General features: G+C 73.6%; 90 protein-coding genes. 45 read left to right on the top strand and 45 right to left on the bottom strand.

All coding sequences use genetic code 11. The annotated features are described in order from the left end of the window. The 6 genes from AL2_RS06345 to AL2_RS06320 form a co-directional block, all read left to right on the top strand. Window positions 1-440: PEP-utilizing enzyme (locus AL2_RS06345; protein ID WP_245666393.1), on the top strand; the 440-nt coding region annotated here is incomplete at its 5' end. Window positions 441-504: 64 nt separating this feature from the next. Continuing rightward, window positions 505-1542: a polyprenyl synthetase family protein gene (locus AL2_RS06340; RefSeq protein WP_067630679.1), complete on the top strand. Its 1038-nt coding sequence runs from the start codon at window positions 505-507 to the stop codon at window positions 1540-1542. A gap of 11 nt (window positions 1543-1553) precedes the next feature. Beyond that, the gene (locus AL2_RS06335) at window positions 1554-2759 is read left to right on the top strand and encodes a PucR family transcriptional regulator (RefSeq protein WP_067630676.1); all 1206 of its coding nucleotides are present in this window, start codon (window positions 1554-1556) and stop codon (window positions 2757-2759) included. 9 nt (window positions 2760-2768) lie between these two features. Beyond that, complete coding sequence (locus AL2_RS06330) at window positions 2769-3941, top strand: cytochrome P450 (protein ID WP_067630673.1); 1173 nt, start codon at window positions 2769-2771, stop codon at window positions 3939-3941. A gap of 62 nt (window positions 3942-4003) precedes the next feature. Beyond that, window positions 4004-4810 carry a UbiA prenyltransferase family protein gene (locus tag AL2_RS37270; RefSeq protein WP_067630670.1) on the top strand — a complete coding sequence of 269 codons (807 nt, stop codon included), beginning with the start codon at window positions 4004-4006 and terminating at the stop codon, window positions 4808-4810. Between the two features lie 10 nt (window positions 4811-4820). Then, window positions 4821-5237: a nuclear transport factor 2 family protein gene (locus tag AL2_RS06320; protein ID WP_067630667.1), complete on the top strand. Its 417-nt coding sequence runs from the start codon at window positions 4821-4823 to the stop codon at window positions 5235-5237. An 11-nt stretch (window positions 5238-5248) separates the two neighbouring features. Here AL2_RS06320 and AL2_RS06315 read toward each other — a convergent pair whose 3' ends face one another. Both AL2_RS06315 and AL2_RS06310 read right to left on the bottom strand, forming a co-directional pair. Next, window positions 5249-5635, bottom strand: a complete 387-nt coding sequence (locus tag AL2_RS06315; RefSeq protein ID WP_067630664.1) for a nuclear transport factor 2 family protein — start codon at window positions 5633-5635, stop codon at window positions 5249-5251. Between the two features lie 97 nt (window positions 5636-5732). Beyond that, complete coding sequence (locus tag AL2_RS06310; protein ID WP_067630661.1) at window positions 5733-6920, bottom strand: zinc-dependent alcohol dehydrogenase; 1188 nt, start codon at window positions 6918-6920, stop codon at window positions 5733-5735. Window positions 6921-7046: 126 nt separating this feature from the next. Here AL2_RS06310 and AL2_RS06305 point away from each other — a divergent pair, with 126 nt between their 5' ends. After that, window positions 7047-8252: an RNA-guided endonuclease InsQ/TnpB family protein gene (locus tag AL2_RS06305; protein ID WP_067630658.1), complete on the top strand. Its 1206-nt coding sequence runs from the start codon at window positions 7047-7049 to the stop codon at window positions 8250-8252. A gap of 14 nt (window positions 8253-8266) precedes the next feature. Here AL2_RS06305 and AL2_RS06300 read toward each other — a convergent pair whose 3' ends face one another. Then, the gene (locus tag AL2_RS06300) at window positions 8267-10369 is read right to left on the bottom strand and encodes a vWA domain-containing protein (RefSeq protein WP_067630655.1); all 2103 of its coding nucleotides are present in this window, start codon (window positions 10367-10369) and stop codon (window positions 8267-8269) included. Window positions 10370-10587: 218 nt separating this feature from the next. Here AL2_RS06300 and AL2_RS06295 point away from each other — a divergent pair, with 218 nt between their 5' ends. Continuing rightward, window positions 10588-12138, top strand: coding sequence for an AMP-binding protein (locus tag AL2_RS06295; RefSeq protein ID WP_067630652.1), 1551 nt, complete (start codon window positions 10588-10590; stop codon window positions 12136-12138). 77 nt (window positions 12139-12215) lie between these two features. Continuing rightward, complete coding sequence (locus AL2_RS06290; protein ID WP_067630649.1) at window positions 12216-13520, top strand: hypothetical protein; 1305 nt, start codon at window positions 12216-12218, stop codon at window positions 13518-13520. Window positions 13521-13630: 110 nt separating this feature from the next. Here AL2_RS06290 and AL2_RS06285 read toward each other — a convergent pair whose 3' ends face one another. The 7 genes from AL2_RS06285 to AL2_RS06255 all read right to left on the bottom strand — a co-directional run bounded on the left by AL2_RS06285 (window position 13631) and on the right by AL2_RS06255 (window position 19397). Then, window positions 13631-14317 carry an adenosylcobinamide amidohydrolase gene (locus AL2_RS06285; RefSeq protein ID WP_312032900.1) on the bottom strand — a complete coding sequence of 229 codons (687 nt, stop codon included), beginning with the start codon at window positions 14315-14317 and terminating at the stop codon, window positions 13631-13633. Then, window positions 14314-15084: an ABC transporter ATP-binding protein gene (locus tag AL2_RS06280; protein ID WP_067630642.1), complete on the bottom strand. Its 771-nt coding sequence runs from the start codon at window positions 15082-15084 to the stop codon at window positions 14314-14316. Before AL2_RS06280 ends, AL2_RS06285 begins: the two co-directional genes overlap by 4 nt. Next, window positions 15081-16151: a FecCD family ABC transporter permease gene (locus tag AL2_RS06275; RefSeq protein WP_174550818.1), complete on the bottom strand. Its 1071-nt coding sequence runs from the start codon at window positions 16149-16151 to the stop codon at window positions 15081-15083. The genes AL2_RS06280 and AL2_RS06275 overlap by 4 nt, the downstream gene beginning before the upstream one ends. Before the next feature lie 28 nt (window positions 16152-16179). Further along, window positions 16180-17112 (bottom strand): ABC transporter substrate-binding protein, encoded by a 933-nt coding sequence (locus AL2_RS06270; protein ID WP_067630638.1) that lies wholly within the window; start codon window positions 17110-17112, stop codon window positions 16180-16182. Between the two features lie 303 nt (window positions 17113-17415). Further along, on the bottom strand, window positions 17416-18327 hold the full coding sequence (locus tag AL2_RS06265) for an LLM class F420-dependent oxidoreductase (RefSeq protein ID WP_067630635.1): 912 nt from the start codon (window positions 18325-18327) through the stop codon (window positions 17416-17418). 73 nt (window positions 18328-18400) lie between these two features. Beyond that, a complete protein-coding gene (locus AL2_RS06260; protein ID WP_067630632.1) occupies window positions 18401-19042 on the bottom strand; it encodes a hypothetical protein in 642 nt (213 codons plus the stop codon). A gap of 34 nt (window positions 19043-19076) precedes the next feature. Further along, a complete protein-coding gene (locus tag AL2_RS06255; protein WP_067630629.1) occupies window positions 19077-19397 on the bottom strand; it encodes a hypothetical protein in 321 nt (106 codons plus the stop codon). Between the two features lie 105 nt (window positions 19398-19502). Here AL2_RS06255 and AL2_RS06250 point away from each other — a divergent pair, with 105 nt between their 5' ends. After that, window positions 19503-20258, top strand: coding sequence for an alpha/beta hydrolase (locus tag AL2_RS06250; protein ID WP_067630626.1), 756 nt, complete (start codon window positions 19503-19505; stop codon window positions 20256-20258). A gap of 537 nt (window positions 20259-20795) precedes the next feature. After that, window positions 20796-21272 (top strand): putative endonuclease domain-containing protein, encoded by a 477-nt coding sequence (locus AL2_RS06245; RefSeq protein ID WP_067630623.1) that lies wholly within the window; start codon window positions 20796-20798, stop codon window positions 21270-21272. Here AL2_RS06245 and AL2_RS06240 read toward each other — a convergent pair. After that, window positions 21229-21585: an MmcQ/YjbR family DNA-binding protein gene (locus AL2_RS06240; protein ID WP_245666391.1), complete on the bottom strand. Its 357-nt coding sequence runs from the start codon at window positions 21583-21585 to the stop codon at window positions 21229-21231. The genes AL2_RS06245 and AL2_RS06240 overlap by 44 nt on opposite strands. 505 nt (window positions 21586-22090) lie before the next feature. Between AL2_RS06240 and AL2_RS06235 the strand changes: the two genes are divergently transcribed. Then, window positions 22091-23020, top strand: a complete 930-nt coding sequence (locus tag AL2_RS06235; RefSeq protein ID WP_067630620.1) for a PDR/VanB family oxidoreductase — start codon at window positions 22091-22093, stop codon at window positions 23018-23020. Here AL2_RS06235 and AL2_RS06230 read toward each other — a convergent pair. Then, on the bottom strand, window positions 23017-23967 hold the full coding sequence (locus AL2_RS06230) for an alpha/beta hydrolase (protein ID WP_067630779.1): 951 nt from the start codon (window positions 23965-23967) through the stop codon (window positions 23017-23019). The genes AL2_RS06235 and AL2_RS06230 overlap by 4 nt on opposite strands. Window positions 23968-24092: 125 nt before the next feature. Here AL2_RS06230 and AL2_RS06225 point away from each other — a divergent pair, with 125 nt between their 5' ends. The 6 genes from AL2_RS06225 to AL2_RS06200 all read left to right on the top strand — a co-directional run bounded on the left by AL2_RS06225 (window position 24093) and on the right by AL2_RS06200 (window position 29354). Next, complete coding sequence (locus AL2_RS06225; protein WP_067630617.1) at window positions 24093-25166, top strand: helix-turn-helix domain-containing protein; 1074 nt, start codon at window positions 24093-24095, stop codon at window positions 25164-25166. 86 nt (window positions 25167-25252) lie between these two features. Further along, the gene (locus tag AL2_RS06220) at window positions 25253-25897 is read left to right on the top strand and encodes an ABC transporter permease (RefSeq protein ID WP_067630614.1); all 645 of its coding nucleotides are present in this window, start codon (window positions 25253-25255) and stop codon (window positions 25895-25897) included. Then, window positions 25894-26898 (top strand): ABC transporter ATP-binding protein, encoded by a 1005-nt coding sequence (locus tag AL2_RS06215; protein WP_157438037.1) that lies wholly within the window; start codon window positions 25894-25896, stop codon window positions 26896-26898. Before AL2_RS06220 ends, AL2_RS06215 begins: the two co-directional genes overlap by 4 nt. After that, on the top strand, window positions 26895-27662 hold the full coding sequence (locus AL2_RS06210; protein ID WP_067630611.1) for an ABC transporter permease: 768 nt from the start codon (window positions 26895-26897) through the stop codon (window positions 27660-27662). Before AL2_RS06215 ends, AL2_RS06210 begins: the two co-directional genes overlap by 4 nt. 19 nt (window positions 27663-27681) lie before the next feature. After that, window positions 27682-28665, top strand: a complete 984-nt coding sequence (locus tag AL2_RS06205) for a glycine betaine ABC transporter substrate-binding protein (protein ID WP_067630609.1) — start codon at window positions 27682-27684, stop codon at window positions 28663-28665. A gap of 95 nt (window positions 28666-28760) precedes the next feature. Continuing rightward, window positions 28761-29354 carry an HU family DNA-binding protein gene (locus tag AL2_RS06200; RefSeq protein WP_067630606.1) on the top strand — a complete coding sequence of 198 codons (594 nt, stop codon included), beginning with the start codon at window positions 28761-28763 and terminating at the stop codon, window positions 29352-29354. Between the two features lie 6 nt (window positions 29355-29360). On the opposite strand, the gene AL2_RS06195 is transcribed toward AL2_RS06200, so the two are convergent. From AL2_RS06195 to AL2_RS06185, 3 genes are all read right to left on the bottom strand, one after another. Further along, window positions 29361-30593 carry an acetyl-CoA hydrolase/transferase family protein gene (locus AL2_RS06195; protein ID WP_067630603.1) on the bottom strand — a complete coding sequence of 411 codons (1233 nt, stop codon included), beginning with the start codon at window positions 30591-30593 and terminating at the stop codon, window positions 29361-29363. Then, window positions 30593-31210: a CBS domain-containing protein gene (locus tag AL2_RS06190; RefSeq protein ID WP_083946089.1), complete on the bottom strand. Its 618-nt coding sequence runs from the start codon at window positions 31208-31210 to the stop codon at window positions 30593-30595. Before AL2_RS06190 ends, AL2_RS06195 begins: the two co-directional genes overlap by 1 nt. A gap of 159 nt (window positions 31211-31369) precedes the next feature. Continuing rightward, window positions 31370-32752 (bottom strand): GntP family permease, encoded by a 1383-nt coding sequence (locus AL2_RS06185; protein WP_067630599.1) that lies wholly within the window; start codon window positions 32750-32752, stop codon window positions 31370-31372. 135 nt (window positions 32753-32887) lie between these two features. On the opposite strand from AL2_RS06185, the gene AL2_RS06180 reads away from it, so the two are divergent. Further along, window positions 32888-33631 (top strand): FadR/GntR family transcriptional regulator, encoded by a 744-nt coding sequence (locus AL2_RS06180; protein ID WP_067630596.1) that lies wholly within the window; start codon window positions 32888-32890, stop codon window positions 33629-33631. Here AL2_RS06180 and AL2_RS06175 read toward each other — a convergent pair. Beyond that, window positions 33628-34479, bottom strand: a complete 852-nt coding sequence (locus tag AL2_RS06175; RefSeq protein WP_067630593.1) for a DUF72 domain-containing protein — start codon at window positions 34477-34479, stop codon at window positions 33628-33630. The two genes, AL2_RS06180 and AL2_RS06175, sit on opposite strands and share 4 nt — an antisense overlap. Before the next feature lie 64 nt (window positions 34480-34543). Here AL2_RS06175 and AL2_RS06170 point away from each other — a divergent pair, with 64 nt between their 5' ends. After that, complete coding sequence (locus AL2_RS06170) at window positions 34544-35683, top strand: AI-2E family transporter (RefSeq protein WP_067630590.1); 1140 nt, start codon at window positions 34544-34546, stop codon at window positions 35681-35683. A 15-nt stretch (window positions 35684-35698) separates the two neighbouring features. Here AL2_RS06170 and AL2_RS06165 read toward each other — a convergent pair whose 3' ends face one another. The 16 genes from AL2_RS06165 to AL2_RS06090 form a co-directional block, all read right to left on the bottom strand. After that, window positions 35699-36496: an alpha/beta fold hydrolase gene (locus AL2_RS06165; protein WP_067630587.1), complete on the bottom strand. Its 798-nt coding sequence runs from the start codon at window positions 36494-36496 to the stop codon at window positions 35699-35701. 13 nt (window positions 36497-36509) lie between these two features. Continuing rightward, window positions 36510-37253: a maleate cis-trans isomerase family protein gene (locus tag AL2_RS06160; protein ID WP_067630584.1), complete on the bottom strand. Its 744-nt coding sequence runs from the start codon at window positions 37251-37253 to the stop codon at window positions 36510-36512. Then, a complete protein-coding gene (locus tag AL2_RS06155; RefSeq protein WP_067630581.1) occupies window positions 37250-37870 on the bottom strand; it encodes a hypothetical protein in 621 nt (206 codons plus the stop codon). The genes AL2_RS06160 and AL2_RS06155 overlap by 4 nt, the downstream gene beginning before the upstream one ends. After that, window positions 37867-38643, bottom strand: a complete 777-nt coding sequence (locus AL2_RS06150; protein WP_067630578.1) for an SDR family oxidoreductase — start codon at window positions 38641-38643, stop codon at window positions 37867-37869. Before AL2_RS06150 ends, AL2_RS06155 begins: the two co-directional genes overlap by 4 nt. Then, window positions 38640-39590, bottom strand: coding sequence for a hypothetical protein (locus AL2_RS06145; protein ID WP_067630575.1), 951 nt, complete (start codon window positions 39588-39590; stop codon window positions 38640-38642). The genes AL2_RS06150 and AL2_RS06145 overlap by 4 nt, the downstream gene beginning before the upstream one ends. Continuing rightward, the gene (locus tag AL2_RS06140) at window positions 39583-40329 is read right to left on the bottom strand and encodes a hypothetical protein (RefSeq protein WP_067630572.1); all 747 of its coding nucleotides are present in this window, start codon (window positions 40327-40329) and stop codon (window positions 39583-39585) included. Before AL2_RS06140 ends, AL2_RS06145 begins: the two co-directional genes overlap by 8 nt. Beyond that, window positions 40326-41489, bottom strand: coding sequence for an aromatic ring-hydroxylating dioxygenase subunit alpha (locus tag AL2_RS06135; RefSeq protein WP_067630569.1), 1164 nt, complete (start codon window positions 41487-41489; stop codon window positions 40326-40328). The genes AL2_RS06140 and AL2_RS06135 overlap by 4 nt, the downstream gene beginning before the upstream one ends. A 9-nt stretch (window positions 41490-41498) precedes the next feature. After that, on the bottom strand, window positions 41499-42428 hold the full coding sequence (locus AL2_RS06130; protein WP_067630566.1) for a dienelactone hydrolase family protein: 930 nt from the start codon (window positions 42426-42428) through the stop codon (window positions 41499-41501). Window positions 42429-42436: 8 nt separating this feature from the next. Then, window positions 42437-43240, bottom strand: coding sequence for an oxidoreductase (locus tag AL2_RS06125; RefSeq protein ID WP_083946087.1), 804 nt, complete (start codon window positions 43238-43240; stop codon window positions 42437-42439). Further along, on the bottom strand, window positions 43237-44868 hold the full coding sequence (locus AL2_RS06120) for a nitrilase-related carbon-nitrogen hydrolase (RefSeq protein ID WP_067630563.1): 1632 nt from the start codon (window positions 44866-44868) through the stop codon (window positions 43237-43239). Before AL2_RS06120 ends, AL2_RS06125 begins: the two co-directional genes overlap by 4 nt. 114 nt (window positions 44869-44982) lie before the next feature. Further along, window positions 44983-45963 (bottom strand): hypothetical protein, encoded by a 981-nt coding sequence (locus AL2_RS06115; RefSeq protein ID WP_067630560.1) that lies wholly within the window; start codon window positions 45961-45963, stop codon window positions 44983-44985. Window positions 45964-46089: 126 nt separating this feature from the next. After that, the gene (locus AL2_RS06110) at window positions 46090-47514 is read right to left on the bottom strand and encodes an aldehyde dehydrogenase family protein (protein ID WP_067630557.1); all 1425 of its coding nucleotides are present in this window, start codon (window positions 47512-47514) and stop codon (window positions 46090-46092) included. Beyond that, window positions 47514-48656 (bottom strand): FAD-dependent oxidoreductase, encoded by a 1143-nt coding sequence (locus AL2_RS06105; RefSeq protein ID WP_067630554.1) that lies wholly within the window; start codon window positions 48654-48656, stop codon window positions 47514-47516. The genes AL2_RS06110 and AL2_RS06105 overlap by 1 nt, the downstream gene beginning before the upstream one ends. Continuing rightward, window positions 48656-50107 (bottom strand): aldehyde dehydrogenase family protein, encoded by a 1452-nt coding sequence (locus AL2_RS06100; RefSeq protein ID WP_067630551.1) that lies wholly within the window; start codon window positions 50105-50107, stop codon window positions 48656-48658. The genes AL2_RS06105 and AL2_RS06100 overlap by 1 nt, the downstream gene beginning before the upstream one ends. Beyond that, complete coding sequence (locus tag AL2_RS06095; protein ID WP_210748528.1) at window positions 50104-51399, bottom strand: acyl-CoA dehydrogenase family protein; 1296 nt, start codon at window positions 51397-51399, stop codon at window positions 50104-50106. The genes AL2_RS06100 and AL2_RS06095 overlap by 4 nt, the downstream gene beginning before the upstream one ends. A gap of 21 nt (window positions 51400-51420) precedes the next feature. Continuing rightward, on the bottom strand, window positions 51421-52668 hold the full coding sequence (locus AL2_RS06090; RefSeq protein ID WP_067630547.1) for a flavin reductase: 1248 nt from the start codon (window positions 52666-52668) through the stop codon (window positions 51421-51423). Between the two features lie 159 nt (window positions 52669-52827). Here AL2_RS06090 and AL2_RS06085 point away from each other — a divergent pair, with 159 nt between their 5' ends. Next, window positions 52828-53667 (top strand): IclR family transcriptional regulator, encoded by an 840-nt coding sequence (locus AL2_RS06085; RefSeq protein WP_067630544.1) that lies wholly within the window; start codon window positions 52828-52830, stop codon window positions 53665-53667. A 78-nt stretch (window positions 53668-53745) separates the two neighbouring features. On the opposite strand, the gene AL2_RS06080 is transcribed toward AL2_RS06085, so the two are convergent. Together AL2_RS06080 and AL2_RS06075 are read right to left on the bottom strand one after the other, a co-directional pair. Beyond that, a complete protein-coding gene (locus tag AL2_RS06080) occupies window positions 53746-54453 on the bottom strand; it encodes a hypothetical protein (RefSeq protein ID WP_067630541.1) in 708 nt (235 codons plus the stop codon). Between the two features lie 57 nt (window positions 54454-54510). Next, the gene (locus AL2_RS06075) at window positions 54511-55176 is read right to left on the bottom strand and encodes a class E sortase (RefSeq protein WP_067630539.1); all 666 of its coding nucleotides are present in this window, start codon (window positions 55174-55176) and stop codon (window positions 54511-54513) included. A 170-nt stretch (window positions 55177-55346) separates the two neighbouring features. On the opposite strand from AL2_RS06075, the gene AL2_RS06070 reads away from it, so the two are divergent. The 6 genes from AL2_RS06070 to AL2_RS06045 are packed head-to-tail and all read left to right on the top strand — an operon-like array spanning window position 55347 to window position 61896. After that, a complete protein-coding gene (locus AL2_RS06070) occupies window positions 55347-56666 on the top strand; it encodes a WxL domain-containing protein (RefSeq protein WP_067630536.1) in 1320 nt (439 codons plus the stop codon). Between the two features lie 55 nt (window positions 56667-56721). After that, on the top strand, window positions 56722-57750 hold the full coding sequence (locus tag AL2_RS06065; protein ID WP_083946085.1) for a WxL protein peptidoglycan domain-containing protein: 1029 nt from the start codon (window positions 56722-56724) through the stop codon (window positions 57748-57750). Then, complete coding sequence (locus tag AL2_RS06060) at window positions 57747-58838, top strand: hypothetical protein (RefSeq protein WP_067630533.1); 1092 nt, start codon at window positions 57747-57749, stop codon at window positions 58836-58838. The genes AL2_RS06065 and AL2_RS06060 overlap by 4 nt, the downstream gene beginning before the upstream one ends. Next, entirely contained in the window at window positions 58835-60616 is a 1782-nt protein-coding gene (locus tag AL2_RS38005; protein WP_067630530.1) for a P-loop NTPase family protein, read from the top strand. Before AL2_RS06060 ends, AL2_RS38005 begins: the two co-directional genes overlap by 4 nt. Continuing rightward, window positions 60613-61194 (top strand): neocarzinostatin apoprotein domain-containing protein, encoded by a 582-nt coding sequence (locus AL2_RS38000; protein WP_067630527.1) that lies wholly within the window; start codon window positions 60613-60615, stop codon window positions 61192-61194. The genes AL2_RS38005 and AL2_RS38000 overlap by 4 nt, the downstream gene beginning before the upstream one ends. An 18-nt stretch (window positions 61195-61212) precedes the next feature. After that, window positions 61213-61896, top strand: a complete 684-nt coding sequence (locus AL2_RS06045; protein WP_083946083.1) for a neocarzinostatin apoprotein domain-containing protein — start codon at window positions 61213-61215, stop codon at window positions 61894-61896. A 65-nt stretch (window positions 61897-61961) separates the two neighbouring features. Here the strand turns inward: AL2_RS06045 and AL2_RS06040 are convergent, their stop codons facing one another. Beyond that, complete coding sequence (locus AL2_RS06040) at window positions 61962-63185, bottom strand: DUF4437 domain-containing protein (protein ID WP_067630521.1); 1224 nt, start codon at window positions 63183-63185, stop codon at window positions 61962-61964. 133 nt (window positions 63186-63318) lie between these two features. Here AL2_RS06040 and AL2_RS06035 point away from each other — a divergent pair, with 133 nt between their 5' ends. Then, window positions 63319-64740, top strand: a complete 1422-nt coding sequence (locus AL2_RS06035; protein WP_067630519.1) for an FAD-dependent oxidoreductase — start codon at window positions 63319-63321, stop codon at window positions 64738-64740. Here AL2_RS06035 and AL2_RS06030 read toward each other — a convergent pair. After that, entirely contained in the window at window positions 64708-65526 is an 819-nt protein-coding gene (locus tag AL2_RS06030) for an NAD(P)-binding domain-containing protein (RefSeq protein ID WP_067630516.1), read from the bottom strand. The two genes, AL2_RS06035 and AL2_RS06030, sit on opposite strands and share 33 nt — an antisense overlap. A 196-nt stretch (window positions 65527-65722) precedes the next feature. Here AL2_RS06030 and AL2_RS06025 point away from each other — a divergent pair, with 196 nt between their 5' ends. Then, window positions 65723-66127: an OsmC family protein gene (locus AL2_RS06025; protein ID WP_245666395.1), complete on the top strand. Its 405-nt coding sequence runs from the start codon at window positions 65723-65725 to the stop codon at window positions 66125-66127. Here the strand turns inward: AL2_RS06025 and AL2_RS06020 are convergent. Next, the gene (locus AL2_RS06020) at window positions 66072-67337 is read right to left on the bottom strand and encodes an MFS transporter (RefSeq protein ID WP_067630511.1); all 1266 of its coding nucleotides are present in this window, start codon (window positions 67335-67337) and stop codon (window positions 66072-66074) included. The two genes, AL2_RS06025 and AL2_RS06020, sit on opposite strands and share 56 nt — an antisense overlap. Window positions 67338-67374: 37 nt before the next feature. Here AL2_RS06020 and AL2_RS06015 point away from each other — a divergent pair, with 37 nt between their 5' ends. The 4 genes from AL2_RS06015 (at window position 67375) to AL2_RS06000 (ending at window position 71419) form a co-directional block, all read left to right on the top strand. Next, complete coding sequence (locus AL2_RS06015) at window positions 67375-68424, top strand: LacI family DNA-binding transcriptional regulator (RefSeq protein ID WP_067630764.1); 1050 nt, start codon at window positions 67375-67377, stop codon at window positions 68422-68424. Between the two features lie 160 nt (window positions 68425-68584). Then, window positions 68585-69268 (top strand): DUF4389 domain-containing protein, encoded by a 684-nt coding sequence (locus tag AL2_RS06010; protein WP_067630508.1) that lies wholly within the window; start codon window positions 68585-68587, stop codon window positions 69266-69268. 88 nt (window positions 69269-69356) lie between these two features. Then, the gene (locus tag AL2_RS06005; RefSeq protein WP_067630505.1) at window positions 69357-70397 is read left to right on the top strand and encodes a zinc-dependent alcohol dehydrogenase family protein; all 1041 of its coding nucleotides are present in this window, start codon (window positions 69357-69359) and stop codon (window positions 70395-70397) included. 140 nt (window positions 70398-70537) lie between these two features. Beyond that, window positions 70538-71419, top strand: coding sequence for a universal stress protein (locus AL2_RS06000; RefSeq protein ID WP_067630697.1), 882 nt, complete (start codon window positions 70538-70540; stop codon window positions 71417-71419). 18 nt (window positions 71420-71437) lie between these two features. Here the strand turns inward: AL2_RS06000 and AL2_RS05995 are convergent, their stop codons facing one another. Further along, window positions 71438-72118 carry a CBS domain-containing protein gene (locus AL2_RS05995; protein WP_067630502.1) on the bottom strand — a complete coding sequence of 227 codons (681 nt, stop codon included), beginning with the start codon at window positions 72116-72118 and terminating at the stop codon, window positions 71438-71440. Between the two features lie 338 nt (window positions 72119-72456). On the opposite strand from AL2_RS05995, the gene AL2_RS05990 reads away from it, so the two are divergent. Further along, window positions 72457-73302 (top strand): universal stress protein, encoded by an 846-nt coding sequence (locus tag AL2_RS05990; protein WP_067630498.1) that lies wholly within the window; start codon window positions 72457-72459, stop codon window positions 73300-73302. 313 nt (window positions 73303-73615) lie between these two features. Here the strand turns inward: AL2_RS05990 and AL2_RS05985 are convergent, their stop codons facing one another. Beyond that, on the bottom strand, window positions 73616-73933 hold the full coding sequence (locus tag AL2_RS05985) for an STAS domain-containing protein (RefSeq protein ID WP_067630495.1): 318 nt from the start codon (window positions 73931-73933) through the stop codon (window positions 73616-73618). Beyond that, window positions 73930-78105: a SpoIIE family protein phosphatase gene (locus tag AL2_RS05980; protein WP_067630492.1), complete on the bottom strand. Its 4176-nt coding sequence runs from the start codon at window positions 78103-78105 to the stop codon at window positions 73930-73932. Before AL2_RS05980 ends, AL2_RS05985 begins: the two co-directional genes overlap by 4 nt. Window positions 78106-78252: 147 nt before the next feature. Between AL2_RS05980 and AL2_RS05975 the strand changes: the two genes are divergently transcribed. The 11 genes from AL2_RS05975 to AL2_RS05925 all read left to right on the top strand — a co-directional run bounded on the left by AL2_RS05975 (window position 78253) and on the right by AL2_RS05925 (window position 87255). Further along, complete coding sequence (locus tag AL2_RS05975) at window positions 78253-78612, top strand: STAS domain-containing protein (RefSeq protein ID WP_067630489.1); 360 nt, start codon at window positions 78253-78255, stop codon at window positions 78610-78612. Window positions 78613-78763: 151 nt separating this feature from the next. Further along, window positions 78764-79600 carry an STAS domain-containing protein gene (locus tag AL2_RS05970; protein WP_067630487.1) on the top strand — a complete coding sequence of 279 codons (837 nt, stop codon included), beginning with the start codon at window positions 78764-78766 and terminating at the stop codon, window positions 79598-79600. Beyond that, on the top strand, window positions 79600-79986 hold the full coding sequence (locus AL2_RS05965; RefSeq protein WP_168444811.1) for an STAS domain-containing protein: 387 nt from the start codon (window positions 79600-79602) through the stop codon (window positions 79984-79986). Before AL2_RS05970 ends, AL2_RS05965 begins: the two co-directional genes overlap by 1 nt. Next, the gene (locus AL2_RS05960) at window positions 79983-80393 is read left to right on the top strand and encodes an ATP-binding protein (protein ID WP_067630484.1); all 411 of its coding nucleotides are present in this window, start codon (window positions 79983-79985) and stop codon (window positions 80391-80393) included. The genes AL2_RS05965 and AL2_RS05960 overlap by 4 nt, the downstream gene beginning before the upstream one ends. Next, complete coding sequence (locus AL2_RS05955) at window positions 80381-81436, top strand: anti-sigma regulatory factor (protein WP_067630481.1); 1056 nt, start codon at window positions 80381-80383, stop codon at window positions 81434-81436. Before AL2_RS05960 ends, AL2_RS05955 begins: the two co-directional genes overlap by 13 nt. Window positions 81437-81439: 3 nt before the next feature. After that, the gene (locus AL2_RS05950) at window positions 81440-83164 is read left to right on the top strand and encodes an ATP-binding protein (RefSeq protein WP_067630478.1); all 1725 of its coding nucleotides are present in this window, start codon (window positions 81440-81442) and stop codon (window positions 83162-83164) included. Beyond that, on the top strand, window positions 83161-84744 hold the full coding sequence (locus AL2_RS05945) for a fused response regulator/phosphatase (RefSeq protein ID WP_067630475.1): 1584 nt from the start codon (window positions 83161-83163) through the stop codon (window positions 84742-84744). Before AL2_RS05950 ends, AL2_RS05945 begins: the two co-directional genes overlap by 4 nt. Window positions 84745-84862: 118 nt before the next feature. Then, the gene (locus AL2_RS05940) at window positions 84863-85033 is read left to right on the top strand and encodes a hydrophobic protein (protein WP_067630472.1); all 171 of its coding nucleotides are present in this window, start codon (window positions 84863-84865) and stop codon (window positions 85031-85033) included. Between the two features lie 186 nt (window positions 85034-85219). Next, the gene (locus AL2_RS05935; RefSeq protein WP_067630469.1) at window positions 85220-85756 is read left to right on the top strand and encodes a cysteine hydrolase family protein; all 537 of its coding nucleotides are present in this window, start codon (window positions 85220-85222) and stop codon (window positions 85754-85756) included. A 183-nt stretch (window positions 85757-85939) separates the two neighbouring features. Further along, the gene (locus AL2_RS05930) at window positions 85940-86266 is read left to right on the top strand and encodes a histone-like nucleoid-structuring protein Lsr2 (protein ID WP_067630466.1); all 327 of its coding nucleotides are present in this window, start codon (window positions 85940-85942) and stop codon (window positions 86264-86266) included. Between the two features lie 257 nt (window positions 86267-86523). Further along, the gene (locus AL2_RS05925) at window positions 86524-87255 is read left to right on the top strand and encodes a helix-turn-helix transcriptional regulator (RefSeq protein WP_083946079.1); all 732 of its coding nucleotides are present in this window, start codon (window positions 86524-86526) and stop codon (window positions 87253-87255) included. Here AL2_RS05925 and pabB read toward each other — a convergent pair. Genes pabB through AL2_RS05900 form a run of 5 tightly spaced genes read right to left on the bottom strand, consistent with a single transcriptional unit; the run spans window position 87203 to window position 92987 of the window. Next, window positions 87203-89335: an aminodeoxychorismate synthase component I gene (pabB, locus tag AL2_RS05920; protein ID WP_067630460.1), complete on the bottom strand. Its 2133-nt coding sequence runs from the start codon at window positions 89333-89335 to the stop codon at window positions 87203-87205. The two genes, AL2_RS05925 and pabB, sit on opposite strands and share 53 nt — an antisense overlap. Next, window positions 89323-90159: an aminotransferase class IV gene (locus tag AL2_RS38450; protein WP_083946077.1), complete on the bottom strand. Its 837-nt coding sequence runs from the start codon at window positions 90157-90159 to the stop codon at window positions 89323-89325. The genes pabB and AL2_RS38450 overlap by 13 nt, the downstream gene beginning before the upstream one ends. A 2-nt stretch (window positions 90160-90161) precedes the next feature. Next, the gene (locus AL2_RS05910) at window positions 90162-91715 is read right to left on the bottom strand and encodes an AMP-binding protein (protein ID WP_083946075.1); all 1554 of its coding nucleotides are present in this window, start codon (window positions 91713-91715) and stop codon (window positions 90162-90164) included. Further along, window positions 91708-92292, bottom strand: a complete 585-nt coding sequence (locus tag AL2_RS05905; protein ID WP_067630459.1) for a hypothetical protein — start codon at window positions 92290-92292, stop codon at window positions 91708-91710. Before AL2_RS05905 ends, AL2_RS05910 begins: the two co-directional genes overlap by 8 nt. After that, window positions 92271-92987, bottom strand: a complete 717-nt coding sequence (locus tag AL2_RS05900) for a Phenylacetic acid catabolic protein (RefSeq protein ID WP_083946073.1) — start codon at window positions 92985-92987, stop codon at window positions 92271-92273. Before AL2_RS05900 ends, AL2_RS05905 begins: the two co-directional genes overlap by 22 nt. Window positions 92988-93310 lie beyond the last annotated feature (323 nt).

Here is a 93310-nt window from a genome sequence, read left to right as displayed (position 1 = left end):
ACGGCGATCCCATGCGCTCGGACGGCGATCCCATGCGCTCGGACAGCGATCCCATGCGCTCGGACAGCGATCCCATGCGCTCGGACAGCGACGTCCTGCGCGGCCTCGGATCGAGCGGCGGGACGGTCCGGGGGCGCGCCAAGATCGTCCTCGATCCCGGCATCCCGCCCGCCGACTGCGCCGGCCGGATCCTCGTCGCCCGGGAGACCGACCCCGGCTGGCTCTCCCTCATGATCGCCGCGTCCGGCCTGGTGGTCGAGCGCGGCACCCTGCTCTCGCACACCGCCGTCACGGGACGGCTGCTCGGCGTGCCGGCCGCGGTCGCGGTCGGCGGCGCCGTCGACCGCATCCCGGACGGAGCGTGGATCGAGCTGGACGGGCGCGCCGGCACGGTCCGGGTCCTGACCGGACGGTGGAGCGAGGACCGCGCCCGCCGATGACGGGGCCCGCCGGCGGCCACCGGCGCGGCCCGCACACACCCCGCAGCACCAGAGGAGTTGGCACGTGGACGAAGGAGCGTTCGGCAGGGCCGCCCAGGAACGGGCGATCGCCGAGATCGAGGTGGAGATCGCGCGGCTGTGCGAGCTGCTCGCCGAGGGCCGCGCGATGGGCCTGGACGAGGGCCGGGAGATGGTCGGCGGCGCCATGTCGGAGTTCCTGCTGGAGTTCTTCGACCTCGTCCGCGCCAAGGGCTCGCGTCCCGGCATGCGGGGGATGATCACGCTGCCGCTGATGGTGCACGGCGCGGAGACCGGCGAGCCGGGGCCGGCCGCGCCGATCGCGGTGGTCCACCTGCTCTGGTGGGCGGCCGCGCGGTACCTCGACGACCTGACCGACTCGTCCTGCGCGCCCGGGGCCGCCGCCGGCCCGAAGGTGCTCACCGCGCTCGCCGTCGGCAGCCACCTGCCCGCCCGGCTCCTCGCCGGCCTGCCGGTGACCGCCACGACCCGCGCCGCGCTCGGCGAGGAGCTGTCGCGCTGCTGGCTGGACGCCGTGGACGGCCAGCTCCGCGACCTCACCGGCCGCGCGGCGGCGGCCACGCCGGCGTCCGTGCTGCGCAGCTACGAGGGCAAGACCGGCGCTCCGTACGCGATGGCCGCCGCGGCGGCCGGGTGCCTGGCCGGCGCGGACGGCGCCCGCGTCGCCCGCTGGCGCGCGTTCGGGCGGTCGCTGGGCGTGCTGCGCCAGCTCGTCAACGACCGGCGCGACCTCGCGTCCGGCCGGCACGAGGACCTCGCCAACGGCACCGCGACCTACCTGCTCGTCCAGCTGCTGTCCGCGCTGCCCGCCGGGCGGCGCCGGGAGGCGCTCGCGCTGCACGCCGACGCCCGGCACTCGGCGGCCGCGCGCGCCGAGCTGACCGCCTGGATGCTCGACGGCGAGATCGTCGACGCCTGCGCCGCCTCCGTCGCGCCGCTGGTCGAGCGCGCGCACGGCACCCTCGGCCTCCTCGGCGGTGAGCCGGGCTTCGTCCGGGAACTGCACGGGCTGGTCGACGAGACCGTCGGCCACATGCCCGGGTTCCGTCTGGCCGTGGCCTAGGAGAGGACGCGATGACCGCTCCCGGCGGACTCTCCGACATCCTCATCTCCAACGGCCCGCGGGTCGCCGCCGCGATCGGCGAGGCCCTGCACGGGCACCCCGCCTACCTGCCGATCCGGCGCGCCGCCGGCCCGATGTTCGGCGGGCGCGGGGAGACCTGCACCCGCCTCATCGCCCTCGTCCTCACCGGCGAGCCGCTGCCCGGCGAGGACCTCGGGCGCTTCCGCGACCTCGGCGTCCTCGCCGCGCGGCAGGCCATCCCGCTGCCGGTGCTGTCGGAGGTGTGGGACCTCGCGCTCGCCGCCGCCGCCCGCACCTGCTGGACGATCGCGCCCGCCGCCTGCTTCGCCGAGCTCGCCGAGCTGACCGCGCACGCGGCGCGGCTCGCCATCGGCGCGCGGGAGGCGTGCATCCAGGGGTACGCGGAGGCGCCCCGCGAGGGGAGCCGGTCGCGGCCGCTGCGCCGGCTGCTCGCCGAGACCCTGATCGACGGCGCGCCCGCGGGCATCATCGCCGAGGCGGCCGGCGTCCGGCTCGCGCCCGCCTACCTCGTGCTGCTGTGCGAGGCGCCCGCGGCGGCCGCCGGCTGGGAGCGGGCGAGCGAGCGCCTGGACGCCTGGGACGGCGTCCTGTACTCCGGCGACCTTTCCGGCCTCATCGTGCTCTTCCCGGCCGCCGACCCGCTGCGCGCCGAGGACAGGGCCGCCGAGTTCACCGCCTCCCTCGCAGGCCCGGTGCACGCCGCGGAGGCGTTCCGGCGCGGGCTCGCCGACATCCCCGACGCGCTGGAGGAGGCGTCCCGGGTGCTGACCGTCGCCAAGGCCATCCCCGACGCCGAGGACCGCCCCTACCGCGCGGACGAGCTGCTGGTCGAGCTGGCGATCCTGGAGCAGCCCGCGATCCGCGCCCGGCTCGCCGCCGTGCTGAAGCCGCTCGACGCCGGCACCGACCTGCGGCGGACGCTGGAGGTGCTGCTCGCCTGCAACCTCGACCGCGAGCGCGCCGCCCGGGAGCTGTGGATCCACCGCCGCACCCTGCACTACCGGCTGGACCGCATCCGGGACCTGTCCGGCGTCGACCCCAGCTCGGCGCGCGGCATCCAGCTGTTCCGCGCCGCCCTCACCTCGGCGCGCCTCACGACCGGCCGCGTCCCGGGCGCGGAGCGCGGCGGCCGCCGCGCCGAGGAGACCTCCCTGCCGCCGCCGCTGAGCGCCTGAAGGAGACCGATGGACTTCCCCCTGCCGCACCGTCCGGGCGTCCCGCTGGACGCGGGCCACCTGCGTCGCCTCCGCGAGCGCCCGCTGGTCCCGGCCGCGGTGGCGGGCCGCGACGCGCTGCTCGTCACCCGGCACGCCGACGTCCGGGCGGTCCTGTCCGGCGCCCGGTTCAGCCGGGAGGCGTGGCACGGCGGCACCCTTTTCGCCCGGACCCCGGCGTCCCTCGCCCTGGTCACCAGCGACCCGCCGACGCACACCCGCCGCCGCGGGGCCGTCCAGGGGCGGTTCACGGCCCGCCGCGCGGAGGCGGACCGCCCCCGCATGGCGGCGCTCGCCGGCAGCCTCCTGGACGGGATGGCGGCGGACGGCCCGCCCGCCGACCTGGTCGCCGGGTTCGCGACGCCGTTCCCGTACGCGGTCATCTGCGGCATGCTCGGCGTCCCCGCCGGCGACCTGGGCCTGCTGCTGCCCTGGGTGAGCGCGATGATGTCGGCCGGGCACCACCCGGACACCGAGGTCAGGGCGGCGCACGAGGGCATGCACGGCTACTTCGCCGAGCAGGTCGCGGCCCGCCGGGCGCTTCCCGGCGACGACCTGCTCACCGAGCTCGTGCACGGCTCCGGCCTGTCCGACGAAGAGATCATCGTGTTCGGGTTCGGGCTCCTGATGGCGGGCGGCGAGACCACGTCCACCTTCCTGGGGGCGTGCGTCCTCGACCTGGTCTCGCGTCCGGGGCTCGCCGCCCGGCTGCGCTCCGACCCGTCCCTGATCCCGTCCGCCGTCGAGGAGTATCTGCGCTGGGTCTGGTTCGCCGGCACCGGTGGCCGGCCGCACGTCCTGCTCGCAGGCGCCGAACTCGCCGGGACGGCCCTCAGCCGCGGCGACGTCGTCGTCCCGCTCACCGACGCCGCCAACCGCGACCCGGCGGCCTTCCCCGCCGCCGACGTGTTCGACCCGGCCCGCTCCCCGAACCCGCACCTGGGGTTCGGCCACGGCCGCCACAGGTGCCTGGGCGCCCACCATGCCCGCGCCCAGCTGCAGATCGCCCTGGCCGCCCTCCTCCACCGCTTCGGCGACCTCGCCTTGGCCGTCGACCCCGCCCACCTGGCCTGGCGCGACCGCATGTTCATGCGCGGCATCTGGCAGCTCCCGCTCACCTGGCCGGACGAGGCGACGCGATGAGGGGAGGGGTAGCCCGACTCGGGCGGTTCGTCCGGGGAAGTCATCCGCCCTTGCCATCCGCCGTGTTCGCATCGCTGTGGGCGTACGGGGTGACCGGGCTGTTCGCCGCCGTCGATCCCTCGGGCTCCGGGTGGCGGCCGGGGGGCGGGACGGCGGTCGCGGCGGGGACGCTCTTCGTCGACCTGCTGCTCATGCGGGCTCTGGACGACATCCGCGACCTCGATTACGACCGGCGGTTCAATCCGGGGCGTCCGCTGGCGTCCGGTGCGGTGCGGGTACGCGACCTCGCCGTGCTGTACGGCGCGGGCGCCGTGGTGATCCTGGCGATGAACGCGGCGTGGCCGTGGCGGGCCGGTGTCCTGCTCGTCCAGCTCGGGTACGCGGCCGCGGCCATCGGAGTCCACCGGCGGTGGGGACGGCCCTCGGCCGACCGGCTGTTCGCCGGCCTGCTGGTGAGCCTGCCCGCGCCCGTACTGCTGCACCTCTACCTCTACGCCGGCTACCTGGACTCGGCCGGGCACGGCCCGGACCGGTACGGGCTCGTCGCGGTGATCGTGGCCGTGCTGGCGGCCGGCCACGCCGAGCCCGCCGGGAAGATCACGCGGGCGCCGCGCGCGGGCGAGCGGACCTACGTGACGGTGCTCGGCCTCACCGGGACGCTGGCGCTCGCCCTCACCGCGCCGGCGCTCTCGGCGGTGCTGCTGGCCGCGTTCGCGAGACCCGCCTGGTGGGCGGCCGTCCCGCTCGCCGTCCCGCTGCTCGCCGCGTGGCGGTTCGCGCGGGGGCTGCCGCGGTGGCCGCGCCCCGCGACCGCCGCCTACCTGCTGCTGGCCTTCGCGAGCTGGCTGGCACTCGGACTCGCCCGATGACAGGAGGACCATGGACGTCACCGGATGGATCGACCGGCTGGAGGCGGGCTGGCGGAACCGCGACGCCGACGCCATCGCCGCGCTGTTCGCCGAGGACGCCCGGTACCGGCAGGGGCCGTTCGGCGACCCCCGCGTCGGGCGCGCCGCGATCCGCGCGCACTGGGCGGCGACGCTCGGCCGGCAGCGCGACCCGCTGATCTGGTTCGGCGAGCCGCTCGTGGCCGGGCGGCGGGCCGCGCTGGAATGGTGGTGCGTCCTGCACGACCCGTCCGAGGGGACGCCCCGCACCGCCGCCGGATGCGTCACCCTCTGGTTCGGCGGCGACGGCCTGTGCCGCGCGCTGCACGAGTACTGGCACGGCGAGCCCGGCCGGGCGGTACCGCCGTACGGAGGCTGGCCGCACGGGGGACGGCCGCACCGGGGCTGAGGCGGCGCGCGTCAGGCCAGGCCCATCTCCCGCCGGACGTTCTCGAACTCCACCGCCATCGCGTCCGCCAGCGCGCGGGCGCCCGACAGCGGCCGCACCATCACGCAGAACTCGTCGATGAGCCCGGCGTCGTCGTGGTGCAGGAAGTCGCAGCCGTGCACCTCGCGGTCACCGACCCGCGCCTTGAAGACGAGCGCGTGGTCGCGGCCGTCGCCGATCTCCCGGACGTAGCGGAAGCCGGTGAACACCCGGGTCACCGCGCGCAGGATCGCGGTGACCGCGGCCCGTCCCTCGTACGGCGCGAACGCCACCGGGCTGAGGAACGTGACGTCCTCGGCCAGCAGCGCCGGGAGGGCGTCGATGTCGCCCTTCTCAATGGCCGCGCGGAACGGGTGCATCGGGCCCACCTCCAGGCTCGGGTCATCGGCTCGCCCGTGAGGACGTGGCGAAAGCCTAGAGGGAGCGGGGCCCGGCCGCGGTCACGACGCGGCGGTGTCAGGCGCCGGGCCGCAGCAGCACCTTGATCGCGCCGTCCTGCTTCTTCTGGAACATCTCGTACGCCCGCGGCGCCTTCTCCAGCGGCCAGCGGTGCGTGGCGAGGTCCATCACGCCGAGCGGGTCGGAGTCGTCGGCGACGAGCGGCATCAGCTCGTCGATCCACTTCTTGACGTGCGCCTGGCCCATCCGGAGCCCGATGCCCTTGTCGAACATCTTGAGCATCGGCAGCGGGTCCGTCATGCCGCCGTACACGCCGATGACGGAGATCGTCCCGCCGCGGCGGACGATCTCGATCGCGGTGGTGAGCGCGGCGAGCCGGTCCACGCCGACGCGCTGCATCACGGGCGCGGCGGAGTTGCCCGGCATCAGCCCGGTGAGCGTCTGCGCGAGCTTGGCGCCCGGCGAGCCGTGCGCCTCCATGCCGACCGCGTCGATCACCGAGTCGGTGCCGCGGCCCCCGGTGAGCTGGCGGACCGCGTCCGGCACGTCGTCGGTGTCATCGGCGTCGATCACCTCGATGCCGTGCCGGCGCGCCATCTCCAGCCGCTCCGGCACGAGGTCCACCGCGATCACGCGGTGCCCGAGGTGGCGGGCGATCCGGGCCGACATCTGGCCGATCGCGCCGAGGCCGAGCACGGTGACCGTGCCGCCCTCCGGGACGGCGGCCCAGTCGACGGCCTGCCGCGAGGTCGGCAGCACGTCCGACAGGTAGACGAACCGCTCGTCCGGCGGCCCCTCCGGCACCTTGATCGGCCCGAAGTGCGCCTGCGGGACGCGCAGGTACTCGGCCTGCGCGCCGGGCACCTGCCCGTACAGCCGGGTGTAGCCGAACAGGGCCGCCCCCGAGTCGTGCTCGCGGACCTGCGTCGTCTCGCACTGCGCGTAGAGCTGCATGGTGCACATGTGGCAGTGGCCGCAGGAGATGTTGAACGGGATGACCACGCGGTCGCCCGGCTTGACGTGCGTGACGTCCGGGCCGGTCTCCTCGACGATGCCCATCGGCTCGTGGCCGAGGATGTCGCCTTCGCCGAGGAACGGCCCGAGCACCTCGTACAGGTGCAGGTCCGACCCGCAGATGCCGGACGATGTCACCCTGATGATCGCGTCGTTCGGTTCCTTGATCTCCGGGTCGGGCACGGTGTCGACACGGACGTCGCGCTTGCCGTGCCAGGTGACAGCCTTCATCTAAAGCTCCTGAGTGTGGAGACCCCGGGCTTTAGCCCTGGGGAGGAAACGCGCCCCCGCGCGATGCCCGGGTGTCACCTCGAACATGTGGGCGAACCTCACCGGCGGGAGGATAGGATGTGAGGTATGGCGCGGCAGGTGAAGCGGGCTTTCCGGTACCGCTTCTATCCCACGGGCGAGCAGGCGGCGGAGCTGTCCCGCACGTTCGGCTGCGCACGGCTGGTGTACAACAGGGCGCTGGAGGAACGCACCCGCGCCTGGTATTCGGAGCAGCGCCGCGTCTCCTACGTGGAGACCTCCGCGCTCCTCACCGAATGGAAGAAGACCGGGGAACTGGCGTTCCTGGGCGAGGTGTCGAGCGTGCCGCTGCAGCAGGCGCTGCGGCACCTGCAGACCGCGTTCACCAATTTCTTCGCCGGACGCGCCGCCTACCCGCGCTTGAAGTCGCGGAAGAAGTCCCGGCAGAGCGCGGAGTACACGCGGTCGGCGTTCACGTGGCGGGACGGCCGGTTGAGGCTGGCGAAGATGTCCGAGCCGCTGGACATCCGGTGGTCCCGGCCGCTGCCCGAGGGCGCCGAACCGTCCACGGTCACAGTGTCGCGTGACGCGGCGGGGCGGTGGTTTGTGTCCCTGCTGTGCCAGGACGCCATCGCCCGCCTGGACCCGGTGGAGACGGCCGTGGGCATCGACGCCGGGGTGAGGTCGCTGGTGACGCTGTCGACCGGGGAGAAGGTCACCAACCCCCGGCACGAGCGCCGCGACCGGGAACGCCTGGCCCGCGCGCAGAAAGACCTGGCCCGCAAGACCAAGGGGTCGAAGAACCGGGAGAAGGCCAGAGTGCGGGTCGCGCGGATCCATGCGCGGATCACCGACCGCAGGCGGGACTTCCTGCACAAGCTGTCGACTCGGCTCGTCCACGAGAACCAAGTGGTCGTGATCGAGGACCTGAACGTCGCGGGCATGGTCGGCAACCATTCCCTGGCCCGCGCTATCTCGGATGCGGCGTGGCGGGACCTGCGGGCCATGCTGGAGTACAAGGCCGACTGGTACGGCCGCGAACTGGTGGTGATCGACCGCTGGTTCCCCTCCAGCAGGCTGTGCGGGGCGTGCGGGACGGTCGCCGGGGCGATGCCCCTCGAGGTGAGGGAATGGGAGTGCGGGTGCGGCGCCCGCCATGACCGCGACGTCAACGCCGCGAAGAACATTCTGGCCGCCGGGCTGGCGGTCACGGCCTGTGGAGCCGACGTAAGACCCAAACGGCGCAAGCCGAGCGGGCAGACGGCGACGAAGCAGGAAACCCAACCGGCGACGGTTGGAATCCCCCGCCTTTAGGCGTGGGGAGGAAGTCAACGCAGCTCCGACAGCAGTTCGGCGGCCTGCTCGGCTTCGGGCGCCTCGGTCAGCGCCACGCAGCCCCCGCCGTCCTCCGGGCCGAGCGCGCCCACGATCTCCTTCACCGGCGAGGAGCCGCACGTCGCCGGGCCGGTCAGCACCACGGTCAGCCGCAGCTCCGGATGGCGTTCGCGGAACGCGCCCGACAGCCACCTCACCCGCGACCCGAGCCCCGGATTGGTGGCCGGGATCTGGCCGTCGGTGACGAGGACGAGGTTCTGCCTGCCGGGCCCGGGATCGGCCGCCGCGATCGCGTCGCTGAGCGGCTGGTCCGCCCCGCCGGACGCGACCGCCTGCAGCCGGCTCATGACCGCGTTCTTCTGCTCCGGGGACGCCGCGTCCTGGGGAACGTGCCCGAACGTCTCGGAGCTGCTCGGCGACGCCGTCGCCGACGACACCTGCAGCCCCACGCGGTCGTTGCTCTGCAGTTGCGACACCAGGCTGCGCAGGAAGGACGTCCCGCGCGCGAGCCGGGAACCGCCGCGGGCCTGCGCCGCGCCGCCCATCGACCCGGACACGTCCAGCAGCAGCGACACCGACGTCCGCGGACGGGCCGCGCCGATCCGGTCGAGCGTGTCCTGCACCGCCTCCGGCGGCGGCAGCCCGATGACGGTCGGCATCACGCGGTTGCCGACGATGCCCTGCAGCCGCGACAGGAAGTAGTGCCGGGTGTCGCCCTCGCGGGCGGGCGGGATGACGCCGCGGTCGTCGCGGAAGCCCTGCAGGGTCAGCGGGCTGCGGTCCAGCCAGCGGCGGAACGCGGTGACCGCCGCGTCCCGCTCCCGGGTGTCCTGGCCGCGCCACCGCACCTGGACGAACGGGTAGTCCAGCGTCGGCAGGTCGGTCGCGTAGTACGGGTTCAGCCGCCACTTCGCGTACTGGGCGGCGTCCGGGTCGACGGCGCCGCAGCGGTCGCCGAGCGGCCGCCCCATGTCGTAGTCGTGCAGCACCTGCTCCGGCACGGCGACGGCGATGTCGTCCGGGGGCTCGGAGTCCTGCGCGGCGGCCCGCTCCCGGAACCGGCACAGCAGCGACACCGCGTCCGGCGCCACCAGGTCGGCGGGCTCGGCGAACCGCTCGTCCTCCGCGTCGCCGCCGGGCGTCCCGTCGTACAGCGCGGGCGTGACGGCGAGCGCCGCCGCCGACGTCTCCGGGACGGGACGGGCGATCGCGTCCAGCTTCACTCCCGCGTCCGCGATGCGCTTCAGCAGCGCCGCCGTGCTCGGCGCGATCGGCGCCGCGATCGGGTCGGCGACGGACTCGTGCGCCTTGGTGAACAGCGCCAGCACCAGCGGCGACGACCCGGCCGAGCCGTGCACCCGGAAGACCGGGTCGCCCTTGCCGGACGGCCCTTCCGCCCCCATCCCGGCCGCGGCGGTCTGGCCGGGGCCTTTCGGGACGAAGTCGTACTCAGCGGTCGACGACGGGATCCAGATGTCGGGCTGCGGGCCGAACAGCTGCTGGTCGTCGGCGTGGCCCGCGTCCGCCGCCTCGCTGCGCCGCCACAGCAGCCGGAACCCGTCGTACAGCGGGACGGGCCCGGCCTCCGGGACGACGGTGACGCTGTACTTGCGGCAGCCGCGGTCCTCGCTGTCGTTCGCGAACTCGGCCGCGGCGGCGCGCAGCGGCGTGAGCGTCTCCGGTGCGGTGAGGACACGCAGGTCAAGGGGCTGACCGCAGGAGCTCGCGTGTTCGCGGAGCCGGTGGACGCCGCTGCCGGCGAGCAGGATCAGCGCCATCACCGCGGCGCCGGCGAGCCCCCACCCGAGGGTCGCGCCGCCCCACCGCAGCGTCCTCGACACGCGTTCCAGGACGTCGTGCGCCGTGTCCGGGTAGAAGGTGAGAAGGGCCGCCGTCAGCACGCCGACGACCAGCAGCGTGACGGCCGCGTTCAGCCAGAAGGCGCCGTGCACGAGCGTCACCCCGATGCTGACGATGACGGTGGAGCACAGATCGAGGAACATGACCTGCAGGAACCTGCGGAGCCACTGGGGCAGGCCGTCCTGTCGCTCCGGCGGGCGTGCCCGGTCGCCTCCGCCGCCATGCGGTCCCGTCATGCACGCCCCATCGCCGTGTAGGTCTCGTTTCTCGGCCCCCCGGCACTGACACCTCATGGTACGTAACCGGACCGTCGCAGTCAGGAGAGTTCGCTGACCGGGGCCGGTCGATCTTTGCGGCGGCCGCGCGGCCGAGCGTCTTGACGGACCGCCAGCAAGGCGGGTCAGATGGGACCCGAGGTCGCCCGGCCGCCAGTCCCGGACAGAGGAGATGCCGTATGGGTGTCGAGGGTGTCGGCTTCTACCAGATCGCACAGAACGACCCGGACCGTCCGGCCGTGCTCGCCCCGGGCGAACCGGTGACGTACGGCGAGCTGCACGCCCAGGCGAACCGCCTCTCCCATGCGCTGGGCGACATCGGTCTCGGTCCCGGCGACGTGCTGGCGACCGTCCTCGGCAACCGCCGCGAGTTCCTGACCGTGATGCTGGCGGCGATGCAGTCGGGGCTCTACCTCGTCCCGGTGAGCCGCCACCTGACCACGCCCGAGATCGGCTACATCCTCGCCGACTCCGGCGCCAAGGCCGTCGTCACCGAGAGCGCGTTCGCCGGCGCGGTGTCGGCCGCGGCGGACGAGGCCGGCGTCCCGGCGGAGGGACGGGTGAGCGCCGACCCGGCCGAGGGCTTCCGGCCGCTGGACGAGCTGTGCTCCAACGGGAGCGCCGACCCGCCCGCCAAGCGGCAGATGGGCTCGGTCATGCTCTACACGTCCGGGACGACGGGACGGCCGAAGGGCGTCCGGCGCCCGCTCATGGACATCCCGCCCGAGCTGCTGTTCGACGTCATGCGGCAGACGCTGATGCGGCACCTGAGCCTCGAACCCGGCGACGACGAGGTCCACCTCGTCGTCGGCCCGCTGTACCACTCGGCGCCGTGCGTCCACGCGCTGATGGCGCTCAGCCTCGGCCACTCCGTCGTCATCTCCGGTCATTTCCAGCCGGAGCAGACCCTTGAGCTGATCCAGCGGCACCGCGTCACGAACTCGCTGATGGTGCCGACCATGTTCCACCGCATGCTCGGGCTGCCGGACGGCGTCCGGGCGAAGTACGACCTGTCGTCGCTGCGGCAGGTGTTCCACACCGCCGCGCCCGTCCCCGTGGAGACCAAGCAGCGGATGATGGACTGGTGGGGGCCCGTCCTCTACGAGTACTACGGCTCCACCGAGAGCGGCCCCGTCGTGGTCGCCGCCCCGCACGAGTGGCTCGCCCACCCCGGCACGGTCGGACGCGCGGTCGACGGCGTCCAGATCAAGATCCTCGACCCGGAGGGCGCCGAGCTGCCGCCGGGGGAGACGGGCCTGATCTACGCGAGCGGGCAGCCCGGCTTCGAGTACCACGACGACCCGGACAAGACCGCCGCCTCGATGCGCGGCGACTACTACACGCCCGGCGACCTCGGCCACCTCGACGCCGACGGCTGGCTCTTCATGAGCGACCGGCGCACCGACCTGATCATCTCCGGCGGCGTCAACATCTACCCGGCCGAGATCGAGTCCGTCCTGCTGCAGCATCCCGCGGTGGGCGACGCCGTCGCGATCGGCGTCCCGGACGAGGACTGGGGGCAGCGCGTCGTCGCCCTCGTCGAACCCGCCGAGGGCGCCGAGGCGGGCGACGAGCTGGCCGCCGGACTGCTCGCGTTCTGCGGGCCGCGGCTGGCGAAACTGAAGCACCCCCGGCGGCTGGAGTTCCGCGAGTCGCTGCCGCGCACCCCGTCCGGCAAACTCAGCCGGCGCCGCGTCCGCGAGGACTACCTGCGGGAACAGCCGGGCTGAGCCCTCCGGGGCGAGCGGGACGCAACTCGTCCCCGGAAGCGTCGAACGCCTCCGGGGACCCGTGCGTACAACGGCACATGAAGGACCAGAAGGTCGCCCCGCTCGACGACGTCGCCTCGACCTCCGCCGCCCCGACGAAGACCGACCTTCCCGTCATCACCGACCCGGCCGCCTACGCCGAGGAGGAGGCCGCGTCCGGCGGCGGGCCCGCGGCCGCCGATGACGACCGCGCCGGGATCGCACGCCTCGGTGACCCGGTCGCGGTCTGGCCGTGCGCCGGCTGCGGACGGCCCGTGCCGCAGCCGGTGCGCGGCGCCCGCACCGTCCGCTACTGCCAGGACGGCGACGGCGCGTGCGAGCGGGCCGCGCTGGAGGCGCGCGAGCGGGGGGTGGAGTCCCCGGGGCTGACCGGGCAGGTCGCATGGGCGTGGGAGATGGTCGACCGGCTGGAGGGCGTCGCCGACCGGCTCGCCGGGTCGCTGATGTCGGAGCTGAGCGTCGCCGGCGTCGAGCGGCGGGTCGCCGACGCCCGCGCCGAGGCGGCCGGGCACATCGCGATCGCGCAGCGCGAGCGGGACGCCTCCCAGCAGCAGGCCGAGCTGGCGTGGCGGGAGACCGCCACCGCCCGCGCCCGCGCGGAGGCCGCCGAGCAGGAGGCCGCGTCCGCCCGCGCGACGGCCGACCGGCTCACCGCGGAACGCGACGCCGCGCGGACGGAGTCCGAGCAGTCCAGGGACGAGGCGGAGGGCGCGAAGGCCGCCCGCATCGCCGCCGAACGCGAGCGCGACCGCGTCGCGTCCCGCGAGGGCGAGCTGCTCGCCTCGCTGGAGAGCGCCCGGTCCGAGCTCGTCTCCCTGCACGGGCGGGTGTCGGAGGCCGAGACGCTGGTCGAGGGGCAGCGCGTCGAGGCCGCCGCCGCCAAGCGCACCGCCGACGATCTGCGCTCCGCCGTCCGCGACGCCGAGGCCAAGCGCGGCCAGGCCGTCGCCGACCGCGACCAGATCCAGGCGCGGGCCCGCGAGCTGGAGCAGCACAACTGGCAGCTGTCCCGCACGGCCGAGGAGCTGCGCGCGGCGGTGCGGGCGCTGACCGCCGAACGCGACGCAGCGCGCTCCGAGGCCGACCGGGCCCGCCGCCGCGTCGACGCGCTCACCGCGCTGACCGACCGCCACGACACCGGGCCGCGCCCGGCCGTCGACCGGGAGCCGCCGACCGGGCTGCACGCGCTTCCCCCGATGAACGGGCCGGTGAACGGGGCGCGGGGCGGATCGCTGCTGGACGGCGGCGATCCGCTCGCCACCGACCCCCTGAACCGCACGGGTCCGTTCGGCGGCGGCGGATATCCGGACCGCAATGGACATCGCCTTCCCCACGCCGGCTGACGGTCACGCCGGCGGAGTGACGCACAAGTAGGAGGTGAGGCCCAACCCCCACACTGCACTGGCCCTGAGACCGGCCGTCGTACCGCACCGGGGTGGTACGGCGGCCGGTGCTAGTCGCGGGACTCCAGGTAATGGGCGTAGTCGAGCGCTCCGGCGTGGACGGCGGCGTGGACGGCGCGGGCGATCCGTGCGCCCCACGCCGAGCGGGGCCCCGCGAAGATCTCTCGTTCCCCGCCGGTGGCGGCCGCCACGCAGAGGGCGTCGGACGCAGTGCCCGTGCACGGGAAGCCCGCCTCCAGGAGCGCCTGGGTCTTGGCCTCGGTCGCGGTGATGACGGCGTTCACCAGGGCCGCGTCGCTCAGCGGGACGGGCACGGCGACGACGATGTTGATCGTGCCGGGCGTCCAGGCGGGCCGGGGTTTCCCGTCCAGGGGCGCCAGCTCCGGGTCCGGGGTTCCGGCGGGGGAGGCCGCCCAGGTCGGGACGCGCAGCCCGACCGTCGCCGACACGCGCACGCCCTCGGCGTCCCCGCGCATCGTGCGGGAGACGGAGGCGGCCGTGAGCATCCCGACGCCCGGCCCGTCCAGCCCGTAGGACGCGGCCAGCTCGGTCAGGTGGACGACCGGGTCGGTGCGCGAATAGGCGCCCGCGACCTGCGCGTTCAGCACCCACCGGGCCGGGCCGATCCCGCCGCCCAGCATCGCCGACGAGATCATCCGGTGCCCGCCGCCGGCCCGCCACACCGTCGCGGCGAGGCGTTTCCCGTCCTCCTCGCGCCACACCGTCTCCAGGTTCACGGACGCTCCAATGACAGGATCGGCCGGCCGCCGGGGCCGGTGCTGACGTGGACGCGCGCGTCGAAGTGCTTCTCGACGACCGCCCGGGTGAGGACCTGCTCGGGCGCGCCCGCCGCGGCGACCCGGCCGCCGGAGATGAGGACGAGGGCGTCGGCGTACTGCCCGGCGAGGGTCAGGTCGTGGATGGTGGTCACCACGGTCAGCTCGTCGGACAGCCGCAGCTGGTCGACCAGTTCCAGCACCTGCTGCTGGTGGCCGATGTCGAGCGCGGTCGTCGGCTCGTCCAGCAGCAGGACGGACGTCTGCTGCGCGAGGGCGCGGGCCAGCACCACCCGCTGCCGCTCACCGCCGGAGAGGTGGTCCAGGGGCCGGGCGGCGAAGGGGGTGAGGCCGAGGCGGGCGAGGACGTCCCCGGTGATGGTGCGGTCGCGGGCGCTCTCCCGCCCGAGATGCGGGATGTAGGGGGAACGCCCGAGGAGGGTGTAGTCGAACACCGTCATGCCGGCGGGGAGGTTCGGGCTCTGCGCGGCATAGGCGATCATCTGGGCGCGCTGGCGCGGCTTGAGCTGCTCGAGGTCGGCGCCGGCCACGCTGATCTCGCCGTGCGACCCGACCAGGCCGAGGACCGCGCGCAGCAGCGTCGACTTCCCGGCGCCGTTCGGCCCGATGACCGCCGTCCAGGACCCGGCCGGGACGTCCAGCGACACGCCCTTCAGCACCTGGCGGCCGCCGAGCGACACGTCGAGGTTCCGCACCTTGACGGTCACGTCTCCACCTGCCTGCGGGACGCGCGCAGCACCGCCACGAAGAACGGCCCGCCGACGAACGCCGTCACCACGCCGAGCGGAAGCTCACCGGGGCTGATCACCGTCCGCGCCACCAGGTCGACCACCTCCAGGAACGCCGCGCCGCCGAGCAGCGACAGCGGCAGCACCACCCGGTACGAGCCGCCCGCCAGCCGCCGCACCACATGCGGCACGACGATGCCGACGAACCCGATCAGGCCGCTCACCGCCACCGCCGACGCCGTCGCCAGCGACGCCGCGACGAGCACGGTCAGCCGCACCCGCGACGCCGACAGCCCGAGGCTCGCCGCCTCCTCGTCCCCGACGCTCAGCACGTCCAGCAGCCGGCCGTGCGCCAGCAGGACCACGGTCGAGACGAGCGCGTAAGGGGCGACAAGTTGCAACTGGCGCCAGTCCGCCGACCCGACCCCGCCGAGGATCCACGAGAAGATCCGCTGCAGATCCTCGGCGTTCATCTGCTGGAGGAACGTCTGCACCGCGGCCAGGAACGACGACACCGCCACCCCGGCGAGCACCAGCGTCGCCGCTCCGTTGCTTCCCGACGTCCGGCCCAGCAGGTAGGCGAGCAGGACGCCGCAGATCGCGCCCGCGAACGCGGCGAGCGGCACGCCGTAGCCGGGATCGCCCGGCACCAGGACGATCACCAGCGTCGCCCCGACCCCGGCGCCCGCCGCCGCGCCGAGCAGGTACGGGTCGGCGAGCGGGTTGCGGAACACGCCCTGATAGCCGGCGCCGGCCATGGCGAGCATCCCGCCGACCAGCGCCGCCATCAGGGCGCGCGGCACCCGCAGCTCGAACAGCACGCTCTCGTCGATGACCCCGAACCCGGAGTCGACGCGCACGAACGGGATCTTGTCGGCGAGGGCCTTCAGGACCCCGCCGACGGGGAGCCCCGCGGCGCCCACGAGCACCCCCGCCAGCAGCGTCGCGGCGAGCAGCGCGACCGCCACCGCCAGCGGCAGCGGCCGCAACGCGGCATGGGACCCGTCGGCCCGCCTGCCGGCGGCCGTCCGGCGCATGAGCTTCATGAGCGGGCGTCCACCGGCGGTGCCCCGGTCACTGCACCTTCTGGACGGCGTCGCCGATCGCCTTGACGAACTCGGGCAGGCGGGGCCCCCAGCGGGAGGCGATGTCGTCGTCGAGCTCGACGACGTCGTTGCCCTTCACCGCGTCCAGGCCGGACCAGCCGGGACGCTTGGCCAGGGCCGCGGCGTTCTGGCCGCAGCACTTGGTGTCGGCGAGGAAGACGAGGTCGGGGTCCTGCTTGAGCAGGTACTCGCGGGACAGCTGCGGGTAGCCGCCGGCCGCCTTGTCGGCCTCGTCGGCGACGTTCCGCAGGCCGAACAGCCCGTACACCTGGCCCACGAACGTCTTGGAGGTCACCGAGTGCAGCTGGCTGTCGAGCTCGTGGTAGTAGGTCAGGTCCTGCTTCTTGGACGACATGGCCTCGGACGACGCCGCGACGGTCTTCTCGATCTCGGCCTTCATGTCGTCGGTGAGCTTCTTGGCCTCGGCGGCGTGGCCGGTGGCCTGCCCGAGGTCGTTGATCTCGTCGTAGGCGTCGTCCAGCTTCGTCGCGGCGGGCTCCAGCAGGACGGGGATCTTCACCTTCTCCAGCGCCTTGACGACGCCGTTCAGGTCGTCGGACACGACGACGAGGTCCGGCTTGTAGGCGATGATCGCCTCGGCGTTCGGCTTGAAGCCGGACAGCTTGGTGCGCGGCGCGTTCGCCGGGTAGTTCGAGTAGTCGCTGACCGCCACCACCTGCGATCCGGCGCCGATGGCGAACAGCGTCTCGGTGTGGGTGGGAGCGAGCGAGATGATCCGCTTCGGCCCGGCCGGGACGGTCACCGCGCCGTTCGCGGCCTGGACGGTGACGGTCTTCGCCGCGCCGTCCTTGGCGTCGTCCGCGCCGTCACCGCCGCATGCGGCCGTGACCAGGGCGACGCCGATCGCCATCACCGCGCCGAGAGTACGTACGGGTCTCACAGGAGCCTCCAGGCTGCCAGGAAGCCGCGTCCGCCCATGACGGATCGCCCTTCCACGAGGTCGATAATCGTCGGCGCGCTAAGGAGGCGACCTGGCTCGGCCACTTCGAGAGGGGCACCACAGTTGCGGGACAGCGCCGGGATCACACCGGACTTCGCTCCTGGGCGCGCAGCACCGCAACGGTATCAGGCACCCAATCCCGATCTGTCCGGGTCTGCGGAGTGACGACTCACTTCGCCGTAGCCTGTCCGCTCGGCGGCCGCGGCCTGTACTTCTCCGACTCCAGCGGCAACCTCTACGAGCTCATCGCGCCGCGGCGGACTTGAGGAACCGGCGGGTGCGCTCGTGGTCCTCGCTCGGCATGAACTCGGCGGCGACGAAATCGGTGACGCCCGCCTCGGCCAGCTCCTCCAGCTTGGCCGCGACCGTGTCCTCGTCCCCGACGACGGCGAGGTCGGCGGGGCCGTCCACGCCCTCCCGGTCCATCATCGCCCGGTACGACGGCAGGTGCCCGTACATCTCGAACGTCTGGCCAGCCCGCGCCCGCGCGCGCTCGGGGTCGCTCGTGACGCACGTGGGCAGGGCGCATACGATCCGGGGTTCCTTGCGTCCGGCCGCCTTGGCCGCCGCTGTGATGGTGGGGGCGATGTGGTCCCGGACGGTGACGGGACCCGTCATCCAGAGGACCGTCCCGTCCGCCCTCTCCGCCGCCAGCTTCAGCATCTTCGGCCCGAGCGCAGCCAGGAGGAGCGGCACACGCCCCTCGTTCGGGACGCTCAGCCCGATGTCGCCCTGCAGCGTCTCGCCCTTGAAGGACGCGTTCTCCCCGTTGAGGAGGGGGGACAGCACCGACAGGTACTCGTCCATGTGCCGGAGCGGACGGGCGTAGTCGTACCCGTACATGTTCTCGATGACGATCTTGTGGGAGAGGCCGATGCCGAGCGTCAGCCGTCCCTCCAGGGCCAGCGCGGCCGTCCGCGCCTGCTGCGCCAGGACGGCCGGATGGCGCGGATACGTCGGCACGACCGCGGTGCCCAGCTCGATGCCGGGGACTCCTCGCCCCGCCACGGCGAGGGCGGTGAGCGCGTCCATGCCGAAGATCTGCGAGATCCAGGCCGACGGGAACCCGTCGTCGGCGGCGCGCCGCACGTCGTCCGCCAGCTTGCCGAGCGCGTCCGCCCCGCCACGCTCGTTCAGCAGAACACCAACCCGCACAACGACCTCCCTAGAACCGTGTAACCCGATCCTTACACAGCCGCCGCGTGATGCCCGTCAGGCGGCACGAAGATCATTGCGGACTTCGCGGCCGGTCGTGGGCGGCCCTGTCCCTGGCCTCCATGAAGAAGTCGAACAGCGCCGTGGCGCCGGGCAGCAGGCGCAGGGGCCGTGCCGCACCGAAAGAGGCGTTCCAGAACGCTCCTTGGCGCGGCTCCCATGGCCCGGCGTATGCGTAGGGCTCGTCCAGGTGGGAGTCGCCGGGGGACACGCCGTAATTGACCTGGTCGAAGCTGATGCCCAGGTCGAAGTGCTCCGGCCAGAGCACGGGCGTGATCTCCGGAGCGAACCTGGAGAGAGCCTCGTTTCCGCGGCCGAACGCCTCGTGGATGCGGTGCGCGGCCTCAGCGTCGATCCCCAGCGTGTCGTCGGGGCCGACTCCGCTGCCGTCCTTGTAGAGGTCCTGGGCCGCCCCGGCCTCGGTGTCCGCCGCCGTGGCCAGCTCCCGGCAGGTGGCGCCGTTCAGCGGGATCTCCCGGTCGCCGCACACGAGCTCCGTCCCGGTCACGCGCAGCTCGGGGTCCTGAACGGTGCCGAAGCCGCCCGGGACCACCTTCAGCCGGATCGTCCCGCTCTGCCGGTACTGAGGCCCGGCGAGCACCAGCTCCGCCACCCCGTGCAGCGAACGCCGGGCGGTTCGCAGGTCGACGGTCATGATCCATCCTCCGTTAGACGCACTGCGTGGGCGCTCAGGGACCGTCCGGGCCGCCCTGGGGCGCGTACTGCCGTGCCAGCTCCCGGTCGTTCGCCGCCCACCGGCGGTGCCGGGCGGCGGACTGCAGATGCAGCTCGGCCTCCTCTGGATGAGCGGTGGCCATCTCCTCCAGCAGCGCAGCGGCCCGCTCGTGGGCGCGCGCCGAGGACACCATCACCTGGCACGCGTAGTCGTCGGTTTCACGCTGGCGCGCCGCGGCGGACGCCGCAGATGCCGCGGACGTCGCGCCGCGTTCCGGGCCGTCCGCGCGGCTCCCGCGCGCCGTCACCCCGAGCGTGCGGTCTTCGCTGTCCATACCAGCCAGCCTGACGCCCGAGCCCGCAGATCAACCAGCCCTCCAGACACGTTCCACTACTACCCAGCAACCCGTTCGTTCAGCCCCGCATCGGCATGACCGATCATGGAGGACGTGACGACTCCCGAACCGCTCACCCTCTACACCGCCGACGGTGTCCGCATCGACGCGGGTCACCTGCGTGGCGGCGGCGACGTGTGCTTCGTCCTGGCGCACGGGTTCACCTGCTCGTGGCGGCAGCCCGCGCTCCGCCGGATCGCCGGCGCCCTCAACGCGCACGGCGGCGTCGTCGCCCTCGACTTCCGCGGCCACGGACGGTCGGGAGGGCACACCACGGTCGGCGACCGGGAGGTCCTGGACGTCGACGCGGCCGTGGACGCGGCGCGACGCAGAGGTTACGAGCGCATCATCGTCACCGGGTTCTCCATGGGCGGGGCCATCGTCGTCCGGTACGCGGCCCTGCACGGCGGGGTCGACGCCGTGGTGTCCGTCAGCGCCCCGGCCCGCTGGTACTACCGCGGAACGAGGCCGATGCGGCGTGCCCACTGGGTGGTGGAACGCCGCCTGGGCCGGCTGGTGGTCCGTCTCGCCCGCGGCACTCGCGTCGCCCCCAATGGCTGGGACCCCGTCCCAGAGGCGCCCCACGAGATCGCCGGACGTATAGCCCCGGTGCCGTTCCTCGTCGTCCACGGCGACGCGGACACGTTCTTCCCTCTGGAACACGCGCACCAGCTCTACGACGCGGCGTCCGACCCGAAGGAACTATGGATCGAACCTGCCTTCGGCCACGCCGAAGTGGCCGCGACCCCGGCGCTGGTCGAGCGCATAGCGAAATGGGCGACCAACGCCGCCGCATGCTGAACCCCATGATGGGAGAGTGCGCTGACCTGCGGAAGCTCAGAGTTATCCACATTCCCGCAGTCACCACCGGCCCAGGCCGCCGCCGGGGCATCATCGCCACATGGACGGTTTCAGCCTCACCTGGAGACGCGCAGCCGCCGACTCGGTCGTTCCCGTCGGCCCCGGCGTCTATTTCGTTCCCGCCAAGGGCGCGTCCCTAGCCGCTCGGGCCGCCGCGCTCAGCGGCCTCCTCCCGCAGGAAGCCGTCGTGGCTCGCCGTACGGCCGCCTGGATATGGGGCCTGGACGTCTTACCCCCGGGAGTGAACGAGGCCGACTGGGAGGTCGAACTCATCACTCCCAGAACGTCCGACTCGGATCCGATCACCGCCGACACCGTGAAGCTTCCGGCCGACCACGTCATGGAGGAATCCGATGTACGCCTCACGTCCCGGCCCGCACGGCACTGGACTGCGCTCGCTGGCTTCCCCGCCTCGCGGCCGTCGCCGCAATCGACCAGTTCCTTCGGCAGGGCGTCGACACCGAAGAACTCATCAGGATGTCCCGCTCACCGCCGGGCTATCGCGGCAACAGACGCCTCCGCGAGATCATCCGCCTCGCCGACCGCGGCGCGGCCTCCCCCGGCGAGACATGGGTCCGCGTAGGCATCGTGAACACCGGCTTCCCCCGTCCGAGCACCCAGGTACCGGTGATGGGCCCGCAAGGTCGCCGGCTCTACATCGACCTCGGCCACCCGAAGTTCCGCGTGGGCCTCGAATACGACGGTGAGCGCCACCACACCGGCCTCCAGGCCCGCGTCCACGACACGTCCCGCCGCCGCTGGCTGGCCAAGGAGATGCACTGGGAGGTGATCCCGGTGACCAAGGATTTCCGCACCCGCCCGACCCCTTATCTGGAGGCCCTCCTGACCGCCCTGCTCCACCGAGGCTGGAACCCCGACAACGCCACCATGGACCACATAGCCGCCCGGCTCAGTCGCGGTCGAGGAGGTTCGCCAGGCGTTTCGGTGCGATGAGGCGGTAGCTGTCCTCGATGAGCTCGGCCATCTCGTCCCAGTCGTGGTCGACGTCGAGGCGGGCGCCCACCCAGCCCTTGCTGCCCACGTACTTCGGGACGAAGAACGCCTCGGGGTTCTCCGCCACGAGCGCCTCCTGCACGCCGGGGCCCGCCTTGAACGTCATCGAGAGGCCGTCCTCGCTGGTCATCACGAACAGTTTGTCCCGGACTCGGAAGGAGGGCGCGGTGTGGCCGCCGAACGGCTTCTCCGTCACCTCCGGCAGCGAAAGGCAGATCTCTCGGATCTTCATCGGCACGTCCACGTCGCTCACCTGGCGCTCCTGTCGGTCGCGAGCATGCGGCAATCGTAGACAGGGGGTGGGACACCGAGATCCCGACCGTTTGACCGCTGGGCGACATCGAGATCGAGGGATGGTCGCGGCCTTGGGAAGCGGTCAGGCCGCGGCCATCCCATGTGGTCAGCGGTATTGGACAGCCGTGCGCAAAGGTGCGGCCGTCCGGTGTGGTGGGGGCGATGGACGGGTGAGCTCAAGCCTTCCCGGTGGTGGCGGGGCGGGGGGCGGGTTCTTCCACTCGATGGAAGCCCTACTTGCCAGTGGCTGCTGCACGGCGGTGGTGTGGATGACCGCCGTGCCTGCCAGCCGGGCGGGCGTCAGGTGGACCGAGTCGGGTCGGGGCTCGGCGCCGGCGGGTTCCGGTCGGTTCAGGCCGATCGGCTCGGCCGGCGGACGGGTTGGTCAGGTGAGCCGTCGTGGGCGGCCGTTCTGAGAGGGGTCGTGCCTGGTGGCTGACCAGGGTTCGCCGGATGGAGCGCGAGTGGCCGCTGAAACTGAGGTCGTCGTCGGGGAGAGGGCCGTGCTCGCCGACAGCGTCGTCGGATTGACGTTGCGTGCGGTGGGTGGGGGGGAACTGCCGTCCTGGCGGCCCGGAGCGCACATCGATGTCCTGCTCGGTGACGGGCTGGTGCGGCAGTACTCGCTCTGCGGTGAACCGGAGGATTCCCGGACGTGGCGGATCGCCGTCCTCAAGGAAGGACCGGGGTCCACGGTCGTACATGAGCGGATCCGGATCGGGGACCGGCTCATGGTGCGCGGGCCGCGGAACAACTTCGCGCTGGAGGACGCGCCCCGCTACGTCTTCCTCGCCGGCGGCATCGGCATCACGCCCATCCTGCCGATGGTGGCCGCCGCTGAGGCGGCGGGTGCCGACTGGCGGCTGCATTACGGTGGACGGCGTCGTTCCGCCATGGCGTTCGTGGACGAGGTCTCCGTGCATGGCGAGCGGGTCGAGATACGTCCGCAGGACGAGTCCGGTCTGCTCGATCTCGACGGAATCCTGGCCGGTACGGCGCCGGATGCGCTCGTGTACTGCTGTGGGCCCGAACCGATGCTCGCGGCGGTCGAGGAACGGTGTGCCGCGCTGGCGCCCGGGGCGCTCCGGACGGAGCGGTTCGCACCGAAACCGGTCACGGGGCCCGATGAGGCCTTCGAGGTCGAGTTGAAGCTGAGCGGGCGCACGCTGCGGATCGAACCCGGCTGCTCGATCCTGGAGACCGTGGAGAAAGCGGGCGTCAGCGTCCTGTCGTCCTGCCGCGAGGGGACGTGCGGGACATGCGAAACCCCCGTGCTGGAAGGGGAACCCGATCACCGTGACTCTGTGCTGACCGAGGCGGAGCGCGCGGACGGGGGATTCATGATGATCTGCGTGTCCCGCGCCCGAGGGCCCCGCCTCGTCCTGGAGCTCTAACCGGCGGGATGCAGGGCGCGGCGCAGTGCGTCGGTGCGGTCGGCGTTCATGCGCTTCGTCACGGACGCGTCGGAAACCAGGGTGGAACCGTGGAAGGTGCCGGGATAGTGGTGCATCTCGGTCGGGACGCCCGCCTGGATCAGCCGCTGCCCGTAGGCCAGGCCCTCGTCCCGCAGCGGGTCGAATTCGCAGGTGGTGACGTAGGCGGGCGGTAGCCCGGACAGGTCCTCGGCGCGGGCCGGCGCCGCGTACGGGGAGACGCCGTCGGTGCCGCGGACGCCTTCGCCGAGGTAGTAGTCCCAGCTCAGCTCGGCGTTGGGCCGGTGCCAGATGGGCGTGTCGGTGTAGGCGCGCATGGACGGGGTGTCGAGCCGGTCGTCCAGTTCCGGGATGGCGAGAAGCTGGAAGCAGAGCGGGGGGCCGCCGCGGTCGCGGGCCAGCAGCGCGACCGCCGCGGACAGGCCGCCGCCGGCGCTCTCGCCGCCGACCGCGAGGCGGCCCGGGTCGATGCCGAGTTCGCCCGCGTGGGAGGCGGTCCAGGCCAGCGCGGCGTAGCAGTCTTCGAGACCGGCGGGGAAGGGATGTTCGGGGGCCAGCCGGTACTCGACCGACACGACCACGGCACCGACCTCGGCCGCGATGGCGGTCGCGTCGTCGTGGTAGAGGTCGACGCTGCCGAGGGCGAACCCGCCGCCGTGGATGTAGACGAGGCCGGGCAGGGGGCCGTCGCCGTCCGCCGGCCTGAAGACCCGGACGGGGACGGCCGGTGCGTCCTGCGGGCCCGGCACGGTGAGGTCCCGGATCTCGACCGGGACGGGCGGCTCGTACACCGGCGCGTCCCCGAACAGTTCCCCTTCCTCCCGGCGCACCTGCTGGATATCGGCGATCGAAAGATGCGGGATCATCGGGATCCACGGGACGAGTTCGGGATCGTAGGCGTAGGTCACCACGGGCTCCTCTCGCGCGGCCGGTGCCCACCAGTGTCGGGGGTCGGGAGCGCCCTGCCCAGCCGCCGGTCGCCGGGGAAAACGGCCTGACCGCCGCCGATCGTCGGGTGCCGTACGCTGCCCCCATGAAGGGCCTGCTCCTGCGGCTTTCGGCACTGGACGCCGATGCGGAGAACGCCGTCCGGGTGATCAGCTTCTTCGACGGGCTGATCGCCGCGAAGGTGAGCCCGCAGACCCTCGTCCGGGAGACCGCCCGCCTCGCCGAATGCCCGGCCGCGATCGTCGACACCGCCTTGGGCCTCTCCCTCCACGCGACCCCCGCCCCTCCCGGCCGCGCAACCGCCGACCGTCCAGCCGCCGACCGGGCTGCGGGTGGTGTTTCGGGGGTGAGCAGGGCTGTCTCCGGGACGGGGCGGGTGTGGTTGGGGAGGGACGAGCCGCTTCCGCTCGATGAGATCGTGCTGGAGCGGTTCGCCATCGCCGCCAGGGTGCTGCTGGAGGCGGTGCCGCGGCGGGAGGACTCCGGGCTTGTCGAGCTGGCCCTCTCGGCGGACGCCGGGGAGCTCGAACGGTGCCGGGCCCTTCGCCGGCTGCGTGTCGAACCGGACGAACGGGTGTACGTCCTGGCCGTCGACGGCGCCGGCGACGTTGAGATGGCGGGCGCGCATGTGGTGTCGATCGGGCGTGCGCGCGCCGTTCTCGCGAAGGGGCTGCCGGAACGGTTTCCCCGCGGGCTCCGGGTGGGCGTTGGCTCCGGGCTGCCCGCCATCGAGGCGCCCGCGTCGTGGCGGCAGGCTCTCACCGCGTTGCGCTTCACGGGGCTCGGCGAAGACGTCGTGCACTATGACGGGCTCGGGGCGCTCGCCGTCATCGCCGCGCGGATGCGGGACGAGGACATCGCCGCCGTCGCGGACGTGGCCGCGCTGGACGGGCTCGCCGCGGAGCCGAACGGGGCGGGCATGCTCGCCGTCCTCGCCGCGTTCTGCGCCACCGGGTCCGCCCGCCGGGCCGCCGCGCGGGTGCACCGGCACCACAGCACGATCGCCGCGCGGCTCGCGCAGGCCGAGGCGTGGCTCGGCTTCTCGTTCTCCGCGCCCGGCGGGCGGCGCCGGCTGGATCTGGCCGTCCTGCTGCGGCACCTGCGCGACAATCCGGCGGCACTCAACGGATCTATGCCCCGGCCGTTATTGCCAGACTGATCGTCAATAGGCAGCCTCTGAGGTATGGGAGACGCGAGCCGCACCGTTCTCGTCCGGGCTCCCGCCGTCTCGCGCGGGAGGCGGCGATGAGCTTCTCCGACTACCTCTCCGAACGCTGGCCCACGATCGCCCGGCTGGCCGCCGAGCATGCCGAGGTCGTGCTGATCGCCGTCGCCATCGCGGCCGTCGTCGGGATCGGGCTCGGCATCGCCGTCGAGGGGCGGCCGAGGGCGAAGGGCCTCGCCCTCGGCGTGACGGGCACCATGCTGACCGTCCCGTCCCTGGCACTGTTCGGCCTGCTCATTCCGCTGTTCGGGCTGGGCCTCGCACCGACGATCACCGCGCTGGTGCTGTACGCGGTGTTCCCGATCCTGCGGAACACGATCACCGGGCTCGAAGGCGTGCCGGGCGCCGTGGAAGAGGCGGCGCGCGGCATGGGGATGGGGCCGCTGAGCCGCATGCTGCGGATCAGGCTGCCGCTGGCGTGGCCGGTGGTGCTCACCGGCGTCCGGGTCGCGACGATCATGACGGTCGCGATCGCGGCGATCGCCGCCGCCGTCGCGGGCCCCGGCCTCGGCGGGCTGATCTTCGGCGGGCTGGCCCGGATCGGCGGGGCGAACGCGCTGAACGACACCCTCGCCGGGACGCTCGGCGTCGCCGTCCTGGCCCTCGTCCTGGACCTGCTGTTCGTCGTGCTGTCTCGTCTCACCACCGCCAAGGGGCTGCGATGACCGAACCCGCCGCCGGAACCACCGAGGCCGCCGCGCCGGAACGCCGGGAGATGATCCGCCTGGAGGGGGTGAGCAAGCGGTACCCCGGCCAGGACGTCCCGGCGGTCGACGATCTCACGCTCGGCGTCCGGGAAGGGGAGATCGTCGTGCTGCTGGGGCCGTCCGGCTGCGGCAAGACCACGACGCTGCGGCTGGTCAACCGGCTGATCGAGCCGACCGCGGGCCGGATCCTGCTCGGCGGCGAGGACGTCACCCGCGCCGACCCGGACGAGCTGCGCCGCCGCATCGGCTACGTCATCCAGCAGGTCGGGCTGTTCCCGCACATGACGATCGCCGCGAACATCGGCGTCATCCCGCGGACGCTCGGCTGGCCGAAGAAGCGCGTCCGGGACCGCGTCGACGAGCTGCTCGACCTGGTGGGGCTCGACCCCGGCACCTACCGGGGCCGGTACCCGAAGGAGCTGTCGGGCGGCCAGCAGCAGCGCGTCGGGGTCGCCCGCGCGCTCGCCGCCGACCCGCCCGCGATGCTGATGGACGAGCCGTTCGGCGCCATCGACCCCATCACGCGGGAGCGGCTCCAGGACGCCTTCCTGGAGATCCAGGCCCGGATCGGCAAGACCATCGTGCTCGTCACCCACGACCTGAACGAGGCGCTCAAGCTCGGCGACCGGATCGCGATGCTCGGGCAGGGCGCGAGACTCGTCCAGTACGACACGCCCGCGGCGATCCTCGCCGAGCCGGCCGACGAGTTCGTCGCGTCGTTCGTCGGGACGGGCGCGGCGATGCGCCGGCTCCGGCTGGTCGAGGTGGGGTCCATCGCGCTGCCCGCCGCCGAGCCCGGGGACGCGGGCGGCGCGACCGTCCGGGCCGGCCAGTCCCTTTACGAGGCGCTGGACGCGATGCTGCGGGCCGGTGCGGAGACCGCGACCGTCCTGGACGAGGACGGACGCCCCGCCGGCACGGTCTCCTGGTCCGCGATCGTGTCGGACGGCGGACGATGACCGTCACCGCGGTACCGGAGCGGGCGGCGTCCGGCGAGGAGACCCGCGGCCGGACCGGCCTCCTCGTCACGCCGGCCTTCCTCCTCGCGGTGTGCGCGGCGCTCTACGCCTACCTGCGCGGGCTCGACCTGGACCCGATCGAGCGCCGGTCCATCAACCGGACGGAGATCGTCCACCAGTTCGCCGAGCACATCGGCCTGGTCGCGGTGTCCACGGCGCTCGTCCTCGCGATCGCGATCCCGCTCGGCGTGCTGCTGACCCGGCCGCGGCTGCGCCGGCTGTCCGCCCCGTTCCTGGCGCTCGCCAACGTGGGGCAGGCCGTCCCGTCCATCGGGGTGCTGGTCCTGCTCGCCGTCACCGTCGGTATCGGGTTCCAGAAGGCGGTGATCGCGCTCATCCTCGTGTCCGCGCTGCCGGTGCTGCGCAACACGATGGTCGGCCTGCAGGGCGTCGACCGGTCGCTCATCGACGCGGGTCGCGGCATCGGGCTGTCCAGGACGGCGGTGCTGTTCCGCGTCGAGCTGCCGCTCGCCGTCCCGGTCATCCTGGCCAGCGTCCGTGTCGCGGTGATCCTCAACGTGGGCAGCGCGACGCTCGCGGCCTTCACCAACGCGGGCGGGCTCGGCGAGCTGATCAACACCGGCATCGCGCTGAACCGGACCCCGATCCTGCTGACCGGCAGCGTCCTCACGGCCGTGCTCGCCATGGCCGCCGACTGGTTCATCGGACTCGTCGAGTACGTCCTGCGCCCACGCGGCGTCTGAACCCCTGAGGAGAGTCACCATGCGCCTGCTCCCGACCGGACCATCACACCCTGCCGCCCGTCTCGCCGCCTGTTTCACCGCCGCCGCCCTGACCGCGGGGTGCTTCAGCTCCAGCGGCACCGACGCCAAGGCGGGCAGCCTGGCCGAGGGCAACTCGCTGGAGGGCGCCACCCTCACCGTCGGCTCCAAGGAGTTCACCGAGCAGCTCGTCCTCTGCCAGGTCACCGCGCTCGCGCTGCGTTCGGCGGGCGCGACCGTCCGGGAGAAGTGCGGGCTCCAGGGGAGCAACACCACTCGCGCGGCGCTGACGTCCGGCAGCATCGACATGTACTGGGAGTACACGGGGACGGCCTGGATCAACTACCTGAAGCAGACCGAGCCGATCGGCGACCCGGCCGCGCAGTACAAGGCCGTCGCGGAGCAGGACCTCGCGAAGAACAAGGTGAGATGGCTCGCGGCGGCGCCCGCGAACAACACCTACGCCATCGCGGTAAAGACTACGACCATGCAGCGGCTCGGCATCGAGGACCTGTCGGATTACGCCGCCCTGGCCGAGCGCGACCCGTCCAAGGCGTCCACCTGCGTGGCGAGCGAGTTCGCCGGGCGCAGCGACGGCTGGCCCGGCCTGCAGAAGGCGTACGGGTTCACGCTTCCCAAGTCGTCTGTCGCGACGCTGGCCGAAGGCGCCATCTACGACGCCATCGGCAAGGGCGAGCCCTGCGACTTCGGGGAGGTCGCCACCACCGACGGGCGTATCAAGGCGCTCGCCCTGACGCCGGTTCCGGACGACAAGAAGTTCTTCCCCGTCTACAACCCCGCCCTCACCGTGCGCAACTCCGTCTACCGGGACGACCCCGGCATCGAGAAGATCGCGAACCCGATCGCGGCGGCGCTGACGGACACCGTCCTGCAGGAACTCAGCGGCGAGGTCGACATCGAGGGCAAGCAGCCGGCGGAGGTCGCCGAGACCTGGCTGCAGTCGAAGGGGTTCATCGGAAAATGAGAAGACACGCTGGCCAGGATGCGGATTGCCGGGCCCCGGCCGCCGCGCCGCACTACGCTGAGCGCCACATATCGCCACAGTGAAGGGCATGGCGCATGAACCGCAGTGAACTGGTCAGGACCGTGGCGGAACGTGTGGGAGGCGACGAGTCCGCCGCCCGCCGGCACGTGGACGCCGTGTTCGACACCGTGATGGAGCGCGTGTCCGCCGGGGAGCGCGTCATCGTGACCGGGTTCGGGACGTTCGACCGGCTCTCCCGCCCGGCCCGCAGCGCCCGCAACCCGCGCACCGGCCTCCCGGTCGAGGTGCCCGCCGCGCAGGTGCCGCGGTTCCGGTCGGGGCAGACGTTCCGGAACCGCGTCGCCGGGAGCGCCCCCGACGCGGAGCCCGCCACCGGGGAGGCCGTTGCCGAGGAGGCCGCCGCCGTGGCGGCCGCCGCCGGGCCGGCGGCGGAGACGGCGGTGACGGTGCGGGTCGAGGCGCCCGCGCCGAAGAAGCCGAAGAACGGCAAGGCCGGCAAGAACGCCAAGAAGGCGAAGAAGGGCGCCGAGGCGAAGAAGCCGTCCGGGAAGGCGGTGGCGGTCGACTCCCCGCCCGCCAAGCCCGCCAAGCCCGCGAAGCCCGACAAGTCCGACAAGTCCGCGAAGGGGCGGAAGGGCGGGAAGAAGAAGGCCAAGGCCGCCGGGTAGGCCGCGTCAGCGCAGCGGGAAGCCCAGCTCGCGCCCCTGCTCGCGCAGCTCGTCGCGGGCGGACGGGTGCGCCACCCGGTCCACGATCTGCTGGGCCTGCGACAACGAGTCGCGGCCCCAGATCGTGGCCGTGCCCTGCTCGCTGACGATGAAGCTGTGCTGGAACGAGGTGACCGGCCCGGACAGCCGCGGGATGACCGTGGACACGTCCGCCTTCGGATGCCAGGACGGGAGCGCGATGACGGCCCGGCCGCCGGGGGAGTGCAGCGCGCCCACCACGAAGTCGGTCTGCCCGCCGAACCCCGAGTAGATCACCCCGCGCACCCGGCTGGCGTTGGCCTGCGCGTACAGGTCGACCTGCAGCGCGGAGTTCACCGACACCAGCCGGGGCCGGTGTGCGATCAGGCTCGGGTCGTTGGTCTTCTCGGTGCGCAGCATCCGGACGCGCTCGTTCCGGTCGGCCCAGTCGTAGAGCTCCTCGCCGCCGAACGCGAACGACGCGGTGATCGGCGTGTCGGGGTCGAGCGCCCCGGCCTTCTCCAGCGCCAGGACCCCGTCGCTGAACATCTCCGACCAGATCCCGAGGCCGCGGCGGTCGAGCAGCGAGGCGAGCACCGCGTCGGGGACGGCGCCGATGCCGAGCTGCAGCGTGCCCCGCTCGGGGACGAGCCGCGCCACCCGGCCGCCGATCTCGCGGGCGACGTCGCCGGGCGGCCGCGGCACCGGGTTCGCGAGGGGCTCGCCGGACTCGATCGCGTAGTCGATCTCGTCCACCGCCATGACGGCGTCCCCGAAGGTGTAGGGCATGCGCGGGTTGAGCTGCGCGATCACCAGCCCGCCGCGGGCGCGCACCGCCTCGACGGCCGCGGGCAGGATGTTGACCTCGATGCCGAGCGACACCGTCCCGTTGCGCGGCGTGGACGTCTGGACGATCACGACGTCGGGCGGCAGCGACTCCTGCAGCAGGTTCGGGACGAGCGACAGCCGCGACGGGAAGTACCGCAGGTTCGCGCGCCCCCGCATGCCGGCGCCGACGAACGGCGTCTCCAGCTCGACGCCGTCGCGGTCCGGCAGCTCACCCTGCGCGTTGAGCATGAACAGCCGGTACTCGGGGACCGCCTCGTCCAGGACGGCGAGGGCGCGGCGCGGGGTGGCGAAGTTGCCGCCGACGACGACCCGCGGCCGTCCCGGCAGGCCGGCGAGGACGGTGCCGAGATGGGATTCGGAGATGAGGCGCATCAGGCCTGCCCCTGGGTCGTTTCCTGGATCGAGACGCGGGTGACGCCGGGGACGGTGCGGGCGAGGATGCCGGCGACCCGGCGGGCCGGCTCGTCCGCGCCGCCGCCGCGCAGCTCGACGGCGCCGTCCCGCACCGAGACGTCCCAGCGCCGCCCGTCCGGCCCGTACTCGTCGAGCGCGGCGAGCACGTCGTCGCGGATGCGGGCGTCGCCGCGGGCGAGGATCGCGATGAGGTCGCGGCGGCTGACGATGCCGACGATGCCGGAATCGGCCAGTACCGGGACGCTCTTGATCCGCGTCCGCATCATCGTGTCGGCGAGCGTCGCCACGTCGGTGTTGGGCCGCGCGGTCTCCACCTCGCGGGTCATGACCTCATCCACCAGGCGCGGCGCCGGGTTCGCCGGCGTCGCCACCGGCCGGGCGAAGGCCCGCGGGTCCCGCTCGAACACGCCGCTCAGGAGATCCATCTCGCTGACGATGCCGGCCAGCCGCCCGGTCTCGTCCACGACGGGCAGGGCGGTGATGTCGTGCTCGTGCAGGACGCGGATCGCCTGGCGGACCGTGGCCGTCCGCGGGATCGTCACGACGGGCGAGGTCATCGCCTCCCGGACCAGCATGGCCTCTTCTCCTTCCGGCGAGGACGCCGTTCACCTACCCGAGCGGGTCTTCCTGACCCCTGCCCTCCATGATCGCCCGGTGCGCGGCGGAGGCCCAGGGCCGAACGTCCCGGCCCCGGGCCCCGCGTGCCGGCCTCCGCCGCCGTCCGGCCCCGTCCGCTAAATGACGAGGTTCAGCAGCAGGACGAAGACCAGGCCGCACACCGAGACGATGGTCTCCATCAGCGACCAGGTCTTGATCGTCTGCCCGACGCCGAGCCCGAAGTACTCCTTCACCAGCCAGAAGCCCGCGTCGTTGACGTGCGAGAAGAACAGCGAGCCGGCGCCGATCGCCAGCACGAGCAGCGAGGTCTCGCCGGTGTCGAGCGCGCCGGCCAGCGGCGCGAGGATCCCGGCGGCGGTGACGGTGGCGACGGTCGCCGAGCCGGTGGCCAGCCGGATCAGGACGGCGACCAGCCACGCCAGGAACAGCACCGAGAACCCGCTGTCCTTGACCCAGTCGGCGACCAGCTCGCCGATCCCCGTCGCGATCAGCGTCTGCTTGAAGCCGCCGCCGGCCGCCACGATCAGCAGGATCCCGGCGATGGGCGGCAGCGACTCGGTCAGCGTCGCGGAGACCGACCGCCGGTCCATGCCCGCGCCGAGGCCGAGGGTGAACATCCCGGCGACGACCGCGATGAGCAGCGCGATCAGCGGGGTGCCGAGGTTGTCGAGGATCGTGCGGACCGCGCCGTCCTCGTCCAGCGCGATGTCGGCGACGGCCTTGCCCAGCATCAGCACGACGGGCAGGAGGACGGTGGCGAGGGTGACGGGGAACGACGGGCGTTTCCGGCCCTCCTCCGGAGCCTTCCCGTCCTCGGACTCGTCGACGTAGAGGTGCGGCGGCATGACGTCCACCCAGCGGGACGCGTACCGGGCGAACACCGGGCCGGACAGGGCGACCGTCGGGATCGCGACCAGCACGCCGAGGCCGAGGGTGAGGCCGAGGTCGGCCTTGAGCGCGTCGATGGCGACGAGCGGCCCGGGGTGCGGCGGGACGAGCCCGTGCATCGCGGACAGCCCGGCCAGCGTCGGGATGCCGACCGCGATGAGCGACAGGCCCGAGCGGCGCGCCACCAGGAAGATGACCGGCATCAGCAGGACGAGGCCGATCTCGAAGAACATCGGCAGCCCGATCACCGCGCCGACGAGGGCCATCGCCCACGGCAGGAACGCGCGCCCGGACCGTCCGACGATGGTGTCGACGATCTGGTCGGCGCCGCCGGAGTCGGCCAGCAGCTTGCCGAACATCGCGCCGAGCGCGATGAGCGCGCCGACGCCTGCCGCGGTGTCGCCGAAGCCCTTGCCGAACGCGTCGATGGTGTCGGCCATGGGGAGCCCGGCGATGCCGCCGACCAGCAGGGCGCCGAGGGTGAGGCTCAGGAAGGGGTGGACCTTGAAGTAGGTGATGAGCACGACGATCAGCGCGATTCCGGCGAGCGCCGCCGGCACGAGCCGCCCGCTCGAGGCCGCCGGCGCCGCCGCCAGCAGGATCGGGTGCATTCGTCATCCTCCGGGAGCGAGGCGAAGATGATGTCTGCCCGAGTGTGACCGTATTGACCTGCTCTTTACAAGGGAAAGATTTGACAAATCAGACCTTTATGCAGGGTCTATCGCGCTTCGTGTGATGATTGGGCCATGGTGGACAACCCGCAGGCCGGGCTGCACGGCAGCGTCCTCGACCGGCTCGGCACGCTGATCACGTCCGGCGAGCTCGACGCCGGCGAGGTGCTGCGGATCGAGCAGCTGGAGGCCCGGTTCGGGGTCTCCCGGTCGGTGGTGCGGGAGGCGATCCGCGTCCTGGAGTCGATGGGCATGGTCACCAGCCGCCGCCGGGTCGGCATCACGGTCGCCGAGCGGGCGCGGTGGAACCTCTTCCACCCGCAGATCATCGGCTGGCGGCTGGACGGCGCGGGCCGCGACGAGCAGTTGCGCTCCCTCGGCGAGCTGCGCCGCGGGCTGGAGCCGGTCGCCGCCGCGCTCGCCGCCCGCCGCGCCACGCCCGCGCATTGCGGCACGCTGACCGGCGCCGTCATGGACATGGCGGTGCACGGCCGGTCCGGCGACCTGGAGGCCTACCTCGTCGCGGACATCGTGTTCCACCGGACGCTGCTGGAGGCGTCCGGCAACGAGATGATGGCCGGGCTCAGCGGCGTGGTCGCCGCCGTCCTCGCCGGCCGCACCCACCACCACCTGATGCCCGCCCATCCGGAGCCGGCCGCGATCCGCTGGCACGCGGAGGTCGCGCAGGCCGTCCAGGCGGGGGACGCGGACGCCGCCGAACGCGCCATGCGCGACATCGTCGACGAGGCCACCCGGGCGATGCTGGACGCCGGCGACGAGACCTGGAACGAGGAGACCCAGAACAACGAGGAGACCTAGAACAGGGTGGGCGGCTCCGCCGGCGCCGGCTCCGGCAGCGGCTCGACCTCCGGTGCCCGCGCCCGGACCTCGTCGTGGAAGCGGCGGGCCAGGGGGAGCGCGTCCGCGTTGTCCGGCGTGTGGACGAACACGGTCGGGGAGCGTCCCTCGCGGACCCATTCCACGGCCTTCTCCACCCAGAACCGCCAGCCCTCCACGGTGCGGTCGGTGTCGTCCCGTCCGAGGTAGCGGACGATCGGGCGCTCGGTCAGCGCGGCGGAGCGGCGCGGCACGCGCGGCTTCTTCGTCCACGCGTCCCGTTCGGCGTCGCTGGTCGGCGGGCTCGCGAAGAAGGCGGTGGTGTCGAACGGAACCCACTCGGCCCCGGCCTGCCCGAGCACCCGCTCCAGGTCGCGCGCGGACCGCGCGTCCTCGAAGAACGCCCGATGGCGCACCTCGACGGCGTACCGGTGCGCGGTGGGGAGCCCGCGCAGGAACCCGGCCAGCGTCCCCAGGCCGCCGGGACCGAACGAGCCCGGCAGCTGCACCCAGAGGGCGTGCGTCCGCGACTCCAGCGGCTCCATCGCCCACAGGAACGACCGGAGGTCCTCCTCGAACCCCGCGAGCCGCCGCTCGTGCGTGATCGTCTTCGGCAGCTTCACCACGAACCGGAAGCCCGGCTCGGTCTGCTCCGCCCACGACTCCACCGCGCTCCGCGCGGGTGTCGCGTAGAAGGTCGTGTTGCCCTCCACCGCGTCGCACCAGCTCGCGTAGGCGCGCAGCCGCTCGCCCGGGGGCAGCGCCGGGGGCAGGAACCGTCCCTGCCATCGCGCGTGCGCCCACATCGCGCACCCCACATGAACCCGCATCCGCCCGACGCTACCGAACCCCGCGGGGGGATTGCCGTGCGGACGACCGGGTACGAGGCGCGCGATGACCAGCGGCAGGGGAATGCAGTCCGTTCCGTCCGCGCTGCGCGACGCCGCGGCGGTGGCGGCGTGCCTGCTCCTCGTCGCGGCGGCCGTCTGGCTGGTGGTCTACGTCCTGGTCAAGGTCATGGCGCTGACGATGTCGATCATCGCCGCGCTGCTGCTGACCGCGCTGGTGGCGCCGGTGGCCCGCCAGGTGCGGCGGCTGCGGGCGCCCGCCTGGGCGGCCGCGCTGTCCGGGCTGCTGACCCTGCTCCTCGTGATCGCCGGGTCGCTCACCCTGGTCGGCGACCAGGTCGCCGGGCAGTGGCGGGAGATGAGCAGCGGCCTGACCAGCGGGCTGGACCGGGCCCGCGACCAGCTCGTCAACGGCCCCCTGCCGCTCAGCGAGCGGCAGCTCGACAACATCGTCGACGGCACGATCAGGGCCGCACGCCGGGCCTCACCCGACCCGATGACGAGCGCGAGCGTCGCCGCCGAGGTGGCCGCCGCCGCGCTCATCTCCCTGTTCCTGCTGTTCTTCATGCTGAAGGACGGCCTGGACATGTGGGGCTGGATCACGCGCCTGGCGCCCGCGCACCGCCGCCCGAAGATCGACGCGGCGGGCCGGGCGGGATGGCAGGCGCTCGTCTCCTACGTGCACGGCATCGTGCTGATCGCGCTGGTGGACGCGCTCGGCATCGGCTTGGCGCTCGTGCTGATCGGAGTGCCGTTCGCGCTGCCGCTGACCCTGCTGACGTTCATCGCCGCGTTCATCCCGTTCGCCGGGGCGATCGTCGCGGGCGCCGCCGCCGTGCTCATCGCGTTCGTCAGCGGCGGGCTCACCGACGCGCTGCTCGTGCTCGGCGCGGTGATCGCCGTCCAGCAGGCCGAGAGCCACCTCCTGCAACCGCTGATCATGGGCCGGACGCTGAACCTGCACCCGGTCGTGGTCGTCGTCTCGGTCACGGCCGGGACGCTGCTGGCGGGCGTCGCGGGCGCCGTCATCGCCGTGCCGGTCGTCGCGGTCGTGTACCGGGTCGCGTCCGTGCTCGCCGCCGAGTCCCCGTCCGTGCCCGAGTCCCCGTCCGTGCCCGAGTCCCCGCCCGAGTCCCGGTCTCCGCCCGAATCCCCGCCTGCGCCACCGCCCGCGAGTGGTGCCTAGCCCGGCCGCGGCGAGTCAGGAGCCGGTCGTCTCGCGGGCGAAATCGAGCAGCGCGGCGGCGAAGTCGCCGGGAGCCCGCAGGTGCGGCTGCCCCGGCAGGCCGGGCAGGACGACGCGGCGGGCGTCGCGGGCGAGCCCCATGGCCACCGGGTCCTTGGCGGAGAGGACGTCGGACTCGGTGTTCAGCAGGAGGACGGGCGCGTCGGCCGCCGCGAGCGCGTCCGCCGGGTCGTACCGGAACGCCGCCTGATACCCCCAGTCGTAGCGGCCGGCGACGCGCATCATCTCGACCACGGCCAGGTGGAGCAGCTCCGGGGGGACGCCGGGCCCCCAGCCGCGCAGGTAGCGGTCGACGGCCCAGCCGAACTGCGACCCCCGGTCGTCCAGCGGCGCCTCGGGCGTCCAGCCGGCGATGAACGCGGCCCGCTCGTCCGCGGTGAAGAGCGGGACGCCGCTCAGCACCAGCCCCGCGACGGGCAGGTGCGCGGAGGCGGCGAGCGCCAGGGAGGCGCCGCTGTGGACGCCGCCGAGCACGGGGCGCTCCATCCCGATGCCGGCCGCCGCCCGCGCGAGCACGCGTCCGTAGTCGGGGATCTCGAACCCGGGCCCGGGAGGAGCGTCGGACGCGCCGTAGCCGGGGGTGTCGAACGCGACGGCGCGGGCGTGCCGGCCGAGCACGGGCAGGACCTCCTCGAACACCCGCGACGACAGCGGGGACTCGTGGAACAGCCCGATCCACGGCCCGGAGCGCCCGTTGACCCGGTAGTGGACCTGGCCCCATTCCGTGTCGGCGTACCCGCCCTCGGTCCTCACCGGCCGCCTCCCGTCAGTGCTCGCGCAGGAGGGTGCCGGCGCCGTGGACCTTGTCGCCGATGCCGTTGTCGCGCAGGGCCATCCACCAGGTGGCCGCGTTGATCGCGATGACGGGCAGGCCGAGGCTGCGTTCGGCCTCGTCGGCCGTCGCGACCATCGACAGGTTGGTGCCGCACTGGACCAGCGCGTCGACCTCCCCGGCGGCGAGCTCGTGCAGCGCCTCGCGCAGCTCCGCCCGGGTGACGTGCGCGATCGACACGGCGGTCGGGCACCTCAGCCCGATGATCTTGTCGACCTCGAAGCCGATCTCGGTGAAGAACCGCCGGACGTTCGCGTCGCCCACCGGCTGGTACGGGGTGACGACGCCGATCCGCCGCGCCCCGAACAGCGTCAGCGCGCGCTCGCACGCCTCGGCGCCGGTCGCCACCCGCAGGCCGGTGATGTCGTTGATCTGCTTGACGAACTGCTTGTTGCCCTCCACGCCGCCCCAGAACGTCTCGGCGGACATGCCCATCACCATGTAGTCGGGCTCGCAGGTCAGCACCCGCTCGCAGGCCGCGCCGATCTCGTCGCGGATCTGCTCCAGGAGCCGCTCCATGCCCGCGTCGCCGGCCATGTTCTGGTCGCGGATGTGGATGCGGGAGAAGTGGGACGTCACGCCGGGGACGCCCATCCGGTAGAAGTCGGGTTCGACGATGGTGTTGGTGGAGGGCGCGATCACGCCGAACTTGCGCCGCCAGCCGAGTGCGTCCGTCACGCCGCCGTCCTTTCCATGGTCCGTGCACGGGTCGCCGTGGTGAGCCGCCAGGCGGCGAACGCGAACGCCGCCTGCGCGACCGTGTTGCAGGACTGCTCCACCCACTGCAGGGCGATGGACTGCTCGGCTCGCGCCGCCATCGGGCCGAGCAGGTACTGCCCGGCGAGCCAGAGCCCGAAGAGCGAGGCGCCGAGCCGGTCGCCCGCCCGCGCGGCCGACCGCAGCAGCAGAGCGCCCGCGCCGGTCACCGCGATGATCGTCCACACCATCGCGGGCCAGGTGTCGCGCAGGACGGCCGAGCCCGCCAGCGCCGAGGCGAGCGGGACGGCGAGCATGGCCGGGTGGCCCGAACGGCGCAGCTCCCGCGCCAGCGCGAACACCAGCAGCGTGAAGCCGATCGCCAGCAGCGGGAACAGCGCCTCGTGCAGCCAGCGCAGGTCCGGCCCGCCGAGGGCGACGACCAGCTTCCAGGTCGCCTTGGCGAACCCGCCCGCCACGACGAGCGCGGCGGCGACGGGGACCAGGGGGTGCTTGTGCCGCAGCATGGCCACCCCGGCCGCGGTCAGCGCCACCGGGACGAAGTCCTCGGCGGCCAGCGCGATCGGGTACTCGGTCACGGCGCGTCGCCGAACAGGTCGCGCTTGCGGACGGCGCCGAGCAGGAACCGTCCCATGATCTTGGGTGTGGTGAGCCAGGCGACCGTGCCGCCGTTCTTCGTCCCGGCCAGGACCCGGTCGGCCAGCCAGGGCGTCACCGTCTCCACCCGGTCGGCCAGGATGTTGAAGACCTTCTTCGCCTTGGCCAGCTCCTCGGGGGAGTAGTCCCGGACGAGGAGGTCCGTGACGACCATGCCGGGGGACAGGTGCGCCACCTTCACCGGGCCGCCCTCGACCTCCTTGGCCAGGCCGGTCGTGAGGTAGTCGGCGCCGCGCTTGGTCGCCCCGTAGGCGATCAGCCCGGGGACGGTGCGGCCGTCACTGCCGAGCCCGGCCATGTTCCACACGGTGCCGCCGCCCTGCCCGGTCATGCCGCGCACCGCGACGGCGCTGCCGTGCATGACGCCGAGCAGATTGGCCGCCACGACCGTGTCGAGCTGCTCGGGCGGCAGTTCGGTGAGCGGGCGGCGGGCGGTGGAGACGCCCGCGTTGTTGATCCAGTGGTCGATCCGCCCGAACGCGCCGGCCGCCGTGTCCCACAGCGCCTGCACCTGGTCGCGGTCGGCCATGTCGCAGACGGTCCCGACCGCGCCGTCGCCCAGTTCGGCGAGCGCCTTGCCGACCGACTCCCGGGACCGGCCGCAGATCGCGACGCGGGCGTCCCGGGCGAGGAACTCCTTCGCGAGCCCGAGCCCGATCCCGCGCGTCCCGCCGGTGACGACGACGGCGGTCACGATGCGGCCTCCCAGCTCAGCACGCCGTGCAGGACGCTGTGCAGGACGTTGCCCTTGAACAGCTCGTACACGACGGCGAGTGTCTCCCCGGCCGACATCCCGGGCCTGGCGTCGATCATGAACTCGCGGCCCTTCAGCTTCCACACGTCGCCGAAGTGGACGACCGGGTAGTCGGCCCGCCCGAACGCCTGCGAGTTGCCCCAGGCGCCGGGACCTTCGAAGAAGGAGCGGAACCCGTCCCGCCTGGCCTCCACCGTGTAGGTCCGCTGGAGGGCGCCGGTCCACGTGACGTGCCGGCGGGTGCGCAGCAGGTCGACGGGCTCCAGCTCGATCGACACGGCGACCTCGCCGGCCGGCTTCTGGTCGGCGCCCCACAGCTCGCACGTCCCGCCGTAGGCGCCGCGCTGCTTGGTCGGCAGGATGTAGGGGACCGGGCCGTGCCGCGTCTCGTCGGCCAGGAACCGGTCGATCGTCTCCCGCGTCGCGGCGCTGGTGTCGTAGTCGGTGCTGCGCTTGTAGACGCCGTTGAAGCAGCCGACGAGCGCCCAGCCCTGGTAGAGGGTGGACGAGTACACCTGTGTCTCGCCGTCGGGCAGGACGTGGTTCCAGGTGTTGAGGTCCACCTGCCAGCCGGGCCCGTAGTAGTGCGCGTCGACGAACCCGCCGTACGGCTGCCCGGTTCCGTGGAAGTCGGGCCCGGTGTAGACGCGGTCGCTGTCGGAGTCGACGACCCCGAACGCGAACGGCGCGCCGAGCCGGAACCGCCCGGCGAGGGGGCCGCCGCCCTCCAGGCCGCCGTCCATGTAGTAGGTGGTGGCGCCGTCCTCGAAGACCGACGACCGGCGGATGTCCTCGAACCCCTGCCAGGTGCCGGTCGCGTCGAACAGCGACGGGCGCCCGTGCCACTCGCCCTCGATGCGGGCCTGCCACTCGCTCGGCTCAGCCATCGGCGGCCGCGCCGTCCGGCAGATCGTTGCTCAGCAGCTCGCCGCGCAGCTCCTCGGCCTGCTCGTCGCCGACCAGCCGGGCCACGTTCGCCCACACCGGGTCGACCTCCGGGCTGAACAGGGCGGCGCGGTTGCGTGCGTCGCGGGCGGCCAGGTCGGTGTCCGCGAGCGTGGCGCGCACGTCGTCGGGGACGCCCTTGACCAGCAGGTCCCGCCAGTGCTCGAAGTAGCGGTCGAGGTAGGCGCCGATCTGCCGGAAGTGCTCCTCGTCCGCCCGGTTGACGAGCATCCAGGGCGACATCACGGCGTGCTGCCGGGGCCCGATCGCGGCGGTGGACGGCCCGAACCGCTCCCTGACCTCCTCGAACGCCGGCGTCAGCGGCTGGAAGACCGCGTTGACGTACTCCAGGTGCGCGCCGAGGTCGGCGCGCGGCACGAGGTCGATGTGGTAGGCGAGGTAGCCGCCCGCCTTCACCGAGTCGAGCGTGAAGTGCGGGACGGCCGAGTCCGCGGCGGTGAACGCGAAGATCATGTGGCTGTCCATGCCGATCTGCTCGACGGTCAGCCCGATGCAGACGACCTTCGCGATCCGCTCGCCGCGCAGGACGCGCAGCGTGCCGACCGGGTCCGGGGACATCGCGCTCACGAGGTCCTTCTCCAGGACCGGCGTCAGCTCCTCGATGCCCGCCAGCGCGGCCAGCGTCCGATCGCTCAGTGCCTTCGGCGGCGACGCGCTCACTCGCTGACTCCTTCGGTGATGTCTTCGGTGGTGGTCTTCGGGACGGGGACCGGGGTGCCGCCGCGGGCGCGGTGCTGCCAGGCGCGGGCCAGCTCCGGGTTCTCGCGGCGGGCCGGGGACGGGATGACGGTCGCGCTCCCGCGCCTGCCGTTGACGGCCATGTGGTCGTCGTCGCCGAGCCACCAGCCGTCCGCCATGAGCTGCTGCCGGCGGCGCCGGTAGGCGACCTGGAGGGCGTCGCTGCGCAGGTGCAGCTCGTCGGGCAGGTCGTAGGGCAGCAGCTCGGGCCGCTGGCTCTCCACGACCGGCTTGTCCTGCAGCAGGATGCTGAGGATCCGCTTGCGGGCGTCGCGGTCGGCCCACCTGCCGGTGAAGAAGTTCCGGTACCCGACGATCTTGACGAGGGTGCGGTTCCGGTCGAGCGGGACGTTGTGGTCGTAGAGGATCATGTCCCCGAACGGCAGCCGCACGTGCAGCTTCACGATGTTCGGCAGGAACCAGCCGTTGGTGGCGATGACCTCCTCCGGCGCCTCCTTGTACAGCCGCTTCCAGAGGCCCTTCGCGGGCGGCGGGCTGAGCGAGATGTCGGCGGCCGCCGACCAGTCGTCCTGCGTGATCTCGTAGTCGGGGATCTCCGGCTTGTCGGGGTTGCCGAACCGGGTGCCGTGCACGAACGGCGTGTGCGCGGCGTCCACCACGTTCTCGAACGTCCGCTCGTAGTTGGCCTCGACGACCAGCTGGACGTGGACGGCGCGGAACGCGGGGTCCGCGTGCTCGGGGAAGTGCGGGATGGGCGGGCGCTCCGCCTCCGGCAGGTCGCCGAGGAAGGCCCAGACCATCCCGTACTCCTCCCGGACGGGATAGGAGTCGACGCGGGCCTTCTTCGGGATGCCGCGGCCCGGCGGGTTCGCCGGGATCCTGCTGCACGCGCCGTCCGGCCCGTACTGCCAGCCGTGGTAGGGGCAGGCGATCTCGTCGTCGCCGACGAGCCTGCCCGCCGACAGCGCGGCGCCGCGGTGCACGCACAGGTCCGACAGGCAGACCACGGCGCCGTCGCGCTTGCGGTAGAGGACGAAGTCCTGCCCGAGGCAGGTGACGCGCCGCGGCGCGCGGGTCACCTCGTGCGCGAACTCGACCGCGTACCAGAAGTTCTTGAGCATGGGGGCTCCCTATCGGCGCCGGAGGTCGATGAGCGCAGGGTCGGCGGACGGTGCCACGTCCTCCCCGCGCACGTGGGCGCGCAGGAACGCGGTGACCAGGTCGGTGAAGGCGCGGCGGGCCGCGCCGGGGTCGGTCGCGGGCCGCCGGTCGAGGAAGGCGCGGGCCGCGGTCGGGTCGACCGGGTCCGCGACGGCGAAGTGGTTGGCGCCGCGCACGACGGCGAGCAGGTCGCGCGGATCGCTCAGCGCCTCGCCGAACGTGCGGGCGACCGGGTCGGACGGGCCGTCCTGGCCGTACCGGTCCGAGCTGCCCATGATCACGCCGTCCTCGGTGCCGACGCCGAGCAGCACCGGGCAGTCGACCTGCGCGGGCAGCACGGTGCCGGGCGGCCAGCCCAGCATGGTGGCGACCATGGTGTGCGTCCCGTAGGCGAAGCAGGCCCGCACATTGGGGACGAACCGGGCCGACTGGAGCACGACCGTGCCCCCCGCCGAGTGCCCGCCGAGGGCGACCCGGTCCAGGTCGAGCACGTCCTTCAGCAGGTCGATCCCGCTCAGCGCGTCCAGCACGGCGGGGATGGCGGGGCACGTCGGGCGGGTGCCGTAGGCGCCGGGACGGGCCGCGTCCAGGTCGACGCCCGGTGTGAGCCCGTACTGGCCGCCGAACAGCTCCGCGACCCGGTCGAACGTCACGACGGCGAACCCGGCGGCGGCGACGCCGGCCGCCAGTTCCCGGTAGACGGCCTGCTCGACGTTCACGCCGGAGCAGAACACGACGACCGGGTACGGGGCGTCCCGCGGATCGGGCGGGAACACCCCGGACAGCCGTTCGGCGTCGGTGCCCTCGGCGCGGGCCGGGTAGTAGACCTTCAGGTGCGCGGTGCCGAACGGCGCGGGGCCGCCGGTGTCCGCCGACCACCACAGGGACCGCACGTCCATTAGGGCGCTCACGGGCGGGGCAGTTCTCGGTCGCCGCCCCACAGCGCACGCACGAGCCGGTCGGTGGTCTCCTGCCCGAAGTACCGGACGCCCATCACGTTCGCGGGGTCGCGCTCGGCGATGTTGCGCCGGGTCGCGAGGTCGGCGGCGGCGAGCGCCGCGCGCTCCTCCCCGGGCACGGGCGGGGCCTCGTCGACCCAGCGGAGCCAGCGGTCGACGTGCTCGTCCAGCAGCCGCTCCACCAGGTCGACGTTCTTCTCCTCGCGCGGGAAGGAGTGGCAGTGCGCGGTGGGGGACAGGCTCGCCCGGATGAACCCGGCGCGGCTGGTGAACCACTCCAGCTGCGGGTTCGCCTCCCGCACCGCCAGCCATTCCTCGTTGAGCGGCTCGTAGTAGGCGTCGTAGTAGCCGCCGTCGGCGAGCAGGTTCGTGCGGGGCACGGAGTCGACGTAGAACCAGCCCTCCGGCCAGACGAGCAGCGCGATGCCCAGATGCGGCACCCGGATGTGCGGGCCGAGCCACACGGTCAGGTGCAGGTTGGCGAAGCCCGCGGCCGGGTTCCCGAGCCACGAGTGCACCATCCAGTCGACCTCGGGTCCGGTGTAGGCGGCCAGGCGCCCGCCGGGGCTCTCCGGCGGGTTCCCGTACGACTCCAGGACCTCGGTGGACGGGTCGCGGGCCAGCTCGAACCGCCCGTCGATCTTCGCCTTCAGCCCGGTCAGGATCGACCCGAACCGGTGGAAGGTCTCGGTCACGTCGACGGCGGGGGACTCGTCCACCATCTGCTCGACGTGCTGCAGCGTTTCCTTCAACGGGACGCTCCGCTCAGTTCGTCGTCGGCCAGCGCGGCGACCGCGTGCGCGGGACGCCCGCCGACCAGGTCGGTGTTCTTGGAGACGAGGCGGTTGACAGCCTGGGCCGGATGGACGGCCGCAAGGGTGACCGGCTCGGTGGCGCGGGTGACGAGCGGGTGGCTGATGCGGCCCTCGAACGGGCCCTCCCAGGACGTCCACAGGGTGAAGTCGGCGGGGACCGCGAGGATCAGGCCGCCGTCCGGGCCGGAGGCGATGACGTTCAGCCGGTTCTCGGCGGCGCGTTCGGGCAGGCCGATCGAGATCTCCCAGTCCTCGGCGGGGGCGAAGGGGACCGCGACGGCGTCGGCGTCGGCGATGGCGGCGAGCCGGAACACCTCGGGGTAGAGGGAGTCGTCGCCGGTGACGAGCGCGAGCCGCCCCCAGGGGAGGGCGAAGACCTCCAGGCCCTCGCCGTACCGGGTGGCCCAGCCCGAATGGCGGGCACTGGCGTGCAGCTGCGGCTGGCTTCCGGCCAGGCCGTCGGCGTTCACCAGGTAGGCGGCGTGCGTGGCGCCCTCCCGCACGCTGGTCACCGCGTGCGCGGTGGTGCCCTGGAGCGCGCGGGCGAGTTCCGCGACGACGGCGCCGGGACCGGCGTCGAGGCCGAAGGCGAGCTCCGGCAGGACGATCAGCTCGGCCCCGGCGTGCGCGGCCCGCCGCACGAGGCCGGGGGAGCGGACGACGGCCACGTCCGCCTTCGCGTCGCCCGGAGGCGCCTCGCGAGGGCGGGGCGGCCGGACGATCGGCGCGTACAGGCGCGGCCTGCGGGACGCGAACAGGTCGGTGCCGTCCGGGCGGGTCTTGCGGTCGGCGAGCGACGGGTCGATGTCGGCGGTGACGACCGCCTCGCCGGTGCGCGGCCCCTTCGCCACGACGGTCCCGTCCGGCGCGACGATCTGGCTCTCGCCGGCGCCGTCCAGCAGTTCCGGCGGCACCCCCAGCCGCTCGGCGATCGCGGGCAGCAGCGCTTCGGGCAGCAGCGGGCCGACCTTGTTGGCGGCGACCACCCACACCTTGTTCTCGGCGGCGCGGACCGGGACGTGCAGGCTCGCCTCGTCGGTGGCGAACGAGTTGAGGCTGTTGAGCAGGACCTGCGCGCCGCGTACCGCCAGATCGCGCGGGACGTCGCTGGTGACGCCCTCCATGCACGCGTACATGCCGAGGCGGCCGTGCGGGGTGGCGATGACGGGCCCGGCGGCGGTGCCGGGATCGAGGTGGTCGCCCTCGGCGCCCATCAGCGTCAGCTTGTCGGACCGGCCGAGCAGCGCGCCGTCCGGCCCGTAGAGCAGGCTGGCGACGGTGACCCGGCCGCCGCCGGCCAGCGTGACGTTGATCTTGATGTGCGCGCGGTGCGCGGCGGCCCTGGCGGCGATCGCGGTGAGGAACGGGCCCTCCAGGGTGCAGGCGTGCCGCTCCGCGGCCGCGCGGTCCGCGTACCAGGACAGGCGGTTGCAGAACTCCGGCAGAACGATGATGCTCGCACCCTCGGCGGCCGCCCGGTCCACCATGCGCAGGCAGGTGGCGAGGTTGCCGGGCGCGTCGAGGCCCGCCGCGAACTGGACGGCGGCCACCCGGACCGGACCCATCGGGCCTCCCGGTTCCTCTAGCGAAACGCTGTTTCCAAAACCTTACAAGCGCGGTCCCCCGCCCGCCAGAGCCGCCGGGAAGAAACTTCGCGCCGGGGCGGGCGGGGTGCGCGGTCAGGAGGCGCCGGACAGGGTCTCGATCCGTCCGCTGGACAACTGGCTCTGGTAGTAGGAGCCGCCCGGTAGATAGGCGGCGGTCCGCGTGCCGTTGAAGGCGTCCTCGGCCCAGGCGACCGCGAAGGTCTGGAGGGTCGCCACGTTCTCGGCCTTCGGGGTGCCGCAGGCGAGGGTCCCCGCGGAGTCGGTGCTGGCGCCCTCGGCGTCGGTGTGCGCGCCGGTGGTCAGCCGCACGCCGACGAAGGGCGCGTGCACGTCGGCCTGGACGAGGTCGGTTCCGCTGCCGCTGTTGTTGCAGGTGCCGTCCGGCCCGGAGATCGTGCGGATCATGCGGCCGGTCCCGTCCACCGCGGTCAGGCCGGTGGCGAGGTTGCCGCCGATGAACGACTTCACCGGGTCCAGCAGCACCAGGCCGCGGAGCCGGGCCCACGCCGCCGCGCCGTCGGTGCGGAGCCTCCCGGCGACGTAGCTGACGGCCTCGCCGCCCGCCGAGTGCCCGGAGAAGACCAGGGAGCCGGGCAGCGCGAGTCCCGGCCGTCCCGCCTGGGCCTTGGCCTTGGCGAAGCTCCGGCCGAGCTTGTCGGACGGGTCGCCCATCTTCACGAAGAGGTCGGCGACATTGCCGAGGAAGCCGGTGTTGTTGCCCAGGTTCTCCAGCGTGCAGCCGAAGATGTTCGCCGTGGGCAGGGTCGGCGCGAACACCAGGTAGCCGGCGGCGGCGTACGCGGACGCGAGGTCGGCGACGTTGCCGTTCGAGCGGGCGAAGCCGTGCTGCAGCCAGACCAGCCCCTGGGGCGTGCCGGACGGGAAGTACCAGTCGGCGCTCTGGTCGAGGATCGTGAACGCGCAGCGGATCTCGACGGTGGTCTGGACGCGGGTGACGTCGGCCCGGGCGGGGGACAGGGGGCCGGCGGCGGTGAGCGCGAGGGCGGCGGCGGTGGCTCCGGTGAGGGTCCGGACGGCACGTACGGTGCGCATGCTGCCTCCGAAGGCAACCACTCCGTTTCGCTCAGCGAAACAGAGTTTCCAATATGGCATCCCCATTAAGCACGCCGGCGGGCGCGAGGGCAATGGGTCCGGCGCCGCGACCGGATAACGGCGCGGTCAGCCCGGGTACGCGCCCGCGCCCATGCCGGCGCCGCCCGCGCGGAACGCGGCGGGCGCGTGGATCGCGCACGCCTGCGCGTACTCCAGCAGGCCCTCGGCGCCGTACTCGCGGCCGTGCCCGCTGCGCTTCACCCCGCCGAACGGCGCCCGCAGCGCCATCCCGGTGCGGTTGTGGGTGTTCACGAACGTGAATCCGGCGTCGAACCGGCGGGCGAACGCGAACGCGCGGTCCTCGTCGGCCGACCAGACCGACGCGCCGAGCCCGAGGTCGCCGGCGTTGGCGCGGGCGACGACCTCGTCCTCGTCGTCATAGGCCAGCAGCGGGACGACCGGGCCGAACTGCTCCTCGGCCACGACCGGCGCGTCATCGGCCACGTCCATGACCAGTGCCGGCCGGACGAAATGGCCGCGCCCCATGTCGGCGCGGACCGTCCCCAGCTCGGTGACGGTGCCGCCGCGCCCGGCCGAGCCGCCGATCAGGTCCCGGACGCGGGCGGCGGCGTCCGCCGAGATGACCGGTCCGACCGTGGTCTCCGCGTCCAGCGGGTCGCCGAGCACGAGGACCCGCTCGGCCGCCGCCAGGTAGGCGTCGCGGACCTCGGCCAGCCGCGGCCTCGGCGCGTACAGGCGCTTGGCCGCCATGCAGACCTGTCCGGCGGTGGCGAAGGACGCCATGACGAGGCGGTCCATCGCCTCGTCGGTGAGGTCCGCGTCGTCCAGCAGCACGACCGGGTCGTTGCCGCCCAGCTCCAGCAGGACCGGGGTGACCGCCCCGGCGGCGGCCGCCCCGATGGCGCGGCCCGCCGCGCCGCCGCCGGTGAACGCGACCCGGTGCACGCGGGAGTGGCCGGCGAGCGCCCGGCCCGCCGCCGCGCCGCCGTGCACCACCCGGACGAGCCCCGGCGGGAACGCCTCTAGCACCCGCGTGATCGTCAGCGGCGCGAGCGGGGACGGTTTGACCACCACCGTGTTCCCGGCGGCGAGCGCCGGGCCCACCTTCAGCAGGGCGAGGATGACCGGCGCGTTCCACGGCGTGACCGCCGCGACGACCCCGTACGGGCGGTACCGCAGGACGAGCCGCCCGGCCGCGTCGCCGGTCTCCCGGTCGGCGAGCGCCACGGGCGCGTGCTCGGCGACCCAGCGCAGGCAGGCGGTGGCGAACCGCAGTTCCCCGGCGCAGTCGGCGAGCGGTTTGCCGGTCTCGCGGGCCAGCAGCACCGCCATGCCGGGCATCGCGTCGATGGCGCCGGCCGCCGCGCGCAGGAGGCCAGCCCGCTCGCCGGCCGCCACGAGCCGCCATTCGCGCTGCCCCGCCTCCGCCTCCCGGACGGCCCGGTCCACCTCCGCCGCGCCCGCCACCCGGACGCGGCCGACGATCTCCTCCAGCCGGGCCGGGTTCTCCCGGACGATCTCGCCGGGCATCACGCGGCGTCCCGCAGCGAGGCGATCATCGAGGTGCGCAGGAGGTACCGCCGCATCTCCACCGGATCGGCGGCGAGCCGCCGCAGCTCCTCGTGGTATCCGCCCGGGTCGCCGGACCGCATCCGCTCCCAGTTGGCGTGCGTCACCCGCTGCACGAACGACCGCGCCGTGTCGCGGCGCGCCGCCGCGGCCGCGTCGAGCGCCGCCTCCGGGCCGCCGTCCAGGACGTCCGCGAGCGCGCCGGCGAGCCGGACTGCGTCGTGGATTCCGCTGTTCATGCCCATGCCGCCCAGCGGGTTGTTGACGTGCGCGGCGTCCCCCGCCAGCAGCACGCGCCCGGCCCGGAACGTCGCGGCGACGCGCTGGTGGACCCGGTACAGGCTGGCGTGCGCGACGTCCCAGGAGGCGTCGGCGACTCCGTGCAGCCGGTCGGGCAGCCGCGCCAGCTCGTGCGCGTCGGGCGTGCCCTCCGGGGTCGGGAACAGCACCCGCCAGTGGTCGGGGGTGCGCAGCAGCACCAGCCACTCGCCGGGGTCGAAGACGTAGTTCACCGCGGCGATGCCGGGCAGCAGGCCTCCGACATCGGTCCGGGTGGAGGCGACCAGGAAGCGCTCCGGATACGTCATGCCCTCGAACTCGATGCCCAGGGAGCGGCGGACCGCCGAGCCGGCGCCGTCCGCGCCGATCAGCCAGCCGCCGCGCAGACGCCCGGCGGCGGTCGCCACCTCCACGCCGCCCGCGTGCGGCAGGACGGCCCGCACGGCGGCGCCGAACAGCACCTCGCCGCCCAGGGCGAGCAGGCGGTCGCGCAGGATCGGGGTGAGCTTGCTCTGCTCGCACTGCACGCGGAACGGGTACGGCGTGTCCCCGGACAGGACCGACAGGTCCAGCTCGGCGATGACGCCGCCGCGCCGCTCCCGGTACTGGAACGTCCGGGAGACGAGGCCGCGCTCCAGCAGCGCGTCGAGCACGCCCAGCTCGTCCAGCATCTCCAAGGACGGCGGGTGGAACGTGGATGCGCGCGACTCGGCGGCCAGCTCCGGCTCCGCCTCCAGGACCGTGACCGGGACACCGCGGCGCGCCAGAGCCAGCGCCGCGGTGAGTCCCACCGGACCGGCCCCGGCGACCAGTACGCGCGCCATCACGGCTCCCGGGAATGCAGGGCGAACCCGTCCTCCACGCCCACGACGCGCGGGTTGGTGAAGAACCGCAGCGTCTCCGCCGTGCCCTCCTCGCCGAGCCCGGACGCCCCCCACGCGGGACGCGGCGCGAACAGGTGCAGGCTCATCACGCTGGACCCGTTGACCTTGACCTCCCCCGCCCGGACGCGCCAGGCCACCGCCAGCGCCGCGTCCTCGCCGGTGCCGGCGACATAGCCCTCGAGCCCGTACGCGGTGCCGTTCGCCAGCGCCACGGCCTCGTCTAGCGTCCGGTACGGGTGGACGGTGGCGACCGGCCCGAAGATCTCCTCGGTGGCGGCGGCGGGGTCCACGCCCGTGACGAGCGCGGGGGCCAGGTAGTTCCCCCGGTCGGGGACCTTGGTGGGGGAGAGGAGCCGCCCGCCGAGCGCGTCGCGCTGCGCGGTGACGAGGGCGCGGTGGCGGGAGTGCACCAGCGGCCCGAGGTCGGTGTCCTCGTCGAGCGGCGGGCCCGCGCGCAGGGCCGCCAGCCGTTCGCCGATCGCGTCCAGCAGCGCGTCCTGGAGGGCCTCGGGCACGATGAGCCGGCCGAGCGCGCGGCACCACTGCCCGTTGAGCGTGGTCAGCAGGTCGACGGCGGCGCGCGCGGCGCGGTCCGGGTCGGCGTCCGGCATCACGATGAGCGGGTTGCTGCCGCCGAGCTCCAGCTGGACCGGCTTGATCCCGGCCGCGCAGGCGGCGGCGACCGACCGTCCGCCCGCCGGTCCGCCGGTGAACGACACCGCCCGGATCCGCGGGTCGCCGGTCAGCCGCGCGCCGGTGCCGCCGTCGCCGTGGACGAGCTGGAACACCCCGCCCGGAACGCCCCGCTCGGCGAGGACCCCCGCGGCGGCCTCGGCGAGCCGCTGGCTCCCGTACGGCGCGTACTCGCTGGGCTTGAGGATCGCCGGGCAGCCGGCGGCGAGCGCGCTGGCCGCCTTGTGCGCGGCCATCGGGGCGGGCGCGTTCCACGGGACCAGGCACAGCGCCGGCCCCCACGGCAGCCGCCGCACCTCCACCGCCCGGCCGTCCGGGCGGGTGAACCCGGCGTCCAGGCCGCCTCCGCGCAGCTGCTCGGCGGCCAGCCGGAACGACCCGGACACGATCATGCCGAGCGGGAGCGCCTGCCGGATCGGGACGCCGGTGGCCGCCGCCTCCAGCCTCGCGATCTCCGCGGTCACCGGTTCCAGCGCGCCGGCGACCGCGTCCAGCAGGTCGGCGCGCTCGGCGGCGGAGCGCGCCGCCCAGCCGCTCGCCGCCGCGTCCGCCGCGGCGAGCGCGCGCTCCAGGCGCGCCTCGCCGGTGATCCCGGCCGGGCCGGTCTCCGCGCCGGTGGCCGGGTCCTCCAGGACGGGGCCGTTCGCGGGTGTCTCCGCCCATTCCCCGTCCACCAGGTCGCGATGGGGCGGTGTCACCTCGGCACGCTCGCGAACAACTCGTTCTCCTTGCTCTCGGTGATGATCTGGGCGGCCTCAAGCCTGCCCCGCTCCGCCGGGAACGTCATCACCAGCCCCATGGCGAGATCGCGCAGCGTCCGCCCGACGACCCCGTCCATCATGGCGGCGGAGGTCCCGCACGCCTTGAACGCGCCGAGCGCGACCTGGAAGCACGCCTCGGTGATGTCGCCCTTGGCGATGCGCCACTGCCGGAACACCTCGGGCTTCGGCCGCAGCGGCGGCTCAGAGGTCTCCAGCTCGAGCTGCCGGCGGATCCACAGGTAGGCCGTCTCCAGCCGCTCGGTCATGTCGCCGATGATCACCTGGTGCATCGGTGACGACGCGATCGGCCGGCCGGAGTCGGCGAAGGTCCGGCGGGTGAGCCGCTCGATCGCGAAGTCGTAGACGTTCTGCGCCGCGCCCAGGTAGCAGGCCGCGATGGCGAGCTGGTTGCCGACGAAGCTGCCCCGGCTCATCCGCAGCATCCGCACGAACGCGCCGGGCACGGTGAGGGCCTCCTCCGCCGGGATGAACACGTCCGTGAGCGTCACCCCGTGGTTGTTGGACGCCCGCATGCCGAGCCCGTTCCACGGATCGCGGGACACGACGCCCGGCGCCTCGCGCGGCACCAGGAACAGCGCCAGCCCGTCGGCGTCCGTCGTGCCGTCCAGCCGGGCCGTCACCAGGTAGGTGTCGGCGACGCCGGTCGCGCAGCCGAACGACTTCACCCCGTTGAGGACCCAGCCGCCCTCGGCCGGGGACGCGGTCGTGGCGATCGCGATGTTGGCGCTGGACGACTTCACCTCCTCGCTGGCGAAGTTGGCCATCCACGTCCCGGCGGCCATCCGGTTCAGCACCTTCTCGGCGAACGCCCGCACGGGCTTGCACTCGTCGTCCCCGCTGAACAGGCCGGCCTCGACCGCCTCCAGCGGCAGCAGGCCGCGCGACGCGCTGGTGTTGTGGAAGAAGTACGCCAGCGCGGTGGACGGGCAGGCGGTGCCCATCGCGTAGGTGGCGGCGGCCAGGTCGCGCAGCCCGCCGCCGAGGCCGCCGTACTCGGCGGGCACCACCAGGCCGAGCAGCCCGGCCTCGCGCAGCAGCGGCACGTGCCCGGCGGGGAACTCGGCGGCGGCGTCGGCGGCCGCGGCGGCCGCGCGCAGCCGGGGCAGCACCGCCTCCACGCGCCCGGCCCGCTCGCGTTCGGCGCCGGTCATCGGCTCGACGAGCCGTTCGCCGGTCAGCCCCGTCGGCTGGGTCGTCGGCTGGGTCATCGGCTGGATCCCTTCAGCTGGTCAGGACGCGGTCCGGTAGGTGCGGCCGGGAAGGACCGCCCCCCAGACGCTCTCCAGGTCTGCGGCGGCGGCCACCAGGGCGGCCCGGTCGATCGGGGTGGCGACGTCGAGGCGGGCGGCCAGGAACAGCACGTCCTCCGCGCACAGGCCGCCGTCGACGCCGCCGAGGGTCACATCGAAGCTCCGCACGCCGCTCTTCATCGCGGTCAGCGCGTTCGCGAGGCCCAGCCCGCAGGCCTCGCGCAGCCGCACCCGGACCGGCACGGGCCGCGCGCGGGCCACCGCCTCCTGCAGCAGGTTCCGGACGAGCAGCGGGGACGCGGCCTCGGGGCCCTCGTCGAGGGCGATCTCGGCGCACCCGCCGGCGACCAGCCGGTCGACGGCGGCGAGCACCCCGGCCTGCCGGGCCGGGGCGAAGGCGTCGCCCACCCGGCCGGTGACGGCCAGGCCGCGGGCGCGGGCCGCCTCGACCAGGCGGGGGGCGTCCGGCCCGTCCACGATCTCGGCGGTGACCCCGGATTCGCGCGGGACCTCCGCCAGGCACGCCGCGTTCTCGACCAGCATCGACCACGACGCGCGCGATCCGGCGCCGGGCGCGGGTCCGGGCGGGCACGGCGTGCGGACGCGGACGCCCGCGGCGCGGACGGACTCCAGCAGCCGGGCGACGCCGGCCCGGGTGACGCGGGCGGGCGCGGTGCCGGACGCGCCGAGCCTGCGGTGCAGCGCGGCGGCGAGGCCGGTGTCGGCGATCGTCACCTCGTCCGGCAGGGGGTCGGCGAGCTGGCCCCAGGAGCGGGAGTGGAACAGCAGCGGCGCGGTGCGGCGGGGCGTCGCGGCGGTGCGGACCTCGCCCACGAAGATCGTGTGGTCGCCGCCGGGGTAGGAGTGCGCGACCCGGCAGTCGAGCCAGGCGAGCGCCTCGCCGAGCACCGGCGCGCCGGTGGGCGCGGCGGACCAGGAGCCGCGGGCGAACCGGTCGCCCGGCTCGCGGCCCGCGAACCGGTGCCCGATGGCGGCCTGGTCCTTGCCGAGGAAGCTGACCGCGAAGACGCCGCTGCGCTCCACCAGCGCGTGCGTGTGGATGTTCCGGGCCAGGCAGACCATGACCAGCGGCGGATCGAGGCTGACGCTGCCGAACGAGCCGGCCGTCATGCCGTGCCAGCCGCCCGCGGCGACGGTGGTGACGACCGCGACGCCGGTCGGCCACTGGCTCAGCACCGCGCGGAAGGTCTGTGCGTCGACCGTCACCGCATCGCGCCCTTCGTTTCGCTTTAGGAAACACCGTCCCGCTCACGGTAACGAGCACGCGGAGCGGGTGTCAACGGCCCGAGCCGGTGACAAGCGTTTCGCCAAGGGAAACGGATGGCCTAGACTGCGGCTGATCCCGCACCGTCGGAAGGAACCGCCGTGTCGCGTCGTGCGACCACCCCGACCACCCCGGGCGCCCCGGGCGCCCCCGCGTCCCACGCCGAGGAGGGCGAGGGGCAGAGCCGGTCGATCGCCGCCGTCGAGCGCGCGATGGACGTCCTGCTGCTGTTCGGCCGGAGCGGCCGGCCCGACCTCGGGGTGACCGAGATCGCCACCGAGCTGGGGCTGACCAAGGCCGCCGTGCACCGCATCCTGACCGCGCTGCGCAGCCGCGACCTGATCACCGTCGACGCGGTGACGCGCCGGTACGCGCTCGGGCACGCCGCCATCGCGCTCGGCCGGGCCTACCTCGCCCGGATGGACCTGCGCGCGATGGCCGCCCCCGAGCTGCGGCGCCTCGCCCGGCAGCTCGGGGAGACCGCCACGCTGTCGGTCCGGCGCGGCGACACCCGGCTCTACGTCGACCAGATCGTGCCGCCGCACGAGCTGCGGGTGGAGGTCAGCCTCGGCATCCCCTACCCGCTGCACGCGGGCAGCTCGTCCAAGGTGATCCTGGCCTTCCTGGACGAGGCCGAGGTCGGCGGCCTGCTCGCCCGGCACGGGCTGGAGGCGCTGACCGAGCGGACCATCGTGGACGAGGAGCGGCTGCGCAGGGAGCTGGCGGCGATCCGCAAGCGGGGGTACGCCTCGTCCCAGGGCGAGCGGCAGGAGGGGACGGCCTCGATCGCCGCGCCGATCTTCGACCACGACGGCCGGGTCATCGCGGCGCTCAGCGTGGCGGGCCCGCTGAGCCGGTTCAAGCCGCGGCTGGCCGAGTGCGCGCCACCGCTGGTGGAGTCCGCGGCGCGCATCTCCGGCCAGCTCGGCCACAGCGGCTGACAGCAGGGCCACAGCGGCTGACGGCAGGGCCACAGCGGCTGACGGCGGGGCGGCGGGGGGCGGCACCGGGCCCGCCGGTCACAGATTGGCGCCGGGCTTGAACACGCCGAGCGCGGCGGCGCCCAGGACGGCCGCCCAGATGCCGAACACGTACGGCAGGCAGCCGTCCACCGACCGCCGGAGCGTGCGCTCGACCGCCGGGGTGGAGCCGCCGCTCATGAGGGCGCCGAAGGCGGGCCCGAACGGGCGCAGGGTGATGCGGATGCCGAGCCCGCAGGCGATGGCGGCGGTGTAGAGGGCGACCTTGCCGCCGAGCCAGCGCGGGTCGGTGCCGACGCCGAACGGGCGGTCGGCGAGCAGCGTGTAGGCGGCCACGGCGGCGAGCGCGGCGATGAGCCCGATGCGGACCGCCCAGTCGGCGCGGCGCACCCAGGGGAAGCGGCCGTGGGTGCGGTGGTCGGCGATCGTGGCGGCGAGCCAGCCGGCGGCGAGCAGCCACACCAGCAGGACCCGCCACCAGCCGAAGGCCGGCGCGCCGAGCACTTCGGCGCCGTGCGGGTCCAGCGCCATGAGCGTCACCCCGCTCGGCAGGAACAGCACGAGGCAGATCTTGGGGCCGAGGTCGAGCCCGCTCATGACGCTGAGCGCCGTGGCGCGCGCGGCGGGGGTCAGGTCCGGCTTGAGGACGAACCGGCTGGAGTAGAAGACGCCGAGGTCCCCGCCCAGCCAGAACACGAAGAGCACCAGGTGCAGCAGGATCCACCAGCCGTGCGCGTGCGCCCCCACGACCGTCCTCCTCGGATGGAAACAGTGTTTCAGTGTGGGGAACCGTAACACGGGATCTCAGGTCCGGGCGGCGCGTGCCCGGCGGCCCGCCAGCTCGGCGAACACGACGAGGCGGTAGGCGGCGGAGAACTTCGGATGGCAGGTCGTGAGCGTGAGCATCGCCTCACGCGGCCCGCGCCCCGGCCTGCCCGGCACGGGCGCCGTCACGTCGGTGCGGCTCGGCCGCACGACGACGCGCTTCGTCACCCTGTAGACGTAGGTCGCGGCGGCCGTGTCGATGAGGATCTCGTCGCCGGGCGCCAGCTCGCCGTTGCGGTTGAACGGCGCGCCGTAGGTGGTGCGGTGGCCGGCGATCGCCATGTTGCCGATCTCGCCGGGCCCGGCCGTCCCCGGGTAGTGTCCCGGGCCCTTGCGCAGGTCGGCGACGCCCACGCCCTCCACCACCGTGTACCGGTAGGACGGCCCGAACCTCGGCACGCGCAGCAGTGCGTACGCCCGGCCCTCGGCGGGCGCGGGGACGGCGGCCGCCGTCCGGTGCCGCGTCCCGGCGGCGAGCCTCCGGGCCCGCGCGGTGTTCCACTGCTGTTCGAGGTCGTCGTGCAGGTCGCCCTGCTGCCGGTGGGTGTACTCGCCGGTGCCCCAGGACAGGTAGGCGACGAAGAGGGCGAGGACGAGGCCGGCGGTCATCGACAGCTCGGCCGCGGTCCGCAGCAGCGTGCGCATGGGCAGGAACCGTAACTCTTCGGTAGGGAAACGGCGATCCCCAGAGTGAAACGATTGTGTCTCCAGTGGCGTCCGCCCCTTGACATGTCCGGTTCGCAGCGGTTGTGCTATCCGCACATTGCGAAACTCTGTTTCCTTCTCCGAAACAGAGCTCGGAGAGGAGCGGCGACATGAGACGCACACGCACCGCCCTGCGCGGCGCCGCCGCGGTCGTCACCGCGGCGGGCGCCGCCGCGGTGCCGGTGGCCGCGGCGGGCACCGCGCACGCCGGGACGGGCCAGGTCCCCTACCAGTGCAAGATCTTCAGCACCGTGTTCGACTACGACGCCGCCGTGACCGTCTCCGCGCCCGCGTCCGCCGACGTGGGGGACGAGGTCACCGTCGAGGCCGACTTCTCGAACCTGCCCGGGGTCGCGCCGCTGCCCGTCAACTCCTGGACCACCTCCGGCACCCTGGCGGTCTCCGGCGCGCAGTCCGGATCGGTGCCGATCCAGGCGCCGAAGCGGACCGAGACGATCCCCGCGCACGGGGAGCTGCCGATCGGCAAGGTCTCCGGCAAGCTCACGCTCGCCGCCGCCGGCGCCGTGAAGATCGCCCCCGCCGGGCTCATGGTCGTCGCCGAGGCCGGCGCCCAGGCCACCATCACCTGCACGCCCAAGGACACCCCCGGGCCCCTCGCGACGATCGACGTGGGGGAGGGCGGCCCCGGAGCGTCCGTCAGCCCCTCGTCCGTCGTCCAGGGCGGCGCCATCGCCATCACCGGAACCGGCTGGGAGCCGGGTGCGGTCCAGCTGGCGCTGTGCGACGCCAACGGCGCCGCGTGCGATCCGGACGACCTGACCGGAGCGGCGGGCTCCGCCGACGCCGCCGGCAGGCTGACCGCCTCGGCGACCGTGTCCGAGTCCGCCGCCCCGGGCGCCCGCACGATCGTGGTCACGCAGGGCTCGGTGAGCAAGAGCGTCGCGCTGACCGTCACCGGGAAGACGCCGCCGCCCACCGGCGCGTGCGCCGGCGAGCCCGCGGACCGGTGCGGCGAGCAGAAGATCAACCTGACCGTCGACGGCGGGCCGCTCACCATGTCCCGCGAGCCAGGGGAGGTCGACCTGACCCCGGTGACGCTGGACGGCACCGAGCAGACCGCGACCGGGTCGCTCAAGCGGATCGAGGTCATCGACGCGCGCGGCGGCGCCACCGGATGGTCGCTCACCGGCACGCTCACCGACTTCTCGGCGCCCGCCGGGACGAGGATCCCCGCCGGGAACCTGTCCTGGACGCCGGCGTGCACCGCCGCGCCCGGCTCCAGCGCCGTCACGCCCGGCAGCGCGGGCCCCCTCGACACCGCGACGGCGGCCACGCTGTGCGGCGCGCCCGACGGCTCCGGGCAGATCGTCGGCGGCACGTTCACCGCCGGCGCGGGCCTCAAGCTCACCGTCCCGCCGGCCACCGGCGCCGGCCGCTACACCGCCGTCCTCACCCTCACGCTGTCCTGACCGTCCCGAGCCGCGCCCGGGCGGTGTGCTCCGCCCGGCCGCATCGAGGTGATCGATGAGCGCCCGAGACCGGATCGCCGCCGCCGCGGCGGCCGTGGGCCTGGCCTGCGCCGCCGCCGCACCCGGCGGCGCGGCGGCGGCCGCCGCGCCGGCGCCCGGGCCCGCCACGGGGAACGGGGCCTGGTCGGTGGGGCCCGCCAACCGCAGCGGCGCCCTCGCCGCCCGCCCGTTCTTCGCGTTCGAGGCGCCGCCCGGCCAGACCGTCCGGGACGTCGTCCGGATCACCAACCTCACCGCCCGCCCCATCACGTTCCGGGTGTACGGGGCGGACGCCTACAACACCCCGCGCGACGCCGGGTTCGCGCTGCGCACCGCGGAGGAGAGGCCACGGGACGTGGGCGCCTGGATTTCGCTGAAGTCCTCGTCGGTGAAGCTCCCGGCCGGGACCGCGAAGGAGCTCCCGTTCACGCTGAAGATCCCCGGCAACGCCACCCCCGGCGAGCACATCGGCGGCATCGTCGCGCTGAACACCGCGATCGAGAGCGTCCAGGAGAACGGCGGCGCCCGGGTCGGCGTGCGGCGCGCCGTCGGCGCCCGCGTCTACCTGCGCGTCGCCGGGCCGCTCACCCCCGGGCTGCGCGCCGACGGCGTCCGCGTGCACCGCAGGGACCCGGCGATCCCGTTCGTCCAGCACGGGCGGGGGAGCATCCGCTACACCGTCGTCAACACCGGCAACCAGCGGATCTCGCCGACCGCCCGCGTCCGCGCCACCGGCGCCTTCGGCCGCGAGATCGAGCGGTGGCCCGACCGGCGGCTGCCGGAGATCCTGCCCGGCGAGCGCACCGAGATCACACTGCCCTGGACCGGCACCCCGGGACTGGACGCGGTCACCGTGCACGTGGAGCTGGTCGCCGCCGGCGGCATCGACGTCCGCGCGCAGACCGGGTTCGTCGCGGTGCCCTGGGCGGCCCTGCTCACCTTCGCCGGGGCCGTGTTCATGCTGTGGTCCGTGCTGCCCCGGCTGATCCGCCGCTGGCGGGAGCGGGCCGGGCTCACCTCCGGAGAGACGGGGGTGTTCCTGTGAGACTCCGCCCGGCCGCCGTCCTGCTCGCCGTCCTGCTCGCCGCCGGCACCGTCCCGGCGGCCCGGCCCGCGCCGGCGCGGGCCGCGGCTCCCGGCGTGCGCGTCGAGCCGGGCTCGGCCGCCGCCGGCACGTCCGCCCGGATACGCGGCAGCTCATGGACGCCCGGCGCGACGGTGCAGGTCCAGGTCTGCGGGGCCGGGGCGGTGCACGGCTCGGCCGACTGCGACACCGAACGCGGTGTCACCGCGATGGTCGCGCCGGCGGGGACGTTCGAGGCGGGCCTCACCGTGGGGGCGCCGCCGTCCGCGTGCCCCTGCGTGATCCGCGTCAGCACGCTGCCGGGCGGGCCCGGCCCGCCTGCCACGGTCACCGCGCCGTTCACCGTCGAGGGGCACCCCGTCGAGCGGGTGCGCCGCGACGTCGCGCCCGTCCGGGCGGACGTCGTCGGCCTGGAGGTCACCGGCGGCGGGGGGCGCGGCGAGCTGTTCGGCGGCAGGCCGCGGCGGACCCTGGTGCTCCGGATCCGCAACTCGGGCGCCGAGCCCATCGAGAACGCCCCGCTGGTGGTGGGCTGGGGCGCCGGCGGCGCCCCCGACAGCCCCTTGGACGCCCCGAAGACGGGCACGCTGCGGCCGGGGCAGACCGCCACCTACCGGATCCCGGTGGTGCTGCCACCGGCCGCCTTCGGGCGGTTCGTGGTGGGCGGCAGGTATGCCGGTTCCGTCCCGTTCGAGACCACCTTCAGCGCCTACCCCTGGGGCCTGCTCGGCGTGAACGCGCTGGCCGCGCTGCTCCTGCTGGTCGGGATCCGGCTGACGCTGGGCCGGTGGGCGGCGGCCCGGCGCCGGCGCCGCCGTCCGGTGCCCGCCTCCGCGCCGCCGGCGGCGCCGAGCCCGGCCCGGACGGTGGAGCTCGAGGACGTGATCGGCTACCTGGACTCGGTGGCGCCGTCGCCGTCCGGGGCGTACGTGCTCGACCGCGACGAGCTGATCGGCTACCTGGAGCGCCGCACCGGCGAGGCGGGGAAGACCGTCGACGTCGAGGCGCTGGAACGGTTCCTCGCCCTGCCGAGGGGGGAGCCGCGATGACGGCCTCGTTCCGGCGGGCCGCCGGAGCCGCGTCCGGGCCGCTGGCGGGCGGCACGGTGCTGCTGCTCGCCGACGCGCTCGGCGGTGTCGTGAAGGTCCCCGGCGACGTCGTGACCTACATGGCGCTCACCGGGCTCCTGCTCGCGTGCGCGGGCCTGCTTCCGCTGCTGTGGACGGCGGGACGGGTGCGTCCGCACCGGACGGCGGCGGCCGGCGGTGCGCTCGCCGGGCTCGCCGTCGCCCTCGCGGGGGCGGTCCCGGCCGTGCCGGTGTTCGCCACCGGCCTGCTGGCGGCCGGTCTCCTCGCGGGCCCGCTGCTCGCCGTGCCCCGGGCGTGCGCCGCCCGGTCGCCCGGCGCCGCCGCCGCGGGCCAGGCCGCCGCCCTCGCCGGGACGGCCGGGGCCGCCTGGATCGCCACGATCTGGTCCGCCGATCCGGGGACGGCGCTCCTGGTCGCGGGCGTCCTGGCCGCGGTGCTCGCGGCCGGTGCCGGGACCGGCCCCGGCATGGCCGACCGCCCGGTGGCGCGGGGCGTCCTGCGGGACGTCCGGGCGTCACTCCCGGTTCATCTGCTCATCGGATGGGTCGTCGGAGCCTCGCTCATGGGCGGGCTGCACCTGCTGACCTTCCGGTGGGACCTGCTCGGCGCGGATTCGGTCCGGTACCTGGCGTGGGCGCTGCCGCCGGGGGTGATCCTCGTCGTCCTCGGGCGCCGGGCGGCCGGCGCCGCGCAGACCGTGCCGTGGCTGCTGCTGGCGGGCGCGGCGGCGCCGCTGCTGATGGCGAGCGCGCCCGGCCCGGAACTGCTCGCGGCCGGGTTCGCGGTCGCCCTGGCCGCCGCCTGCCTGGCCATCGCCGCGCTCGACACCACCGTGCTCCGGCCGCTGCCAGAATCGCGCCTTCTGGCGGCGGCCGGTCTCACCGGCGCCGCCGCCGTGGTCGGCGGGCTGGCCGGATCCGGGTGCGTCGCGGCCCTGCGCGGGGTGCTCGCCGAGGGGTCCGCGCTGACCTTGACGGCACTGCCGCCGATTCTGGGTGCGCTGCTGGCCCTGCGTGTGCGCGGTTCCGAGGTCTCGCAGCCGCCGCCTCTCCTGGACGTCCGGGCCCTGTCGGTTCCGCGCGGCCCGGTTCCGCTGCGCCGCGTCCGGCTGGTGATGGCGGCGGGGGAGACGGTCGCGCTGTCCGGCCCCGGCGCGAGCGCGCTGCTCGCCGCGCTCGCGGGGCACGCGCGCTGCCGCGGCCGGGTCCGGCTGGGCGGCGCCGACCTGACCGCGCTCGACGCCGGGCAGCGGATGGCGCTCGGACTCTGCCACCTCGCCGGCCCCGATCCGCGCGTCCCCGAGGGACGGCCGGTCTCCGAGGGGCTGGCCGGTCACGCCCGCGCCCTGGGGCACGCCGACCCCCATGGCGCCGCGCACGCCGTCCTGGACGTCTTCCCCGCGCTGCGCGGCCTCGGCGGCGCGCACACCGGCGCGCTGACCGACGCGCAGAAGGGCCTGCTCTCCCTGGCCGAGGCGCTGCTCACCCGGCCCAGGCTGCTGCTGGTGGACGGCCTCGCCTCCGGCCCGTGCGCCGGAGCCGCGCACACCGTGCTGCGACGGCTCGCCGCCACCGGCACCGCCGTGCTGATCGCCGGACCGGCCGCCCCCGAGGTGCACGCCCTCGCCTGCCGCGCCTACGCCGTCGAACGCGACCGCGTCACCGAGAAGCCCGTCCCCGCGCCCGGCGACGCCCGCCGGCCGGCGGCGGCCCGCAGCACCGGAGGTTCCGCCCAGTGATCGCTCTCGTGCTCGCCGCGGCGGCGCTGGCCCCGCCCCTCGCCCCCGCCGCCCCCGCCGGCGCGGCGCCGGCGCCCGCGCTCTCCGTCAGCCGCGCCACCGACCTCGCGGAGGGCGAGACGATCACCGTCACCGGGAGCGGGTTCCGGCCGGGGCTGAAGTCGGTCGCCGTCGGGCTGTGCCGGGAGGGCTACACCAACGGCCTCAAGGACTGCGACCTCGGCGGCGGCGCCACCTTCGTCAACATCGACGCCCAGGGCCGGTTCCCCGAGGTCGAGCTCAGGACACATGCGAAGTTCAGCGGTATCGACTGCAGGACGCGGCAGTGCGTCATTGGCGCGGGCCCGCTGCCGGGCGCCGTGCCGGACGCCGTCGTCGACGCCAACACCGCCATCGTCCGGGTCGGCTTCAAGGGGTCCCCGTTCAAGGGCGGCGCCGCCGTCCGGACGTCCGCGAAGCCCGCCGCGAGCGCCGGGCCCGGCACGGGCGGGCCGTCCACCCCGCTCTGGGCCGCCACCGCCGGCCTCCTCGTCCTCGCCGGTGCCGCCGTCACCGCCGTCCAACGCCGCAGCCGATAACCAGAAGGAGCGAACACAGTGACCGCAACCAGGGTGACCAGAGCCCGGAGACGCGCGGGTACCGTCGCCGCGCTCGCGGGGGCCTGCGTGCTGGCGCTCGCGCCGCCCGCGCTGGCCGCACCGAAGATCAGCGCGAGCAAGACCACGGGCCTGAAGGCGGGCGACACGATCACCGTCCAGGTGACCGGCATGACCCCGAACGAGACGTTCGTGACGCTCGGCCTGTGCAAGCCCGGACCGAAGCTCCCGGACGACTGCGCGCCGCAGTCCAGCGGCGGAGCGATGGTGGGCGGCACCGACGCCGGCGGCAACTTCATCACCAAGGCCAAGTCCAAGAACGCCAAGATCAAGATGGTCGCCAAGGTCGCCGGAGTCGACTGCACGGCCAAGGCGGGCGCCTGCGTCCTCGCCGTCACCGCGCCCGGGAATCAGGGGCCCAACACGGCCGAGATCCCGCTCACCTTCACCGGAGGCGGCTCCGGCGGCGGCGGTGGTGGTGGTGACGGCGGCGGCTCCGGCGGTGGCGGCGGCGATGGCGGCTCGGGTGGCGGCGGGGGCACCGCCAACGGCGGCAGCGGGGATCTGCCCAACACCGGCAGCCCCGACGGGGTGCCGACCTACGCGCTGATCGCGTCCGCGCTCGTCATGGCCGGGGGCGCGGCGCTGCTGATCATCCCGCGCCGCCGGAGGGCGCACGACTGACGGCGCTCCGCACGGCGAAACCCCCGCAGGCCCTGCGAAGGCGGCCCGCGGGGGTTTCGCCGCGGCTACATCCCGTCGCCGTCCCAGCGGCCTGTGGACCGGCTGCGGACGGGGAGGCTGGACAGGATGGGGGCCGGGACGGGCCCGCCCTCACGCCAGGCCCGGCCCGCGCCCCAGTTGTGGCTCAGTGCGTCGGTGCGCTCGTCCGCGTGCTCCAGCACGCCGGTGTCGGCGCCCCAGTCCAGTTCCGGGTGGTCGTGATCGTGGTCATGGTCATGATCGTGGCCGTGGCCGCCCTGCAAGCGCGCCGTGTCGAGAGCCTTGGCGATGGCGAGGACGCTCTTGTCGGCGCCGTGCCCGTGCTGGACGTAGTCGTCGTCGATCTCGCCCAGTTCGCGCTGGTACCGCACCGCCTCCTGAAGCTCCTTCAGATCGCGCTCGGAACGGCCCTTCGTCCCGCGGCCCAGGTCGTGCGAGGCCATGGACCAGCGCATCCGGCCGTCCTCGGGCCCGTAGTTGACGGCCTCGCCACCCCACCGGACCCATTCGTTCTGCGTGTACCAGTTGACGAGTTCGCCGTCCGAGCGCAGGAGCCAGGTCGCGCCGCCCTCCTGGGTGGTGAAGTGCCCGTGCTTCACGCGTGCGGGACGGAAGAAGTAGGTGCCCAGGTCCAGGGTGCCGAAGTTGTACTCCATGTGCCCTTGGACGGTGTAGGCCTCCTCGTAGCAGGGATGGTGCGCGAGCCGGTGGTCGGTCCAGCCCTCCTGCGCGTGCACGAGCCTGGTGTAGAAGCCGCTGACCGGGTCGACGTGCAGGTACTTGATGAACAGGCCGGGCATCGGCCCCGCCTTGGGGACGGCGTCCCATTGCATGGCCTCGCTGTCGACGACGATGACGTCCTCGTAGGCGTCCTTCCAGCGGGGCGCGTCGAGGCTTCCGACCGGGTCGAACCCGGCGTCGCCGTACTCGCGGTAGTGCAGGATGCGGGTGCCCTCGGTGAAGGTGATGGCGTCGGTGGGCACGCCCTTCGGGGCGTACACGTAGCCGCCCTTGCCGATCTCGCGGCCCCCGTACGTCATCGACCCGTCGAGGACGAAGTACTCGGTGTTCGCGTGGTGGATGCCGGGGCCGCGTCCCCAGCCGGTGCGGAAGTCGAGCCGCAGCGAGGAGGAGCCGTCCTCCTCGTCCACCGACAGGCGGCGCTCGCTCGCCCGGCCCTCGCCGCCCGCCAGTTCGGCGGCGTGCCAGACGTAGTCGTCTTCCTGGATCAGCTCGACATGGGGTCGCACGCGCTCGTCTCCGTTCCGGGACCGCTTGTTTCCCCAATGGAAACATTGTTCCACTGGCACCGGCAAGGGGGGTCTTGACCCGTGTCCCAATAGATAGAAACACTGTATCCCTGAGCGAAACAGAGGAGGCGCCATGGCGTTCGACGCCATCGTGGTCGGTGCCGGGCCGGGCGGGCTGGCCTGCGCGATCGCGGCGGCCGAGGCCGGCGCGCGGGTGCTCGTCCTGGAGAAGGCGGCGGACATCGGCGGGGCGCTGCCGTACTCCGGCGGGCACCTGTCCGCCGGGGGCTTCTCCGCCCAGCGGGCACGCGGCATAGCCGACGACCCGGCGCGGCACTACGCCGACATCCGGCGGATCAACCGGGGGACCGGGCGGGAGGACCTCACCAGGCTCTCGCTCCGCGAACAGCCCGCCGTCCTGGAATGGCTCTTCGCGGCGGGCTACGAGATCGACCCCGCCACGCCCCGGATCGTGTACGGGCACGAGCCCTACACCACGCCGCGCACCGTCCACGCGGCCGAGACGCCGGGCGGCCCGGCGATCCTCAGCGCACTGCGCCGCCTGCTGGCGCCCCACACCGAGGCCGGACGGATCGAGGTGCGCTGCGAGGCCCGCGTCACCGGGCTGCTCACCGAGGGCGGGGCCGTGACCGGCGTGGCCGCCGACCAGGATGAGCGGGCGCCGGCCGTCGTGCTCGCGACCGGCGGCTTCGGCCACGCCCCCGGCCTGTTCGCCGAGCTGGAGGGCGCGCCGCTGACGACCTCGGCCGCGCCGACCTCGACGGGCGACGGCCTGCTCATGGCCCGCCGGATCGGCGCCGCGCTGCAGGGCCTCGGCCAGTACATCCCGACGTTCGGCGGCCTCCCGCCGGAGGGCGGCGACCCGCGCGTGGACTGGTCGAACCGCCCGCAGCTGGTCGCGGCGGAACGCCCGCCGTGGGAGATCTACGTGGACCGGCACGGCCGGCGGTGGATCGCGGAGGACGAGCCGAGCATCGACCGCAAGGAGCGGGTGCTCACCGGCGTCGACCGGATGACCTTCTGGATGGTCTTCGACGCGCGGGCGCTGCGGGAGTCCCGTCCCATGGTCCACGGCTGGAGCCCCGCCGACCTGGACGCCCGGTGCGGGCGCCGCCGCGGCCTGCACCGCGCCGGCGACCCCGCCGGGCTGGCGCGGCTCGCGGGCATCGACCCGGCCGGCCTCACCGCCGAACTGGCGCGGTACAACGCCGCCGTCGCCGCCGGAACCGACGGCGCGTTCGGGCGCCGGCACCTGCCCGCGCCGATCGCCGAGCCGCCGTTCTACGCCATCGAGAACCATCCCGTCACGCTGATCACGTTCGCCGGCCTCGACGTCGACGCCGGGCTCCGGGTGCGCCGCGAGGACGGCGCCGCCATCCCCGGCCTGTACGCGGTGGGGGAGGTCATCGGCTCCGCCGCCGTCAACGGCAACGCGTTCTGCTCGGGCATGTGCCTCACCCCCGCGCTCGCCTTCGGCCGCCTGGTGGGACGGCGCCTCGCCTCAGTGCGCGAACGCGAACCCCGCCGCGCGTAGGCGCGCCGACGTCACCGGGACCTCCGGTGTCCTGATCTCGCCCCGGTAGGTCAGCTCCGGCAGCCCCTCGGCCGCGCAGATCCCGCCGAAGACCTCCCCGTTCGTGGGCGGCACCTCCGCGTCCGGGAAGGCGTTGTAGACGCCCGTCAGCCCCTCGCTCACCACGAAGTCGAGCGCCGCCGCCGCGTCCCGGTAGTCGATCCGGTACAGCAGGGCGCCGGCCGAGAACGGGACGCTCCCGCCCAGCACCTCGTGGGCGAACCTCACCCGCGCCGGATAGTCGATGTCGCGGGGATGGCCGTACACGTCCGGGATGCGCACCACGGCGCCGCCCGGCGACGCCAGCACCGCCTCCTCCGCCGCGATGAAGTTGCGCGGCGACGCGTCCTCGTCGCGGGTCGTCGGGCCGGCCTCGTCGATCACCGTCCCGCTCCCCGCGCCGTAGACCGACGCCGAACTGGTGAACACGACCCGCGGGTGGACGGACACGGCGGTCCGCGCGCTCGCCGCGAGGGTGTCGGCGTACTCCGCGACCCGCTGAGCGGCGTCGAAGGCGCGCGACATCCGCGGGCTGACCGTCAGCACCACCGCGTCGGCCCCGCGGGTCGCCGCCGCCACGGCCGCCTCGTCGGCGCCCCGCAGCACGGCGACGTCCGAGCAGACCTCCCTCAGCTCGCCGACCCGCTCCCGGGACGTCGTCGTCCCGACGACCGCGTGCCCCTGCGCGACCCACCGCCGGGCGAGCTCCATCCCGACGTTCCCGCACCCGATCACCACGTACCGCACCGGACCACCACTCCCTCAATGGAAACACCGTTTCCATTCTGGCATGCCGGCTGCGGGGTAGCCATGGCCTCGGGCGAACGTCAGTGCCGAGTGTCCCGCGCACCCGGGACCTTCGGCTCTACCTGCGGCGGGCCGCGGAGGCGGAACCTTGGAACACACGTCACCACGAGCTGAGGAGATGGTCCTGGTGAGGGAGATGCTGGTCGTCCACCGCGAGAACGACGCCTTCGCCGTGCTCGTCCGTGACCACGTGATCCATGTGGACCAGCCGTACTCGGCGGGCGGGCTGGACATCGGGCCCACGCCGGTGGAGCTGTTCGTCGCCTCGCTGGCCGCCTGCGCGGCCCACTACGCGCGGAGGTACCTGAACCGGCACGGCCTGCCCACGGCCGGGCTGGAGGTCACCGCCGGCTACGCCATGAGCCCGAGCGTCCCCGCCCGGGTGTCGCGCATCGACCTGCGGCTGCGCCCGCCCGCCCGGCTCTCGGCCGTGGAGGCCGACGGGCTGATGGCCGCCGTCGACAGCTGCACCGTGCACAACTCGATCATGGAAGCGCCCCGCGTCGGCGTGCACCTGGAGGCCCAGGCCCGCGCCGCCTGACCCGGCGCCGTCCGCGGCGCTCCGTCCGGCTCCCGCGGCCGCTGAGGCGCAGCAGCGGTGGGGTGAGGACGACGAGGGCGGCCGCGAGGGCGGCGACCGCGGCCATGGCGCCGCGCAGGCCCGCGGCGCCGGCCCAGAGCCCGACGTAGCCGGGGCCGGCGAGGAAGCCGAGGTAGGACACGGTCGTGACGATCGAGGTCGCGCGCCCCCGGCGGGACTCCTCGACGCTCCCGGAGACGAGGCCGAGCAGGGTCGGGAACAGGACCGCGGTTCCGGCCGCGGCCGCCGCGAGCCCCAGTCCGGCGATGAGCATCGTGGGCGCGGCGGCGATCATGGCCGTGCCCGCCGCGGCGGCGGACGCGCCGGACAGCAGGACCGTGCGCGCGTGGGCGGTCGTGAGACCGCCGATGAGGAAGCGCGTGACCGCGACCGTGCCGGCGAACACGGCGGGCGCGACGGCGCTCAGCCCCGCGCCTGAGTGAAGCTCCTCGTACGCGAAGACCGCGCTCCAGCTCTGATGCGCGTTCTCGCTCGCGAACGCGAGGGCGCCGAGCACTCCGATGAGCACGAACGGGACGGTCCCGCGCCGGCCGGGCGGTGCCGCCTCCGCCGCCCGGAGGCGGTCGTGCCCGGGAGCGGCGGGGCCGGCGGGCAGCGTCGCGAGCAGGGCGGCCCCGGCGGCCAGGGAGAGGACGGCGACCGCGGCGAACGGCGCGGCGAGCGGCAGCGAGGCGGCCGACGCCAGCCCGGTGGTGAGGCTGGCGAGGACCACCAGGGCGGAGAAGACGCCGTGGGCGCGGGTGATGACGGGCCGGCCGGCGACCTTCTCGGCGCGTCCGGCGACCGCGTTCATGGCCACGTCCGCCGCCCCGCTCGTGGCGCCGACCAGGGCGAGCGCGGCGCACAGGCCGGCCGGGCTCACCGCGGTCAGCGCCAGTCCGGCTCCGGCGGCGCCGAGGGCGGCGATGGCCGCGGCCGCGACCCTGAGTCCCCAGCGGTCGAGGGCCCGCCCCGCCAGCAGCATCGCGGGAAGCGCGCCCGCGCCCACGAACAGCAGCGCCAGGCCGAGCTGCCCGTCGCCGACGCCGGCCTGGCGCTGGACCCGCGGCACCGACCCGCCCCACACGCCCCAGAAGGAGCCGAAGGCGGCGAACGCCACGAACGCCGAGGCGACCAGGCGGCGGGGAGGGACGGTGGACGTCCGGGTCATATGTGTAACGATACACATAGCCGTTAAGGTGGACGTCATGGCATCCTCCGCGGGCTCCGGGCGGGTGACCCTCGCGCAGGTGGCCGAGCTGGCCGGCGTGTCGGTCATGACCGCGTCCTACGCCTACAACCGGCCGGACCGCGTCTCCGAGCGGGCCCGGTCGAAGGTGCTGGCGGCGGCGGCCCGGCTCGGGTACGCCGGGCCCGACCCCAGCGCGCGGTCGCTGCGCCGCGGCAGCACCCGCACGCTCGGTGTGGTCATGGGCGAGCATCTGAGCTACGCCTTCGACGACCCCCAGGCGGTGTCCTTCCTGGCGGGGATCGCCGATGTCTGCGCCGATCAGGGCTATGGCGTGACCATCCTGCCGATCACCGGCGGCCCCGGCGACGTGCCGCGGATCGCCGATGCCGCCGTCGACGGGTTCATCGTCTGGACCACGTCCGACGATGACCCGGTCCTGGCCGCCGTCCGCGCCACGAGGCGTCCCGCGGTGGTCCACGGGGGGCCGGCGGTCGGCGGCCTGGAGCTGGTGGGCATCGACAACCGTGCCGCCGCGCATGCCGTGGGCGCCATCGCCTTCGCGGACGCCGGACGTCCGGCGGTGGTGAGCTTCCCGCTGTCCCGGGACCGGATCAGCGCGATCACCAGCGGCGCCGGCATCGCGGACGTCCCGTTCCCGGTGACGCGTGAACGGCTGGAGGGCTACCGGCGAGCGGCCGAGGAGGCCGGCACGGCCTGGCGGGACGTGACCGTCGCGGTATGCGCGCGCAACGACGCGGCCGAGGCCGAGCGGATCACGGCGACCCTGCTGGCCTCCGCCGAACCGCCGGACGCGATCGCCGCCATGAGCGACCAGCAGGCGGCCGGCGCCCTCCGCGCCGTCCGTGCCGCCGGCCGCGCCGTGCCCGGCGATGTGGCGGTCACCGGGTGGGACGACGCTGCGGTGGCGGCCCGGCTCGGACTGACGACGGTCGCGCAGTCGCTGCGCGACCAGGGCGCGTCATGCGCGCTGGCGGCGCTCGGGCAGCCCGCGAGTTCCCAGGCCGCGTCGTGGACCATCGTCCGCAGAAGCAGCACCCGCCCATGACCGGGCGTGCGCGGTGAGGTCGTGCGAGCACGGCGGGACCTAGGTCCTGGAGGGTGCGGACGTATCTCTCTACAGCCTGCCGGCCATAGGCGGCGACCGTTGGTATAGGTGCCGCCTGGCTGGTTCTGGGGGCCGGGTGCTCGACCGCTGGGAGGCCGATATGAACGGTCGGCAGGAACCGGTCCGGGTGGAGGGCCGGCTGGACGAGCCGCTGTCGCGGTGGCTGTGGCTGGTGAAATGGCTGCTGCTGATTCCGCACTACATCGTGCTGTTCTTCCTCGGGATCGGGTTCGCGGTGCTGACCGTGGTCGCGTTCTTCGCGATCCTGTTCACGGGCCGCTACCCCCGGCCGATCTTCGAGTTCAATCTCGGCGTGCTGCGGTGGGCGTGGCGGGTGGCCTTCTACGGATACGGCGCGCTGGCGACCGACCGGTACCCGCCGTTCACGCTGAAGGACGTCCCCGATCATCCCGCCCGCCTGCACATCGACTATCCGGAGCGGCTGTCGCGGGGGCTGGTGCTGGTGAAGTGGTGGCTGCTGGCGATCCCGCACTACCTGGTGATCGCCCTGTTCACCGGCGGCGGCATGGCCGGGGACGACGCCGGCCGGGACGTCCCCGGCCTGGTCGCCGTGCTGGTGCTCATCGCCGCCGTCGCGCTGCTGTTCACCACGCGCTACCTGCGCGGCATCTTCGACTTCGTCATGGGCATGAACCGCTGGGCACTGCGGGTGGCCGGCTACGCCTTCCTGATGACCGACCGGTATCCGCCGTTCCGGCTCGACATGGGCGCCGCGGAGCCCGCGCCCGAGGAGAGCGCCGCAGTGGCCGGGCAAGGACGTTAGGCCCGCGGGCGGGGACGTTGGGCACTACAGCACCGTCCCGCCCGGGGAGACGCTGAAAACGCAGCCGAACCGATGAAGGAGGCGCGTCATGCGAGCCATGGTGTACCACGGCCCCGGGAACAAGGCGTGGGAGGAGGTGCCCAAGCCGCAGATCGTCGAGGACGGCGACGCGATCGTGCGGGTCGACGCGGTGACCATCTGCGGGACGGACCTGCACATCCTCAAGGGAGACGTGCCGGCCGTGACCGACGGGCGGATCCTCGGGCACGAGGCGGTCGGGACGATCGAGGCGGTCGGCCCCGCCGTACGGACGGTCAAGCCCGGCGACCAGGTACTGGTGTCGTGCATCACCGCGTGCGGGACCTGCCGGTTCTGCCGCGAGGGCCGCTACGGGCAGTGCCTGGGCGGCGGAGGCTGGATCCTCGGCCACAAGATCGACGGGACGCAGGCGGAGTACGTGCGGGTGCCCTTCGCCGACACGTCGGTGTACCCGGTGCCCGAGGGGGTGCCGGCGGAGGACGTGCTGATGCTGGCCGACATCCTCCCGACCGGCTACGAGGTCGGCGTGCTCAACGGCGCCGTCCGTCCGGGCGATGTGGTCGCGGTGGTGGGCGCCGGCCCGATCGGGCTGTCGGCGATCATGGGAGCGCGGCTGTTCAGCCCGAGCAGCATCATCGCGATCGACCTCGCCGACAGCCGCCTGGAGGCGGCCAAGCGGTTCGGGGCCGACACCACCGTCAACAACTCCCGCGAAGACCCGCTCGAGGCCGTCCGGGAGCTCACCGGCGGGCTCGGCGCGGACGTGACCATCGAGGCCGTCGGCGTGCCCGCGACCTTCGAGACGGCGGTCGCGCTGGTCCGGCCGGGCGGCCACATCGCCAACATCGGCGTGCACGGCGCTCCGGCGACCCTGCACTTGGAAGAGCAGTGGATCCGTGACATCACCATCACCACGGGCCTGGTCGACACGTCGTCCACGCCGACCCTGCTCCGCCTGGTCGCCGGCCGGCACATCGACGCCGCACGGTTCATCACCCACCACTTCACCCTCGATGAGTTCGCCAAGGCCTACGACGTCTTCGCCGACGCCGCCGATACCGGCGCCCTCAAGGTCGTCCTGTCCCGCTGACGGCCACTCTGGAGCCGCGGCCATCCGAGCGGTGGCCGCGGCTTCCGTCCACAGGGCCCAGGGTCCTCCGGACCGGTGGACCCATGCGTCTGATGACCGCGGCCGCAGTCGGGAAGGCTCGGAAGAAGGAGGTGAGCCGCATGGAAGGACGACCTGTTCTGGTGGGCTTCGACGCCTCGCCGGCCGCCGAGCGGGCGCTGCGCTGGGCGGCGGGTGAGGCGTCCCTGCGCGGGGTGCCCCTGCTGGTCTGCCACGCATGGACCTGGCCCTATCCGCTGAGCCCGCAGGACGAGAACGCCCTGGCTATCGTCCGCGGTATGGGCACGCTGGCGCTGGAGGACGGCGTCCGGCTCGCACGGGAGGCCGTCCCGGGGCTGGACGTCCGGCCGCTGCTGGTGAAGGGCACGCCGCCCGGGGCGCTGCTGGACGCGTCGGCGGACGCGGCCCTGATCGTGATCGGCGCGCGGGGCGCGGGCGGTTTCGACAAGCTGCCGATCGGCTCCACGGCCCTGCACGTGCCCGCGCATGCCGACCGTCCCGTGATCGTGGTCCCCGAGCATGAGCAGGAGCACGGCGCGAAGCGGATCGTCGTCGGGATCGACGGCTCTCCGGCAAGTGAGGCCGCGCTGCGGTTCGCCTTGCAGGAGGCCACATTCCGCGATGCCGCGGTGACGCTGGTGTGCGCGTGGTGGGACCCCGCCGCCCTGCCCGGCCCCGAGCGGCTGCCGTTCACCGAGCCCCAGGCCGTCAAGGAGCGGGCCAAGGCGCGCTTCGCCGCCGCCGTGGAGCCGTGCCTGGCCGACTATCCCGATGTCGCCGTGGAGTACCGGTTCGTCATGGAACGCGCCCAGCGCGTCCTGACCGACAACGCCCAGGACGCGCTGCTGCTCGTGGTCGGCGACCGCGGCATCGGATCGTCCCCCAGGACCTTGCTCGGCGCGGTCACCAGGGGCGTGCTGCACGAGGCGCCGAGCCCGGTCGCCGTCGTCCACGAGCGGGACCCGGATGTGAAGAAGCCCTGAGGCCTTCCATCCACACGCTCAAGCTCGGGGGTAGGGGGCGGGGCGGGTGTCGTCGTGGTCGTAGCCGAGGGTGTGGACGACGTCCACGACGCCTTCGGTGGCGGCGGTCAGGCGGACGATGATGGGGATGAGGCTCTTCTGCTCGACGCGCCCGGTGAGGTGGACGACCCCTTCCTGGACGCGGACGTGCAACTCGCCAGGGTCCTGCCAGAGCTTGGTGACCAGGACGTCCTGGATGACCTCGTCCCGGATCTCGGCGTCGGAGCGGTGGAAGACGCGCAGCAGGTCACGGCGGGCCACGATGCCGGCGAGCCGGCCGTCCTCGTCGAGGACGGGCATCGCCTTGTAGCCGCGGGCGTTCAGCAGCCGGGCGGCCTGGGCGATGGAGGTGCGCGGGGCGACGGAGACGACCGGCGCGCTCATCAGCCCCCGGGCGTCCACGGCCGCGGCCTTCGTCTCCGCCTCGGCGTGGCGCCGCAGCCGGGCCGGCCACGGCCGGTGGTCGCCGTCCTTGAACTCCTGTTTGCGGAGCAGGTCGGCCTCGGTGACGATGCCGGTGACGTGTCCCGCGGCGTCCAGGACGGGCATCCCGCTGATGCGGTGCTCGGCCATCGCGTCGGCGATCTCGGCGAACGGGGTCTCTTCTGCCACCGTCACGACGCTCGTGGTCATGACGTCCTGGACCGTCCGGCGTTTCATGGTCTCCTCCTGGGGGTGCTCGCGGGCTCGGGGAGCCTCGGACGCGGGATGCGGCCGGCGCGGACCGCGACTCGGCGCTGTGCGCGCTCGGGCATGATCCACATCGGCGACCTCCCTGAGTCGCTTCCAGCCTGCCGCGCCGAGGGCCCGCGGGTCAGTGCCGACGGTCCCCGCCGGCTGGGACCTTCGCCCCGATCTGCGCCTTGCGTCCAGGTGCCGGCGCCACCGTGCGGTGAGCAGGGAGCGGGCGGCGGAGGTCCCGGTGGGATGGGCCCTTCGGCCCTGGGAAGGAGACCTGTCCGGCGATGGGATGGAAGTGCCGATCAGAGGAGGACGCGATGAGCCACGTGACCGTGGGCTACGACGGAACCGGCGACAGTGAGCGGGCTCTGCGGTGGGCGGTGAAGGAGGCGCAGCTGCGGCGGCTGCCGCTCACGGTCGTCCACGCATGGCGCTGGCCGTACCCGATCAGCTACATCGACTACGAGGGCGAGGCCATCATCCGCCGGATGGGCGAGCACCTCCTCGACCACGGTGTGACGCTCGCGCGGGAGCTGGCACCGAACCTGACGGTCCGCAAGCGGCTCCGGGACGGCAGTGCCGCTCCGGCGTTGCTGAGCGAAGGGCGGGACGCCGAGCTGATCGTGGTCGGGTCGCACGAGCCGGATGAGATTCCTGTGGGGTCGACGGCGCTGCGAGTGCCGGCCGCGGCGGACCGTCCCGTGGTGGTCGTCCGGGCGGCCGGGCCGCGCGATGGGCTGGTGGTGGCCGGCGTGGACGGTTCGGCGGGCGCGGACGCGGCGCTGGCGCTGGCGTTCGAGGAGGCGGCCCTGCGCGGCTGGCGGCTGCGCGCGGTGTACGGATGCTGGGAACCGGGCGCGGCGCCCGACGGCGACCTTTCGCTGTTCGGCGACGAGGACAAGCTGCGCCGCGTGTCCGGCGCCGTGCTGGAACGCGCCGTGGCGCCCTGGCGCGTGAAGTACCCCCACGTCCAGGCCACGACGTCGCTGGTCCTGAAGTCGCCGCGCGAGGCCCTGTTCGAGGCGGCCGAGGACGCCACCCTCGCGGTGGTGGGCGCCCGCGGCACGGGCGTCGTCGAGTCGCTGTCCCTGGGCGCGACGAGTGACGCGCTGCTCAAGCACGCCCCGTGCACGGTCGCCGTCGTGCCGCATCGCGCGGGATGATCCTGCCTCGCGGGCACTGGGCGCGAAGCGTCATGCGGAGCGCCCAGTGTGGTGCACGGGCGTCGCGGTGATGGGCCTGCGCAAGGGCAAGGTCGCCGTCCTCCAGTGTGACCACATCGACCCGTATCCCGTCCGGCCCAAGCAGGTGCCGCGCATCGACCATGGCCCGCAGTGTGCACCTGTTGTAGCGCGGGGTCCATAGAACCCCCTGCGCAAACGGGGAGCGTCAGCTTTGGGCTTCGGGAGGCCGCTCGCCCCGTCCATCGCGACCCGCGGTCTCAGCAGGCGGCCGGCTGACGCGCGGCCTCCGTGCTCAGCGGGGGTCGGCCTGCGGTGTCGTCCGGACGGTCGCGAGGTCGGCGAGTCCCGAGAGGGTGAGGACGGGCTCCAGGAGGGGCGGAGCGATCAGTTCGAGGCGCTCGGCGCGCGCGAAGAGGATGCTCAGCCCGGCGCTGTCGAGGTATTCGACGGCGGTGAGGTCCAGGACGAGGCGGCCGCCGGTGCCGGCGAGGGCGGTGTCGATGGCGGCGGCGAGAGTCTGGCTGTTGCTCATGTCGATCTCACCGGCGGCCGTCAGGATCGCCGCGCCGTCCGGGCGCTGACCGGTGGTGAGGGTCAAGAGTGCGGTCATGGCTCGATTCTTGTGTTCATGCGGACGGTGGTGCCGTCGGGACCGGGCGTGATCGTGAGCTGCTGCATCAGCGCGCGCATCAGGGCCGTGCCGCGGCCGCGGTCGGAGTGGGGGTCCGGCCGGGGCGTCTTCCACCGGCCCGAGTCGGCGATGGTCAGGTGCAGGCGGTCGACGTCGACCTCGGCGCGCAGCCTGACGATGCGGCCGGGGGTGTCGCGGTGTCCGTGTTCGATGGCGTTCGCGCAGGCTTCACCGGCGGCCACCAGGACGTTCTGCGCCGCGCGGCGGGACAGCCGGCACTGGGCGAGCCAGTCGCGGAGGGCTTCGCGGACGGGGGCGAGCTGGGACGACTCGGCGGGGAAGGCCACCTCCAGCGGGGCCGGGTGCCGGTACAGCAGCAGCGCGACGTCGTCGTCGTAGCCGCCGGGCGGCGCCAGGCGGTCCATGACGCGGGTCGCGAGATCGTCGAGGGTCTGGTCGCGGCCGTCCTGGACGGTCCGGCCGGCCTGGGCGATGCCGTCGTCCAGGGAGCGGCGCCGCCGTTCGACGAGGCCGTCGGTGTACACCAGGACGGTGGCGCGGGCCGGGATGGTGGTCTCGGCGTCGGGCCGGGGCCTGCCGGGCCTGACGGCGAGCGGAAAGGACCTGCCGCCCCCGAGCAGTTCGGTGGTCCCGTCGCGGTGGGCGAGGATGGCGGGCGGGTGCCCGGCGCTGGAGTAGGTGAAGCGGCCCGTGCCGGGGTTCAGGACGCCGCAGAAGACGGTCGTGCACCTCGCTCCGGAGATGCCGGCGGCGAAGTGGTCGAGGGCCATGAGGGTGTGGGCGGGGCTGGCGTCCTGGAGGAGGAGGGCGCGGCAGGCGCTGCGCAGCTGGCCCATGACGGTGGCCGCCGCGAGGCCGCGGCCGACGCAGTCGCCCACGACGATGCCGATGCGGCCGTCGGGAAGGTCGAAGGTGTCGTACCAGTCGCCGCCGACCTCCAGCGGGCTGGCCGCGGGCTCGTAGCGGACGGCGAATCCGGCGGGGAGCCGGGCGGGCCCGAGGATGGCGCGCTGCAGGGCGAGGGCGGTGTCGCGCTGCTGGTCGATCTGGTGGGCGCGGACGAGCCCCTGCGCGATGTGCCCCGCCAGCAGCGTCAGGAGGACCTGGTCCTGGTCGCTGAAGGGGCGCCGCTCGCTCAGCTCCACCCAGACCGCCAGGGTGCCCCGGGGGTGTTCCAGGGTGATGGCGGCCGGATGCTCCGCCGACGGGGTGAGCGTGGGATGTGCGCGCAGGGCGCCCAGCTCCCGGCGGCGCCGCTCGGGGAGCGCCTGCCAGGTCAGGTCCGGGTCGGTGGAGGTGAGGACGGGCGGCTCGCCGTCCGTGAAGAGGACGGCGAGCACGCGCCGGGCCTGCCACAGCTCCCGCAGTTCGTCCAGCGCGCCGGCCAGCGCGTCCGGCAGGCCGGCGGCTCCGGCGAGGCGCAGGCTCAGCGCCGCCAGGGCGCTCTCGCGCTGGATGGCGTAGTGCTCGGCGGTGACGTCGCGGAAGGTTCCCACGACGACGCGCCGCCCGGTGTCGGGGTCGTGGACATGGTTGAAGGAGGTGGTGATCCACAGCCGGTGCCCGTCGCGATGGTCGACGGGGATGGTGTAGGTGCCGCGCACCCGGCCCAGCAGGGTGGCGACGGCGTCGGCGACCATCCGGTGCGCCTCGGGGTCGGTCTCCTCGTCCGGCCACCAGGGGTGCACCCGGGAGTAGGGCAGATCCGCCGGCCCGTAGCCGAGGACGTCGGTGAACGCCGCGTTGATCTCGATGACGGCGCCGTCCTCGTCGCAGACGAAGAACGCCTCCTGCAGGGAGTCGACCAGTGCGGTGCGCCAGCGGGCATGGTGGTTGCGCATTCTGGCCAGTTCCACGTTCGCCCGGACCCGGGCCAGCAGGTCCGCCGCGGCGAACGGTTTGAGCAGGTAGTCGTCCGCGCCCGCCCGCAGGCCCTCGATCGACGCCTCCTGCCCGGCGCGGGCCGACAGCAGCAGCACCGGCACGGCCGCGGTGCGCGGGTCGGCGCGCAGCTCGGCCACCAGCTCCAGCCCGTTCAGGCGGGGCATCATCACATCGCTGACCACCAGATCGGGAGCGTCCCGGCGCACCGCCTCCAGTGCGGCGCGGCCGTCGGCGGCGGTGCCGACCCGGTAGCCGGCGCCGCGCAGCAGCCGGCCGAGGTATTCGCGCATGTCGCCGTTGTCGTCGGCGACCAGCACCGTGGCCGCCGCGGCGGGTCCCTCGGGGGACGCCGGATCGGAAGAAGGCGCCCCCGCCGCGTCCGGCGGGGTGCCGTGGCCGGCGGGCTCGCCGGGCAGCCAGCGCAGCGCCTCCTGCACGTAGGGATCGGCGGTCTCCGACACCGCCGGGGCGCCCGGCGAGCCGAGGGCCCCGGCGGGCAGGTGGGCGGTCCCGAAGGGAAGCCGGATGGTGAAACGGGTGCCCTCGCCCTCACGGCTGTCGGCGGTGATGGTGCCGCCCTGCAGGCCGATCAGCTCCTTGACCAGGGCCAGGCCGATGCCGCTGCCCTCGTTGGACCGCGAACGGGCGTTCTCGATGCGGTGGAACCGCTCGAACAGCCGCGGCATCTCTGCCGCGGGCACGCCGATCCCGGTGTCGGCGACGGTGACCCGGGCGTGCCCATCCTCGGCCCGGACGGAGACGCGGATACCGCCGTCGAAGGTGAACTTCAGCGCGTTGCTGAGCAGGTTGAGGATCACCTTCTCCCACATGCCGTGGTCGAGGTGGACGGGTTCGGGCAGCGGCGGGCAGTCGACGTCGAAGTCGAGGCCGGCCCTGTCGATGGCGGAACGGAAGACGCTGGCCAGTTCCGCGGTGACCGCCGGCAGGTCGGCCGGCTCGTAGGTCGCCTGCATCCGGCCCGCCTCGATGCGGGAGAAGTCCAGCAGGGCGTTGACCAGCTTTCCCAGCCGCAGCCCGTTGCGGTGGACGACCTCCAGGTCCTGGCGGACGTCGTCGCCGGCGTCCGCCAGCCGGCCGCGCAGTTCCTCCACCGGCCCCATGATCAGGTTGAGGGGGGTGCGGAACTCGTGGCTGATGTTGGAGAAGAAGGTCGTCTTCGCGCGGTCCAGCTCGGCCAGTTCCTCGGCTCGCCGCTGCTGGGCCTGGTAGCTGCGGGCACTGGCGATCCCCGCCGCGAGGTGCCCGGCCGTCAGCTCCACGAACCCGCGGTAGCCCTCCTCCAGCGGCCGGTACCGGTTCAGCGCGGCCACCAGGAACCCGTACGGCGCGTCCCCCTGCTGCAGCAGCGGCACGACCAGCGCCTGGACGGGCGGCTGCGACCAGCCCCCGGCCGGTAGCCCGGTGAACGGGCCGCCGTTCAGCGGCACCAGTACCGATTCGCCCCGGGCCAGTGCCGCCGCGGGCCACACCGCCCCCGGGCCGGTGCCACCGGCGGGCAGCGCGGGCGGCGCGGCCGGATGCCCGGCGGAGAGTCCCGTCGCACTCGCCAGCCGGGCCGCCCCGGCCTCGTCGAACAGGTACGTCACCGTGAACGGAAGATCCTGCCGGTTGCGGTCCAGCTGCCGGTGGGCGAAGGCCAGCGCCTCCGACTCGGTGCGCACCGCGCTGAGGTCGGAACCGAGGTCCCGCAGCGTCGCCATCCGCCGCTCGCCGATGACCCTCTCGGTCTCCTCGCTGACCACGCAGAGCATGCCGACCACGGTGCCGGCGTCGTCGCGCAGCGGACTGTAGGAGAAGGTGTGGTACGTCTCCTCGGTGTACCCCGACCGCTCCAGGAACAGCAGCAGCGCGTCGTCCCAGGTCGCCTCCGCCGTGGTGAGGACGGTGTCGATACGCGGGCCGATGTCGTCCCAGATCTCCGCCCACACCTCGCGGGCCGGGCGGCCCAGCGCCCAGGGGTACTTGCGGCCCAGGGTGTCGCGCCGGTAGGCGGCGTTGCAGAAGAACGTCAGCTCCGGGCCCCACGCCATCCACATGGAGAACCGGGACGACAGCAGGATGCTCACCGCCGTCCGCAGGCTCTGCGGCCAGGCGGCGGGCGGGCCGAGCGGGGTCGCCGCCCAGTCGACCGCGGCGAGATGGCGGCCGACCTCGTGATCGGCGCCGAACACGTCCGTCCCGGCCGCGGCCGGCACGCCGTGCTCACCACCGTCGGGTCGGGTCACGGGACGTCCTTCCGGCGGCCTCTCCGCTCGTCTGGGTTACCCGCCGGGGGCGGGGAAGAGGTGATGCGCAGGAAAAATAGGATAAACCAGTTTCTTGGCGAGACCTTCCACCCCCCGGCCAGCACCATCCCCACAGGAGCCTTTTAGGTGACGCACAACAACCTCACCGTCGACCTTTCGTCGCAGGATGCCGAAGTCCCCGTCCTGCACGTCGCCGGAGACCTCGATCACCACACCGCCCCGCTCCTCCGGGAGGCCCTGGACGCGGTGCCGTTCTCCCCCGGCAAGAGCGTCGTGGTCGACCTGACCGGACTCGCCTACTGCGATTCGACGGGGATCACCGTGCTCATCAACGCCTACAAGCGCGCGAAGCCGGCCGGCGGCCGGTTGCTGCTCGCCGGGCTGAGCCCCGACCTCCTCGACGTCTTCCGGATCATCGGACTCGACCAGATCTTCGTCTTCCACCCCACGGTGGACGAGGCGATCGCCGCCGCGCGCCGGGCGTGACGGGACGTCGGCGGCCGTCGGGGGTGTGCCCGTGAAACGCCATGCAGTTTGCCCGTCATGTCCGTAATGCTCAAATGTGGGCGGTACTGTTCCGGCAGGACTGTCGCGTGATCTCGACCGGGTTCGCGCGTGATCGAGGGGAGCACGGTCGATGAGCGGTGGGTCGGACAGGACGCATCTTCCAAAGCTGCTGAGGTCGCGGCGGAAGGCGCTGCTCGGCCGCTGGGTGGAGCTCGCCGCCGAGGGCGTGCGCGGGCGGCTCACCGCCGACGAGCTGAGGACGGAACTGGGCGAGCTGTACACGCTCATCGAGCGGACGGTCATCGGCGGGGACGAGGAGGCGGCCGGAGAGCTGCGCGCCGCGCTGGCGGAGGTGTCCCGCAGCCGCGCCCGGCAGGGGTTCAGCCCCACCGAGACCGCGACCAGCGTCTTCGCGCTCAAGCAGGCGGTGCTGGAAGAGGTGGAGGCGTCCGGCGACACCGAGGCCTACGCCGAGTTCGCCTCGTTCTCCGCCCGTCTCGACGAGCTGGGGCTCGTGACCTTCGAGATCTATGCCGCCGCCCGCGAGCAGGTCATCGCCGACCAGATGGAGCAGCTGATGGAGCTGTCCACGCCGGTGGTGAAGCTGTGGGACGGGATCCTCGGGGTGCCGCTGGTCGGCACGCTCGACTCGGCCCGCACGCAGGTGGTCATGGAGACGCTGCTGGAACGGCTCGTCGAGACCGGATCCCGGTTCGCGGTCCTCGACATCACGGGGGTGCCCGCCGTCGACACCGAGGTCGCCCAGCACTTGCTGAAGACGGTGATGGCCGCCCGGCTGATGGGGACCGAGTGCGTGATCTCCGGTATCCGGCCGCAGATCGCCCAGACGATCGTGGCGCTGGGGATCGAGTTCGGCGAGATCGCCACCAAGGCGACCCTGGCCGACGCACTGGCGTACGCGCTGGAGAAGAGCGGGATCCACGTGAGCGAGAGGACGAGCGCCTGATGGAGCGGGTGCCGATTCTCAAGATCGGTCAGGTCCTGCTGGTGTCGATCCAGGTCGATCTGCAGGACCAGACCGTCCTCGCGCTCCAGGAGGACCTGGCCGAGCGCATCGTCGGCACCGGCGCCCGCGGCGTGATCATCGACATCACCGCGGTCGACATCGTCGACTCCTTCATCGGACGGATGTTCGCCACCATCGCGTCGATGTCGCGCCTGATGGACGCCGAGACGGTGGTGGTGGGCATGCGCCCCGCCGTGGCGATCACGCTGGTGGAGCTGGGGCTCTCCCTCGGTGACGTGCGAACCGCGCTGAATCTGGAGAAGGGCATGCGACTGCTCGGCGCCCCGCTGCCCGCGGTGGTGCCGGGCTCCGTGGACGACCGGTGACGACCCCGCCGGGCGCCCCGCTGCCCATCGCCTCCAACGAGGACGTGGTGCAGGTCCGGCAGGTCGTGCGGGCCGCCGCCGCGGCGGCCGGCATGTCGCTGGTGGACCAGACCAAGATCGTGACCGCGGCCAGCGAGCTGGCCCGCAACACCTTCGTGTACGGCGGCGGAGGCACCGCCCTGGTGGAGCCGGTCGTCAGCGAACGCGGCCGGCCCGGCGTCCGGCTCGTGTTCACCGACACGGGGCCGGGCATCCCCGACGTCGCGCAGGCGCTCAGCGAGGGGTGGACGACCGGCGGCGGCCTGGGCCTGGGTCTGCCCGGCGCGCGGCGGCTCGTCGACGAGTTCACGCTGGAGACCGAGGTCGGCGCGGGCACCACGGTGACGGTGGCGAAGTGGGCCCGTTGACGGCCCGCTGGGTGAGCAGCCCGCTCACCGGCGACGCGGTGTGGGCCCGGGCGGAGGAGCCCAGCGCGGCCGCGGGGGCGCGGCGCCATGCCGTCCGGCTGGCCGAGCGGGTCGGATTCACCGCGGCGCGCGTGGCCCAGATCCAGATCGCGGTGACCGAGGCGGCCACCAACCTGGTCAAGCACGCCGTGCAGGGTGAGATGCTCGTGCGGGTGGTGCGCGCCGGCGACGACGCCGCGCTGGAGATCGTCTGCCTGGACCGGGGACCCGGCATCGGCGACGTGCCCGGCTCCCAGCTGGACGGACGCTCCACGACCGGCACCCTGGGCATCGGCCTGGGGGCCATCGAGCGGCTCGCCGACCACAGCGGCGTCCACTCCGTCCCGCGGACCGGCACCGTGCTGTTCGCGCGCTTCCTGCACCCGGGCGGCGAAGGGACCGCCCCTGCGCCGGCCGGCCTGCCCTTCGCCGGGTTGACGCGCCCGATCGAGGGCGAGCAGGAGTGCGGTGACGCCTACGCCGCCCGGCTGGAGGACGGGACCGTCTACGCGATGCTCTGCGACGGGCTCGGGCACGGCCCGATGGCGGCGCGCGCGGCGTCGGAGGCCGTCGCGGCGGTGCGGGAGGCCGCGCTTCCCGCCGGTCCCGCCGACCTTCTGACACAGGTGCACCGGCGGCTGGGCCCGACCCGGGGCGGCGCGGTCGCGGTGGCCGTCGTGGAGCCCGCGAAGGGCGTGGTGCGGTTCGCCGGGCTCGGGAACGTCGCCGGATGGATCATCGGACGCGATCGCCGGCACGGCATGGTCTCCGTCCCGGGGATCGCGGGCGCGCAGGCCCGGAGGCTGCGCGAGCAGGTGTACGACCTGCCCCAGGGCGCGGCGGTGGTGCTGCACTCGGACGGGCTGACCGCCAAGTGGGACGCCGCCGGCCGCCCCGGCCCCGGCCGCGACCCGCTGCTGCTCGCCGCCGACCTGATGCGCGAGGCGGGGGTACGGCACGACGACCGCGGAGTCCTGGCCGTGACCACGGCCGGCTGGAGGTGAAGCGTGGCCGAGGAACTGCTGCGCCTGCGGATATCGGACGAGCAGAGCGTCTTCGCCGTCCGGCAGGCCGGTCGGCAGGTCGCCGCCGCGCTGCGGCTGGACGCGCAGGACCAGGTGCGGGTCGCCACGGCGCTCAGCGAAGTCGGCCGCGAGCTGTTCGCCCATGCCGGCGCGGCCACCGTGGTGTTCCTCCTGGACCGCGGGCATCCGCCCGGCCTGGTGGTGGAGCTGGGCGCCGAGCCCGTCGAGGGCGTGGACCTCCCGCGGGAGGGGGACGCCGCCGCCGCGCGCCTGCTCGACTCGGTCGAGGAGATGGAGACGCCGGCCGGGCCGGGCGTCCGGCTGCGCAAGAACCTCCCGCCCGACACCGGCGCGGTGGACGGCCCCGCGCTGGACGAGCTGCGCGGAAGGCTGGGACGGCTGCGTCCCGTCCCCGCGCTGGAGGAGCTGCGGACCCAGAACGCCGAGCTCATCGAGGCACTGGAGGACGTCCGGCGCCAGCGCGAGGAACTCCGGCTGCTCAACGCCGAGCTGGAGGAGACCAACCACGGTGTCATGGCGCTCTACAGCGAGCTCTCCACGGAGCTGGAGGAGACCAACCGCGGCGTCGTGGCGCTGTACGCCGAGCTGGAGGAGAAGTCCGACCAGCTGCGCGAGGCGGGAGCGGTCAAGAACCGGTTCTGGGCCAACGTCAGCCACGAACTGCGCACCCCCGTCAACGGGATCATCGGCCTCACCCGGCTGCTGCTCGACCCCGCCGCGGAGTCCCTCACCGGGGAGCAGCGTCACCAGATCTCCCTGATCGCCGATGCCGGGGAGACGCTGCTGTCGCTGGTGGGGGAGCTGCTGGACATGGCCAAGGCCGAACAGGGCCGGCTGGCGCCGCGCCGGACCGTGGTCCGGATGCCGTCCCTGCTGCGGCGGCTGTCGGAGCTGCTGGCGCCGATGGCCGAGCAGGCGGGCGTGGAGCTGCGGACGGAGACCGACCCGGCCGCGCCCGCCGACGTGGTCACCGACGAGGAGATGCTGACCCGCATCCTGCGGAACCTGCTGGCCAACGGGCTGAAGTTCACCGACGAGGGAGAGGTGCGGCTGACCGTACGGCAGACCCCGGACCACCTGGAGTTCATCGTCGCCGACACCGGTGTGGGCATCCCTCCCGGCGAGCGGGAACGCGTCTTCGAGGAGTTCTACCAGGTGCCGCGCGGCAAGCGCGGCGGAACCGGGCTGGGCCTGCCCTACTCCCGGCACCTCGCCCGCGCCCTCGGCGGCGACCTCCTGCTGACCAGCGAGCCCGGCGCCGGCACCACGGTGACCCTGCGGCTGCCCCCGCACCGGAACCTGGGCGACCTCGGCTTCGGCCACGTCCTGATCGCCGACGGTGATGAGGCCGCCCGCCGTGCTCTGCGCGCCGTGCTCGACGGCGCCGCCGGACGCGTCAGCGAGGTTTCGGACGGAGCGGCCGCCCGCGACCTGATCGCCGCGGACCCGCCCGGCCTGGTCCTGCTCGGCCCGAATCTGCCGGCGTCCGACGTCACCGCCGCGCTGGCCCGGCCGGTGCCCGGGAGCGTCGTGGTGCTGATCGCCTCCGCGGCCGGCGCCCACCCGGACGATGCCGGGCGGGAACGCGTCGACGCGGTACTGGCGGAGGACCAGGTCTCCCCGGCGATGCTCGCCGACGCCGTCGTACGCGCCCGGGCGCCGCGAGCACGGGGAACCGTCCGATGAGCGACCGTCCCTCGTACACGACCCTCGTCGTCGACGACAACGACACCAAGCGGTACATCATCGGCAGCTGGCTGCGCCGCGCCGGCCACACCGTCATCGAGGCCGCGTCCGCCGCGCAGGTCTGGGAACGGCTCGCCGAACACGAGGTGGAACTGGTCGTCCTGGACATCCAGCTCCCCGACGTCAACGGCATGGAGGTCTGCGAACAGATCAAGGGCTCGCCCGCCACGGCGGCCCTGCCCGTGATCCACATCTCCGCCACGGCGGTCGAGGTCGCCGACCGCACCGACGGGCTGCAGCGCGGTGCCGACGCCTACATGACCGACCCGATCGATCCGGGCGAGTTCATCGCCACCGCCGAGGCGGTGCTGCGCTACTATCGGGCCCGGCGCCGGGCCGAGCGCATCGCCGACCGGATGGCCGCCTTCACCCGGACGTCCCTGGCCATCAACGCCGCCCAGACCTTCGACGCGCTCGCGGTGGTCGCGGCGCGCGGCGCCTTCGAGATCTTCGGCGAGCCCGCGTCCGTGTTCCTCCTCCCTCCGGACGGCCGGGTGAGACGAACCGTCACGCTGAGCGGTGAGCCGCTGTCGAGGAAGTCCCCGGCCGGCATGCCCGCGGAGCTGGCGCAGCTGACCGGGCTCGGCGACGGCACCGGCACCCGTGTCGTGCCCGTCTCCGCCGGGCGGTGGCGGGAGCTGCTGCCGGACAGCGCCGTCGAGAACGACGACGTCCTCCTGGTCACCTCGCGGATCAAGCCGGACCGTCCCCCGATCGGCGTCGCGATCGCGGCGCACGGAGCGTCCGACGAGGACGACGCCAACCTGCTGCGCCAGCTCGGGCAGGCGCTCGCCCTGGCCATGGAGGCGCTGCGCTCGTACACGGTGGAGCACCTGATCTCCCTGACCCTCCAGCGCAGCCTGCTGCCGGCGTCCCGGCCCGTCGTGCCCGGCTGGACGTTCGCCGTCCGCTACGAGCCGGCCAGCGACCAGGCCGAGGTCGGCGGCGACTTCTACGAGGTCATCGACCGGGGCGACGACGTGCTGATCGCCATCGGGGACGTCCAGGGGCACTCCCTGCACGCCGCCACCGTCATGGCCGAGCTGCGGCATGCGCTGCGCGCCTTCGCCGAGGAGGGGCACGGCGCCGTCGCGATCCTCGAACTCCTCAACGATGTGCTGCAGCGCTACCACGACGATCAGACGGCCACCATGATCTTGATGACCCTGGACCCGCGGACCGGGACGCTGCAGGTGGCCAACGCCGGGCACCCTCCTCCGCTGCACGCCGCCGGGGACCGGGTCGAGTACAGCGGCCGCGGCGGCCTGCTGCTCGGTTTCCCCGTCAACCAGGTCGGGACCGAGGAACTCACGGTGCCGCCCGGCGGCACCGTCGTGCTGATCACCGACGGGCTGATCGAGGAGCGCGGCGTCCCGATGGGCACCAATCTGGAGCGGCTGCGCGCCGTCGCCGGGCATGTGGACGACGACCTGGAGAAGTTCAGCGACCGCATCATCGCCGAGTTCGGCCCCCGGGAGGACGACGTCGCCCTCATCGTCATGCGCCGTGACCCTGAGTGAGTGCATACCGATTTCCGCGGACGCGCCCATTCCTTTCCGTCGCCGCGAGTAGAACACGGGTCAAGGACGCGGAATAGTTCGGCATTGGAAGGGCATATCCGGGGCCGGAGGTGCACACATGGTTCCGTTGCTACTGGTTCTTCTGCTCATTCTCATTCTGGCCGGCGCCGGGTTCGCGCTGAAAATCCTGTGGTGGATCGCGATCGCCGTCCTGGTGCTGTGGCTGATCGGCTTCGTGGCCCGTCCCGCCGGTACGGGCGGCCGCCGCGGCCGCTGGTACCGATGGTGAACGACCGGACACACTGGTAACCCCCTGGGGGAGTCGCCGAGGCGCACCGCGGTGAACCTGCGGTGCGCCTCGGCGTGCGAACCATTCCCGCCGAGCCGAGCCGAGCCGAGCCGAGCCGCCGGGCGGCACGCTAATGGGTGCGTTTCAGCAGCATTTCAAGTCTCGCTGGCGGGGCAGGATGTCGGCGTGACCACGAGCGCACTCATCGTCATCGACATGTTGAACCCCTACGATCACCCGGATGCGGGCCCGCTGGCCGCCGGCGTCGAGCATATGATCACGCCCTTGCGCCGCTTGCTGCGCAGCGCCGGGGAACGCGGCGATGTCCACGTTCTGTACGTCAATGACAACTACGGCGACTTTTCCGCCGACCGCCACGACCTGATCCAGCGGGCACTGCACGGGAAGCGGCCGGACCTGGTGGAGCCCATCGTCCCACCGGATGGCTGTGACCTGCTGGCCAAAATACGGCACAGCATCTTCTACGGCACGCCGCTGGAGTATCTGCTGACCCGCGAGAAAGTGGGCCAGGTCATCCTTACCGGGCAGGTCACGGAGCAGTGCGTGCTCTACAGCGCGCTCGACGCCTACGTCAGGCATTTCCAGATCAAGGTGGTGCGCGACGCGGTCGCGCACATACACCCCGAGCTGGGTGACGCCGCGCTGCGCATGATGGAGCTGAACATGCGAGCAGAAATCGTCACCGCCGACCAGTGCTTCTGAAACCCGGCCCGTCGTAGGCGCGCAAAGCCGTGCTCACTGGCTGCGGAGGGAACGAGAAAGGGATTCGCGGGCGACACGCAGCGAGCCCAGACCGGAACGGGATACTGCTGTTCTGGATCGACTACGCAGTGGAATCGGCTACCGTCGAGGTCACTCAGTAGAGCGGCAAAGAGGGGAACGCACATGGCTCAGAAGGTCATAGTTCAGATGACGGATGACCTCGACGGCGGCGAGGCCGACGAGACGGTGTCGTTCGCCATCGACGGCAAGGCGTACGAGATCGACCTCAGCGAGAAGAACGCCGACAAGCTTCGCACCGCTCTTCATCCGTTCATGGACAAGGGGCGTCGATTCAAGGCCGTGAGGGGCGGCAAGGCCGCGGCTCGAAGCAGCGGCGGCCGGGAGCGCAGCGCCGAGATTCGCGAGTGGGCGAAGTCCGCCGGCATCAAGGTGAACGAGCGCGGGCGCATCCCCGCCAACGTCATCGAGCAGTACGAAGCGGCTCACTAACCGGACATCCGAAGGGGGGCCCACCCGTGTCGGGTGGGTCCCTCTTCGCATGAGCGGGAGAGTCGGTTCGCGGAGGCCGGCGAGCCGCGCAGGCCGGCGGCGGCGCGGGTGGGCTGATCGGACGCGACGTAGCCGGTGATGTCCCATTCTTGGGGGCATAGGGAGCCTTCTCTCGGGTACTGGGATATGAGTCAGGTTTGCGGCGGTGACATTAATGCGATAGCGGTCATTGCTCTCCGGATCGACGACAGGTTCTGATGACTTCGAAACGGCAGGCAGGACGGAACGGCGCCCACGTCGCCCTGGTCTCGCTGGGAAGCGAGGTGGTCCGGTGCGGAGTGGGAACCATGCTGCGCGAGCTGGACGCGCTGGACGACGTGGTCGCCAGCGGCAGCTTCGACCACAGCATGGAACTGCTGCACTCGGGCCGGCCCACGCTGCTGGTGCTGAACTACGGCGACGAGCCTCGGCAGGCGGAGAAGCTCGCGAGCACGGCCACCGGCTTCGGCGTGCGAGTGCTGCTGATGCTGCGGAGCGCCACCGGAGAGGCGCTCGCGCAGGTGGCGGCCGTGCCCGCCGACGGCTACCTGCTGGAGCCGACCGTGACACACGAGGTGCTGGTGAACGCGCTGGGCGACCTGGACAGCGGGCTGGTGCCGATTCCCCATCCGGTGGCCCGCAAGCTCCTGGCCGAGGTCGGTCCCGTCGAGCCGGCCGGGCCGGAGCCGGTCGCGGCGCCCGCCGCGCGGGCGGGCACGGAGTCCACCCCGCTCACGGATCGCGAGCTGGAGGCGCTGACCCTGATGGTCGAGGGGCTGAGCAACAAGCAGATCGCCCGCCGCCTGGGCATCTCCGAGCACGGCGCCAAACGGCACGTCGCCAACATTCTGGCGAAGCTCAACTGCTCGAACAGGACGCTGGCGGCCGCCGTCGCGCTCAGTCGCGGACTGGTTCGGGACCCCGGGACCTCACGGCGGGCTCGCCGGTGAACAGGCGCCCGCCTGCGAGGATGCCGCGGTCCGGGGCGGCCAGCCCGCGCAGCGGCGCCCGCGCCTTGAGCAGCATCTCCTCGTACTCGGCCTCGGGGTCGGAGCCCAGCACGATCGCGCCGCCCGCGCCCACCGACAGCCGGCCCGGGTGCGCGACCACGGTGCGGATGACGATGTTGAGATCGGCGGTCCCGTCCAGGCCGAAGAAGCCGATGGCACCGGAGTAGGGACCGCGCGCCCGGCCCTCCAGCCGGTCGATGATCTCCATCGTGCGCAGCTTCGGCGCTCCGGTCATCGATCCGCCGGGGAAGCACGTCCTCGCCGCCTGCACGGCGGTCACCCCATCGTGCAGATGGCCCCGCACGGTCGAGACGAGCTGGTGCACGGTCTCGTAGGACTCCACCGCCATGAAGCGCGGCACGCTCACGGTGCCGACGTCGCTGATACGGCCCAGGTCGTTGCGGAGGAGATCGACGATCATGAGGTTCTCCGCCCTGGTCTTGACGGAGGCGGCCAGCTCCTCGCGCAGGGCGGCGTCCAGGTGCGGTTCGGGGGCGCGCGGCGCGGTGCCCTTGATCGGCTTGGACTCGACCACCCGGTCCCGGTCGACCTTCAGGAAACGCTCAGGGGAGGAACACAGGGCGTGCATCTCGCCCAAACGCAGGTACGCGGCATAGGGCGCCGGGTTGAGCCGTCGCTGAGCGAGATACAGCGCGTAGGGCGAGCCGTCGAAGGGGATCTCTGCCGTGTTGGTCAGGCAGATCTCGTAGCTCTCTCCGGCACGCAGAAGCCGCAGGCATTCCTCGATGTCCGCGAGGTAGCGCGCTCGCGGCCGGACGAGCCACGGCTCAGGATCGAACTCCCTGGTCGGCTGGAGGGCCGGTCGCGTCCTCGCCCTCCGTTTACGGCAGGCGCCGGCCGCCCCGTCGACCCACGCGCGGGCCGCGGCCCGGCTCCCGCGAGCGCCGTCGGTCAGCGCGAGCGCCCAGGTCTCTCCGGCTTCATGGTCGATCGCGACGAACCTGCTCGCCGACATCCAGGTGGCGTCGGGCGAGGACGAGACGTGCGACGCGGGGGCACCGCAGTCGCGCTTCAGCTCGTAGCCGAAGTAGCCGACGTAACCGCCGTTCAAATCGAACGGCAGTGCCGGATCGCTCGGGACGGCCCGTGCCGCGACATGGGCGTCGAGCACGTCGAAGATCGAGGAGAGGACCGTGGATTCGGTGCCGCCGGCGCGTACCAGCACGCTGTCGGACCCCGGCCGGCAGCACAGGATCTCGCCGTGCGGTCCGCCCGCGTCGCCCAGGAAGGAGAAGCGGGACAGACCGGGCTCGACCCGGCTGCTGTCCAGCCAGAAGGAGTACGGCTCGTCCGCGAACAACTCGGAGAACACGTCCGCGGCGTCGGGGACGCCGAAGATCCGCTCGGCCTCCAGCGTCCAGCGCGGGGTTTGCGGCGGTCTCGCGATGACGGCGGCGCCTCGCCGCCTCGCCGCCTCGTTGTGCTCCGCGGCGAGGTCGCGGAAGTTGGACATCAATCTCGGGCCGTACTCGGTGGAGATCGACTCCGGGTGGAACTGCACGCCCCACCACGGCATCCGGCGGTGCCGCAGGCCCATCACGACCGCGTCCGCGGCCCAGGCGGTGATCTCCAGGTCGTCGGGCGCGGGCGTGGCCACGCACAGGGAGTGGTAGCGCACGGCCAGGAAGCGCTGGGGGAGGCCGCGGAACAGGTCGCGCCCGCAGTGCCTGATCTCTTCCACGTGACCGTGGATGGGCGCGGGTGCGGGCACCACGTCGGCCTCCGACAGCCAGGCCAGCGCTTGGTGGCCGAGGCAGACGCCCAGCGTCGGCAGCCCGGAGTCCCGGATCAAGTCGAGCGTGATGCCGATGTCGCGCCGCTGCTGGGGACGTCCGGGTCCGGGGGAGATGATGAGGGCGTCGAAGCGGCTCGGATCCAGCCCGGCCCAGCCGGGATCGTCGTTGGGCATCACCACCGGCTCGACCCCGTAGGCCTGGGCGGCCAGCTGGAAGAGGTTGTAGGTGTAGGAGTCGTAGTTGTCGACGATCAGTGTGCGCACGGCAGTTCCCAGAGGTTGAAGGCGGGCAGGACGGCGCGGTGCCGTACGGCGCGCCGCCAGTCCGCGGCCCGGGGCGAGACCCTGGCGGCCGTCCGGCGGCCGTCGGTGCCGATCCAGGCGCGCACGGGACGAAGACCGTGCAGGGCGTTGAGGGTCCAGGTCTCCAGCCCCGGCAGTTCGGGGAGGCCGACTCGGTCGTGCCGGACGGTGCATCGCCAGCACTCGGCCAGCCGCTCCAGATGGGTTCTGGTCACCGACGGCAGCACGGGGAGACCGGCCTCGGGCACGCACAACTCGTCGCCGCGCCACCACACCAGGGCACTGTGGGCGGTCTCCAGCACGGTGCCGCCGCCGTCGTAGAGGAGCGCGTCATCGGCCCCGGCCGTCCTGGCCTGTTCGCGCAGCCCGGCCAGGACGCGGAGATCAGGGCCCTTGACCGTGGGCCGCACGCGGGGGTCCGATTCCGGCGGGATCCATAGCGTCACCTCCCCGGCGCCGGCGCCGGCGCCGGCGTCGGGCGCGGGTCTGGGCCACAGGGCCAGCCGGGGCTCGGGCCCGCCGTAGGCCTCGATCCGGGGAAACCAGCGGCCCCGCGATGGGAGCCAGTGCCGTACCGCGTCCAGGAAGCCGTGGACGGTGGCGGGCGGCAGTTCGGGCACCGTGTCGGCGCAGGCGCGCAGGAACCGCTGCCCGTGCAGCGCCAGGTCGCGGACCCGTCCTTCGGCGATCAGCCAGGAGTCGACGACCGCCGGCTCGTCCGGGGGCCACTGGGCCGCGGGGGCCAGGCCGGACCGCTCGCTCCATGCCAGGCGCGAGTTCGGCATGTTCACCACCTTCCCTCGCGCACCGCGAAGCGGCGCAGCTTGCCGGTGGGGGTGCGCGGCAGCCTCGGGCGGAACTCCACGCTGCGCGGCACCTTGTAGGCGGCCAGCCGGAGCCGGGCCAAGGCGATCAGCTCGCTCTCCAGTTCGGCCCGGTCCCCATCGGAGCGAGGCACGACGAAGGCGCGCAGTTTGCGTGCGCCGTGCTCGTCGGCGATGACCGCGACCGCCACCTCCGCCACCGCCGGATGCCCGGCGAGCACACGCTCGATCTCCACAGGGGAGACGGTGATACCGCCCACCATCTCCATGTCGTCGTTGCGGCCGCAGTGCCTTATCGCACCACCGTCCACGCGTTCCGCCAGGTCCCCGGTCCGCAGCCAGCCGCCGTGCAGCGCCCGGGCGGTCTGCTCGGGACGCCCCAGGTACCCGGTCATGATCGAGGCGCCTCGTACCCAGATCTCGCCCCGGCTCCGCGTGCTGGGGTCGCCGCTCTCGTCGCGCAGCACGACCTCGTATCCGGGCAGTGGACGGCCGATGGTGCCGGGTTCGTCCCGCCATGCGGTGTTGGAGATGTAGGCGTGGCCGACTTCGGTGGAACCGAGCTGGTCCAGCACGGGGGCGCCCAGCAGCTCGCGAGTCCGGGCGCCCAGGGCGGTGGACAGGGACTCGCCGGCCGAGACGGCCAGCCGTACCGGGGAGAACGCCTCGGACGGGCATTCGGCCACCAGGTTGGCGTATGCGGACGGCACGCCGTACAGCAGCGTGACACCGTGCCGCGCCACGGCCTCGGCGATCTCCGCCGGCGCCGGGCGATGCGGCAGCAGCACCGCGGCGGAGCCGGAGAGGAGCGGGAAGACCAGCGCGTTTCCCAGGCCGTAGGCGAAGAACAGCTTCGAGACCGACAGCGTCACATCGTCGTGCCGCACGCCCACCACGCCTTCGCCCGCGGCCCGCTGGTAGCGCTCCGGGTCGGCGTGGCGGTGCAGTGCCGCCTTGGGGGCACCGGTCGTGCCGGACGTGTACTGCGCGTACAGCGGCGTGTCGCCGGTCACGTCCGCGGCCGGTCCGGAGGGGGCGTTCGCGGCCAGCCGCATCAGGTGCCCGCCCGCCAGGACGGCGGGTCCGTCGAAGCGGCCGAGGAGGTGGTCCTCGGCCACCACGAGACGGGCCCGGCAGTCGCCGGCCATGAACGCGTGCTCGCCGGGGACGAGCTCGGGGTTGACCGGGATCGCCACCGCGCCGAGCCTCGCGGCCGCGAGGAATGCCGTCACCCATGCGATGCCGTCGCCCAACGCGATGAGCACCCTGTCCCCGGGGCGGACCCCCCGGCCGGCGAGAACCGAAGCGGCGGACGCGGCGAGGGCGTGCACCTCGCCATGCGTCCAGGAGCGTTCCGGGGTGTGGAATGCGGGCCGCTGCCACCACCCCGCCCGCCGAGCCCTGGCGGCCTGGCGCATCGCGAAGTTCGCGGGCGCGGCCGCCGCGGTCTCCCTCCCGCCTCGCTGCGGGACGGTCGGCGACTGGACGGCGATACGGCCGGGCGGGAGCTCAGGCATGACGAGACCCTTCTGGCAGGCCGCTGCGGGGCCTGCTCGGCAGATCGAGGGGGGCGATGAGGAAGACGCCGTCCACGGGACCCACCGGCCACCAGCCGCGGGTGATCAGCTCCGCGAGCGCGTCGTCGCGGTCATCGGTCAACGCGATGGCGACCAGGGTGCCGACCAGCCAGAGGATCGCGCCGGACATCGCCAGCGCGTCGGCGTCGCCGGGATCGGCGGGCCGCAGCCGCGGGGTGGCGACCAGCATCGCCACGTGCTCGGCGAGCTCCAGCCGGTCCTCGCGGCCGGCGTCGAGGAGCCGCCGGCGAGCGACGTGGCGGCGATGCTCCAGCCGCGCCAGCCAGCCGTCGTCCACCCGGTCGAGGAGGGCCGCGGGAACGTCGCCCGTCGGCCGCACCGGCGCGCCCGCCACCGCCGCGGGGATGCGGCCCTCATCTCGTCGCGGCGGGGGCGCGCCGTCCGCCGGGAGGTGCGCGGACACGCCGTGGAGCAGGGCGGCGACGCGGTCGCCGCCGCGGCCGAGGTCGCGGGCGAGTCCCTCGGGCGGGGCGCTCAGCTCGTAGTACCGGGCCATCGCGTCGCCACCTCCGGGTAGTCCAGTCCGAGTTCGTCGCACAGCAGCGCCCGGGTACGCCGGACGAACTCCGCCCGCGCCTCATCGTTGGTCAGCCGTTTGATGCCCCACCTGCGGAAGACCTCGTTGTTCCTGGAGTCGCCGCGGCCGAAGAAGGGCAGGGTCATCGTGATGAGGTGGTGCGCCGAGGAGCGGACCTCCTCGCGGGTGTCCGGATCGGCGGCCAGCCGCTTGGCGCTCGTGGTCCCGAAGCCGACGTGGAAGCGCTCCTCCGCCATCAGCGACCGGCACAGTCTGCGCAGCGGCACGTACGAGCACTCGCACAGGTCTTCCATCAGCACGACCTCGGCAAGGTCCACGATCGCCTTGGTCATCACATATCCGGTCCACGTCTCCACCTGGTAGTCGAAGACCGAGAGCGGCGGACGGCCATGGGCGTCCTCCAGCCCGAGATCGTGCGCGAGCTTGTTGAACTTTAAATGGTGACCGTACTCCTCCATCGCCATTCTGCACGCGAGCCACTTCTCGCGTGCGGTGGGGGCGAGCGAAATGGACGGCTCGTCGAACACCGCCGCCCCCGCCGCCTCATTGCGCACATGACTATTGATGATCTTGCCGAGTGCCGTGACGTACTCATCGCCGAGTGCCTGCGCCTCGGCGGCGTCCTGGGTTTCCCGAGCGAGTGCCGGCGCCATGCCACCTCCTTCCGGACGTCATCGACGAAAGCTAAGGACGGCTCGGAGCGGAGGCAAGTGCCCGGATGGGCACCTCGAAAGAGCAGGCCCTGATTTGGGACGGTGCGTCGACCGGGCACCTTTGGCACGTTCCCGCTGATCAAACTTCCCCGTTGGGCAGTTAGGTAAGGCAAGCCTAACAGCCTAATGGCTACCCGGGTCGCCCGTAATAAAAATTGAAGATTCGTCAGGCGCTAAGGGGTATGTCAGGGTTATGCGTCATGACGGAAACGGCGATGCGTCCGAACTGCGTGTCCGTGCAAGGCCGGCTGCTTTCGCCCAAT

The sequence above is a fragment of the Actinomadura latina NBRC 106108 genome, from assembly GCF_001552195.1.
Lineage (GTDB): Bacteria > Actinomycetota > Actinomycetes > Streptosporangiales > Streptosporangiaceae > Spirillospora > Spirillospora latina.
Note: the sequence above shows the minus strand (reverse complement) of the source record. Positions and strands in the feature narration are given on the sequence as shown.

Excerpts from the sequence above, each read along its gene's own strand:
- AL2_RS05910 (WP_083946075.1), bottom strand. The coding sequence starts at position 91,715 with ATGCCTGAGCTCCCGCCCGGCCGTATCGCCGTCCAGTCGCCGACCGTC.
- AL2_RS06115 (WP_067630560.1), bottom strand. The coding sequence starts at position 45,963 with ATGCGCACCGTACGTGCCGTCCGGACCCTCACCGGAGCCACCGCCGCC.
- AL2_RS06005 (WP_067630505.1), top strand. The coding sequence starts at position 69,357 with ATGCGAGCCATGGTGTACCACGGCCCCGGGAACAAGGCGTGGGAGGAG.
- AL2_RS38005 (WP_067630530.1), top strand. The coding sequence starts at position 58,835 with ATGACGGCCTCGTTCCGGCGGGCCGCCGGAGCCGCGTCCGGGCCGCTG.
- AL2_RS06330 (WP_067630673.1), top strand. The coding sequence starts at position 2,769 with ATGGACTTCCCCCTGCCGCACCGTCCGGGCGTCCCGCTGGACGCGGGC.
- AL2_RS06300 (WP_067630655.1), bottom strand. The coding sequence starts at position 10,369 with ATGACGGGACCGCATGGCGGCGGAGGCGACCGGGCACGCCCGCCGGAG.
- AL2_RS06120 (WP_067630563.1), bottom strand. The coding sequence starts at position 44,868 with ATGGGTCCGGTCCGGGTGGCCGCCGTCCAGTTCGCGGCGGGCCTCGAC.
- AL2_RS06250 (WP_067630626.1), top strand. The coding sequence starts at position 19,503 with ATGGAGGACGTGACGACTCCCGAACCGCTCACCCTCTACACCGCCGAC.
- AL2_RS06035 (WP_067630519.1), top strand. The coding sequence starts at position 63,319 with ATGGCGTTCGACGCCATCGTGGTCGGTGCCGGGCCGGGCGGGCTGGCC.
- AL2_RS06220 (WP_067630614.1), top strand. The coding sequence starts at position 25,253 with ATGAGCTTCTCCGACTACCTCTCCGAACGCTGGCCCACGATCGCCCGG.
- AL2_RS05970 (WP_067630487.1), top strand. The coding sequence starts at position 78,764 with ATGAGCGGTGGGTCGGACAGGACGCATCTTCCAAAGCTGCTGAGGTCG.
- AL2_RS06135 (WP_067630569.1), bottom strand. The coding sequence starts at position 41,489 with ATGCTCAAGAACTTCTGGTACGCGGTCGAGTTCGCGCACGAGGTGACC.
- AL2_RS06290 (WP_067630649.1), top strand. The coding sequence starts at position 12,216 with ATGAAGGACCAGAAGGTCGCCCCGCTCGACGACGTCGCCTCGACCTCC.
- AL2_RS06195 (WP_067630603.1), bottom strand. The coding sequence starts at position 30,593 with ATGCGCCTCATCTCCGAATCCCATCTCGGCACCGTCCTCGCCGGCCTG.
- AL2_RS06320 (WP_067630667.1), top strand. The coding sequence starts at position 4,821 with ATGGACGTCACCGGATGGATCGACCGGCTGGAGGCGGGCTGGCGGAAC.
- AL2_RS05940 (WP_067630472.1), top strand. The coding sequence starts at position 84,863 with ATGGTTCCGTTGCTACTGGTTCTTCTGCTCATTCTCATTCTGGCCGGC.
- AL2_RS06205 (WP_067630609.1), top strand. The coding sequence starts at position 27,682 with ATGCGCCTGCTCCCGACCGGACCATCACACCCTGCCGCCCGTCTCGCC.
- AL2_RS38450 (WP_083946077.1), bottom strand. The coding sequence starts at position 90,159 with ATGCCGAACTCGCGCCTGGCATGGAGCGAGCGGTCCGGCCTGGCCCCC.
- AL2_RS06145 (WP_067630575.1), bottom strand. The coding sequence starts at position 39,590 with ATGGCTGAGCCGAGCGAGTGGCAGGCCCGCATCGAGGGCGAGTGGCAC.
- AL2_RS06305 (WP_067630658.1), top strand. The coding sequence starts at position 7,047 with ATGGCGCGGCAGGTGAAGCGGGCTTTCCGGTACCGCTTCTATCCCACG.
- AL2_RS06075 (WP_067630539.1), bottom strand. The coding sequence starts at position 55,176 with ATGCGCACGCTGCTGCGGACCGCGGCCGAGCTGTCGATGACCGCCGGC.
- AL2_RS06130 (WP_067630566.1), bottom strand. The coding sequence starts at position 42,428 with ATGGACGTGCGGTCCCTGTGGTGGTCGGCGGACACCGGCGGCCCCGCG.
- AL2_RS06200 (WP_067630606.1), top strand. The coding sequence starts at position 28,761 with ATGAACCGCAGTGAACTGGTCAGGACCGTGGCGGAACGTGTGGGAGGC.
- AL2_RS05985 (WP_067630495.1), bottom strand. The coding sequence starts at position 73,933 with ATGACCGCACTCTTGACCCTCACCACCGGTCAGCGCCCGGACGGCGCG.
- AL2_RS06310 (WP_067630661.1), bottom strand. The coding sequence starts at position 6,920 with ATGAAGGCTGTCACCTGGCACGGCAAGCGCGACGTCCGTGTCGACACC.
- AL2_RS06015 (WP_067630764.1), top strand. The coding sequence starts at position 67,375 with ATGGCATCCTCCGCGGGCTCCGGGCGGGTGACCCTCGCGCAGGTGGCC.
- AL2_RS06210 (WP_067630611.1), top strand. The coding sequence starts at position 26,895 with ATGACCGTCACCGCGGTACCGGAGCGGGCGGCGTCCGGCGAGGAGACC.
- AL2_RS05965 (WP_168444811.1), top strand. The coding sequence starts at position 79,600 with ATGGAGCGGGTGCCGATTCTCAAGATCGGTCAGGTCCTGCTGGTGTCG.
- AL2_RS05925 (WP_083946079.1), top strand. The coding sequence starts at position 86,524 with ATGACTTCGAAACGGCAGGCAGGACGGAACGGCGCCCACGTCGCCCTG.
- AL2_RS06335 (WP_067630676.1), top strand. The coding sequence starts at position 1,554 with ATGACCGCTCCCGGCGGACTCTCCGACATCCTCATCTCCAACGGCCCG.
- AL2_RS06095 (WP_210748528.1), bottom strand. The coding sequence starts at position 51,399 with ATGACCCAGCCGACGACCCAGCCGACGGGGCTGACCGGCGAACGGCTC.
- AL2_RS06000 (WP_067630697.1), top strand. The coding sequence starts at position 70,538 with ATGGAAGGACGACCTGTTCTGGTGGGCTTCGACGCCTCGCCGGCCGCC.
- AL2_RS06175 (WP_067630593.1), bottom strand. The coding sequence starts at position 34,479 with ATGCGGGTTCATGTGGGGTGCGCGATGTGGGCGCACGCGCGATGGCAG.
- AL2_RS06020 (WP_067630511.1), bottom strand. The coding sequence starts at position 67,337 with ATGACCCGGACGTCCACCGTCCCTCCCCGCCGCCTGGTCGCCTCGGCG.
- AL2_RS06215 (WP_157438037.1), top strand. The coding sequence starts at position 25,894 with ATGACCGAACCCGCCGCCGGAACCACCGAGGCCGCCGCGCCGGAACGC.
- AL2_RS06245 (WP_067630623.1), top strand. The coding sequence starts at position 20,796 with ATGTCCCGCTCACCGCCGGGCTATCGCGGCAACAGACGCCTCCGCGAG.
- AL2_RS06185 (WP_067630599.1), bottom strand. The coding sequence starts at position 32,752 with ATGCACCCGATCCTGCTGGCGGCGGCGCCGGCGGCCTCGAGCGGGCGG.
- AL2_RS05900 (WP_083946073.1), bottom strand. The coding sequence starts at position 92,987 with ATGGCGCCGGCACTCGCTCGGGAAACCCAGGACGCCGCCGAGGCGCAG.
- AL2_RS06260 (WP_067630632.1), bottom strand. The coding sequence starts at position 19,042 with ATGACCGTCGACCTGCGAACCGCCCGGCGTTCGCTGCACGGGGTGGCG.
- AL2_RS06315 (WP_067630664.1), bottom strand. The coding sequence starts at position 5,635 with ATGCACCCGTTCCGCGCGGCCATTGAGAAGGGCGACATCGACGCCCTC.
- AL2_RS06190 (WP_083946089.1), bottom strand. The coding sequence starts at position 31,210 with ATGCTGGTCCGGGAGGCGATGACCTCGCCCGTCGTGACGATCCCGCGG.
- AL2_RS05990 (WP_067630498.1), top strand. The coding sequence starts at position 72,457 with ATGAGCCACGTGACCGTGGGCTACGACGGAACCGGCGACAGTGAGCGG.
- AL2_RS06180 (WP_067630596.1), top strand. The coding sequence starts at position 32,888 with ATGGTGGACAACCCGCAGGCCGGGCTGCACGGCAGCGTCCTCGACCGG.
- AL2_RS06065 (WP_083946085.1), top strand. The coding sequence starts at position 56,722 with ATGAGCGCCCGAGACCGGATCGCCGCCGCCGCGGCGGCCGTGGGCCTG.
- AL2_RS06225 (WP_067630617.1), top strand. The coding sequence starts at position 24,093 with ATGAAGGGCCTGCTCCTGCGGCTTTCGGCACTGGACGCCGATGCGGAG.
- AL2_RS06110 (WP_067630557.1), bottom strand. The coding sequence starts at position 47,514 with ATGCCCGGCGAGATCGTCCGGGAGAACCCGGCCCGGCTGGAGGAGATC.
- AL2_RS06010 (WP_067630508.1), top strand. The coding sequence starts at position 68,585 with ATGAACGGTCGGCAGGAACCGGTCCGGGTGGAGGGCCGGCTGGACGAG.
- AL2_RS06070 (WP_067630536.1), top strand. The coding sequence starts at position 55,347 with ATGAGACGCACACGCACCGCCCTGCGCGGCGCCGCCGCGGTCGTCACC.
- AL2_RS06025 (WP_245666395.1), top strand. The coding sequence starts at position 65,723 with ATGCTGGTCGTCCACCGCGAGAACGACGCCTTCGCCGTGCTCGTCCGT.
- AL2_RS05905 (WP_067630459.1), bottom strand. The coding sequence starts at position 92,292 with ATGGCCCGGTACTACGAGCTGAGCGCCCCGCCCGAGGGACTCGCCCGC.
- AL2_RS06295 (WP_067630652.1), top strand. The coding sequence starts at position 10,588 with ATGGGTGTCGAGGGTGTCGGCTTCTACCAGATCGCACAGAACGACCCG.
- AL2_RS06275 (WP_174550818.1), bottom strand. The coding sequence starts at position 16,151 with ATGAAGCTCATGCGCCGGACGGCCGCCGGCAGGCGGGCCGACGGGTCC.
- AL2_RS05945 (WP_067630475.1), top strand. The coding sequence starts at position 83,161 with ATGAGCGACCGTCCCTCGTACACGACCCTCGTCGTCGACGACAACGAC.
- AL2_RS06170 (WP_067630590.1), top strand. The coding sequence starts at position 34,544 with ATGACCAGCGGCAGGGGAATGCAGTCCGTTCCGTCCGCGCTGCGCGAC.
- AL2_RS06255 (WP_067630629.1), bottom strand. The coding sequence starts at position 19,397 with ATGGACAGCGAAGACCGCACGCTCGGGGTGACGGCGCGCGGGAGCCGC.
- AL2_RS05930 (WP_067630466.1), top strand. The coding sequence starts at position 85,940 with ATGGCTCAGAAGGTCATAGTTCAGATGACGGATGACCTCGACGGCGGC.
- AL2_RS06105 (WP_067630554.1), bottom strand. The coding sequence starts at position 48,656 with ATGGCGCGCGTACTGGTCGCCGGGGCCGGTCCGGTGGGACTCACCGCG.
- AL2_RS05995 (WP_067630502.1), bottom strand. The coding sequence starts at position 72,118 with ATGAAACGCCGGACGGTCCAGGACGTCATGACCACGAGCGTCGTGACG.